At 63.7% G+C, this 115343-nt stretch carries 104 protein-coding genes and 1 pseudogene (2 of these 105 cut by a window edge); 59 read left to right on the top strand and 46 right to left on the bottom strand.

Features of this window, described 5'->3' with window-relative positions; translation table 11 throughout:
* Both sodB and xseA read right to left on the bottom strand, forming a co-directional pair.
* Positions 1–113: the beginning of a superoxide dismutase [Fe] gene (gene sodB, locus PAN31117_RS08015; protein ID WP_150737691.1), read on the bottom strand. 466 nt of this gene lie to the left of the window's left edge; 113 of the gene's 579 nt are visible here — the first part of the coding sequence; it begins with the start codon at positions 111–113; its stop codon lies beyond the left edge, outside the window.
* Positions 114–315: 202 nt separating this feature from the next.
* Positions 316–1689 (bottom strand): exodeoxyribonuclease VII large subunit, encoded by a 1374-nt coding sequence (gene xseA / locus PAN31117_RS08010; protein WP_150737690.1) that lies wholly within the window; start codon positions 1687–1689, stop codon positions 316–318.
* Positions 1690–2136: 447 nt separating this feature from the next.
* Between xseA and PAN31117_RS08005 the strand changes: the two genes are divergently transcribed.
* The 8 genes from PAN31117_RS08005 (at position 2137) to PAN31117_RS07970 (ending at position 7839) form a co-directional block, all read left to right on the top strand.
* The gene (locus tag PAN31117_RS08005) at positions 2137–2751 is read left to right on the top strand and encodes a MotA/TolQ/ExbB proton channel family protein (RefSeq protein WP_150737689.1); all 615 of its coding nucleotides are present in this window, start codon (positions 2137–2139) and stop codon (positions 2749–2751) included.
* 15 nt (positions 2752–2766) lie between these two features.
* A complete protein-coding gene (locus PAN31117_RS08000) occupies positions 2767–3228 on the top strand; it encodes an ExbD/TolR family protein (RefSeq protein ID WP_150664378.1) in 462 nt (153 codons plus the stop codon).
* A complete protein-coding gene (gene lpxK / locus PAN31117_RS07995; RefSeq protein ID WP_150737688.1) occupies positions 3225–4301 on the top strand; it encodes a tetraacyldisaccharide 4'-kinase in 1077 nt (358 codons plus the stop codon). Before PAN31117_RS08000 ends, lpxK begins: the two co-directional genes overlap by 4 nt.
* The gene (locus PAN31117_RS07990) at positions 4282–4488 is read left to right on the top strand and encodes a Trm112 family protein (RefSeq protein ID WP_150737687.1); all 207 of its coding nucleotides are present in this window, start codon (positions 4282–4284) and stop codon (positions 4486–4488) included. The genes lpxK and PAN31117_RS07990 overlap by 20 nt, the downstream gene beginning before the upstream one ends.
* A gap of 11 nt (positions 4489–4499) precedes the next feature.
* A complete protein-coding gene (gene kdsB / locus PAN31117_RS07985; protein ID WP_150737760.1) occupies positions 4500–5306 on the top strand; it encodes a 3-deoxy-manno-octulosonate cytidylyltransferase in 807 nt (268 codons plus the stop codon).
* Positions 5307–5566: 260 nt separating this feature from the next.
* Positions 5567–6232 carry an adenylate kinase gene (gene adk, locus PAN31117_RS07980; protein ID WP_150737686.1) on the top strand — a complete coding sequence of 222 codons (666 nt, stop codon included), beginning with the start codon at positions 5567–5569 and terminating at the stop codon, positions 6230–6232.
* Positions 6233–6384: 152 nt separating this feature from the next.
* The gene (locus PAN31117_RS07975; protein WP_150737685.1) at positions 6385–7143 is read left to right on the top strand and encodes an SDR family NAD(P)-dependent oxidoreductase; all 759 of its coding nucleotides are present in this window, start codon (positions 6385–6387) and stop codon (positions 7141–7143) included.
* 201 nt (positions 7144–7344) lie between these two features.
* The gene (locus PAN31117_RS07970) at positions 7345–7839 is read left to right on the top strand and encodes an Mpo1 family 2-hydroxy fatty acid dioxygenase (RefSeq protein ID WP_174990868.1); all 495 of its coding nucleotides are present in this window, start codon (positions 7345–7347) and stop codon (positions 7837–7839) included.
* 96 nt (positions 7840–7935) lie between these two features.
* Here the strand turns inward: PAN31117_RS07970 and PAN31117_RS07965 are convergent, their stop codons facing one another.
* A complete protein-coding gene (locus tag PAN31117_RS07965; protein ID WP_150737683.1) occupies positions 7936–8802 on the bottom strand; it encodes a SirB1 family protein in 867 nt (288 codons plus the stop codon).
* 41 nt (positions 8803–8843) lie between these two features.
* A complete protein-coding gene (gene murJ, locus PAN31117_RS07960; RefSeq protein WP_442417690.1) occupies positions 8844–10442 on the bottom strand; it encodes a murein biosynthesis integral membrane protein MurJ in 1599 nt (532 codons plus the stop codon).
* 134 nt (positions 10443–10576) lie between these two features.
* On the opposite strand from murJ, the gene rpsT reads away from it, so the two are divergent.
* Entirely contained in the window at positions 10577–10849 is a 273-nt protein-coding gene (gene rpsT, locus PAN31117_RS07955) for a 30S ribosomal protein S20 (protein ID WP_039367301.1), read from the top strand.
* A 342-nt stretch (positions 10850–11191) separates the two neighbouring features.
* Here rpsT and PAN31117_RS07950 read toward each other — a convergent pair whose 3' ends face one another.
* Positions 11192–11506 carry a DUF3579 domain-containing protein gene (locus PAN31117_RS07950; RefSeq protein WP_039400937.1) on the bottom strand — a complete coding sequence of 105 codons (315 nt, stop codon included), beginning with the start codon at positions 11504–11506 and terminating at the stop codon, positions 11192–11194.
* A 362-nt stretch (positions 11507–11868) separates the two neighbouring features.
* Here PAN31117_RS07950 and argF point away from each other — a divergent pair, with 362 nt between their 5' ends.
* From argF to PAN31117_RS07935, 3 genes are all read left to right on the top strand, one after another.
* On the top strand, positions 11869–12795 hold the full coding sequence (argF, locus tag PAN31117_RS07945; RefSeq protein ID WP_039404085.1) for an ornithine carbamoyltransferase: 927 nt from the start codon (positions 11869–11871) through the stop codon (positions 12793–12795).
* A 385-nt stretch (positions 12796–13180) separates the two neighbouring features.
* The gene (gene ppnP, locus PAN31117_RS07940) at positions 13181–13504 is read left to right on the top strand and encodes a pyrimidine/purine nucleoside phosphorylase (RefSeq protein WP_039400939.1); all 324 of its coding nucleotides are present in this window, start codon (positions 13181–13183) and stop codon (positions 13502–13504) included.
* 141 nt (positions 13505–13645) lie between these two features.
* Entirely contained in the window at positions 13646–14938 is a 1293-nt protein-coding gene (locus PAN31117_RS07935) for a patatin-like phospholipase family protein (RefSeq protein WP_306440184.1), read from the top strand.
* On the opposite strand, the gene murB is transcribed toward PAN31117_RS07935, so the two are convergent.
* Entirely contained in the window at positions 14928–15953 is a 1026-nt protein-coding gene (murB, locus tag PAN31117_RS07930; RefSeq protein ID WP_150737680.1) for a UDP-N-acetylmuramate dehydrogenase, read from the bottom strand. The genes PAN31117_RS07935 and murB overlap by 11 nt on opposite strands.
* 229 nt (positions 15954–16182) lie before the next feature.
* Between murB and PAN31117_RS07925 the strand changes: the two genes are divergently transcribed.
* Positions 16183–16668 carry a YajQ family cyclic di-GMP-binding protein gene (locus PAN31117_RS07925; protein WP_046292980.1) on the top strand — a complete coding sequence of 162 codons (486 nt, stop codon included), beginning with the start codon at positions 16183–16185 and terminating at the stop codon, positions 16666–16668.
* A gap of 94 nt (positions 16669–16762) precedes the next feature.
* Here the strand turns inward: PAN31117_RS07925 and plsY are convergent, their stop codons facing one another.
* Positions 16763–17365, bottom strand: coding sequence for a glycerol-3-phosphate 1-O-acyltransferase PlsY (gene plsY, locus PAN31117_RS07920; protein WP_150737679.1), 603 nt, complete (start codon positions 17363–17365; stop codon positions 16763–16765).
* A 221-nt stretch (positions 17366–17586) separates the two neighbouring features.
* On the opposite strand from plsY, the gene PAN31117_RS07915 reads away from it, so the two are divergent.
* A complete protein-coding gene (locus tag PAN31117_RS07915; RefSeq protein ID WP_246188956.1) occupies positions 17587–18420 on the top strand; it encodes a LuxR C-terminal-related transcriptional regulator in 834 nt (277 codons plus the stop codon).
* Positions 18421–18456: 36 nt separating this feature from the next.
* Here PAN31117_RS07915 and PAN31117_RS07910 read toward each other — a convergent pair whose 3' ends face one another.
* The 5 genes from PAN31117_RS07910 to PAN31117_RS07890 all read right to left on the bottom strand — a co-directional run bounded on the left by PAN31117_RS07910 (position 18457) and on the right by PAN31117_RS07890 (position 24710).
* Positions 18457–19617, bottom strand: a complete 1161-nt coding sequence (locus PAN31117_RS07910) for a CblD like pilus biogenesis initiator family protein (protein WP_150737678.1) — start codon at positions 19615–19617, stop codon at positions 18457–18459.
* A gap of 65 nt (positions 19618–19682) precedes the next feature.
* Complete coding sequence (locus PAN31117_RS07905) at positions 19683–22586, bottom strand: TcfC E-set like domain-containing protein (RefSeq protein ID WP_150737677.1); 2904 nt, start codon at positions 22584–22586, stop codon at positions 19683–19685.
* A 68-nt stretch (positions 22587–22654) separates the two neighbouring features.
* Positions 22655–23170, bottom strand: coding sequence for a CS1 type fimbrial major subunit (locus PAN31117_RS07900; protein WP_174990867.1), 516 nt, complete (start codon positions 23168–23170; stop codon positions 22655–22657).
* A 94-nt stretch (positions 23171–23264) separates the two neighbouring features.
* Positions 23265–24056 carry a fimbrial protein TcfA gene (locus PAN31117_RS07895; RefSeq protein ID WP_150737675.1) on the bottom strand — a complete coding sequence of 264 codons (792 nt, stop codon included), beginning with the start codon at positions 24054–24056 and terminating at the stop codon, positions 23265–23267.
* Between the two features lie 165 nt (positions 24057–24221).
* Positions 24222–24710 (bottom strand): aminoacyl-tRNA deacylase, encoded by a 489-nt coding sequence (locus tag PAN31117_RS07890; RefSeq protein ID WP_150737674.1) that lies wholly within the window; start codon positions 24708–24710, stop codon positions 24222–24224.
* A gap of 126 nt (positions 24711–24836) precedes the next feature.
* On the opposite strand from PAN31117_RS07890, the gene PAN31117_RS07885 reads away from it, so the two are divergent.
* Positions 24837–26444, top strand: a complete 1608-nt coding sequence (locus PAN31117_RS07885) for a class I adenylate-forming enzyme family protein (protein ID WP_150737673.1) — start codon at positions 24837–24839, stop codon at positions 26442–26444.
* 25 nt (positions 26445–26469) lie between these two features.
* Here PAN31117_RS07885 and xerD read toward each other — a convergent pair whose 3' ends face one another.
* Positions 26470–27432: a site-specific tyrosine recombinase XerD gene (gene xerD, locus PAN31117_RS07880; RefSeq protein ID WP_150737758.1), complete on the bottom strand. Its 963-nt coding sequence runs from the start codon at positions 27430–27432 to the stop codon at positions 26470–26472.
* A gap of 14 nt (positions 27433–27446) precedes the next feature.
* Entirely contained in the window at positions 27447–28709 is a 1263-nt protein-coding gene (gene queG, locus PAN31117_RS07875) for a tRNA epoxyqueuosine(34) reductase QueG (protein WP_150737672.1), read from the bottom strand.
* An 8-nt stretch (positions 28710–28717) separates the two neighbouring features.
* Here queG and tsaE point away from each other — a divergent pair, with 8 nt between their 5' ends.
* Both tsaE and PAN31117_RS07865 read left to right on the top strand, forming a co-directional pair.
* Complete coding sequence (tsaE, locus tag PAN31117_RS07870) at positions 28718–29251, top strand: tRNA (adenosine(37)-N6)-threonylcarbamoyltransferase complex ATPase subunit type 1 TsaE (RefSeq protein WP_150737671.1); 534 nt, start codon at positions 28718–28720, stop codon at positions 29249–29251.
* On the top strand, positions 29245–30708 hold the full coding sequence (locus PAN31117_RS07865; protein ID WP_150737670.1) for an N-acetylmuramoyl-L-alanine amidase: 1464 nt from the start codon (positions 29245–29247) through the stop codon (positions 30706–30708). The genes tsaE and PAN31117_RS07865 overlap by 7 nt, the downstream gene beginning before the upstream one ends.
* Before the next feature lie 135 nt (positions 30709–30843).
* On the opposite strand, the gene PAN31117_RS07860 is transcribed toward PAN31117_RS07865, so the two are convergent.
* The gene (locus tag PAN31117_RS07860) at positions 30844–31515 is read right to left on the bottom strand and encodes a VTT domain-containing protein (protein WP_039400963.1); all 672 of its coding nucleotides are present in this window, start codon (positions 31513–31515) and stop codon (positions 30844–30846) included.
* A gap of 384 nt (positions 31516–31899) precedes the next feature.
* On the opposite strand from PAN31117_RS07860, the gene mutL reads away from it, so the two are divergent.
* From mutL to PAN31117_RS07815, 9 genes are all read left to right on the top strand, one after another.
* Positions 31900–33999, top strand: a complete 2100-nt coding sequence (gene mutL, locus PAN31117_RS07855; RefSeq protein ID WP_174990866.1) for a DNA mismatch repair endonuclease MutL — start codon at positions 31900–31902, stop codon at positions 33997–33999.
* A gap of 7 nt (positions 34000–34006) precedes the next feature.
* Positions 34007–34948, top strand: a complete 942-nt coding sequence (gene miaA / locus PAN31117_RS07850) for a tRNA (adenosine(37)-N6)-dimethylallyltransferase MiaA (protein ID WP_150737669.1) — start codon at positions 34007–34009, stop codon at positions 34946–34948.
* A gap of 134 nt (positions 34949–35082) precedes the next feature.
* A complete protein-coding gene (locus PAN31117_RS07845; RefSeq protein ID WP_150737668.1) occupies positions 35083–35967 on the top strand; it encodes an ABC transporter permease in 885 nt (294 codons plus the stop codon).
* 1 nt (position 35968) lies between these two features.
* Entirely contained in the window at positions 35969–37021 is a 1053-nt protein-coding gene (locus PAN31117_RS07840) for an ABC transporter ATP-binding protein (protein ID WP_150737667.1), read from the top strand.
* 95 nt (positions 37022–37116) lie between these two features.
* Complete coding sequence (locus tag PAN31117_RS07835; protein ID WP_150737666.1) at positions 37117–38181, top strand: extracellular solute-binding protein; 1065 nt, start codon at positions 37117–37119, stop codon at positions 38179–38181.
* 44 nt (positions 38182–38225) lie between these two features.
* Positions 38226–39137 (top strand): ABC transporter permease, encoded by a 912-nt coding sequence (locus tag PAN31117_RS07830; RefSeq protein ID WP_246188955.1) that lies wholly within the window; start codon positions 38226–38228, stop codon positions 39135–39137.
* A gap of 89 nt (positions 39138–39226) precedes the next feature.
* Positions 39227–40423, top strand: a complete 1197-nt coding sequence (locus tag PAN31117_RS07825) for a M24 family metallopeptidase (protein WP_150737665.1) — start codon at positions 39227–39229, stop codon at positions 40421–40423.
* A 62-nt stretch (positions 40424–40485) separates the two neighbouring features.
* Positions 40486–41727, top strand: coding sequence for a metal-dependent hydrolase family protein (locus PAN31117_RS07820; protein ID WP_150737664.1), 1242 nt, complete (start codon positions 40486–40488; stop codon positions 41725–41727).
* Between the two features lie 121 nt (positions 41728–41848).
* Positions 41849–42763: a LysR substrate-binding domain-containing protein gene (locus tag PAN31117_RS07815; RefSeq protein ID WP_150737663.1), complete on the top strand. Its 915-nt coding sequence runs from the start codon at positions 41849–41851 to the stop codon at positions 42761–42763.
* A 21-nt stretch (positions 42764–42784) separates the two neighbouring features.
* On the opposite strand, the gene PAN31117_RS07810 is transcribed toward PAN31117_RS07815, so the two are convergent.
* Positions 42785–43666, bottom strand: a complete 882-nt coding sequence (locus tag PAN31117_RS07810; protein ID WP_150737662.1) for a LysR family transcriptional regulator — start codon at positions 43664–43666, stop codon at positions 42785–42787.
* Positions 43667–43855: 189 nt separating this feature from the next.
* Between PAN31117_RS07810 and PAN31117_RS07805 the strand changes: the two genes are divergently transcribed.
* On the top strand, positions 43856–45415 hold the full coding sequence (locus PAN31117_RS07805) for an MFS transporter (RefSeq protein ID WP_246188954.1): 1560 nt from the start codon (positions 43856–43858) through the stop codon (positions 45413–45415).
* A gap of 120 nt (positions 45416–45535) precedes the next feature.
* Here PAN31117_RS07805 and purM read toward each other — a convergent pair whose 3' ends face one another.
* Complete coding sequence (gene purM / locus PAN31117_RS07800; RefSeq protein WP_150737661.1) at positions 45536–46582, bottom strand: phosphoribosylformylglycinamidine cyclo-ligase; 1047 nt, start codon at positions 46580–46582, stop codon at positions 45536–45538.
* 146 nt (positions 46583–46728) lie between these two features.
* Here purM and hda point away from each other — a divergent pair, with 146 nt between their 5' ends.
* From hda to panB, 6 genes are all read left to right on the top strand, one after another.
* Positions 46729–47439: a DnaA regulatory inactivator Hda gene (gene hda, locus PAN31117_RS07795; RefSeq protein ID WP_150737660.1), complete on the top strand. Its 711-nt coding sequence runs from the start codon at positions 46729–46731 to the stop codon at positions 47437–47439.
* A gap of 142 nt (positions 47440–47581) precedes the next feature.
* Positions 47582–48262 (top strand): histidinol-phosphatase, encoded by a 681-nt coding sequence (locus PAN31117_RS07790; RefSeq protein WP_150664409.1) that lies wholly within the window; start codon positions 47582–47584, stop codon positions 48260–48262.
* Complete coding sequence (gene pcnB / locus PAN31117_RS07785) at positions 48259–49785, top strand: polynucleotide adenylyltransferase PcnB (RefSeq protein WP_150737659.1); 1527 nt, start codon at positions 48259–48261, stop codon at positions 49783–49785. The genes PAN31117_RS07790 and pcnB overlap by 4 nt, the downstream gene beginning before the upstream one ends.
* Complete coding sequence (gene folK / locus PAN31117_RS07780) at positions 49785–50297, top strand: 2-amino-4-hydroxy-6-hydroxymethyldihydropteridine diphosphokinase (protein WP_150737658.1); 513 nt, start codon at positions 49785–49787, stop codon at positions 50295–50297. Before pcnB ends, folK begins: the two co-directional genes overlap by 1 nt.
* A complete protein-coding gene (locus tag PAN31117_RS07775) occupies positions 50294–50950 on the top strand; it encodes a deoxynucleoside kinase (RefSeq protein WP_174990865.1) in 657 nt (218 codons plus the stop codon). Before folK ends, PAN31117_RS07775 begins: the two co-directional genes overlap by 4 nt.
* An 84-nt stretch (positions 50951–51034) precedes the next feature.
* A complete protein-coding gene (gene panB, locus PAN31117_RS07770) occupies positions 51035–51853 on the top strand; it encodes a 3-methyl-2-oxobutanoate hydroxymethyltransferase (RefSeq protein WP_150737657.1) in 819 nt (272 codons plus the stop codon).
* A 71-nt stretch (positions 51854–51924) separates the two neighbouring features.
* Here the strand turns inward: panB and PAN31117_RS07765 are convergent, their stop codons facing one another.
* The 3 genes from PAN31117_RS07765 to PAN31117_RS07755 form a co-directional block, all read right to left on the bottom strand.
* Positions 51925–52455: a hypothetical protein gene (locus tag PAN31117_RS07765; RefSeq protein WP_150737656.1), complete on the bottom strand. Its 531-nt coding sequence runs from the start codon at positions 52453–52455 to the stop codon at positions 51925–51927.
* 159 nt (positions 52456–52614) lie between these two features.
* Positions 52615–53982 carry a sensor histidine kinase gene (locus PAN31117_RS07760; protein WP_150737655.1) on the bottom strand — a complete coding sequence of 456 codons (1368 nt, stop codon included), beginning with the start codon at positions 53980–53982 and terminating at the stop codon, positions 52615–52617.
* On the bottom strand, positions 53979–54641 hold the full coding sequence (locus PAN31117_RS07755) for a response regulator transcription factor (RefSeq protein WP_150737654.1): 663 nt from the start codon (positions 54639–54641) through the stop codon (positions 53979–53981). The genes PAN31117_RS07760 and PAN31117_RS07755 overlap by 4 nt, the downstream gene beginning before the upstream one ends.
* Before the next feature lie 195 nt (positions 54642–54836).
* Between PAN31117_RS07755 and PAN31117_RS07750 the strand changes: the two genes are divergently transcribed.
* The 3 genes from PAN31117_RS07750 to PAN31117_RS07740 all read left to right on the top strand — a co-directional run bounded on the left by PAN31117_RS07750 (position 54837) and on the right by PAN31117_RS07740 (position 57674).
* The gene (locus PAN31117_RS07750; RefSeq protein WP_150737653.1) at positions 54837–55637 is read left to right on the top strand and encodes an ABC transporter ATP-binding protein; all 801 of its coding nucleotides are present in this window, start codon (positions 54837–54839) and stop codon (positions 55635–55637) included.
* A gap of 11 nt (positions 55638–55648) precedes the next feature.
* Positions 55649–56557: an ABC transporter permease gene (locus PAN31117_RS07745; protein ID WP_150737652.1), complete on the top strand. Its 909-nt coding sequence runs from the start codon at positions 55649–55651 to the stop codon at positions 56555–56557.
* 88 nt (positions 56558–56645) lie between these two features.
* A complete protein-coding gene (locus tag PAN31117_RS07740; protein ID WP_150737651.1) occupies positions 56646–57674 on the top strand; it encodes an ABC transporter substrate-binding protein in 1029 nt (342 codons plus the stop codon).
* 46 nt (positions 57675–57720) lie between these two features.
* On the opposite strand, the gene PAN31117_RS07735 is transcribed toward PAN31117_RS07740, so the two are convergent.
* The 5 genes from PAN31117_RS07735 to grpE all read right to left on the bottom strand — a co-directional run bounded on the left by PAN31117_RS07735 (position 57721) and on the right by grpE (position 64071).
* Positions 57721–59649 (bottom strand): chorismate-binding protein, encoded by a 1929-nt coding sequence (locus PAN31117_RS07735; protein ID WP_150737650.1) that lies wholly within the window; start codon positions 59647–59649, stop codon positions 57721–57723.
* A gap of 4 nt (positions 59650–59653) precedes the next feature.
* Entirely contained in the window at positions 59654–60796 is a 1143-nt protein-coding gene (gene dnaJ, locus PAN31117_RS07730; protein WP_039401022.1) for a molecular chaperone DnaJ, read from the bottom strand.
* Positions 60797–60923: 127 nt separating this feature from the next.
* Complete coding sequence (dnaK, locus tag PAN31117_RS07725) at positions 60924–62849, bottom strand: molecular chaperone DnaK (protein WP_150737649.1); 1926 nt, start codon at positions 62847–62849, stop codon at positions 60924–60926.
* Between the two features lie 96 nt (positions 62850–62945).
* Positions 62946–63374, bottom strand: a complete 429-nt coding sequence (locus PAN31117_RS07720) for a thioredoxin family protein (protein ID WP_150737648.1) — start codon at positions 63372–63374, stop codon at positions 62946–62948.
* 151 nt (positions 63375–63525) lie between these two features.
* Positions 63526–64071, bottom strand: a complete 546-nt coding sequence (grpE, locus tag PAN31117_RS07715) for a nucleotide exchange factor GrpE (RefSeq protein WP_039404100.1) — start codon at positions 64069–64071, stop codon at positions 63526–63528.
* Between the two features lie 312 nt (positions 64072–64383).
* Here grpE and PAN31117_RS07710 point away from each other — a divergent pair, with 312 nt between their 5' ends.
* The gene (locus PAN31117_RS07710) at positions 64384–64578 is read left to right on the top strand and encodes a hypothetical protein (protein WP_370855733.1); all 195 of its coding nucleotides are present in this window, start codon (positions 64384–64386) and stop codon (positions 64576–64578) included.
* Positions 64579–64800: 222 nt separating this feature from the next.
* Here PAN31117_RS07710 and PAN31117_RS07705 read toward each other — a convergent pair whose 3' ends face one another.
* The 4 genes and pseudogenes from PAN31117_RS07705 to hrcA all read right to left on the bottom strand — a co-directional run bounded on the left by PAN31117_RS07705 (position 64801) and on the right by hrcA (position 70365).
* Positions 64801–65202 carry an RNA-binding S4 domain-containing protein gene (locus PAN31117_RS07705; protein ID WP_150737646.1) on the bottom strand — a complete coding sequence of 134 codons (402 nt, stop codon included), beginning with the start codon at positions 65200–65202 and terminating at the stop codon, positions 64801–64803.
* Positions 65203–65363: 161 nt separating this feature from the next.
* Positions 65364–66413, bottom strand: a pseudogene (gene hemH, locus PAN31117_RS07700) (ferrochelatase); the annotation flags it as partial.
* Positions 66414–66558: 145 nt separating this feature from the next.
* Positions 66559–69099, bottom strand: coding sequence for a collagen-like protein (locus tag PAN31117_RS07695; RefSeq protein ID WP_150737644.1), 2541 nt, complete (start codon positions 69097–69099; stop codon positions 66559–66561).
* Between the two features lie 237 nt (positions 69100–69336).
* Positions 69337–70365: a heat-inducible transcriptional repressor HrcA gene (gene hrcA, locus PAN31117_RS07690; RefSeq protein WP_150664420.1), complete on the bottom strand. Its 1029-nt coding sequence runs from the start codon at positions 70363–70365 to the stop codon at positions 69337–69339.
* Between the two features lie 95 nt (positions 70366–70460).
* On the opposite strand from hrcA, the gene PAN31117_RS07685 reads away from it, so the two are divergent.
* Positions 70461–71405, top strand: a complete 945-nt coding sequence (locus PAN31117_RS07685; RefSeq protein ID WP_052652600.1) for an NAD kinase — start codon at positions 70461–70463, stop codon at positions 71403–71405.
* A gap of 23 nt (positions 71406–71428) precedes the next feature.
* Positions 71429–73093: a DNA repair protein RecN gene (gene recN / locus PAN31117_RS07680; protein ID WP_150737643.1), complete on the top strand. Its 1665-nt coding sequence runs from the start codon at positions 71429–71431 to the stop codon at positions 73091–73093.
* A gap of 108 nt (positions 73094–73201) precedes the next feature.
* On the opposite strand, the gene glnE is transcribed toward recN, so the two are convergent.
* On the bottom strand, positions 73202–76066 hold the full coding sequence (glnE, locus tag PAN31117_RS07675) for a bifunctional [glutamate--ammonia ligase]-adenylyl-L-tyrosine phosphorylase/[glutamate--ammonia-ligase] adenylyltransferase (protein WP_150737642.1): 2865 nt from the start codon (positions 76064–76066) through the stop codon (positions 73202–73204).
* Positions 76067–76238: 172 nt separating this feature from the next.
* Here glnE and PAN31117_RS07670 point away from each other — a divergent pair, with 172 nt between their 5' ends.
* The 4 genes from PAN31117_RS07670 to aroG all read left to right on the top strand — a co-directional run bounded on the left by PAN31117_RS07670 (position 76239) and on the right by aroG (position 84691).
* The gene (locus tag PAN31117_RS07670; protein WP_150737641.1) at positions 76239–80690 is read left to right on the top strand and encodes a YhdP family protein; all 4452 of its coding nucleotides are present in this window, start codon (positions 76239–76241) and stop codon (positions 80688–80690) included.
* A 72-nt stretch (positions 80691–80762) separates the two neighbouring features.
* Positions 80763–81620: a carbon-nitrogen hydrolase family protein gene (locus PAN31117_RS07665; protein ID WP_150737640.1), complete on the top strand. Its 858-nt coding sequence runs from the start codon at positions 80763–80765 to the stop codon at positions 81618–81620.
* Between the two features lie 104 nt (positions 81621–81724).
* A complete protein-coding gene (gene tldD, locus PAN31117_RS07660; protein WP_150661735.1) occupies positions 81725–83185 on the top strand; it encodes a metalloprotease TldD in 1461 nt (486 codons plus the stop codon).
* Between the two features lie 432 nt (positions 83186–83617).
* The gene (aroG, locus tag PAN31117_RS07655; protein ID WP_150737639.1) at positions 83618–84691 is read left to right on the top strand and encodes a 3-deoxy-7-phosphoheptulonate synthase AroG; all 1074 of its coding nucleotides are present in this window, start codon (positions 83618–83620) and stop codon (positions 84689–84691) included.
* 108 nt (positions 84692–84799) lie between these two features.
* On the opposite strand, the gene PAN31117_RS07650 is transcribed toward aroG, so the two are convergent.
* On the bottom strand, positions 84800–85363 hold the full coding sequence (locus tag PAN31117_RS07650; protein WP_150737638.1) for a cob(I)yrinic acid a,c-diamide adenosyltransferase: 564 nt from the start codon (positions 85361–85363) through the stop codon (positions 84800–84802).
* Positions 85364–85670: 307 nt separating this feature from the next.
* On the opposite strand from PAN31117_RS07650, the gene PAN31117_RS07645 reads away from it, so the two are divergent.
* Genes PAN31117_RS07645 through glcE form a run of 4 tightly spaced genes read left to right on the top strand, consistent with a single transcriptional unit; the run spans position 85671 to position 90597 of the window.
* Positions 85671–87092: an FAD-binding oxidoreductase gene (locus PAN31117_RS07645; protein WP_150737637.1), complete on the top strand. Its 1422-nt coding sequence runs from the start codon at positions 85671–85673 to the stop codon at positions 87090–87092.
* 7 nt (positions 87093–87099) lie between these two features.
* The gene (locus PAN31117_RS07640; RefSeq protein ID WP_174990864.1) at positions 87100–88644 is read left to right on the top strand and encodes an FAD-linked oxidase C-terminal domain-containing protein; all 1545 of its coding nucleotides are present in this window, start codon (positions 87100–87102) and stop codon (positions 88642–88644) included.
* 1 nt (position 88645) lies between these two features.
* On the top strand, positions 88646–89515 hold the full coding sequence (locus tag PAN31117_RS07635; protein WP_150737636.1) for an ion transporter: 870 nt from the start codon (positions 88646–88648) through the stop codon (positions 89513–89515).
* A complete protein-coding gene (gene glcE, locus PAN31117_RS07630; RefSeq protein WP_150737635.1) occupies positions 89515–90597 on the top strand; it encodes a glycolate oxidase subunit GlcE in 1083 nt (360 codons plus the stop codon). The genes PAN31117_RS07635 and glcE overlap by 1 nt, the downstream gene beginning before the upstream one ends.
* 22 nt (positions 90598–90619) lie before the next feature.
* Here glcE and PAN31117_RS07625 read toward each other — a convergent pair whose 3' ends face one another.
* Complete coding sequence (locus PAN31117_RS07625) at positions 90620–92110, bottom strand: aminotransferase-like domain-containing protein (RefSeq protein ID WP_150737753.1); 1491 nt, start codon at positions 92108–92110, stop codon at positions 90620–90622.
* Positions 92111–92364: 254 nt separating this feature from the next.
* Between PAN31117_RS07625 and PAN31117_RS07620 the strand changes: the two genes are divergently transcribed.
* Positions 92365–92727 carry a hypothetical protein gene (locus PAN31117_RS07620; RefSeq protein ID WP_150737634.1) on the top strand — a complete coding sequence of 121 codons (363 nt, stop codon included), beginning with the start codon at positions 92365–92367 and terminating at the stop codon, positions 92725–92727.
* 89 nt (positions 92728–92816) lie between these two features.
* On the opposite strand, the gene PAN31117_RS07615 is transcribed toward PAN31117_RS07620, so the two are convergent.
* On the bottom strand, positions 92817–93314 hold the full coding sequence (locus PAN31117_RS07615; RefSeq protein ID WP_150737633.1) for a glutathione peroxidase: 498 nt from the start codon (positions 93312–93314) through the stop codon (positions 92817–92819).
* Between the two features lie 221 nt (positions 93315–93535).
* Between PAN31117_RS07615 and PAN31117_RS07610 the strand changes: the two genes are divergently transcribed.
* The 3 genes from PAN31117_RS07610 (at position 93536) to PAN31117_RS07600 (ending at position 96340) form a co-directional block, all read left to right on the top strand.
* Positions 93536–94249, top strand: a complete 714-nt coding sequence (locus PAN31117_RS07610; protein ID WP_150737632.1) for a YggS family pyridoxal phosphate-dependent enzyme — start codon at positions 93536–93538, stop codon at positions 94247–94249.
* A gap of 75 nt (positions 94250–94324) precedes the next feature.
* The gene (gene proC, locus PAN31117_RS07605) at positions 94325–95137 is read left to right on the top strand and encodes a pyrroline-5-carboxylate reductase (RefSeq protein WP_150737631.1); all 813 of its coding nucleotides are present in this window, start codon (positions 94325–94327) and stop codon (positions 95135–95137) included.
* Between the two features lie 171 nt (positions 95138–95308).
* A complete protein-coding gene (locus PAN31117_RS07600) occupies positions 95309–96340 on the top strand; it encodes an N-acetylmuramoyl-L-alanine amidase (RefSeq protein ID WP_150737630.1) in 1032 nt (343 codons plus the stop codon).
* A gap of 82 nt (positions 96341–96422) precedes the next feature.
* Here the strand turns inward: PAN31117_RS07600 and ubiA are convergent, their stop codons facing one another.
* The 6 genes from ubiA to PAN31117_RS07570 all read right to left on the bottom strand — a co-directional run bounded on the left by ubiA (position 96423) and on the right by PAN31117_RS07570 (position 101648).
* The gene (ubiA, locus tag PAN31117_RS07595; protein WP_150737629.1) at positions 96423–97289 is read right to left on the bottom strand and encodes a 4-hydroxybenzoate octaprenyltransferase; all 867 of its coding nucleotides are present in this window, start codon (positions 97287–97289) and stop codon (positions 96423–96425) included.
* A 116-nt stretch (positions 97290–97405) separates the two neighbouring features.
* Positions 97406–98800: a 4Fe-4S binding protein gene (locus tag PAN31117_RS07590; RefSeq protein WP_174990863.1), complete on the bottom strand. Its 1395-nt coding sequence runs from the start codon at positions 98798–98800 to the stop codon at positions 97406–97408.
* Positions 98801–98949: 149 nt separating this feature from the next.
* Positions 98950–99789 (bottom strand): FTR1 family iron permease, encoded by an 840-nt coding sequence (locus tag PAN31117_RS07585; protein WP_150737628.1) that lies wholly within the window; start codon positions 99787–99789, stop codon positions 98950–98952.
* 66 nt (positions 99790–99855) lie between these two features.
* Positions 99856–100179, bottom strand: a complete 324-nt coding sequence (locus tag PAN31117_RS07580) for a cupredoxin domain-containing protein (RefSeq protein ID WP_150576456.1) — start codon at positions 100177–100179, stop codon at positions 99856–99858.
* Between the two features lie 95 nt (positions 100180–100274).
* Positions 100275–100898 (bottom strand): iron transporter, encoded by a 624-nt coding sequence (locus PAN31117_RS07575; protein WP_150737627.1) that lies wholly within the window; start codon positions 100896–100898, stop codon positions 100275–100277.
* A gap of 288 nt (positions 100899–101186) precedes the next feature.
* Positions 101187–101648 carry an Lrp/AsnC family transcriptional regulator gene (locus PAN31117_RS07570; protein ID WP_039401071.1) on the bottom strand — a complete coding sequence of 154 codons (462 nt, stop codon included), beginning with the start codon at positions 101646–101648 and terminating at the stop codon, positions 101187–101189.
* 548 nt (positions 101649–102196) lie between these two features.
* Between PAN31117_RS07570 and PAN31117_RS07565 the strand changes: the two genes are divergently transcribed.
* The 4 genes from PAN31117_RS07565 to PAN31117_RS07550 all read left to right on the top strand — a co-directional run bounded on the left by PAN31117_RS07565 (position 102197) and on the right by PAN31117_RS07550 (position 105223).
* Positions 102197–103000, top strand: a complete 804-nt coding sequence (locus PAN31117_RS07565) for an amino acid ABC transporter permease (RefSeq protein ID WP_150664438.1) — start codon at positions 102197–102199, stop codon at positions 102998–103000.
* Entirely contained in the window at positions 102997–103650 is a 654-nt protein-coding gene (locus tag PAN31117_RS07560) for an amino acid ABC transporter permease (RefSeq protein WP_039401077.1), read from the top strand. Before PAN31117_RS07565 ends, PAN31117_RS07560 begins: the two co-directional genes overlap by 4 nt.
* The gene (locus PAN31117_RS07555; protein ID WP_039401080.1) at positions 103634–104362 is read left to right on the top strand and encodes an amino acid ABC transporter ATP-binding protein; all 729 of its coding nucleotides are present in this window, start codon (positions 103634–103636) and stop codon (positions 104360–104362) included. Before PAN31117_RS07560 ends, PAN31117_RS07555 begins: the two co-directional genes overlap by 17 nt.
* A gap of 63 nt (positions 104363–104425) precedes the next feature.
* A complete protein-coding gene (locus PAN31117_RS07550) occupies positions 104426–105223 on the top strand; it encodes a transporter substrate-binding domain-containing protein (RefSeq protein ID WP_150737626.1) in 798 nt (265 codons plus the stop codon).
* A gap of 115 nt (positions 105224–105338) precedes the next feature.
* Here the strand turns inward: PAN31117_RS07550 and PAN31117_RS07545 are convergent, their stop codons facing one another.
* Positions 105339–105869 (bottom strand): DUF6622 family protein, encoded by a 531-nt coding sequence (locus tag PAN31117_RS07545; RefSeq protein ID WP_150737625.1) that lies wholly within the window; start codon positions 105867–105869, stop codon positions 105339–105341.
* Positions 105870–106138: 269 nt separating this feature from the next.
* Here PAN31117_RS07545 and PAN31117_RS07540 point away from each other — a divergent pair, with 269 nt between their 5' ends.
* Positions 106139–106558, top strand: coding sequence for a c-type cytochrome (locus PAN31117_RS07540; RefSeq protein WP_174990862.1), 420 nt, complete (start codon positions 106139–106141; stop codon positions 106556–106558).
* Between the two features lie 20 nt (positions 106559–106578).
* Here PAN31117_RS07540 and PAN31117_RS07535 read toward each other — a convergent pair whose 3' ends face one another.
* Positions 106579–108096, bottom strand: coding sequence for a SulP family inorganic anion transporter (locus PAN31117_RS07535; protein WP_150737624.1), 1518 nt, complete (start codon positions 108094–108096; stop codon positions 106579–106581).
* A 371-nt stretch (positions 108097–108467) separates the two neighbouring features.
* On the bottom strand, positions 108468–109088 hold the full coding sequence (locus PAN31117_RS07530; RefSeq protein ID WP_370855736.1) for a superoxide dismutase: 621 nt from the start codon (positions 109086–109088) through the stop codon (positions 108468–108470).
* 411 nt (positions 109089–109499) lie between these two features.
* Between PAN31117_RS07530 and PAN31117_RS07525 the strand changes: the two genes are divergently transcribed.
* Both PAN31117_RS07525 and PAN31117_RS07520 read left to right on the top strand, forming a co-directional pair.
* Positions 109500–110411, top strand: coding sequence for an alpha/beta fold hydrolase (locus PAN31117_RS07525; protein ID WP_150737622.1), 912 nt, complete (start codon positions 109500–109502; stop codon positions 110409–110411).
* 318 nt (positions 110412–110729) lie between these two features.
* On the top strand, positions 110730–111365 hold the full coding sequence (locus PAN31117_RS07520) for a hypothetical protein (RefSeq protein ID WP_246188953.1): 636 nt from the start codon (positions 110730–110732) through the stop codon (positions 111363–111365).
* Positions 111366–111449: 84 nt separating this feature from the next.
* Here PAN31117_RS07520 and PAN31117_RS07515 read toward each other — a convergent pair whose 3' ends face one another.
* The 3 genes from PAN31117_RS07515 to PAN31117_RS07505 all read right to left on the bottom strand — a co-directional run bounded on the left by PAN31117_RS07515 (position 111450) and on the right by PAN31117_RS07505 (position 113928).
* Complete coding sequence (locus PAN31117_RS07515) at positions 111450–112505, bottom strand: cation diffusion facilitator family transporter (protein WP_150737620.1); 1056 nt, start codon at positions 112503–112505, stop codon at positions 111450–111452.
* Positions 112506–112559: 54 nt separating this feature from the next.
* Entirely contained in the window at positions 112560–112937 is a 378-nt protein-coding gene (locus PAN31117_RS07510; protein ID WP_150737619.1) for a cytochrome c, read from the bottom strand.
* Positions 112938–113007: 70 nt separating this feature from the next.
* The gene (locus PAN31117_RS07505; protein WP_150737618.1) at positions 113008–113928 is read right to left on the bottom strand and encodes a LysR family transcriptional regulator; all 921 of its coding nucleotides are present in this window, start codon (positions 113926–113928) and stop codon (positions 113008–113010) included.
* A gap of 159 nt (positions 113929–114087) precedes the next feature.
* Between PAN31117_RS07505 and PAN31117_RS07500 the strand changes: the two genes are divergently transcribed.
* Entirely contained in the window at positions 114088–114852 is a 765-nt protein-coding gene (locus PAN31117_RS07500) for an SDR family NAD(P)-dependent oxidoreductase (RefSeq protein WP_150737617.1), read from the top strand.
* A gap of 487 nt (positions 114853–115339) precedes the next feature.
* Here the strand turns inward: PAN31117_RS07500 and PAN31117_RS07495 are convergent, their stop codons facing one another.
* Positions 115340–115343, bottom strand: the 3' portion of a protein-coding gene (locus PAN31117_RS07495) for a phosphatase PAP2 family protein (protein WP_174990861.1). It continues 683 nt past the right edge of the window; 4 of the gene's 687 nt are visible here — the last part of the coding sequence; its start codon lies beyond the right edge, outside the window; its stop codon occupies positions 115340–115342.

Below are 115343 nucleotides of genomic sequence, written 5' to 3'. Positions count from 1 at the left end.
TTGGTCACATAGGCTTGGTGGTGCTTGCCGTAGTGATACTCCATCGTTTCCTTGGAGATGGTCGGCGCCAGTGCATCGATGGCGTACGGCAGTTCAGGGAGCTTGTGTTCCATGGCAATTGTCCTTTGTGCTCTGAGGGGAACCCGATTTTGCGTTATCCGGAGCCATCGATTCTAGGGCAGATGCGAAAACCCCGCAAACCCAACGGGTACTTGGTTTGCCGCACTCTGCCTTATCAATGTGACGATTGTTTGCCGATCCCGGCTAATCGACGCACGATGCCTGCGATTCGCCTGCTTTGCCGAACCGCATCGACTAAAAAGTATCGTCTAGCCTGACCTGGACATCACCAATGCCCACGTCGGCCGCCCCATCGGCAAGGTGCATGGTCACTTGCTGCCCCCGCTGAAGTCTTCGAGGGTCTCGCAGAGGCTGGCCCTTCGCGTCGAGGACTGCGGCGTATCCGCGTTGCAGGGTGCGGCGCGGATTGAGCAGTTCAAGTTGCGCGGTGGCGTCCGTCAAACGTTGCGCCGAGCGCTCGGCCCGGCGCGACATGGCCGTTTGAAGACGTTGTTCGAGCAATGCCACGCGCTCATGCTGCGATGCGACATCGGGCACCGCCCGCGCATGGCGCAGTCGCAACATTTCGAATCGACTGCGACGCTGGGCCAGCGGGCGTTCGAGGGCGTGGCGCATGCGATCGGCCAGATGTGCCAGTTCCCCGCGCTGGCGCGCCAGACGCTCGCGCGGCGAGACCATCGCACGCGACAGGCTGTCGAGTTGCTGGGCGCGCTGCTCCAGCGTACGACGCATTGCACGGCTCAGGCGCTGACGCTCCCGGTCGACCTCGCGCAGGCACTCGTCGCGCGCTGCCGAGATTAGCTCGGCAGCCGCCGTGGGCGTGGGTGCGCGCACGTCTGCCACGAAGTCGGCAATCGTGAAATCGGTTTCGTGCCCCACGCCGGAGACCACTGGCAGTTCGCTGCGCGCGATGGCGTGCGCCAGCACTTCTTCGTTGAACGCCCAGAGGTCCTCGATGGAGCCACCGCCCCGGCACAACAACAGGGTGTCGACTTCGCGGCGCGCATTCGCCGTGTCGAGCGCCGCCGCGAGCCTGGTAGCGGCGTCCGCCCCCTGTACGGGCGCGGGATAAATGACGACGCTCACATGCGGGGCGCGACGCGCGAGCGTTGTCAGCACGTCACGCAAGGCGGCCGCCTGCAACGACGTGACAACCCCCACGCGACGGGCATAACGCGGCAATTCACGCTTGCGCCCGGCATCGAACAGCCCGGCAGCGGCGAGCTTTTCCTTCAGACGCAGGAACGCCTCATAGAGATTGCCCTGCCCCGCGCGCCGGATCGCTTCGACGTTGAGTTGCACCTCGCCGCGCGGCACATACATGGAAAGCAAGGCACGCACCTCGACGCGATCGCCCTCCTTCGGTGAGAAATCCGCATGCTGCGCGCGACCGCGGAACATCACGCAACGCATTTGCGCCTGCGCGTCCTTGATCGAGAAGTACCAATGGCCGCTGGCGGCGCGCGTGAAGTTGGAAATCTCGCCGCTGACCCATGCTAACGGGAAACTCCGCTCCAGCACGCCGGCAACGGCCTTGTTCAAATCCGAAACACTGAGTACACGATCCGCACCACCGGTGGGCCGCGTGTCGTCGAAAGATAAGTTCATGCGTGTGCGCTGACGAAAAACTGTCCACAGGCCCGCTAATTTAAGGGTTTTCTCGCCGGGATGCCCGACAATTCCTACGTGCCGGGTGCAAACCCTTGATTTATCGGGCTTTGCAAGGGGCTTCCACAGCGTAAAAAGGCATGTTTGCGTGACACACGACAAGATATATCTTCAGAGGCCGACATGTACACATAGTTATCCACAGGCTGACGAGGAAATCCTGGGATTTGTGAACTTGCGGAGGTGTTCATTTCTGAAACCGCTCATTGCTCATTTTTTCATCACAAACCAAAAAGTTCCACCGCGTCAAAGAGTTGCTAAGAGTATCCAAAGGTTGTCCACATCCTTGTGCTCGTCAGGTGTGGAAAACGGTGCTTGCCCATCCCCCCCCTGCACGCTACAGTTCGGACTCGTTTGCCCATCCCCCGCAATAAGCAAGAGGTCTCTTTGTTCGCCGTCATCCAGGCCGCCGGCTGGCCCATCTGGCCACTTCTCATCGCTTCCATCATTGCTCTCGCCCTGATCGTCGAGCGCGCCCTGTCGCTTCGCCGCGCACGCGTGCTGCCGACCGGCGTACTCGAAAACGCGATCACGCTCGCGCGCCGTGGCGCTGCCAAGCAAGACGCCACCGAAGCACTGGCGCGCGGTTCCATGCTGGGCCGAGTGCTCGCGACCGGCGTGCGCTACGTCGCCCACAATCCGCAGGGCCCGCGCGAAGGCGCGAAAGAGGCGCTGGAGGAAACGGGACGTGCCGTCGCCCATGAACTGGAGCGCTTTCTGCCCGCGCTGGGCACCATCGCCTCGGTCGCACCGCTCATGGGTTTGTTCGGTACGGTGATCGGCATGATTGAGATCTTCGGTGCGCAGGACGCAACGGGCACCGATCCGGCCCAACTGGCGCACGGCATCTCCGTTGCGCTCTACAACACCGGCTTCGGGCTGATGATCGCAATTCCGGCGATGATCTTCTATCGGTACTACCGCACGCGCGTCGACGCCTTCCTCGTCGAACTCGAAACACAGGCGGTCCATTTTCTCGATGCCACGCTGCCGCGGCACTGATTCGAGAGACATGCGATGAATTTCCGTCGAGGTCTCTCCACGCGCGACGAGCCGGAGATCAATCTGATCCCGCTCATCGACGTGCTGCTCGTCATCCTGATTTTTCTGATGGTCACGACGACCTACACGCGCTACACCGCGCTCAAGGTCAATCTGCCCACGGCAGACGCGGAAAAAGCGGTCGTGCCGCCGCGTCAGATTGTCGTTTCGGTAGGCGCCGACGGCAGCTACGCGATCGACCGGCATGCGCTGGCACAACGCGACGTTGCCGGTCTGACGGCGGCGCTGCGCCAGGCGGCCGGCCCCGCCAATACCGGCGCGGAGCCACCGGTCATCATCATCAACGCCGACGCCAAGAGCACGCATCAGTCCGTCATCAATGTGATGGAAGCCGCGCGTGAGGCTGGATTGTCGCGTCTGACCTTCGCCGCCCGTTCGACGACGGCGCACGGCGCACCTGCGCAACCCTCCCGATGACACGACAAACGCCGCGACAGCCGGACACCGTGAAGGGTGCGCGCGCACGCGCCCTCGTGCCGCGTCTGTCGGGCTCGCTGGTCCATTGGGTCACGGCGCAGTGGCAACGGCGGGGACTCGCCGCCTGGCTGCTCTGGCCGCTTTCGTGGATCTTCTGCGGCATTGCGGCGTGGCGTCGCATGGGCTTTCGCCGTGGCTGGAAGCCGTCGACACGGCTTCCCGTCCCGGTCGTCGTGGTCGGCAATCTGACTGTGGGCGGCACCGGCAAAACGCCGACCGTCATCGCACTGGTCGGCGCGTTGCGTGAACAGGGCTACACGCCTGGCGTGCTTTCGCGAGGCTACGGGGCGAAGCTGACCCGGCCGACGGAAGTCGTGCCAACGGCACGTCCGGAAGCCGTTGGCGACGAACCGCTGCTGATCGCGAAACGAACCGGCGCGCCCGTGTGGGTCTGGCCGTCGCGCGTGGAAGGCGGGCGGGCGTTACTGGCGGCGCATCCCGAATGCGACGTCATCGTCTGTGACGACGGTCTTCAGCATTACGCCCTCGCACGCGACGTCGAAATCGCCGTCTTCGATCATCGGCTCGGCGGCAATGGTTTCCTGCTCCCGGCGGGGCCGCTGCGCGAACCGTTATCGCGGCAACGCGACGTGAACCTCATTAACGATCCGTATGGCCGAACGCTGCCGGATTGGCCTCATACGTGGCGCCTGACGTTGACGTTGGGCGACGCGTGGTGCGTCAGCCAGCCGCCGCTCACCCGCGCGCTGTCTCACTTTGCGGACAAGCGCGTGCTGGCAGCCGCTGGTATCGGTGCACCGGAGCGGTTCTTCGCGGCATTGCGCGCAGCGGGGTTGCAGATCGAGACGCTGGCGTTGCCCGATCATTACGACTTTGCGACCAATCCGTTCGACGGCGTCGCCGCCGACGTCATCCTGATCACCGAAAAGGATGCAGTAAAATGCGTCACCTGGTCCGACCCGCGTGTGTGGGCCGTACCTGCCGAGGCAGCGCTGGATGCGCGCCTCGTATCACTGGTAGTGGAGAAATTGCGTGGACAACCGACTGTTTGAGATTCTCGTCTGCCCGTTGTGCAAGGGCCCGCTGGAGCTGGATAAAAAAGCCCAGGAGCTGATTTGCCACGCAGACAAGCTCGCTTATCCGATTCGTGACGGCATTCCCGTCATGCTGGCCGACGAAGCGCGTCAGTCCGTCGAAGGCACGCCCGTTCCGGTGAACGACGACAAGTCCGCATCGTGAGCGATACCACGTTGCGTCCCGGCACCCAGGGTGTCGCTGCTGCCACCACCGACTTTGTCGCCGTGGTGCCTGCACGCCTGGCGTCGACGCGTCTGCCCAATAAGCCGCTCGCCGATATCGGCGGCAAACCGATGGTCGTGCGCGTCGCCGAACGTGCACGTGAATCGGGGGCGCGTCAGGTTGTCGTGGCGACCGACGCACAAAGCGTCGTCGATGCGGTATCCGCACACGGATTCGACGTGGTGCTGACGCGCGCAGACCACCCGACGGGCACCGACCGTCTGGCGGAGGTCGCCGTGGCGCAGGGCTGGCCGGACGACACCATCGTCGTCAACGTTCAGGGCGACGAGCCGCTGATAGATCCGCGTCTGGTGCACGCCGTCGCGGCCCATCTGGCCGAACACCCCGAATGCGCGCTGTCGACTGCCGCACATCCGATTACCGACAACGCAGAGATCTTCTCCCCGAACGTCGTCAAGGTCGTGCTCGATGCGCATGGCCGCGCGCTCTATTTCTCACGTGCGCCGATTCCGTGGTCACGTGACGCGTGGTCCGCCGGACTCGCGAGCGTCGCCACATTGCCCGCCGCCACGACGCCAGTCTTTCGTCACATCGGCCTGTACGCCTATCGCGCCAAGTTCCTGCGCAGCTACCCGAGTTTGCCGCAAGCCCCCATCGAGACGGCTGAATCGCTGGAGCAATTGCGTGCGCTCTGGCACGGCGAGCGTATCGCCGTACTCGTGACGGACGACGCGCCACTGCCGGGCGTCGACACGGCAGAAGACCTCGAACGCGTGCGCGCATTGCTGAAAAACTGACGTCGGCACGCGTCCCGGAAATCGCACCGGTGCGACACCGGGCCGTCTGCAAAACGCCGCCTGGCGGGCATGACGTGGCATAATCGCTCTGATTCTCGCGAGCAGACCCCCGGTCGCGCGCGTCGCGCACTGCCGGGCGCGATGTCTGCGCGCAGCGCGGTTTGCCGGTCACAGGACCCGCAACCGCCGCAGAGCACCGGAGACGCACCTGCCTGCCGCACGCACAGCATTCACAAATCACAAACTTTCAGGAGTCATCGATGCGTCTGATTTTGTTGGGGGCACCCGGGGCCGGCAAAGGCACCCAAGCCACTTTCATCAAAGAAAAATTCGGCATCCCGCAAATCTCGACCGGCGACATGCTGCGCGCCGCGATCAAGGAAGGCACACAACTCGGCCTTGAAGCCAAGCGCTTCATGGATGCAGGCGATCTGGTGCCGGACGACGTCATCATCGGCATGGTCAAGGAACGTCTGACGGCCGACGATTGCAAGAACGGTTATCTTTTCGACGGTTTCCCGCGCACCATCGCGCAAGCGGAAGCCATGAAGAAAGCCGGCGTCGCCATCGACTTCGTCCTCGAAATCGACGTGCCTTTCGAGGAAATCATCACCCGCATGAGCGGTCGTCGTACGCACCCGGCATCGGGCCGCACGTACCACGTCAAGTTCAATCCGCCGAAGGTGGAAGGCGTCGACGACCTGACCGGCGAGCCGCTCGTCCAGCGTGACGACGACAAAGAAGAAACGGTCAAGAAGCGCCTCGCAGTGTATGAGTCGCAGACCAAACCGCTGGTCGCCTACTATTCGGACTGGGCCAAGCACGGCAGCCCGGGCGCGATCGTTGACGCACCGCAGTACCGCAAGATCTCGGGCCAGGGCAGCGTGGATGAAATCCGCGCGCGCGCGTTCGACGCACTGAAGTAAGGCGAACGGGTCCATAGGTCGATGCCGCCCCGCGATTCCGTGTTGTTCGCAACACTTGCGGTCCGGCAAGGGGTTATGCCCCGTCAGTAACGCCACAGAAGAAGGCGGCCAGTTCAGACTGCGCCGCCTTTTTTGCCAATGGAGGATGACGCATGGAAATTCAGGGCAATGTGTTTCTGATCACCGGTGGCGCCTCAGGGCTCGGCGCGGCAGCGGCGCGCTGGCTTGCAGGGCTTGGCGCGAAGGTCGTACTGGCCGATGTGAATGTCGACGAAGGCGAAACGCTCGCCGAGAAGCTCGGGGGCCAGTTCGTGAAATGCGACGTCACCCGGGAAGATGACGGCAAGGCCGCTGTGGCAGCCGCACAAGCACTCGGCACGTTGCGCGGGCTCGTCAACTGCGCGGGCATCGCCATCGGCAGCAAGACGGTCGGGCGCGACGGCCCCCATCCGCTCGACGCCTTCTCGCGCGTCATCCAGATCAATCTGATCGGCACCTTCAACATGATTCGGCTCGCGGCCACCGCCATGAGTCAGGGCGAACCGAACGGTGAAGGCGAGCGCGGCGTGATCGTCAATACGGCGTCGGTCGCCGCTTACGATGGCCAGATGGGACAAGCCGCTTACGCGGCATCGAAAGGCGGCGTGGCCAGCCTGACGCTGCCGGTCGCGCGGGATCTCTCGCGCAGCGGTATTCGGGTGATGACCATCGCGCCGGGCATTTTCGAAACGCCGATGATGCTCGCCATGCCCGCCGAAGTGCAGGCGTCGCTCGGTCAGATGGTGCCGTTTCCGCCGCGACTCGGTCGACCTGCCGAATACGCGATGCTGGTCGAACAGATCGTGCGCAACCCGATGCTCAACGGCGAAGTGATTCGACTGGACGGCGCGATTCGCATGCAGCCGAAATAGCGCATCGGCGGTCGATAACACGTAGGGAATGGCGCTAACGGCGCGCTGCGGACACTTTGTCGCAGCGCACCAAAAAGTCGTTCGGACTATGGCTACAATGGAATGCCGGACGCAGATTGCGGTCGGCTAAAGGCACCGGTTTTCATGCTCCAGCCGGCGCTCAGATGTTCTCCCCGTCGTCCCCCGAGGCAGGAGGCTGGCATGAAATCACTGGCGCAACAGATGTCGTTCTATCAGCGCTATCACCGCAGTCCCAAGAACCGTCTCACGCATTTCTTCGGCGTTCCCATGATCATCCTCGCGGTGATGCAGGCATTCTCGTGGGTGCCGCTCGGCCCCAGCGGCCTGAACGCAACACACGTGATCGTGCTGGTCCTGCTGATGTACTACTTCCTGCTCGATGTCCCGCTTGCGCTTGCCATGACGGCGTTCTTCGCCGTGCTGCTGGCGCTCACGCAACATCTGGCGAGGCTGCCATGGCCGTGGGCGCTCGCCGTCTTCGGTCTGCTGTTCGTCGGCGGTTGGATCGTGCAACTGATCGGCCACCATTACGAAGGCCGCAAGCCCGCCCTGCTCGATAACATCTTCCAGATTTTTATCGCCCCGATGTTCCTCATGGCCGAAGTGTTCTTCCATTTCGGTTACAAGCCGGGGCTGAAGCGCGAAGTGCAGGAGCTGTCGATGCAGTCGGTGTAGCAAAGTGCAAGACGTGCACGAGCTAGCACCCCACGTCAAAACGCCAGCCGGTGAATGCGGCTGGCGTTTTTTTTGGCTGACACTGCGGAGCGAAACTTACCCGTGGCTGCCCGGGCGGCGACTCAGGTCGTCGAGCACCTGACGAATTGCATCGGCGTCGTCCGCTTCGGGGCGCTTGCCCAGATACCACTCCAGGTCGTCCTGCGCCGGACGCACCAGCCCCAGACGCGCATACGCCAGCCCGCGATCCCGCTTCTCGATGGGCTGGTCGGGTAGCACGAGCACCATACGCTCCTGAACCGCCAGCAGCCGCTCCCACCGCTCGTTCTGCGTATAGATGGCCCGAAGATTGCGAAGCATGCGCGCGAGAATCTCGCGCGGCGTCGCTGGCTCCAGGAACGGGTGCAGCAACGCCCACAAGGCCAATTCCTGAATCGGCTCGGCGCTTTCGTCGCGATAGTGCTTCAGATACGGCTCGACCATTTCGAGCAGGCGCTGCGGCGAAAGAGAATTGCCAGAGATGGGGTCGATAACGACATCCCCGGCAGGCACCGCGAGACGCAGCAGAAAGTGCCCCGGGAACGAGAGACCGCGCAATGGCAGCCCGATCTGTTGACCGATCTCCATGCACAGCACGGCGAGCGAAATCGGAATGCCGCGACGTCGATCCAGCACCACATGCAGGTGGCTGTTATCCGGATCGTAATAGTCGTTCTGATTGACGGTGAAACCGAGTTCGCGGAAGAAGAAATGATCGAGCAATTGCAGCTTTTGCAACGGCCCGGCGTCCGGCGGCAGACGCTTGGCCAGACGTGCGGCCAGCGCATCGATCTGGGTGAGCGTGTCCTGCACGTCGAGATCGGGATAGACGTCCTGCGCGATGGCAATGGCCGCCTCTGTCAACGGCAGGCCGTCGTCGGACGCAACCAGCGCAGCAAAATACTCCAGAATTCGATTCGCCATGCGGTATCCGTGAGTTCCGCCGCGACCGGCCCGTCAGTGAATCACGAGCGGGTGCGCCGACGGAAGAACGAGAAGTTGAAACCCATGAGGAATAATGCCCCGAAATACACCACGGCGCATAGCACCAGACTCGCACCGAGCAAGGCAATGCGCGCCAGCGGACGCGCCCCCAGGGCCACCCAGTCGAAGCTCTGCGTGAACCACAGCAGCACGCCTGCCAGGATCAGACACGCCGCCAGCAGCTGGACGAAGAACAGACGCCATCCCGCCGCGGGCCGGTAAATACCGCGCTTGTAGAGCCCCGCGAAAAGCAGTGCGGCGTTCATGCATGCGCCGACACCGATCGACAGCGACAACCCTGCATGGGCAAACCAACGCACGAAAAGCACGTTCGAGAGCTGCGTGGCAATCAGTACCACGATGGCAATCTTCACCGGTGTCTTGATGTCCTGCTTGGCGTAGAAGCCCGGCGCGAGAATCTTGATGAGGATCAGCCCGACGAGGCCGACGCCGTAGGCGGTGAGCGCGTGCGCCGTCATCACGACGTCGGTCGCATCGAAGCGTCCGTACTGATACAGGGTCGCGGTGAGCGGCTCGGCATAGACGAACAGGGCAACGGCGCTGGGCATTGCCAGCAGGAAGGTCAGACGCAGCCCCCAGTCCAACAACGCGGAATACTCGGCGGGGTCGTCATCGGCATGCGCGCGCGCCAGACTCGGCAGCAGAATCGTGCCCAGCGCCACACCTAGCAACGCCGTCGGAAATTCCATCAGACGGTCCGCGTACGCCAGCCACGACACACTGCCCTGCGCCAGTCGCGACGCAATGTTCGTATTGATGATCAGGCTGACCTGAGCGACCGACACGGCGAGTGTGGCCGGCACCATCTTTGCGAGCACCCGCTTGACGCCCGCGTTGCGAAGCGCCGCCGCAATATTGATCGTGATGCGGGGCAACATGCCGATGCGGGCGAGTGCGGGGAGCTGGATGACCAGTTGCAGCACGCCCCCCACGATCACGGCATACGCGAGTGCGTAGACGGGCGTCTCCAGATGCGGCGCCACCCACAGCGACGCCACGATCGAACTGACGTTGAGCAGCACCGGTGCAAATGCGGGCATCGAGAACTGACGCCACGTATTGAGCACGCCTGCGGCGAGCGTCGTGATCGAGATCAGGGTGATGTAGGGGAACATCACGCGCGTCATGAAGACCGCAGCGTCGAACGTGCCGTTTTCGCGCGACAAGCCCGTCGCCACGGCGTAGACCACGCCCGATGCGCCGAGCACCCCGGCAATCGTGATGGACAGAAGCACCCAGAAAAGCACCGTCGTGACGGAATCGACGAGCGTTTTCGTCTCTTCTTCGCTACGTTGCGATTTGAATTCGGCCAGAATTGGGACGAATGCCTGCGAAAACGCCCCTTCAGCGGACAGACGGCGCAGCAGATTAGGAATACGGAACGCCACATTGTAGGCGTCGGTCATGGGACCGGCACCAAACATGCGTGCGATAAGAATTTCACGAATCAGACCGGTGATGCGCGAAAGCATCGTAAAACCGCTGACCGTAGCGAGAGCTTTGAGCAAATTCATGTTGCGCGTATTATACGCACAGCATTGCAGCAAAGAAGTTGCAATTTCCGTTGGGCTTCGGCTATAATCGTCGGTTTCGAAGTCAATGGATTGCTTCCTGGCCACCGTGTCTCCCAGGGAGCCGAGCCAAACTGCATAGAAGCCGCATCAGGCGGAGCAATTCAAGGAATTCACAGAACATGGCAAATACCGCACAAGCACGCAAGCGCGCGCGTCAAACCGTTAAGATCAACGCCCACAACTCGGCGCTGCGTTCGCGTCTGCGCACGGCTGTGAAGGCTGTTCGCAAGGCTATCGCCGCTGGCGATCAAGCCGCTGCCAAGGAAGTGCTGCGCACTTCGGCAAAGACGATCGACATCATCGCTGACAAGAAGATCGTTCACAAGAACACCGCTGCTCGTCAAAAGAGCCGCCTGTCGGCCGCCATCAAGGCGATGTCGGCTGCTGCCTAAGCTAGACTGACTTACGCTGACCGTTAGTCAGCGTCAAGACAGCTCAGTTGCAAAGCACTACAAGTTGCTTGCCGGTTCCGACTACGGTCGGAACACTAAAAAGCCCGCTTCATGCGGGCTTTTTTCTATTCTGCCCCCCCCCCCCCACCTCTAGCCTCCCCCCCTCCTTTCACTTTGCCCCTCGTTGCACCATATAAAACACGCGACACTGCCGAGCGCATCGAGCACTACGGGAGACAACCGGGAAGGGGGCGTGCCGGAACGGCGAAGATGTGACGAAGCGACGGTGAGTAGGGCCGAAGGCCCGGCACTCACGTCTGGCCGACAACGGCCGAGGGGGATTTACTTGACGTCGGGAACGAAGCAGGCTTCGGTCATTTGCAACCCGTTGTCACGCGCAAAACTCATCACGAAATCGAACATTCTCGGCTCGATATCGCGCAGTCGCTCATCGACAACGACGCACTTGACGTCACCCACCATCGTCGGACGCACATAGGGGGAGTACTGCATGTATGCGTTCGGGCCAGAATTGCTTCGGCCGCAGAACGACACGGCGCCGCACAGACGCTCCGCCCAGTCACTCGGACGAAACTTCTTGCCATCCAGAGTCAGCCCCTGAATGAAATACTCGCGCGCGGAAACCTGGTCGGTCATATCGCTCAATCACCTCAAAAAACACCTGGCCAGCCGTACGCGGGTAGCGTGGCCGACAGAGCCAGTATTATATCTTATATAAGACTGGAACCTGTCCCCCACCATTGCTGCGGATGTTTTTTTCGGTCTTGCCAGCCGTTTTTGGCTGTGCAGCAGCGGGCTCGATCATACGCTTTTCGTGTGACGACAAAACGATTTGGTAGACTAGGGGCCGTTCCCCTGAAGCCAGCAACCTGTAGAACACCTTCACGAGCCTGACCGGGGGACAGGCCTCAAGGCTTGTTCGTCGTGCCGAACGCGTTCGAGTTCCCAGCAAATCCGCGGTGAACGCACGCGGGATCGGCCTCCAGCAGAACATCCAAATGACCACCGCCAAACCCATCAAGCATTACCTTCAGTTTTCGGATCTGACGCTCGACGAGTATGACTACGTGCTCGAGCGCACCCGCATCCTCAAGAAGAAATTCAAAAACTACGAGACCTACCACCCGCTGCACGACCGTACGCTGGCGATGATCTTCGAGAAGAGCTCGACCCGCACGCGTCTGTCATTCGAGGCCGGTATTCACCAGTTGGGCGGTCACGCCGTGTTCCTGAACACCCGCGACACGCAGCTCGGTCGCGGCGAGCCGATCGAAGACGCCGCCCAGGTGATCTCGCGCATGACCGACATCATCATGATCCGCACGTTCGGTCAGGAGATCATCGAGCGCTTCGCCCAACATTCGCGCGTGCCGGTCATCAACGGCCTGACCAACGAATACCACCCGTGTCAGGTGCTGGCGGACATCTTCACGTACTACGAGCATCGCGGCCCGATCAAGGGCAAGACGGTCACCTGGATCGGCGACGCCAACAACATGTCGTACACCTGGATTCAGGCCGCCGAGATCTTCGGCTTCCAGTTCAATATTTCGACGCCGCCGGGTTACCGCCTCGATCAGGCGATGGTGGCGGAATCGAGCCGCCCGTTCGTGCGTGAGTTCGACGATCCGCGCGCCGCCTGCGAAGGAGCCGACCTCGTGTCGACGGACGTCTGGACGAGCATGGGCTACGAAGCGGAAAACGAGGCACGCAAGGCTGCGTTCGCTCAATGGTGCGTGAACGCCGACCTGATGCAGCGCGCGAAGTCCGACGCCCTGTTCATGCACTGCCTGCCCGCCCACCGTGGCGAAGAAGTGTCGGCGGATGTCATCGACGGTGCGCAAAGCGTCGTCTGGGACGAAGCCGAGAACCGTCTGCATGTGCAGAAGGCGCTTATGGAGTTCCTGATGCTGGGCCGCGTCTGACGCCTGTAGCACATCTGACGCATCGAATGCAGGTCAGCCGGGCACCCTACCCGGCCACACCGCCCGGACTGTCGCAAAGCTGTCCGGGCGGTTTTTCGTTACCCCACCGCGATTAACGTTCCGCTATCATCGCTGACGCGCGCCGTCAGCCATTCTCGTGATGCCGCGCACTTCATCGCGGTACAACACGGCGCCCCACCCATCAAAGCGTTTTGGAATTCGCATCAACTTGCACCACATCGGTGCAATTTCGTTGTGCATTGCACAAATTGCAGCCGGCTGGACGCTCGAAACGTGCTAGCATGAATTCACGTCTGGCCCTGAGCGGCCCGGCATATTGACTCTCCATCGCGGCATTCGCTCGCATTCGACACAGCATTCGGTCATGACGCAAATTGCAACTCAGTTCGACAACGTTTCCGTAATCAAGCGCGCCAACACGTACTTCGACGGCAAGTGCGTTTCGCACACCGTCCTGTTCCCGGACGGCACGCGCAAGACGCTGGGCGTGATTTTCCCGGCGACGCTCCAGTTCGGTACCGATGCACCTGAGATCATGGAAGTCACGGGCGGCCGCTGCCGCATCCGTCTGGCAGGTCAGACCGAGTGGCAAGAATACGCTGCTGGTCAGGAATTCTCCGTGCCGGGCAATAGCAAGTTCGATATCGAAGTCGTGGAGACGCTCGATTACGTTTGCCATTACGGCTAACCGTCCGGCCAGCATCGCGACGGCGCGGACGCTTCCGCGCCATCGCCCTCTCGGCCGGTTCAGCGCGGCCCGGCGCCGCTTCCCACTATGTCGCGACTGCCTCCCGAATCGGCCGACCACACTGCCGGCCAAGCGTCCGATGTGCCTGAATCGTCTGACGCGCACGTTCCCCACACGACCTCATCCGCGCTCGATACGTCTGAAGCGTCTGCCCTGACGTCGGCAGAAGCGTTACACACGCCGCCCAACCCATCAGACACGTCCGATACTCACCCGGACCTCGAACCGACGGACGTCCCGTTGCTTCCCTCTGACGGCCACCGCGCCAGCGCGAAAGCGAAATCCTCCCGTGCACGACGCAATAACGGTGGACGCAAAGGCATCGACCTCGGCCTGCAAGGCGGTGGCGCGCACGGTGCGTACACGTGGGGGGTGCTCGACAAGTTGCTGGAAGACGGGCGTCTGGAATTCGAAGGCATCAGTGGCGCGTCGGCAGGCACGATGAACGCCGTGGTGCTGGCGCATGGCCTGCTCGACCGTCCCAACGTCGATCCGCGCGAAAAGGCCCGCGAGGCGTTGCATAGCTTTTGGCTGGGTGTTTCGCAAGCTGGTTCGTCGGCCACCGCCTGGGCGCAAACCGTCTTCAGCTGGCTCAACGGGCGTCCGACCGAGTATCCCGTCTGGCACGACTGGATGCAAAGCATGCAGCAATGGATGATGCCGTTCGCGCAATCGCCGGCCGAGATCAATCCGCTGCGCACCGTGCTCGAAGCGCAAGTCGATTTCGAGCGTCTGCGCGAGAGCACCGCGACGCATCTGTTCGTCTCCGCGACGAACATCCGCACCGGCAACATCCGCATCTTCCGAACGCACGAGATCACGCTCGACGTGGCGATGGCATCCGCCTGTCTGCCGTGGCTGTTCAAACCGGTGAAGATCGACGAAGACTTTTTCTGGGATGGGGGCTATCTCGGCAACCCACCGCTCTACCCGTTCTATTACGAGACGGTCACAAGCGACATCCTGATCGTGCACATCAACCCGATCGAGCGCAAAGAGAAGCCGGTTCTGCCGGGACAGATCATGAACCGCGTGAACGAGATCACGTTCAACGCGTCGCTGCAACGCGAATTCCGGGCGATCTCGTTCGTGCACAAGCTGCTCGACGAAGGATGGCTGAAGCCGGAGTTTCGCGATCGGCTGAAGTACCCGCTGATTCACTCGATTCGCGCGGACAAGGAGCTTTACGACCTGTCCTCGTCGACGAAATTCGTCACGGACTGGCACTTTCTCACGACGCTGCGCGATCGAGGCCGCGAGGCCGCCGAGCGCTGGCTGGCGGCGCATTTCGACGACGTCGGCGTACGCTCCACGGTGGATCTGAAGCGCGACTATCTGCAACGTCTGCCGGACGCCACCGCCATCAAAGCATGAGCGGTTCGGGGTCGAGCGCGATGCCGAAGCGTTCCTGAACGCTGGCCTGCACGGCGCGGGCCAGCGCGACGATATCGGCCCCGGTGGCCCCTCCGCGATTGACGAGCACCAGCGCCTGACGCTCATGCACCCCTGCGTTTCCGACGGTCTTGCCGCGCCAGCCGCACTGGTCGATCAGCCAACCAGCGGCGACCTTCCACGTACCGTCGGGCTGCGCATAGCCGACCGCTTGCGGGAAACGCGCGCGAAGCGCGTCAAACGTGGCGGCGTCCACCACTGGATTCTTGAAGAAGCTTCCGGCGTTGCCGAGTTGCGCGGGGTCCGGCAGCTTGCGGCGGCGAATGTCGACGACCGCATCGAAAATCTGGCGCGCATCGGGATGTGCAACACCAGCGTCGGCCAGCGTGCGCGAAACGTCGGCATACCCGGCCACGGCCTGCCAGGGCTGCGGCAGGCGCAACGTCACGGCCACGATGATGTAGCGGCCCGGTTCGCGCTTGAACAGCGAATCCCGATAGCCGAAAGCGCAATCGTCGCGCGAGAGCGTGACGAACGCCCCGGTCGTCGTATCGAGTGCACGCACTTCATGGAAGCGCTCGGCGAGTTCCAGCCCGTAGGCGCCGATGTTCTGGATCGGCGCGGCGCCCAGCGTGCCGGGGATCAGCGCCAGGTTTTCCAGCCCGGGACAGTCTTGCGAGAGCGTCCAGTCGACGAAATCGTGCCAGACTTCACCCGCGCCGCCGCGCACATAGCGCGCGGACGGATCTGCGGAATCGTCCGGAAGACGTTCGCGGTGGCGAATGGCCATGCGCAGCACCACGCCGTCGAAGTCACGCGTGAGCACGAGGTTGCTGCCGCCGCCGAGCACGAGACGCGGCAGTCCGGCCAGTTCGGGCAAGGCGAGTGCGTCGAGCAGCGCCGCTTCGCTGTCCACGGTCACGACATAGCGGGCGGTGGCGGGCAGGCCGAAGGTATTGAATTCGCGCAGGCTGACGTCGCGTTGCAACTGAAGCATGGAATATGGGCTGGCCAATGGGTGTCGCCGTGCCGGACATCGTCCGGAGGGGGACGCAGGACCGACGGCTGAATTACAATGTCGGGCGAAAGAATTTTGCGCATCATTATACCGAGGGTGCCGACCAAGCCGACGACGCGACCGCGCCGGCAGCCCCCGCCACCCGCCGGACTCACACGGCACGCCCTGCGTGCCATTTCACGAACCCTTAGGAATTCAGGAGAGCCAGATGCCATCGTTTGACGTGGTTAGCGAAGCCAACATGGTAGAGGTCAAGAACGCCATCGAGCAGGCCAACAAGGAAATCTCGACGCGCTTCGACTTCAAGGGATCGGACTCGCGCGTCGAGCACAAGGAGCAGGAACTCACGCTCTTCGCCGACGACAACTTCAAGCTCGATCAGGTCACGCAGGTGCTCGTCGCCAAGATGGCCAAGCGTAACGTCGACGTGCGTTTTCTCGACTACGGCAAGGTCGAGAAAATCAGCGGCGACAAGGTCAAGCAGGTCGTGAAGGTCAAGAAGGGCGTCGAAGGCGACCTGGCCAAGAAGATCGTGCGCATCATCAAGGACAGCAAGATGAAGGTGCAGGCGAGCATTCAGGGCGACAGCGTTCGCGTCGCGGGCGCCAAGCGCGACGACCTGCAAAGCGCGATGGCGCTGCTGCGCAAGGATGTCACCGACACGCCGCTCGACTTCAACAACTTCCGCGACTAAGCGTCACCGCGTTCGTTGCATACACAAAAAACCCGCAGACTCGCTGCGGGTTTTTTATTGGGCCGACGAGCAATGCCTTCGCCCGTCTCCACGTCTACTTCTTCTGCCCGATGCGGCTTTCCTTGCCTGCGATCAGCTTGCCGATGTTCGCGCGATGGCGATAGATCAGCAGGATCGCCATGACGATCACCGCCGGGGAGTACGGCCCGAAGCCGTACATGAAGACGTAGTAAAGGGGCGCAAACACGGCCGCGACCAGCGCGGCGAGCGACGAATAACGGAAAAAGATCGCGATGATCAGCCACGTCGCCATCACCGCCAGCCCCAGAATCGGGCTGATGGCAAACAGCACGCCCGCCGCCGTCGCCACGCCTTTGCCACCGGCAAAGCGCAGGAACACCGGGTACAGATGGCCGAGGAACACGGCGAGCGCCACAGCCGCCAGTCCGAAATCGCCGCCCCCCCAAGCGTCGGCGAAGCGTTCCGCCAGATAAACCGCCAACCAACCCTTGAGTGCGTCGCCGATCAACGTCAGGATGGCGGCCTTCTTGTTGCCCGAACGCAGCACGTTCGTGGCGCCCGGGTTGCCCGAGCCGTAACTGCGCGGGTCCGCGAGTCCCATCGTGCGGCTGACGATCACCGCAAACGGCACCGAGCCGATCAGATACGCGAGAACGATAAAAACCAGTGTGGCCATGAACTTCTGACGTGAGGAAGATTTGTAATGGCCGCCATTCTACTTGAGACGCCGTGCCCCCCCATTCTGGCAAACACGGGGTTGCGCACTTGCCGCGACGCCTTGGGAATTTACGCCAAGTGCGCACTAACAACGCAGATTACGGAACCGTGATCGAAGCGTACCGGTCTTTTGGGCGTGCGCCTCGTGCGATGAGGCGGGTCAGGAGAGCGATTTGAACCATGACAGCCATCCGCATCGTCATCGCTGATCATCAACCGGCCGTCGTGGCCGGACTGGTCTGTGAGCTGGGCAAACACCCCGCATTGGAAGTGCTCGGCACCGCGCGCAGCGTCGCGGGCGTCATCGACATACTGACGACAACGCCGTGCGACGTGCTCGTGACTGACGCCGCCCTATCTGGCGAGCGCCATGGCGAGGGCGCGTGGCTCATCGAGTCGCTGCACCGAGCGTTTCCCGACGTCCGGATTCTCGCGCTCACTACCACGCACAGTCCGCTGGTGATCCGGCAGATGACCGATCTCGGCGTGGCCTCGACCGTTTGCAAGTCGCGCGACATCGACGAGGTCGCGGCCGCGATCCATGCCCTTTATCACGGAATGCTGCACAAGCCCGCTTCTCCCAACGCCGCACCTGATGCAACGCCAGCCGCCGACGATTCGCATCGCCCACGTCAAGTGCCGCGTCTGGCAGCGATCCGTACGGCCTTGCTCGCGCCGCCGCCCTCAACGCAAACGGGATCCGCGAAAGCGCCTACGAAAGCGCGCACGACCTTGCTGAGTCAGCGCGAGTCGCAAGTGCTTCGGCTATACGTGTCGGGCATGTCGATCACGGCCATCGCGGCAACATTGCACCGCACGAAGCAGACCATCAGCGCGCAGAAGCATAACGCCATGCGAAAGCTGGGCATCGACAGCGACGCTCAACTGTATCTCTTCGCGATGCAAACGGGCCTGCCGGACAACCTGACACCGCAGGGGCCCGCAACGAATACGGTGCCCGTGCCGACGCTGCTCTCACCACCGTTCGCGGCGGCCAGCCGTGGCGACGCGTGAGTCGCAAACTCTTCTGCCACGCATACACCACAGCCCTCACACCTTCGCAGCGTCGACAAACGTCTCGATCCTGAGCCGCCCCTCATATCCCCCGGCGTCCTTTTCGCGTTCGACGAACGGCGTGACTTCGAAGGTGAGCGTGGCCGGCGAGCAGGCGACCGGCGTCGGTATGCCCGGCAGGCGAACGATCCGGATCGGCGACTGTGCCACAGGGGAGAAAACGCCGCCCCCCGCATCGCCGACGCTCAGCCACCGATGCGTGCCCGCATGCGTCAGCCCCACGCGGTATTCGATTCGTTGATGTGGCAGATGGCCGGGCGTGCCTCGTAACACCATCAGCCCGGCCCCCGGCGGCCTGCCCGGCTGCGAATCTTGCAAGTCGGTCGCGCGCACGCGCAAGGCACCCGCCGAGTTGGATCCGAAGCCGTCGTAAAAGCACATATCGACGGATCGCCCGCCGTAGACGATCGGTTGGAAGTTCGGGCCGGGTCGCTTGCGTAAATCCATAGCAACGCGCGGCGCAGTGTTCGACAGCGTGGGGAAGTAGATCTGCGCGTTCTGGATATCCGTCACATTGAGTTCGATGTCATAACTGTGCACGGCACTTGGACCGCTGCTGCCTACCGTTCTGACATCGAATTCAAAGCGGCCTCGCCAGATGCCGCCGACCGGAATCTTCTCCAGCTCGGTGCGCGGGATCGTCAGCAGGTAGCGTGAGACGTCGTACGGCCGCCCAGCGCATGAGACGAAGTTCCGGTTGGAGTTGAACGCCGTCAGTCGATGCCTGCAAGTGCTTCCGTTCACGGTGACAGCCCTGGCCGCGAGCAGGCCCACATCGACTTGCAGCTTGGATCGTTGCTCCGTGAAGCGCAGGAAAACGGGTGACGGCGGCCCTTCCGCGAGGTTCGCGGGCGTGGTGGCACAGGCACCGAGCGCGGTATCGACCGCCGAACGACAGACGAACGCCGTTCGCGAGCCGCGAATATCGCCTGGCGTGTAATGGGCAGCGAGTTGAGAACGGAATCGCCAGTCGGCCGGTACCGCCGACAGGTCGAACGTCAGCGAGACGCTTTCGTGATGGTCCCGGGGCTCGAACGCTTGCGACTGTGCGAGCGCAGGTGCCATGCCTGCGACGACGGCCGCCCAGATCGCCAACCGCTTCCCTCTCCCGGTGAGGTATCCCTGTTGTCCCTTCATTGCGGTAATCCCCCTCTCGTGACATGCTCAACACCCAACACCGGTCCCGACGCTCGGGACGCGTGTCAACGATGATGATGTGCACCCTCCAGACCCGCCTGCCGATCCCCGCGCGACCTCGCATCGCCCAGCAATCGTTGCACGCGCGTCTGCGCCTGTAATGCCTGCGGCAGTGCGTGTAGTGCAACGACCTCACACTGCGTCGGCCCGCTCAGATAAATCACGTCGCGCCGGTCGACGACACGAATGTCGCAACGCATCGGCTGTGCACCGTCGAGCAGATAGAGTTCAGTTAATCGGTGCGGCGACTCGATCAGGAACTCGCCCCGGTCGTCGAGCGGCGATGCAGGCAGACTGAGCACGCGCGCATTGGCGAGTGAAAGTCCGTCCGGACCGAGTGCACGCCCGAGGTAGGTGTAACTGCGAGCAGCCGTCACGCGATGCACCTTCATGCGACCCGGCGTCAGAAAATAGTCGTGTGTGCCAGCGCCGCGCAGCAGCCCAACCGCATAATTCGTCACGCCCTCGCGTGCCTCGAAAATCTCCCCCGACTGGACGCGATAACCGCCAATGGGCGCGAGTGCCGAGTCGCCGAAACCGACCGTCTGCGGACGTCCGCCGACCTGAAGCGTCGCGGCGGCCCCAACGTGCTCGTCATCGACTTCTTCGGCTTCCTCGCCCGCATCGACCACCAGCCCGACCGCAGCAGGCGGCTCGCTCCCCAGCATCGCGGGGCCGAACCAGACGCGCGCTCGCGTCACCGCCAGACTTGACGCGTAGCCGCCCGTGAACGCGCCTTTCGCGTCGCCCGCGCCCCCGCGCCGAAAGCTGCGCGACAGCATGGCGTGGACATCGCCATACCGGCCGTCGACCACGCCGCGAAGGCTCGCTGTGCCGCCGCCCGCGCCCCCCATCGCATCGCTCACACGCCTCAACCCAAAGTCGCTACCGCTCAGCCCCAGCATCAGTTCCCGGCGCGACGTGTCGTCCCACGACCAGGTATGCGACGCGGAGACGTCGGCCCGCACCCGCCGGTCATCGCCGCTGCCTGTGCGCACGTCCGTCCCGGCGCTGGTATACGTCGACGCACTGCGCCCGGCGGCGGCCGGACGGTGCGCACTGACCGATACGCTCAGAAAGGCCCCCGTGTCGGGGCGTCCCGCGTCCGCATATCGCCGGTGATAGGCGCCCACGCGCGTTCCGATGCTGAGCTTGCGCCATCGGAATGCACGGCTGAGTGTTGCCTGCGCAGTTCGCGACATACCGTTGCGCAGGTCGCTTTGCTGCCAGGGGATGTCGTTGTGCTGTGCGTCGTAGTGCATCGAAGGACGTCCGTACTGGCGGCTTTGGCTGTAGCCCGCATTGCCCTGCCATCGACGAAGCGGAATGGACACGTTCGCATTGAGCGAGTCGTAGCAACCGATGTCGACCGAATTGCCACCGTCGACGCGCGCACCATTGCCGTAACGGCGACAGCTCGCACCGCGCATCCGATAGCGATACAGACTCACGCCGACCCCGTTGGAGAACGAGACGGATTGCGTATCGCCGCGCGCGCCGTCCGAGCCGACCAGCAAAGCGGCGGCGGCCGTCAACCGCCCGAAAGCATGTGCCCGTTGCCAGTCGATCTGCGTTTCGTTGTAGACGCGGGCAGGCAGCCAGACGAATCCCGACGACACGCTCAGCCCGTGACCGAGTGCGGTACGCACGCCCGATTGCACGGTGAAACGCTCGCGATCCTGCGTATTGCCGTCGCCATGCTCGCTCACCGGGCGGCCGGCCTGGAAAAACCACTGCGTGCCCTGCGCAAACGCACCGCCGCCGACTTTGGAGTAAGGCTCGCTTTCGGTGCGGACAAGCGCATCGCCTTCGAAGATTCGCAGCGTGACCCGATATGAGCCTTCGGGGAAGTAGCGCGTGTCGAACGACTGCACACCTGCCTGAAAATAGCCACTGCCGAGGAGTTCGTTGCCACGGTAGGCATCGACACGAGCTTCGCGCGTCAGCAACACCGTCAACGGCGATCCTCGCGCATGGGCATCATCGTTCACGTAGGCCATCGACGTGCCGATGCGCGCCCCGTCGAAACGCGCCACCGGCAGCAGGGTGAATCCGAAACTGCCGCCTTGTGCACTGAACAGATTGCGCTGATCCATGCGGCCGGTCTGCACGTAATGCGTCGAGCCGAAGTCGTGCCGGTAGTAAAGGCTATCGATGCGCGCACGCGTGCCACCGATTGATGACGACCGCGCGCGCGGCGTCACCTCGCCCGCGTCGCCATTGCCCCCTGCGTCGACGCTGCCGTAGCGGGTGTGCACGAGCGACCAGGCGAATCCGGCATAGCTCGCGGGCGAGATTCCGAGCGCGCCGTTGCCCATGATCGTGAGGTTTCGATATCGGTCTGTCGTCGACGCGTTGACGATCTGCGAGTGGATCAGCGCACGCTCGCTGCCGGCCGAATTCACTCGATACGACGGCCCCGACACGTTGTTCGACGGCAGCCACGCGCTGGAGAGAAAGAGTTCGAGCTGCCCCTGACGCTCGTCGAAGATGACGCCCGCCGTGTCGGTTTCGAGATAGCGGCACCCGGCATGCTCACGCGTGTCGTCGCATACCAGATGCCCGTTGCGCTGCATCGGTCTGCCAAGCGCTTCAATCAGCGGCATCGAAGTCTCGGGGGCGAGGGCGACGCGCGCCTCGATGACCGACGCCACCGCCTCGGGCGTCTCCAGACGCACATCGTCCGGGCGCACGAAGACCGGAAACACGCCCAGCGATTGCCCGAGCCATCGGATGTCGAGATGTTCGACCTGTCCCAGCGCGATGTCTTCGAAGCCAGGCGGAATGCGCGACGGCGCGCTCGCGGGCGTGCTTGCGGGTGTCGCCATAGGCGTGGCCGCATGCGCAAGTCCGCCGCCGGTGAATAACGGCAACAGGAAAATCAGGACCGTACGACGACCGGTTGGCATGGGGAGGTGGCGGCTCGGCGAAGACGCGCTGTGGGGCGAGTCTTCGCCTATGGGACCGGGTACGAGGCTTAGCGGTTGCCCCCGGCGGAGGCGACGATGAACATCTCAAGACGCCCGACGTAACGGCCGGCAGCTGGCGGGTTCGCCCCTTGCGCGCGTCCCGAGATGGCCAGCGGCAAGGTCCTCGATTCGCCCGAGACAGCGCCCGTCCACAGTTGCGCCGCCGTCAGCGACGTGTTCGCGGTGGTGATCGTCTGGCCGTCGAGTCGTACCGTCAGCGGAATCGCGGGCAACGCGGATTCGGTCGCGTGCACCAGCGTCGCAAGGCTGCCCAGCCGCACGTCCACGTCCTGCGACACGTCGTTGGTATAGAAGCGCGTTTGCACCGTCGGCGCGCTCATCTCGCCTGTCGCGGCGTTATAGGTGAGGTCCAGGTTCTGCGGCATCGGGCTGCCATTCGCCTGAAGCACCGACAGCGTCGGATCGACGTTCGCGCTCAGATCGATCACGACTTCTGCCGCATTCGCGAGCGCCATCGGGCACACCATTGCCGTCACAGCGGCCAGTTGTCTGAACATCTTCATGGATAACATTCCTTGCGAAAGTGGATGAGGGGGTCTGAAGAACGTCTCCGGCGACGCCGGAAACAAGCGAAGCGCTGCGGCTCCGTTGCACTGTCTACGGCACAAGTGGCAGGTGCATCACCTGCGCGTCCGCGTAGCCGTCGAGCAGATACTTGATGCGCACCGGCAAGCGATGCAGCGTGTCGGGAAAGGCTTGCGTCTGACCGGGGTAGACGCTGCGACCAACGTCGAGCCAGTCGCAGGTGTTGTCGGCGTCTCCGGTGCAGTGCCCCACGGCGCGCACGTGCGCTCTGACGTTGCCGGTGTTGCGCAGACCGCGGTTGTCTTCCGTACGCCTGAGTTCCGGCGTCGGCGTCTTCGGTGCGACCCGCACCAGCGCGCCCCACACGAAGTTCACGTGGACGTCGGGATCGAAGTCCGTAAGGGAGGATTGAGCGTGTGCGTCGTCGGGCGCCGCAACCGGCCGGAAGTAGACGCGGTACGCCGTTTCGATCTCAGGTCGTCCGAGCGAGACCACACGCACCAGTCGGCTCGCTCCGCCAGCGAGCACGAACTTTGCAGGAGACGCAACGAGGCCGGCGCCCTGCGCGAGACTGACGGGAATCTCATGTTCGGCGTCCGTGGCCGGATCGACGATGTGTTTGACGCTCACGTCGACGTATTGCGTCTGCGGCGACTGAGAAGTGACACGGATGACGCTGACCTGGGCCCTCTCGCCCGCGATAACGCTGGCAATCGGTGAGATGGTGACGTTGGCATGCGCTGGCATCGACACCGGCACAGCGAGCGCAAGCACGCTGATCAGCGCTGCGCCAACGAGATGACGCCCCCCCCGCCAGATGCCGATTGCCTGCCTTGCCAAACCCTTCGCCTCGTCCATCGCCATGCCTCCGTCCGATACATGACGTCATCGTAGGGACGTGCGCAGTTGAGCAAAATCTGACAAGTCAGATTTTGCTCAACAGTGTGGCGATGATCGATTTCTTGAAATCCAGACAGGCGCGTTGATGTATAAGCGCGGCTGCGAAGGTGGCCGAGCGCTCAGTCCGACTCAGTCGGTGAGCGCGACATTGACGAGTGTGGGCGCGAGCACCCGCACGATTTCCGAGGGCGCCATCGAGACGAGATAGCCGCGACGTCCACCGTTGATGTAGATCTCCGGCAATTCGAGAATCGACGCTTCCATGAAGATCGGCATGCGCTTGCGTGTACCGAAGGGACTCGTGCCGCCAACCAGAAAGCCGGAATGACGATTGGCGACTTCCGGTTTGCACGTCTCGATGCGCTTGCGTCCGGCTTGCCGCGCCAGTGCCTTGGTCGACACCTGACAATCGCCGTGCATGAGCACGATCAGCGGTTGGGCGTCCTCGTCTTCCATGATCAACGTCTTGACGACCGCGTGCTCCGGCACCTGCAACGCTTCCGACGAGACACGCGTGCCGCCATGCTCCTGGTACTCGTAGAAGTGGTTCTGAAACGCGACCTTGGCTTCGCGAAGCTGTTTGGTCGCAGGGGTTTCAGCGGTGGCCTTGGATTTCATATCGTAAAAATGCAGTCGGTTCACGGATCGCGTCGCAGGCGTTCAAGCATGCGTGCATGCGAGACCCTTAGGGTTCGTTAATTACGAATTGTAAGCAATCGCTTCATCGGGCATTACAATGCCGCCATGCCCGCCTCACATATATCGCCCCTGCTTCCGTTGCCGACCGACGCCGACGCGGCGTCCTCAGCCTCGTCCTTGAGCGCGTTCCTCGCCGACCTGCCGACGCGCATCGATAGCCTGCCGACGCGCATCGCAGCGCAAACGCCGTCGCGCATCGCACTGATCGACGACTTCGGCCGGATGACGTACGGCGAACTGTCGCATGCCGTGAGCGCGTGTGCAAAGCGCCTGCGCGAGCACGGTGTCAGGGGTGGCGATCGGGTGATGATCGTCGGCGAGAACGGCATCGCGTATGTGGTGCTGCTGCTCGCCGTCGCCTCGCTCGACGCGTGGCCGCTGCTCTGCAACGCCCGCCTTTCTGCCGCCGAGCTGCGGGTGATTCGCGAGCACGCGCAGCCGCGCTGCGCCGTCTACGCCATCGATGCCTCCCCGGACGCTGCCGCGCACGCGCGCACCGACGCCGCCAAGGTTGCCTGGACCGATCTGGCGCTGGGCGCGCTGGCGGTGTCGGACGTCGATCCCGCCAGCACGGCCGAGCCGGTGCAAAACGATCCGTCCGAACAGTGCGCGGCGCTGATTTACACGACGGGCACGACCGGTGCGCCCAAGGGCGTGCGGTTGTCGCATCGCAATCTGATGTTCATCGCGGCCGTGTCGAGCACGTTGCGACGCGTCGGCGCGGACGACATCGCCTATGGCGTGCTGCCGATCTCGCATGTCTACGGGTTGACGTCGGTGTGTCTCGGGACGTTGTACGCCGGCGGCACGTTGCGTCTCGCCGCACGCTTCACCCCCGAGGCGGTGCTGGACTCGCTCGCGCACGACGGGTTGACGATTCTGCAAGGCGTGCCCGCCATGCATGCGCGCCTGATGGCGTATGTGACGACGCAGGGCACCACGCTCATTGCGCCACGTCTGCGCTTCGTCTACTCCGGCGGATCACCGCTCGACGCTGCGCTCAAGGCGCGTGTCGAAGCGTTCTACGGCCTGCCGATCCACAACGGCTACGGTCTCACCGAAAGCGGCCCGACCGTCTCCCAGACCTTGCTGGACGCGCCGCGCGAAGACTGCTCCGTCGGCCCCGTCATTCCGGGCGTCGCGGTGCGTATCGTGGGACTCGACGGCAAGGATGTGATCGAGGGCGACGTCGGCGAGCTGTGGGTGCGCGGGCCGAACGTGATGCTCGGCTACTACCGCGCACCGGAACTGACGGCCGCGACCGTGACGGAAGACGGCTGGCTGCGCACCGGCGACCTCGCACGTCGTGCAGCGGACGGCGCGTTGTTCCTCGCCGGACGCGCGAAGGAACTCATCATCCACTCGGGTTTTAACGTCTATCCGATCGAAGTCGAGCAAGCGCTGGCGAGTCATCCCGACGTGCTTCAGGTGGCCGTGCTCGGGCGACCGGCCGACGCGGACGTCGGCAACGAGCAGGTGATCGCGTTTGTTGAAGCACGCCCGGGACATCCGATCGATGTCGAGGCGCTCGCCGCCTGGGCCGCACAGCGTCTCGCGCCGTACAAGCGTCCCGCGCAGATTCGGGTGCTCGACGCCCTGCCCGCCGCGTCGACCGGCAAAGTGCTCAAGCACAAGCTCAAGACGATGCTCTGACGCGGCACGGCCCGATTTGCGACCGTCACCCGCGTGGGTGATGCTGCGCATGCAGCGACTTGAGACGCTCGCGCGCGACGTGGGTATAAATCTGTGTGGTCGAGATGTCGGCGTGACCGAGCAGCAACTGCACCACACGCAGATCTGCGCCGTGATTGATCAGGTGCGTGGCGAACGCGTGACGCAGCGTGTGCGGTGAGAGCGGCGCGCGAATGTCGGCTTGCAGCGCGTACCGCTTGATCAGATACCAGAACGCCTGACGCGTCATCCCCTCGCCGCGTTGCGTCACGAACAGCGTGTCGCACGCGCGTCCCGCGAGCAACACACCACGACTCTGCGCCAGATATCGCGTGAGCCAGCCGTTCGCCTCTTCGCCGAACGGCACCAGCCGCTCCTTTGCGCCCTTGCCGAAGATCCGCAGTACGCCTTCGTTCAGTCCCACTTCGATGGTCTTGAGCGCGACCAGCTCCGACACGCGCAGGCCGCTCGCATACATCAGTTCCAGCATGGCGCGGTCGCGCAGACCGAGCGGCTGCGTGAGATCCGGCGCGGCGAGCAGCGCCTCGACCTGCGCTTCCGACAAGGTTGAGGGCAATCGCTGCGCCCGTTTGGCCGACGCAATCCGCAAACACGGATCCTGCTGCACGAGGTGTTCGCGCAGCGCCCATTGGTAGAAACGCTTGAAGACGGACAGACGTCGGTTCACGCTGCTTGCCAGACTTTCGCGACGCCACGCGAGATAGGCCGAGAGCGCCGCCTCGTCCACAGTGTCGAGGGACATCGTCGGCGGGGTGTCGTGCAATTTGTCCGCGCCATTCGCTGCGTCCGATGCTTTCGCTTCGTCTGCCAGCCACTCCGCGAACAGACGCAGATCGCGACGATAGGCGTCGAGCGTATTGCGCGACAGGCCGTCTTCGAGCCAGATCGTGTCGCAGAACTGGTCGATGAGCGACGTGCTGCGCGTGAGCATCGGCTCGGAAACTTGCATGCTCTCAGACGTGCTCAAACCGTAACTCCTTCCTGAGCGAGTGCCCACTCGACATGTTCGCGCACCAGCGCGGAGGGATGATCGCGACGCGCGAGCAACGCATCACGCATGGGATTGCGTGCATCGGCATTGGGCGTCTCCCGCAGCGCATTGCCGAGGCCGACGGCGAGATTGCGCAGCCATCGCTCGTGACCGATGCGACGAATCGGGCTGCCCGCGAGCCGGTCCATGAATTCCGTTTCGGTCCACGCAAACAGTTCGACGAGCGACGCGCTGTCGAGTTTGTTGCGTGGTGCGAAATCGGGCAGCGGCGACGGCTGCGCAAACTTGTTCCACGGACAGTAGAGCTGGCAGTCGTCGCACCCGTAAACGCGGTTGCCCATCTTGGCGCGCAGCGGCTCGGGGATCGCGCCCTTGTGTTCGATCGTCAGATACGACACGCACAGACGTGCATCGACGCGAAACGCTTCGGTGATCGCGCCCGTCGGGCAGACGTCGAGGCAGCGACGGCATTGGCCGCAGTGCTCGCCGCGATCCATGCCGGTATTTGGGCGGGCGCTGTCGTCTTCATGCGCATCGTCGGCATCGACTGGGAGTGGGACGTCGACGAAGATTTCACCGAGGAAGAACAGCGAGCCCGCGTCGCGCGAGAGCAACAACGTGTGTTTGCCGCGCCAGCCGAGTCCCGCTTTCTGCGCGAGTTCGACTTCCAGCACCGGCGCAGAATCGGTGAACGCGCGATAACCGAACGGCCCGATGGCCTGCGTGATGCGATCCGCCAGTTGTTGCAGGCGATTGCGCAGCACCTTGTGATAGTCGCGTCCCCGGGCATAGAGCGACACCACGGCCTCGCCGGGCATCTCGGCACGCGCCATCTCGCGCTTGCGCCACTGGGCGAGGTCGGTGTCGATGGGAAGATAATTCATCCGGGCGCTGATCACGCGCACCGTGCCGGGGACCAGCTCGGCGGGCCGCGCACGCTTCATACCGTGGGCCGCCATGTAGTCCATGTCGCCATGACAGCCGTCGTCGAGCCACTGTTGCAGACCCGCTTCGGCATGCGAGAGGTCGATGTCCGTGATGCCCACATGACCGAAGCCAAGCTCGCGCGCCCACCCTCTGATTTGCACCGCAAGCGCGGCCAGACCCTGCTGATCGAGGGCCGACGACGTCGCAATGTCGCGCGAGGACGACACTTCCTTTGCATTCGGAGGTGCCGATGGCTCGACTTGTGCGGCGGTAGCGGGGAAAATCACGGAAGCTTTCATCGACTCCATTTTACGCAATGCCCGCCATGCCCGACTCCTCTGCGCCGCCTCTGCTAGGCGAACGCATCTTCGCGCTGCCGGACGAAGCCGCCACCGAGGCTTTCGCCGCGGCGCTCGCACGCGCTGTCGTTGAGCGCATGGCGCATACCGACGCCGCGCACGCGGGCCTGCACGTACAGCTCTCGGGCGACCTCGGCGCGGGCAAAACCACCTTCGTACGAGCGCTGTTGCGCGCGCTGGGCCACACCGGACGCGTCAAAAGCCCCACTTACGCGCTGTGTGAACCATACAACATCGACACACCACAAGGCGTGTTGCCGGTCTATCATTTCGATCTGTACCGCTTTGCCGATCCGGCCGAATGGCACGACACGGGCTTTCGCGAGCATTTTGCAGGCGACGCCCTGTGCCTGGTCGAGTGGCCGGAAAAAGCCGAAGGACTCCTTGGCACCCCTGATTTGCGCCTTTGGCTGGAACCAGTTGGCGACGCCCGCCGTCTCACGACGAGCGCCTACACGCCGGCCGGTCTTGCTTGCCTGAACTCATGCTGATCAAACGCTTCGCCCGTACCGACGACGCCTCATCGCCCAACGCCGGCCGCCGCCGCGCTTTGCGCGCAGGCGCTTCGACCCTGATTCTCGCCCTCACCGGCCCCCGCTTCGCGTTCGCCAACGCCATCGTGGCAGTGCGCGTCTGGCCGGCGAGGGATTACACACGTGTCACGCTGGAGACCGACAACCCGGTCAAATTCCAGCAGCAGTTGATGGAAAGTCCGAACCGCTTCGTCATCGATCTCGACGAAGTGGATCTGAGTCCGGCGCTGCGCGACCTCGTCGCCAAGATCCAGCCGAACGATCCGCAGATCGCCCAGGTGCGCGTGGGGCAATTCAAGCCCGGCGTCGTGCGCATGGTGTTCGATCTGAAGGCGGGCGTGAAGCCGCAGTCGTTCACGCTGCCGCCGGTGGCGGGCTACAAGTACCGCACCGTGTTCGATCTGTATCCGGCCGTCGAGCCCGATCCGCTCATGGAGCTGCTCGCGCAAACCGCCAACAAGTCGCAGGCGTTCGCGCAGAATTCGCATCCGCCGCAGACCTCGGGCAACGCCAACACGCCGAGCACCGAAGAGAGCGAAGCGTTCTTCCAGCGGTATGCGCAGCAAGGTCAGTCGCCGCGTCCCGCACGCCCCGGCCCCACGCAGCCAGCCCCGGCCGCCCCGGACAAGACACCGCCGCTCGCTCAGCGCAACGACGACGACACCGACGATCTGCCGCCGCCACCGCGCGGGCAGAAGACGGCACGTCTGCTCACGATCGCCCTCGACCCCGGCCACGGCGGGGAAGACCCGGGGGCGATCGGCAGCAGCGGCACGTATGAAAAGGTCGTGGTATTGCAGATCGCCAAACGGTTGCGCGACAAGATCAATGCGCAGCCGAACATGCGCGCCATGATGACGCGCGACGCCGACTTCTTCGTGCCGCTCGGTGTGCGCGTGCAGAAGGCGCGTCGTGTGGACGCCGATCTCTTCATGTCGATTCACGCCGACGCCTTCACGTCACCCTCCGCCAACGGCGCGTCTGTGTTCGCGCTGTCCGAACGGGGTGCGACGAGCGCGACCGCCCGGCTGCTCGAAAAAACGCAGAACGCCTCGGATCTGATCGGCGGCGTCAACATCAAGACCAACGATCGGACGGTGGCGCATGCGCTGCTCGATATGTCGACTACTGCGCAGATTCGCGACAGCAAGGTGTTCGGCACCGCGCTGCTCGCCGAGATCGGCACGGTGGCGGATCGTCTGCACAGCAAGAACGTCGAACAAGCGTCGTTCGCGGTGCTCAAGGCACCGGATATTCCGTCGGTGCTGGTCGAGACGGCCTTCATCAGCAACCCCAGGGAAGAACAGCATCTGAACGATCCGGCCTATCAGGAACGGCTCGCGAACGCGCTGCTCAAGGGGATCCGGACCTACTTCTCGAAGAATCCGCCCATCGCGAAGAACCGTACAGCCTGAGCATCCGCAGCCTTTGCGACCCAACAAAAAATGGCGCGTCCGAAACCGGACGCGCCATTTTTTATACCCACTTGTACTGCTTCAGGCAGATCGGGGAGCAACGGACGTCCGCCGCTCCCTCGCAAATCGACTGGCTTACTTGCTCTGCCCTTGCGCCGTATCGCTACGACGACCGCGCGTGAACAACTTCCACACCGCGCCGAGCGCGATGGGCACGACAGCGGCCGAAATACCGACCAGCACGATCACGTTCAGGTACTGCTTAACCAGCGGCAGGTTGCCGAACAGGTAGCCGCCACCCACGAGCAGCACCACCCAGATCGCTGCACCCAGCACGTTATAGAGCTGGAAGCGCGTCCACGGCATGGCCGAGACACCGGCCACGAACGGCGCGAACGTGCGCACGACCGGCACAAAACGCGCCATCACGATGGTCTTGCCGCCGTGGTGTTCGTAGAAGTCGTGCGTCTTGCGCAGCGCGTCGCGATCGAGAAAACGCCAGTTCTTCTCGTACACGCGCGGCCCGATCTTCGAACCGATCCAGTAGTTAAGCGTGTTGCCCGTCACCGCAGCGATGAACAGCAGCACACCGAGCAGCCACGGATCCATGGCCCCGGTGGCCGCGAAAGCGCCGCCGATGAACAGCAGGGAATCGCCCGGCAGGAACGGGAAAAGCACCAGCCCCGTTTCCACGAATACGATCATGAACAGGAACAGGTACACCCAATTTCCGTACTGATCGATAAACACCCCAAGATGTTTATCGATATGGAGCACCATCTCCAGCAATTGCACCAAAGTATCCAAGTCGATTCCTCAAGATAAAGGACGCCGGCCCGTCCCTGCGGGCGCGCGACGAGTCGCATCATACCAGCATCCCACAGTCGAATTAGGGTCTGTTCCCCCTAAATCCGGGCTCGTGTTGCCTGGCCAAAGGGGCGAGCGCGAGGCATGAGCCGAAGCGAATATCGGGAATATTCGCGAGGATCATAAAGCCGCGATCGCCCCTTTGGGTGGGGCAACCCGGAGGGAACGTGCCCGGATTTAGGGGGAACAGACCCTTGCCAATTAAACACGGAAAAATGACAAAACCGAGCGGATGGGCGCATGCCGCCCCGCATTAAATCGCGTGTCACACGCCGAAACGGCGCCCGACCTATGTCTTTGAGGGCAGCCTTTATAATGGTTCCCATGTCTGCCACCCCGCCCCCCGCCCCTGAAGCGCAAGACCCGGCCGCCGATGCGCCCGGCAGCGCTTCCTTCGACACCCCCGAACGTCGTCCCGGCCCAATGCCAGCGGGCCTCGCGCCCGCACGCGCCATCCGCGTGCTGCCCGACCAGCTCATCAGCCAGATCGCCGCAGGCGAGGTGGTCGAGCGTCCGGCGTCCGTGGTTAAGGAACTACTGGAAAACGCTCTCGACGCCGGTGCCCGTGCGCTCCAGGTCAAGCTCGAAGAAGGCGGCGTGCGCCGCATCGCCATTACCGATGACGGCGGCGGCATGTCCGCCGAGCAACTCCCGCTGGCGCTAACTCGCCACGCGACGAGCAAGATTCGCACGCTAGACGAGCTAGAGTCGGTGCTGACGCTCGGATTCCGGGGAGAAGCGCTTGCGTCCATCGCCTCGGTCGCACAGCTCACCCTCTCCAGCCGTCAGATCGACGCCCCGCACGCGACCGCCATCGACGGCAACACCGGAGCGCTGACCCCGGCGGCCGGTCCGGTGGGCACCACGGTCGACGTGCGCGACCTTTACTTCAACACCCCCGCGCGCCGCAAATTCCTGAAGACCGAACAAACCGAGTTCGGTCATTGCATGGACGTGATCCGCCGCAGCGCTCTTGCGCGCCCGGACGTCGGGTTCTCGATCCTGCACAACAACCGGGCCGTGGAGCACTGGAACGCGTCGGATGCCGCCACACGGGTCTCGCGCGTGCTGGGCAACGACTTCGCCGACGCTCATCTCGCGCTGGACGAAGGCGCAGCAGAACTGCGCCTCTCGGGCTTCGTCGGCCTGCCGACGGCCAGCCGTGGTCGCGCCGACCAGCAATTCTTCTTCGTGAACGGCCGTTTCGTGCGCGACAAGCTGCTCACGCACGCCGTGCGCGCCGCCTATGAAGACGTATTGCACGGCGACCGCTACCCGGCGTACGTGCTGTACTTCGAACTGCCACCGCAGTTGGTGGACGTCAATGTTCACCCGTCGAAGATCGAAGTTCGTTTTCGCGATGCGCGAAGCGTCCACCAGTTCGTGTTCCACGCGGTGCAACGTGCGCTCGCGCGCGCGGCTGGCAGCGGCGGCGCAACGCACTCGGCGCATCTGACGGAAGGTGGCGGTCTCGCTGCCGGTCCGGGTGCGGCAGGCGGACTGGGGGGTATCAGCGGTGGCCTTGGCGGCGGATTGGGCGCACGTGCGGCGGGCGGCTTCGGCACGCCGGGTGGCAGCAGCTGGAATGCGCGCGCGCAGCAAGGTTCGTTGCCGGTGCCGCAGCCGATGTCCGTCTACGACAATCTTTTCGGACGCACTGCGCCGCCAGCGGCACGTCCCTACGGACAGCCGGGGGTGACGGACGCACCGTCACCGCCTTATGGCAGTTCAGGCGGTCTGAGCGCTCCAGACGGCGCAGTACTCACCGGCGGTCTTGCCGATGCGTTGGCTGCCTCCGGCGCCAGCACCTCCGCCGACGCCGCAGCCGCCATGCAGCTCGAACAGCCGCTGGGCTTCGCGCTCGGCCAGCTGCACGGCATCTACATCCTCGCGCAAAACGCCTACGGCCTCGTGCTGGTCGACATGCACGCCGCGCACGAGCGCATTCTGTACGAGCGCTTCAAGCAGGCGCTGGTCGAGCGCAGCGTACCCGTTCAGCCACTGCTCATCCCGGTGACGTTCTTCGCCGACCCGGTGGAAATCGGCACGACGGAAGAGCATCAGGAGACGCTGACGGCCCTCGGCTTCGACCTCGCCGCCATGTCCCCGACGACGCTCGCCGTGCGCGCCATCCCTGCGCTACTCGACGGCGCCGACGCACAGGCGCTGGCCCGCGCGGTACTGGCCGATCTGCGTCAGTACGGCGGTTCGCGCGTGCTCACCGAGCGTCAGCACGAGTTGCTGGGCACGCTCGCATGCCACACGGCAGTGCGGGCGAACCGGCGTCTTACGCACGAGGAAATGAACGCGTTGCTTCGTCAGATGGAAGCGACCGAGCGTGCCGACCAGTGCAATCACGGACGTCCCACCTGGTACCAGCTCACGCTCGGCGACCTCGACAAATTGTTCATGCGCGGACGTTGAGCGGTTCATGAAGGCAAACACTCCGATCGTCTGCTTGCTGGGCCCGACGGCTTCCGGCAAGACTGCGGCCGCGCTAGCGCTCGCGCAAGCCACCCCGCTGGAGATCATCAGCGTCGACTCCGCACTCGTCTATCGCGAGATGGATATCGGCACGGCCAAGCCGAGCGCCGACGAACTCGCGACCGTACCGCATCACCTGATCGACATCATCGATCCGCGCGACGCCTACTCGGCCGCGCAATTCCGTGAAGACACGCTACGTCTGGTCGACGAGATCGCCGCACGCGGACGTCGTCCGCTGCTCGTCGGTGGCACGATGCTGTACTACAAAGCGCTCACGCAAGGCCTCTCGCCACTGCCGTCGGCCGACGCCGATGTGCGTGCAAAACTCGATGAAGACGCCTCACGCGACGGCTGGCCTGCAATGCATGCGCGGCTCGCGAGCGTCGATCCGGTGACGGCAGCACGCCTCGCGCCGAACGACGCACAGCGCATTCAACGCGCGCTGGAAATCTTCGAGTTGTCGGGCAAACCGATGTCGCAGTGGCTGGCCGAACAAACGCCCGACACGGCGTCACCGCACACGTTCGTGCCGGTGGCGCTGGAGCCGGGTGACCGCTCGGTGTTACACGCACGCATCGCGGAGCGCTTCCGTTTGATGCTCGCGGCGGGCTTCGTCGAAGAAGTCGAGCGCTTGCGCGCGCGCGGCGACCTCGATCCGGGTCTGCCGTCGATGCGCTGCGTCGGCTACCGTCAGGTGTGGGAATACCTCGACGGCGAGACCGACTACGACACCATGCGCGACAAGGGTGTCTTCGCCACGCGTCAGTTGTGCAAGCGTCAGCTCACGTGGCTGCGCTCGATGCCGGAGCGTCACATCGTCGACTGCACCGCCGCCGACGCACAGCAACGCGCCCTCGCGACCGTGCGCGCGCTCTGGCGCGACTGAACGCCCCCTCCCGGCATCCGTTGAAACCCTGACAGCTTTCCGGTTTGCATGTCGATTTTGATATGCTAATTTGCATATCAACGTTTCGAGCAATGCAAATTTGCATCGAATCCACGATACCGGGAAGGGTGCCAATGACGCAGACTTCGATGGAGCCGAGTGGGGTGACGGGCGATGTGCTGAGACTGCCGACAGGCAGCCCGAGGCGCGTGCCGGTTGCGGCATGGACGAAATGGGCGGTGCGTGCAGGGATCGCGCTGATCTACCTGTTCATGCTGAGTCCGCTGATCTTCGTCGTCTGGCTGAGCTTCTTCAAAGACGCGATCATCACGTTCCCGCCGAGCGGCTATACCGTGTCGTGGTACGTCAACGCGTGGCGCAACGCTGCGTTCGCCAACGGTTTCCTGCTCTCCCTGCAACTCGCTGCGTGCGCGGCCATCGGCGGCGTCATCCTCGGCGTGGCCGCATCGCTCGCCCTTGCCCGCTACCGCTTCCCCGGGCGTCGCACGCTCGGCAACGTTCTGCTGCTGCCACTCGTTGTGCCGGGTATCGTCGCGGGCATCGCCACCTATCTGTTCTATCTGCGCGCCGAGAACGCGCTCGACATGGACATCGTCGGCACGTTCGGCGGTCTCGTGATTGCCCACATCTGTCTGACCATTCCGTGGACGATGCGCCTCGTGGGCGCAAGCCTCGCGCAGATCGACGGCACCATCGAAGAAGCCGCACGCAACCTCGGCGCAGGCCCGTGGCGCACGCTCTGGCGCGTGACGTTGCCGATGCTGCGCCCCGCCATCGTCGCGGCCGTACTGTTCAGCTTTATCGTGTCGTTCGAGAACCTCGAACTCACGCTGCCGCTCGTGGGGCCGGGCAAGACCACGCTGCCCATCGCGATCATGCAGTACCTCGAATTCAACCTCGATCCGACGATTGCTGCCGTGTCTGCGGCGCAGATCGTGCTGCTCGGCATCGTCATGCTGATCACCGATCGCTTCGTCAAACTCAGCCAGGTGATCTGACATGGCCAACGTTTCGCTTCGCTCGCTGCGCAAGCAGTACGGCAACGCCGCTGCCGTAGCAGACTTCTCACTCGACATCGCCGAAGGCGAACTCGTGGCCTTCCTCGGCCCTAGCGGCTGCGGCAAGACCACCACGCTGCGCATGGTCGCGGGCTTCGTCGAGCCGACGGCCGGTGAAATCTGGATCGGCGGCAAAGAGGTGTCGCGTCTGCCGCCGCACCGTCGTAACACCGGCATGGTGTTTCAGCGCTACGCCCTGTTCCCGCACATGACGGTCGCCGAGAACGTGGCGTTCGGGCTGGAGATGCGGCGCGTGTCCGCCGCCGACCGCGCCACACGCATTCGCGAAGCGCTCGACATGGTGCGCCTCACGTCGCTCGCCGATCGCTATCCGCGTCAGCTCTCCGGCGGTCAGCAGCAGCGTGTGGCCATCGCCCGCGCGCTCGCGATTCGCCCCGACGTCTTCCTGCTCGACGAACCGCTCTCGAACCTCGATGCGAAGCTTCGCACCGAAGTGCGCGAAGAAATCCGCGCGCTGCAACGCCGTCTCGGCCTCACGACGATCTTCGTCACGCACGATCAGGAAGAGGCGCTCGCGATTGCCGACCGTCTGGCCGTGATGCACGACGGCTGCGTGCAGCAGATCGGCACCGCCGACGCCCTCTACGAACGTCCGGCGAATCCCTTCGTCGCCAACTTCCTCGGCAAGATGAATTTCCTCGCCGGACAGATGGAGGCGGGCCAGTTCGTCACCGCCAAGGGCGAGCGCCTTGCGCTGGCAGGCGCGACACCCGACGCGAAAACGCTCGGTATCCGCCCCGAACGCCTGCGCCTGACCGACGCCCCGGCGCAACACGAAACCGCCCTGCCCGTCACCGTCGATCAGACGATCTATCTCGGCTCGACGCTGGAGCTTCGGCTAAAGAGCCCGCAAGGCGAAATGCTCGTCGCGCATGTGCCGAACACGGCACGCGACGACGCCCGGCTTTACGCCCCCGGCAGCGCGCTCAAGGCGTGCTTCGCGAGCACCGACTGCCTGTTTTTCAACGCTTGATGCTTCACGACTAAAGCCCTCACCCCACACTCATTTCACCCACGCTTCGACCCATGCCAAGGCCCTCGACGGCCGACGTTTAGAAGGATGACGACATGACGCACGCCCTGAACCGCCGCACGTTCCTGAAGACCGCTTCCGGTCTGGTGATTGCCCCCGCGCTGGGACTCGATACCCTCTCGGCGTATGCCGCGCAGGCGTGTCCGGACGTGGTCGTCGGCACCTGGGGCGGCGACTATCTGAACCTGCTTGAACAGAACATCGGCAAGCCGATCATCGAAGCCGCTGGCGGCAAGGTCACGTACGACTCCGCCGATCAGGTCGGACGCATGACAAAGCTGCGCGCCGAGAAGGCATCGCGTCGCGGCTCACTCGACGTTGCCTGTCTCGCCGACCTCGACATGTACGACATCAACCGCTCGGGGATCCTCGAGACCGTCGACGCGAAGCTCGTGCCGAATCTGGCCAACACGCTCGAAGCGCTGCGTCGTCCGTACTCGATCCCGCACATCTTCAGCGCGATGGTGATCGTCTACAACCCGGAAAAGCTCGGCACGAAACCCGACTCGTTCACCGCCGCGCTCGATCCGAAGCTCAAGGGCAAGGTCGGCTTCTCCGACATCCTTTACAACTTCAACGTGGTGAGCAGTTCGCTCGCGGCCGGTCACAAAGACGGCGATATGGCCGGTGGCGTGCAGTTCCTGCGCGAGTTGCGCAAGTCACAGCAACCCAAGGTCTATCCGTCGAACGAAGCGGTGGCCTCGGCGCTCAAGAGCGGAGACATCTGGTTCACATGTATGTGGAAGGCGCGCGCACTTCAGTGGAAGAAGGCGGGCGTGCCCATCGACTACGTGGTACCGAAGGAAGGCGCGGTGCCGGTGACGTTCGAAGCCGCCGTGCCGAAGAACTCGCAGTCCAAGCCATGCGGCTTCAACTATCTGAACGCGATGCTCGACCCGCGTGCCCAGATCGGTTTTGCCGAGACGATGGGCTACGCGCCAACCGTGAAGAACGCGAACCTGCCACCGTCGTTGCAGCAAAGCGTGGGCTTCACGAACGCCGAACTCGACCGCATGGTGAAGCTCGACTATGCGCGCTTCACCGCCGATAAGCCCGCGCTGCTCGATTTCTGGAACAAGGAATTCAAGGTGGGGCTGTGAACGTCGCCAACTCACCAGACGCACATAAGGCACAGGACGCCGCCATGACGTCGCACCGCCCGCCCACCGAAGCCTCCCGGGCCGCCACCGCACGCGCGGTGCGCGGCGCGTTCACCGGCGGGTCGCTCGCAGCACCCGCCACGCTCGTGGTGCTGCTGGTGATCGTGCTGCCGGGCCTGCAACTGGTGCGCTACAGCTTCAACCGGTTCGACCCCGTCGACATGATGCAGGCAGCCCTCACCGGCGCGAACTACATCAAGTTCTTCACCGATCCGTACTACCTGTCGGTGTTGTGGACGACGATCAAGGTCGCATCGCTGTGCACGGTGCTCGCACTCGTCTTCGGCTTCCCCGTTGCGTATGTGCTGGCGCGCACGCAAAGCCGTTTCAAGAGCCTGCTCGTCATGCTGCTGGTGTTCCCGTTGCTCGTGGGCAACGTGGTGCGCGCGGCGGGCTGGATGGTGATGCTCGGCAACGCCGGTTTCGTCAACTCGCTGCTCGTGTCGCTGGGCATCGTGCCGCAGCCGATTCGTCTGCTGTACACGCCGTTTGCCGTCGTCATCGGCACCACGGCGGTCGTGCTGCCCTACATGATTCTGACGTTGCAGAGTGTGCTCGAAGGCATGGACTTCTCTGTCGAAGAAGCCGCGCGCAATCTCGGCGCCACCTTTCGTCAGACGCTCACCCGTGTGATCCTCCCGATGGCCGCACCGGGTATCGCAGCGGGCACCATGCTCGTCTTCATTCTGTGCATGAACGCGTACGCCACCCCCGTGCTACTCGGCGGCACCGGCATCACGATGATGACGCCTTCGATCTACGACCAGATCGCCAAGGCAAACAACTGGCCGTTCGGCGCGGTGCTCTCCATCGTGTCGATGGTCGTGACGTTCGCACTCGCCATTGCCTCTCACTGGGTCATTCACCGCCGTTACGCGAAGACGATGATGACCTGACTTCGTTCGTGCGCGCGAGCTTCGCATTGCCCTACCCTGCGCGCATGTCTCTGACACTTCGCCTCTCGTTTGCAGACAAGGATTTCCCCATGCCGACTCTCTCCGATGCCACACGTCAGTACCGTCGCGGGCTGATGAACGATCTGATGGACCGTACGCGTGTCGATGCGCTCGTATTCACCGCCGCCGACTTCTTCCAGTGGGCCACCAACTTTCACGTCGACGTGCAGACGTGGGAGCGTCCCATCGCCATTTGCGTGCCGCGTAGCGGCGAGCCGTTCGCCGTGATGAACGAACTGTCCACGCACCATCTGATGATGGCGCGCGAGCGTCATCACCTGTGGCTCGATCTGGAACGCGTGACACTCTACGCCGAGCATCCGCGCGTCACGCAACGCCAGCCGCTGCTCGCCGAAGTGCCCGCGCTCATCGCGGACACGCTGCGCGCCGCCGGGTTGGCCGCATCGCGTATCGGGGTCGATGCCGCAGGTGGTCCGCTCGCGCGTGCGGGCGCCATGCTGCCCGACGCGAAGTTCGTGCCGATGCTCGCGGACATGCGTGGCCTGCGCTGGGTCAAGCACGAAGAAGAGATCGCCATCATGCGGGCGGCTGCCGAACTGGCGGACTGGGTGCAGGACCGGTATCGCGAGAACATTCGTCCCGGGCGCCTGGTGCAGGAACTCGACTACTCGATGGCCGCGTTGATGGTCACTGAGGGGGCAAAGCGCTTCCCCGGCGAGAACCTCGAAGTCATGCGCTGCTGGACGCTTTCCGGCCCGGCGTCGGCCTCGCCACATGGCGATGGTGCGTCGTGCGGCGCGCGCATCAGCGAAGGCGACGGCATGGTGAATATCGTGATCCCGCGTCTGAACGGTCTCGTCATCGAAAACGAACGGACGTGGTTCTGCGGCAAACCGTCGAGCGAACAGGCGCACTTCTACGAGGTCGCGCGCGCGGCGAACGAAGCCGCTGTCGGGGCCGCCATCACCGGCAAGCCCGTGTCCGGCATCGACGCCGCTGCGCAGGCCGTCATCGAGAAAGCCGGTTGCGGGGAGTACATCCGTCATCGCACCGGTCACGGCATGGGCATCATCGGTCACGAGTATCCGGACGACATGGCGTTCAACCATCGCCCGCTGCTGGCGAACGAAGTGTATTCGGCCGAGCCGGGCATCTATGTCTACGGGCTGGGCGGGTTCCGACTGGACGACTCGGTCGTCACCGGCGACACGCCGATCATGCTCACCCAGACCCCGCGAACGCTCGCGCACGCGACCATCGATTGAGAACGGAAAGCAGATGCCGACGTACGAGCGTCTGCGCAAAACAACATCCCGGAGGAGAAGTCATGGAGTCGATTCTGCTGTCGAACTGCGCGCTGCTGGACCCCATCAAGGGCGAGCTTCGCGAAGATCACGCTGTGCTGATTGAAAACGGACGCATCAAGGAAGTCTCGGACAAGCCGATTCGCGCGACGTCCGCACGCGAGATCGACGCGCACGGCCGCACCGTCATGCCGGGCCTCATCGATCTGCACGTGCACGTACACGCGACGCAGCTCAATCTCTCGGCGCAGGCGCATCTGCCGAACGTGCTCGTCACGCTCAAATCGGTACCGATTCTGCAAGGCATGTTGCGACGCGGCTTCACCACGGTCCGCGATGCGGGCGGCGCAGGTCACGCCATCAAGCACGCCGTCGAGAGCGGGCTGGCCGAAGGCCCGCGTCTGTTCGTGTCGGGCCGCGCGATCAGCCAGACCGGCGGCCACGGTGACGGACGCCCACGCACCGACTACATCGGCACCGACGGCCCGTGCCCGTGCTGTGTGCGCGTCGGCGCGCTCTCCCGCGTGGCCGACGGCGTGGACGAAGTGCGCCGCGCCGTACGCGAAGAACTGCAAATGGGTGCGGACCAGATCAAGATCATGGCGTCGGGCGGCGTGGCGTCGCCGACCGATCCCGTCGGCGCATGGGGTTATTCGGAAGACGAAATCCGCGCCATCGTCGCGGAGGCGCGCGGGCGTGGCACCTATGTGCTCGCGCATGCGTACACGGCGGCGGCCATCGAACGTGCCGTGCGTTGCGGTGTGCGTACCATCGAGCACGGCAACCTTGTCGATGCCCCGACCGCACGCTTCATGGCGGAGCAAGGCGCGTATGCGGTGCCAACGCTGGTGACTTACGACGCGCTTGCCAACGAAGGCAAGTCACTCGGCCTGCCCGACGACAGCGTCGCGAAGATTGCCGACGTGCACGCCGCCGGTCTGCGCTCGCTGGAGATCTTCCGCGAAGCCGGTGTGAAGATGGGTTACGGCTCGGACCTGCTCGGCGAGTCGCAGCGCCTGCAAAGCGACGAATTCCGTCTGCGTGCCGAAGTTCTGTCGCCCGCGGAGATTCTGCGCAGTGCGACGGTCGTCGGCGCGGAGGTGCTCGGACAGTCGGGGCAACTCGGTGAAATCGTGCCCGGCGCACATGCCGATGTGCTGATCGTCGACGGCAATCCGCTCGCGTCGCTCGACTGCCTGCTCGGGCAGGGGGAGCGAATTCCGATGGTGATGAAGGGCGGTAAAATCCACGCTTTCGCGCTGTAAGGCAGTGGCTGCACCGGATGGGGAGGGGGGCGACGCGCCTCGGTGGGTCGCGCGTCGTCGCTCACGCCTGAGTCTGCGGCCTGACACGTCTGCCCACACGCCAACCTTTCGTGGAGAATCGATGGATTTCCGGCACATCGACGCCTTTCGGGCGCTGATGCTCACGCGCACGACCACCAAAGCGGCACAGGTGCTCGGCACGTCGCAGTCTGCGGTGAGCCGTCTCGTCGCCGATCTCGAACGCTCGACGCGCCTCACGCTATTCGACCGTGCGCGGGGCCGTCTTGAGCCGACGGCGGAAGCGTTCGCGCTGTTCGAGGAAGTCGAGCGCCGTTATGCGGGTCTCGACAACATCCGCGAATTCGCGCTGAATCTGCGCAACCCCGACCGGGCCGTCATTCGTGTCGGGTCGGTCGTGTCGTTCGGGCTGGGATTCTCCGCGCGCGTGATGGCCGGGTACCGCGCGTTGTACCCGAGCGTGCAACTGGCGTTGACAACCGGCGCATCGGACCTGATTCGCGATCAGGTTGTCACACACCAGCTGGCGCTGGGGCTGGTGACCGACACCATCGACGTGGCGGCCACCGACGCTGTCTCCTTTGCCAAACTCGACGCCATCTGCGCGTTACCTGCGGGTCACGCGCTCGCGCGCAAGAAGGTGATTCGTCTGGCCGATCTGAAGGGACAGCCGATTCTCTCGTACGAGCCGACGGACATGATCCGCTGGGGCATGGATCAGTTGTTCGCCGACGGCCAGCTGCATGAGCAGGTCGTCGCCACGGCGCGCTATTCGATCAACATCGGCACGATGGTCAAGGAGAACGTCGGTATCGGCTTGCTGCACCCGGTGTCGGCCTACGACTTCCTCGATTCGGATCTCGTATTGCGACGCTTCGAGCCGTCGATGCCCTTTCACACCCTGCGCATTACGCCGCGCGCCGCCGCGCCCAGCGCGCAACTCGACGATCTCGTGCGAGTGATGGAAACGACACTGGACGATGTGATGGCGGCGGTGGAAGCACGGATGAAGCGGTGACCGGATGACAGCGCGCAACGCTCACAGCATCCGGTCGCACATGAAGTCGACGAACACGCGCAGCTTCGGCGAGAGATGCCGACTGGAAGGCCATAGCATCCAGAACTGTCCAGGGTTCTCCAGCACATCGTCCAGGAACGACTGAAGCTGCCCGGCCGCGAGCGCATCGTGCGCGAGAAAGTCGGGCATGTAGGCGACGCCCAGCCCGTGGGTCGTCGCGCTGAGCAACGCTTCCATGTTGTTGCATGTGAGGCTCGTGTTCAGCTTCGGCTCGTGTGTGATATCTGCTGCGAATACCCACGGCTGCAATTTCCCCGACGTCGGAAAGCGGAAGCGAAGGCAGGCGTGCGTTGCCAGATCGGCCGGTGTTTGCGGCACGCCATGCTTTGCGAGATATCTCGGTGACGCGCATAGCACGAACCGAAAAGGCCCTGCCTTTCGCGACATCAGCGTGGAGTCCGGCAAGTCGCCGCTGCGAATCGCAACATCCAGCCCGCTTTCGATTAGATCGACGATACGGTCGTCGAAGTTTAGATCAAGCTCGATGTCCGGATATTTCTCGGCGAATGCCGGTAGCAGCGGCATGACGAAGCGGTACGCCGTGACCGGCAGCCCGATGCGCAATTTGCCTCGCGGCGTTTGCGACACCTGCGAGAGCATGGCGCGCGCGTCGGCCAGCTCATCGAGTACGCGACGACAGCGTTCGTAGTACATCTGCCCGGCCTCCGTGAGATTCACGCGTCGCGTGCTGCGCTGAAAGAGCCGCACGCCGAGTGTCGTTTCGAGTCTCGCGATCTGCTTGCCGATGGCCGATGCCGACACGCCCGTCGCACGCCCCGCCGCCACGAAACTCAAGGTCTCGGCCGCCCGCACGAAAGCCGTAATTTCCGCCAGATTGTCCATCCTCGCTTATCTCTCCTTCGCGTTTCGGGGGCAGTGCATCGCCCGGCAGTGTCTCGCATCGCGCACCGCCAATTACGGAATTTTATTCCTGAATCTAAGAACCTATAGCCTGTTTATTCTCGATTGACGATTTCCTAGCATGTATGGCGTGACGTCAACCGACGTTTCGCATCTTCTCAGGATGTCTTCATGTCGCTCATGACCTCCCGGCCCGCCCCGCAGATGCAGGCGTCGCTGCGCCGCCGGTTGCTTGGCCTGTTTTCCGTGTGCATCGCAGCGTTGCTGCTGCCGATGAGTTTTTCCGGCGGGGCCGTCGCCACACCGGCCATCGGTGCGGCGCTACACGGCAGCGCGCTTGAAATGCGCTGGATCACCAGCGCGTTCATGCTGGCGTTCGGTGGCTGCCTGATGGCCGCAGGCGCGTGCGCCGATGCGTTCGGCCGCAAACGTGTCTTTCTGCTGGGCGTGGCCGCGTTGCTGCTGACGTCGCTCGGGCTGGTGCTGGCGCGCTCCGCGCTTGCCGTCGACTGGCTTCGTGCGCTGCAAGGCGTGGCGGCTGCGGCGACGCTCGCTGGTGGGGGCGCATCGCTCGCGCAGGACTTCGATGGTCACGCCCGCGCCCGCGCTTACGGACTCTTGGGGACGACCTTCGGTGTCGGCCTGGCGTTTGGACCGTTGCTTGCCGGCGCGTTGATTGCACGCTTCGGATGGCAAGGCGTGTTCGGTGCGACAGCTGCCGTCTCCGCGCTGGCGCTCGTCATCGGTGCACAGTGCGTGCGTGAGTCGCGTGATCCGGCGGCCACCGGCCTCGACTGGCCCGGCACACTGACGTTCACCAGCGCCCTCGCCTGCTTCACTTACGGTGTGATTCAGGCACCGGCGCTCGGGGCAGCGGCACCGGAGGTCATCGGTACGCTCGTGTTGGCGTTGTTGCTGGCGATCGCGTTCGTCATCGTCGAACGACGTGTCGCGCATCCGATGCTCGACCTGACATTGTTTCGTTACGTGCGCTTCATCGGCGTGCAAATGCTGCCGATTGCCACATGCCTTTGCTACATCGTGCTGCTCGTATTACTGCCACTACGCTTCATCGGCGTGCACGGCGACAGCGAGATCGTGGCGGGGCTGAAGATGATGGCGCTGTCGCTGCCGATGCTTGTCGTGCCGTTCATCGCAACGCAACTCGCAAGGCGCATGCCTGCGGGCGTGCTTTGCAGTGCAGGACTGGTGATCGCGGCGGCCGGTCTGGGGTGGCTCGCGCGCTGCATCGGTGCGCCGGAGACCGGCGTATTGAGCCCTTCGCTTTGGCCGATGCTCGTGATCGGCACTGGCAGCGCGATACCTTGGGGGCTGATGGACGGTTTGTCGGTCAGCGTGGTGCCGACGGAACGTGCGGGCATGGCGATGGGCATCTTCAACACGACGCGTGTGGCAAGCGAAGGCCTTGCGCTCGCGCTTGTGGGCGGGGTGCTGATCGCGCTGATTGGCTCCCATTTGCCCGACGTGCATGGCGAAGTGGCGCCCAACATCGCCCGCGAGACGGTCAACCGCATCGTGGCGGGCGATCTGCACGGTGCGGCAGCAAACGTGCCTGTGTGGAGCGAAGCGGTATTACGCGACTCCTACGAGCAAGCATTCTCGACTTTGCTCGACCGCCTCGCCATGGCGACGATGTTGTGCGCGATCATGGTGTTCTTCTGTCTCGGGGAAACACGCAAGCGCATAGCGGTGCAAGAGACGTCGTGCTGACAACGTTGAAGTGGCGATGGCGAACACCGTCCGAACGCAGCCGACGATAACCCGCCAACCCAAAAACAAAAAGCCCGCCGGATCTCCTGCGGGCTTTGTGCATTCCTGACGACGAATGGCTTACGACACGATCGTTTGTGCTTCGCCTTCCTTACGCTCGCGAATCGTGCCCAGACGGTAGACCGTCTCGCCCGACGCTTCGAGGTGCTTGAGCGCAGCGTCCGCGTCGGCAGCCGACACGATCACGGCCATGCCGATACCGCAGTTGAACACGCGATGCATTTCGGCGTCGGCCACCTTGCCGTGTTCCTGCAACCACTGGAACAGCGGCGGGAGCGTCCAGGCGTCCTGCTTGATGTCGGCCGTCAGATGATCCTGCAGCACGCGCGGGATGTTCTCGACAATGCCGCCACCCGTGATGTGAGCCATGCCCTTGACCGTCAGCGTTTCCATCAGCGCGAGCAGCGGCTTGACGTAAATACGCGTCGGGGCCATCAGCACGTCGCGCAGCGGCTGGCCGTGGAAGTCTGCGTCCAGATCCGGCTTGGCGACTTCAAGGATCTTGCGAACCAGCGAGTAACCGTTCGAATGCGCACCCGACGAGGCCAGACCCAGCACCACGTCGCCCGGGACGATCGACTTGCCGTCGATGATCTTGCTCTTTTCGACCGCACCGACCGCGAAACCGGCGAGATCGTATTCGCCGTCGGGGTACATGCTCGGCATCTCCGCCGTCTCGCCGCCGATCAGCGCGCAACCGGACAGCTCGCAACCCTGGGCGATGCCCTTGACGACCGTCGCGGCCGTGGCCACGTCCAGCTTGCCGCAGGCGAAGTAGTCGAGGAAGAACAGCGGCTCGGCGCCCTGCACCAGAATGTCGTTCACGCTCATGGCGACCAGATCCTGGCCCACCGTGTCGTGCTTGTTCAGCGTGAAGGCCAGCTTGAGCTTGGTGCCCACGCCGTCGGTCCCCGAAACGAGCACCGGCTCCTTGTAGCGCTTGGGCACTTCGAACAGTGCGCCGAAGCCGCCAATGCCGCCCAGCACGCCGTCGCGCAGGGTTTTCTTGGCAAACGGCTTGATCGCTTCGACCAATGCGTCGCCCGCTTCGATGTCGACGCCAGCGTCGCGATAGGAAAGGCCGGATGTTTCGTTAGGGTGTGACATGACGGGAATGCATCAAGGTTCGGTAAAATGCGATTTTACCCGATGCGCGTGTCCTTTCGGAACGCAAAGCGGATATCGGACGCCAGGAATGCCCGGCGTGCCCTGTAAACCGTACTCTGCCGGCCTTTAGCCGGCTTTCTTCGTTCGTGATTCAGCAACTGTATCTCGACCTCGGCACCCCGCCGCCCGCGACGTTCGACAATTTTATTGTCGGGCCCAACCGCGAGGCGGCGCAGACGCTTGCCGACCTTCCCGCCGAACTCTCGGCGGGCACGGCGCGCGACCGCGGCATCTACCTCTGGGGAGCTGCCGGGTCCGGCCGCACCCATCTGATGGAGGCCCTGTGCCACGCCGTGGGGCCGAGCGCGCGTTATTTGCGTCCCAACAGCCCGCTGGCCGCTTTCACGTTCGACGACGCCAGCACGGTCTACTGCGTGGACGACAGCGACAACCTCTCGCCTACGCAGCAAATCGCGGCCTTCAATCTGTTCAACGAGACCCGCGCCCGTCCGCATTGCGCGTTCGTAGCCGCCGGCTCACAGCCGCCGGTCGACATGCCGCTGCGCGAAGACCTGCGCACCCGCCTCGGCTGGGGTCTTGTATTCCACATTGTGGGATTGGACGATGACGGCAAGAAGCAGGCCCTGCAAAACGCCGCACGCGAGCGTGGGTTGCAACTGGCAGCCGACGTGCCAGCCTATCTGCTCACGCACTTCGAGCGCGATATGTCGAGCCTGATGGCTCTGCTCGACCGGCTCGACCGGTTTTCGATGGAGCAAAAGCGGGCGGTGACGCTGCCGTTGCTGCGCCAGATGCTCACCCATACCGACCCGGCCCCGCCGGACGGCAAACCCTGAGCGGTGGCCGATCGGACACATCACCGGACACATCTTATGGGGTACCTGTCGGTAACATTCGATACCCGTTCCGCGCAGGTGCCAGCCCCCTCAATCACCGAACGACATTAGACGGCCCTTCGCTTCAGGTAAAATTCGCGCAATGACCAATTTAGCTCTCTTCGATCTCGATCACACCCTGCTGCCGACCGACAGCGACAAGGAATGGGGCCGTTTCCTCGTGCGCCAGGGCGCGGTCGAGCGCGACTCGTACGCGCAGGCCAACGAGGCCTTCTATCAGGACTACCGTGCAGGCCGACTCGACATGCCGGCCTATCTGCGTTTCTGCCTCGCCCCGCTCGCGCGCTATCCGCGTGACCAGCTCGACGCCTGGCATGCGCAGTACATGGAGGAGTCGATCTTGCCGCACGTGCGTCCGGAAGCGCTCGAACTGCTCGACATGCACCGCAAGGCGGGCGATCTTTGCGCCATCGTGACGGCGACGAACACGTTCGTCACCCGCCCCATCGCCAAAGCCTTCGGCGTCGACCATCTGATCGGCACCGAACCGGCGACCGTCGGCGACGACCCGAACGCGCGTTATACCGGCGAGTACGTGGGCACACCGAGCTTCCGCGAAGGCAAGATCACCCGCACCGAAGCGTGGCTCGCCAGTCTCGGCAAGACCTGGGGCGACTTCAACCACGCCTTTTTCTATAGCGATTCCGCCAACGACGTCCCCCTGATGGAGAAGGTGAACCATCCGGTGGCAACGAACCCCGATGAGGCGCTGCGCGAAATCGCACTGGCGCGTCGCTGGCCCATTCTCGAGTTGTTCCAGTGATCCGCAAATTCATCAAGAAGCTGCTCGGCAAAGACGGCCAGACCGAAAGCGGCGCAAATAGTCTGCCGCCCGGCACGCCGGTCGTCATTCCCGTCTCCGTGCACGGCATCGATCCGACGCTGCTGTCGAAGAACGCCGTGCGCGTGACCGACACGTTGCAGCAAGCCGGGTTCAAGGCCTTCGTCGTCGGCGGCGCGGTGCGCGATCTGCTGCTCGGTATCGCCCCCAAAGACTTCGACGTCGCCACGAGCGCCACGCCCGAACAGGTCCAGCGCCTGTTCCGCCGCGCCCGCATCATCGGTCGCCGCTTCCAGATCGTTCACGTGCAATTCGGACAGGAGATCATCGAGACCTCTACGTTCCGCGCGTTGGTCGAGGCGGTCGATAGCGAGCAAATCGGTGCGCGTCGTCCGAAAAAGGGTGAACTCGACCGCAAGACGCACGTCACCGACGAATCGGGTCGCGTGCTGCGCGACAACGTGTGGGGCGAGCAGGACGAAGACGCCGCCCGGCGCGACTTCACCGTCAACGCCATGTATTACGACCCGGCGACGCAGACGGTGCACGACTATCACCGCGGCTTTGAAGACATTCAGAAGCGCGTGCTGCGCATGATCGGCGATCCGGCCACGCGTTATCGCGAAGACCCGGTGCGCATGCTGCGCGTGGTGCGCTTCGCGGCCAAGCTCGGTTTCAAGATCGACGCAGCGACGGCCGAGCCGATTCCGCAACTCGCACCGCTGATCGACAATGTGCCTGCGGCGCGTCTGTTCGACGAAATGCTCAAACTGCTGCTCTCGGGCCACGCGTGGGCGTGTGTGCAGCAACTGCGCTCGCAGGGCCTGCATCACGGTCTGCTGCCATTGCTCGACGTGGTGCTGGAACAGCCGCTCGGCGAGAAATTCGTCGCGCTCGCGCTCGCCAATACCGACGCACGCATTCGCGCAGGCAAGCCAGTGTCGCCGGGCTTCCTGTTCGCGGCGCTGCTGTGGCATCTGGTGCTTGAGAAGTGGCAGGCTTATCAGAGCGCTGGCGAATATCCGATTCCGGCGCTGCATCTCGCCATGGACGACGTGCTCGACGCACAAACCGGCAAGCTGGCCATCCAGCGCCGTTTCGTCGCCGACATGAAGGAAATCTGGGGCCTGCAGGTGCGTCTGGACAAGCGTGTCGGCCGTACGCCGTTGCGTCTGCTCGAACATCCGCGCCTGCGTGCCGGTTACGACTTTCTGTTGCTGCGTTGCGAGTCGGGCGAAGTCCCGGCCGAAGCCGGTCAATGGTGGACGGACTTCCTCGAAGGCGACTCGGTCAAGCGCGACGAACTGCTGTCGCAAGGCAGCGGATCGTCAGGGTCGACGCCTGCTGCGAAGCGTCGCCGTCGTCGTCGCAAGCCCTCGGGCGGACGTGGCGGTGAAGGTGGCGAAGGCGGTGGTAGCGAGAGTGGCGGCGGTAGTGAGAACGCTACCAGCGAGAATCATGGCAAGCGGGTATCATCGCGACAGCATGGTTCCGAAGGTGCTTAATGACTGTTGCCTATATCGGGCTCGGCGCGAATCTCGGCGACGCCCGCCAAGCGATTAAGGACGCCATCGTCTGCCTGGCGCAGCAGATCGGCGTCACGATCATCGGCAAATCCGACCTGTATCGCACCGCCCCCATCGAATCGAGCGGCGACGACTATCTCAACTGCGCTGTCGCCGTCGAGACGAGTCTGACCGCCCGCCAGCTACTCGCCCTGTGCCTGAAGATCGAGTTGCATTTCGGACGTGAGCGGCCGTACAAGAATGCGCCGCGCACGCTCGATCTCGATCTGCTTGTCTACGGCGACGAGCGCATTGACGAACCCGATCTGATCGTGCCGCATCCGCGTCTCGCGTTGCGTGCTTTCGTGCTGCATCCGCTTGCGGATATCGCCCCCGAACTCGACATTCCCGGCGTGGGACGCGTCAGCGCCCTGTTGCCCTACGTTGCCGACCAACGCATCGAACGTGTTGCTCAGGGCTGCTGCCCGACCAAGCGGGTGTGCACATCATGAGATCGCCGGTGCTCGGGCGATTTCGCTATCTCGCCGTCGAAGGTCCGATCGGCGTTGGCAAGACGTCGCTCGCGCAGCGTCTGGCTGACGCAGCCGGTGCCGACCTGATGCTCGAACAGCCTGCGCTCAATCCCTTTCTCGAACGTTTCTATCGCGACAGCGCGCGTTATGCGTTGCCCGCGCAGTTGTCGTTCTGTTTGCAACGTGTGGACGAGGCGACGGAGATTGCGCGTCGCGAGATCGACGGCAAGCCGATCTTTACCGACTTCCTGCCCGAGAAGGACGGCCTGTTCGCGCGTCTCACGCTGTCTGCCGACGAGCTTGAGTTGTACCGCAAGCTCGTTGCGCACATCGAGCGTACGCACCGTGCGCCGGACCTCGTGATTCATCTGCAAGCCAGTCCCGAAACGCTGTTCTCTCGCATCCAGAAGCGTGCTATTCCGATGGAACAGCAGATTCCGGACACGTATCTGCGCGCGCTGTGCGACATCTACGGCGAATTCTTCTATCATTACGCCGCTGCGCCGGTGTTGACAGTCGACACAGAACAATTCGACCCGGCGCACGACGACAGCGACTTCGCCCTGCTGGTCGAACGTATCGATCAGATGCGCGGGCGCAAGGAAGTCTTCGTCAAGGGCGCTCGCCTCTGACCTCCGACGCTCCGCCTGCTGCTGCGCCCATGCCGCACCCGTCGCATCTGTGCTGCCCGCGAACCCTCCTGAACCGAGGCTGACATGAGTTATCTGCAAGAATCCAACCGCAAGGCCGTGACCGTTCCCGGACTTGCCCAGATGCGCGCACGTGGCGAGAAGATCGCCATGCTCACCGCTTATGACGCAAGCTTTGCCGCGCTGCTGGACCGCGTGGGCGTCGACGCCATTCTCATCGGTGACTCGCTGGGCAACGTGATTCAGGGCCAGCGCACCACGCTGCCTGTGACGCTGCGCGACATCTGTTATCACACCGAATGTGTAGCGCGCAGTGTCGAGAAGGCGCTCGTGCTGGCCGACCTGCCCTTCGGCACGTTCGGTACCAAGGAGCAGGCGTATCAGAGCGCCGTAGCCGTCATGCAAGCGGGTGCGCAGATGGTGAAGATCGAAGGCGGTGCGTGGCTCGCGGAGACGGTGCGCTTTCTGGTCGAGCGCAGCATCCCCGTGTGCGCCCACCTGGGCCTGACGCCGCAGTCGGTGCACGCCTTCGGCGGCTTCAAGGTGCAAGGTCGTGAAGACGCGGCGCAGGTGCAATTGCTTGAAGACGCACGCGCGTTGCAAGCGGCCGGTGCTCAACTCGTGGTGCTCGAAGCGATTCCCGCCGCGCTCGCCGCGCGCGTGACGCCGGAACTGCCGACGATGCCGACCATCGGTATTGGCGCCGGTGTCGATTGTGACGGTCAGGTGCTCGTGCTTCAGGACATGCTCGGCGTGTTCCCCGGCAAGTCGCCGAAGTTCTCGAAGAACTTCATGGATGGCCAGCCGAGCATCGCAGCGGCCATCGAAGCTTACGTGCAGGCGGTGAAGCACAGCACGTTCCCGACGTTGGAACACAGCTTCTGAGATCGCACGCAGGCAACGTCCGCGAGGACAAGAAAAAAGCGGCTCAGCGATGAGCCGCTTTTTTTATGCCGTCAGCCGGACGCCTTCTGCTGCTCCCTTAGCATCCGCTCCATCCTCGCCTTGATGTCGGCACAGTTCTTTTCCAGCTTTCCGTCGAGCGGCAAATTCGCTGTCGTCATGCCTGAGGGCACGTTCGTCGCCACAGCCCCATCCCAATCGACGTGCACATACATCTGGTCGGGGCCGACCTCGCCCAACGATTGATTCGGCGGCGGCGCATGCCATCCCGCATCGTCTTTGACGAGCATGCCTAATCGCGCAGTCCGATGTCCGTGATCGGTACCGATCTGCCGAACGGCGCAATACAACGTGAAGCTCTGTGGCGTTCCCCACGCAGAAGGTCCTGTCTTTTCGTAGCGATAAAGGCGTTTGACCTGGAGCATCGAATCCGTCGCGGTACGCTGCGTTTCCGCGATGACCATGCCGTCGCCCATACCGAGGTCGCGCGACGTGACGGGCGTGTGAAGTGAAAGATCGCTGGCACATCCGGCGCTGGCGAATGCCGCCGTGACAACGAGCGACAGAATGCCGAAACGACGCATGCTTGCCTCCTCTCATGTTCCGGATCGTCGGAGTCTGGATGCGCCGGTCGAGCGCCCGGAGTACGAACCAATATCGGGGGGACGAAAGACGCGGTCAAGCGGCATCGGGCTAAAGATTGCGGAAGGAATACTCCAAACGAGGGTACCCGCCCCCCGTCATCAAACCGCGACCGGCAACGTCAGCACGACGGCAAAGCCCTCGCCTTCCACACGTTCGAAGCTCATATGCCCACCGTGGGCATGCACGACCTCCGCGACCATTGCCAGCCCCAGGCTTGCGCCTTCGCGTCCGTCGGCGCGCGATGAGAAGGGGGTGCGCACGCGTTGCCACTCCTGCTCGGGGATGCCCGGCCCATCGTCGAAAAATCGCAAGCGCCACTGATCGCCGACACGTGTCACGTCCACATGAAGACGATGCGGTGCGCCATAAGCCAACGCATTGACCAGCACGTTCTTGATCGCTTCACGCAAACTCAATTCGTCGCCTACGATCATGCACGGCTCTTCCGGCGCATGCAGCGCGACGTCGATGTCGCGCGTGGCGTACGACAGCGTCTCGCGCATCGCCGTCTGCAGCAGTTCGTTCAGATCGACGGGGGTCGGCGCAATGCTCTCCGCCCGGTGCTGCACCATCGCGTGATTGATCAGTTGATGGATCAGCCCACCCAGCCCGCGCGCCTGCTTCTGAATGCGTGCGATGTGTGTCTGACGTGCAGCCTCGTCCTGCGTCTGTGTCAGCATTTCCGCTTGCGCCGTGAGCGCGGTCACCGGCGTTCGCAGTTGATGCGCAGCGTCGCCGATCACGCGACGCATCAACGCACGCGACGTCGCCAGCCGCTGCATGAAATCGTTGATCGCGCCCACAAGCGCCAGCGTTTCCGCAGGCACGGTCACCGCCAGAGGCGCGAGGTCGTTCGGATCGCGCGCGCGTATCGCCCCTTCGATTTGCTTGAGCGGTGCAAGCGCCTGACGCAGCGTCCACAACGCGGCAAGCATCGTCAGCACAGCGGTCGCAATCGTGATGAGCAACGTGTTGTCCGCCAACCCGCGCGTGAAGCGTTCGCGCGCATTCTGCGTGTGTGCAAGCGCAACCACCGCCCACGGATGGGGCGACGTCACCGGCATGCGCCGTCCCACGATGGCGATGCGGATCGGCATCTCCTGATACGTGCCGTCGACCACGATGGGGCCGTCGGCCAGCTTGTCCCAAGGAATCGGCGGACGGAACTCGGAATCGCCCGCCACGGAGCGGCCGTTCGGATCGAGCACGGTGTAGAAAATCTGATCGCCGGGGGCGAGCGCAGAAAAGGCCGCAAGCGGTACATCGACGTTCACTTCGCCGTTCTGGTACCAGGTGTTCTCCGCGACCTGCAAGGCACTGCCGAGCAACCAGCGATCGTAGGCCCGGTCGACGGCAGAGCGCGTCGAAAACCAGATGCCCAACAACACCGCAACGACCGCGAACGCCAACACCGCGCCCATGCGAATCACCAGACGCAGGTAAAGAGAGCGGCCGGGGACGATCATGACAGCACGAGTTGGTAGCCCAGCCCGCGCAGCGTGCGAATCTGGAATTGCGCGCTGGCCAATTTCTTGCGCAGACGGGCGACGTATTGCTCGATGGCGTTCGCGTTCGGTGCGGGCTCGTCGCCGTACAGACGATCCATCAATTCGTCTTTGCCGAAGATGCGCCCCGGGCGTCCGGCAAGGATTTCCAGCAGCGTGACTTCACGGCGCGTGAGTTCGATGGGCTGGCCGTCCACTTCGACGCCGCGACTCTTGCGATCGAGCGTGAGATTGGCGCAGGTCAGACGATTGGTCGCGTCCTGCCCGGTGCGGCGCATCAACGCACGCACACGCGCTTCGAGCTCGCGGAAATCGAAAGGCTTGGTGAGGTAATCGTCCGCGCCGAGATCGAGCGCACGCACGCGCTCTTCGATCTCGGCACATGCGGTGAGCATCAGCACGCGCGTGGACAGGCCGCGCTCGCGCACGCGTCTGAGCAACTCGAATCCGTCGACGTGCGGCAGCATAACGTCGAGGATCAGCAGGTCGTAATCGTCGCCGATGCGACCGGCGGCAACCGCCCCGTCCGTCTCGCAATCGAGCGCGTGGCCAAGCCGACGCAATTGCGTGGCGATCGCTTCGGCGACATCGGCGGTGTCTTCCACCAGCATGATGCGCATGGTCTTCTCGTCTCCTAATCTTCCTGAGGCTTTCGTCTTCTGAGCGCGATTGTCTCGGAATTCCCTGTGAGCCACCTCAGTGTTTCCCCTGAATTCGGGCCGTAGCGCGGCGCGATGTCAGGTTCGCTACAGCTTCGCTACTTAGTATCGAGCCGACTACAAAAAAGCACTATCGCATTCTTCAGGAGACACGCAATGCACAACGCCCCCCATGCGGGCGCTGCGGGGACGACTTCGCCCGCAGTGCCGCCATTGCTCGAAATAGACGCCGTCACGCTGCAATACAAGACCGACGATTATCTCGTCACCGCCGCCCAACAGGTGAGCTTCAACGTCTACCCGGGCGACCGCTTTGTGCTGCTCGGCCCGTCCGGCTGCGGCAAATCGACGTTGCTCAAGGCCATCGGTGGTTATCTGCCACCGGTTCATGGCGAAATCCGCCTCAAAGGCCGCACGATCACCGAACCCGGCCCGGACCGCATGATGGTGTTCCAGGAGTTCGACCAACTCCTGCCGTGGAAGACCGTGCGTCAGAACGTGGAATTCGCGCTCACGGCCAGCGGACGCCTCAAGGGACGCGACGCCGCCGAGCGCGCCGCCCACTTCATCGAGAAAGTCGGTCTGGCGAAGTTTATCGACAGCTATCCGCACACGCTCTCCGGCGGCATGAAGCAGCGCGTGTCCATTGCACGCGGTATGGCAATGGAGCCCGACGTCCTGCTCATGGACGAGCCGTTTGCCGCGCTCGACGCCCTCACCCGTCGCAAGATGCAGGACGAATTGCTGCGCCTGTGGGACGACACGCGCTTCACCGTGCTGTTCGTCACGCACGGTATCGACGAAGCGATCCGCATCGGTACGCGCATTTTGCTGCTCTCGCCGCATCCGGGTCAGGTCAAGGCAGAACTCAACAGCATCGCCCCCGAACAACTCGGCACGGCGCATCAGAGCGAGCTTGAGACCCGCATCGATCAACTGCTGTTCGCGACCCACTGAGGATGACGGCCATGAATGCTATCCCTTCGCAAGCCACCACGTCGGCATCCCCTACCCCGATCGAACCCGTCTATCGTCCGGAGTTCGTGCTCGAACCGGTGCAGGCCGAGCTGTCGTCGATCCAGCGCCCGCTCTCCACCTTCGAGACCCTTTATCGTCTGAGCTGGCTGCGCAAGACCGTGATCCTGTGCGTGCTCGCCATCATCTGGGAAATCTACGGACGCTGGCTCGACAACGCCCTGCTGTTCCCGAGCTTCACCGACACGGTCGCCGCGTTCGCAAGCGGCCTGACGAGCGGCGTGCTGCTGCTGCGCGCCGTCGTCTCGCTCAAGACGCTGCTCATCGGCTACGGCATCGGGATCGCGCTCGCCGCGGTGCTCACCACCGTCGCCATCAGTTCGAAGATCGGCAACGATCTGCTGGAGACGCTCACCGCGATGTTCAATCCGCTGCCGGCCATCGCTTTGCTGCCGCTGGCGCTGATCTGGTTCGGACTGGGCAACGGCAGCGTGATCTTCGTACTCGTGCATTCGGTGCTGTGGGCCGTGGCGCTCAACACGCACAGCGGGTTCCGGGGCGTGTCGAAAACGCTGCGCATGGTGGGCCAGAACTACGGTCTGAAGCGCTTCGCGCTAGTGCAGCATGTGCTGATCCCGGCGGCGTTTCCGAGCATCCTCACGGGCCTGAAGGTAGGCTGGGCGTTCGCATGGCGCACGCTGATCGCCGCCGAGCTAGTGTTCGGCGTGTCGTCCGGCTCGGGCGGCCTCGGCTGGTACATCTTCGAGAACCGCAACTCGCTGGAGACGGCCAACGTCTTCGCCGGGCTGTTCTTCGTGATTCTGATCGGGCTGGCCGTCGAGAACCTGCTGTTCGCCCGCATCGAGAAACGCACGTTGCACCGTTGGGGGATGCAGCACTGACACTCGGAGCGGTCCGGAATTTCGGCCTGCTCCGATTGACGCCCTTTTTCATGGGCATGAATAATTCGAACAACACGGAGACAACATCATGAACCGACGCAATTTCGCCCGCTGGGCGAGCGCACTCACGCTCGCCGCGACGACCGCCCTGACAACGCTCGGCAACGTGGCGCACGCCGAAGCGAGCACCGTCCGCCTGTCGCACGGCTACGGCATTCTGTATCTGCCGCTCATGGTCATGCGCGATCAGCATCTCGTGGAGAAGCACGCGAAGGCGCTCGGGCTGGGCGATGTGAAGACGACCTGGACCATTCTCGACGGCGGCAACGTGATCAACGACGCGATGCTTGCTGGCAACCTTGACGTCGCAGGTACAGGCGCGCCGGGTTTCGTCACGCTCTGGTCGAAGGCCCACGGCATTCCGCGCTCGGAGGTGATCGGTCTGTCCGCGCTCTCGACCGGTCCGCTCTGGCTCAATACGAACAATCCGAACATCAAGTCGCTCAAGGACTTCACGGCGAAGGACAAGATCGCGATTCCGGGCATCAAGACGTCGCTGTCTGCCGTGCTGCTGCAAATGGCCGTGGCCAAGACATTCGGTATCGAGAACTATGCGAAGCTCGATCCGCAGACGGTCAGCCTGAGTCATCCGGAAGCCGTGAGCGCGCTGCTCTCTGGCAAGACGGAAATCACGGCGCACTTCACCTCGCCGCCGTTCTCATATCAGGAACTGAAGGATCCGCGCATCAAGCGCGTGCTGAATTCGACGGACGTGCTGGGTAACATCACCATCGACGTCGTGTTCGCGCCCAAGCAGTTCACGGTCCAGAATCCGAAGCTGGTGCAGGCCATTCTGGCGGCGCAGGAAGAGGCTGCCGCGTACATCGCTAAGGATCACGCGGGCGCGGCGCAGACGTTCCTTCGCGTGTCCAAGATCAACCTGCCGCAAGCGGAGATCGAGCAGATGCTGGCCGACCCCGGTCTGCAATTCACGACGACGCCGAACGGGCTGATGCAGTATGTCGAGTTCATGAGCCGCGCGGGCACGATCAAGACGCGTCCGGCAAAGTGGAGCGATCTATTCGTGCCGCAAATGGCAGCGCGTCAGGGAAGCTGAGGGGGCTGAGGTAGCGGCGCGTCACGGGCAATGACGCGCCGCTGCGTCAGGCGGCGGTCGTCGCGAGAATCGTCGCCGGTAGTGCGCCGCGCAAAGCGTTGCATACCACGATGGCCTGCGCCGTGAGTAAGTCCTCGCGCGTGACGACCGCCTCGACGGCGGCCCACGACGGGTCTTCCAGCAGCACGCTGCGCATCACGCCGGGCAGCACGCCGGAGGTCAACGGCGGCGTCATCCAGATGCCATTACGCTTGACGAACACCGTGCTGCGCCCGCCTTCCGTCAACTCGCCCCGGTCGTTGAAGAACAGCACGTCGAACGCGCCTTGCGCTTCGGCCGCTTTCCAGGCAGCGTCATAACGCGCGCGCACCGTGGTCTTGTGGCGCAGAAACAGATCGTCCGCGCGCGTCGTTTGAGAGGCATCGGCCAACAGCACTTTCACTGCGTCGCCGGGCAGCGGGGTGAGCACACCGTGCGTGATCGCCACCGTGCCGTTGTGAGACAACGCGAGGCGTACCCGATGGATGTCCTCTTCGCTCAGCGCTGCGACCTCCGCATCGAGTCGTTCGCGCAATGCCGCTTCGTCAAACGTGAAGCCGAAGTACTGCGCAGACTTCTGCAAGCGCGACAGATGCCGTGCGAGATGGGCGACGCCGGAGGCTCGGGTCGCCTGCATCGTCTCGAAGAGTTCAAAGCCGGGATCGAGCGCGCTCAGAAAGCGCGCCTTCAGTCGGCACTCGTCGCGCTCTTCATCCGCCTTGCTGTCCAGCACGATCCCCGCGCCGACGCCCAGACGTCCGCGACGCATGCCGCTCGCGCCCGGCGCATCGAGTTCGAGCGTGCGAATCGCGACCGACATGCAGAAGTCGCCGAGCGCCTGCGGGTCGTCACGGCGCGCGTCGAGCCAGCCGATGGCACCGGTGTAAAGACCGCGCGGCGACGTCTCCAGCTCACCGATAAGCTGCATCGTCCGATGTTTCGGTGCGCCCGTGATCGAACCGCAAGGGAACAAGGCGCGTAGCACGTCAGCCATCGAGGTCGTGTCCGGCAACGTTGCGGTGACGGTCGACGTCATTTGCAGGACGCTGGCGAAGCGCGTCACTTCAAAAAGCTTCGGCACTTTGACCGAGCCGGACGTCGCGAGACGCCCGAGATCGTTGCGCAGCAAGTCCACGATCATCAGGTTCTCGGCGCGATTCTTTTCGTCGGCGGCGAGCGCTGCACTGCGTTGTGTGTCGATGGCCACGTCGCCACACGCCGGTGCTGTGCCCTTCATCGGACGCGCCTCCACCTGGCCGCGCGAATGACGCAGGAACAACTCCGGCGACAACGAAAGAATCGCGCGACCGGCAACGCCTCGTGCGCCGGGCAGCATCACGAGTGCGCCGTACGGCACTGGTTGACGCGCGCGCAAGCGGCGATACAACGCGACCGGCGAGCCGAACGCGTCGAAATTCAGACGGTACGTGTAGTTGATCTGATAGCACTCGCCTTGTGCGAGCCATTCGTGGATGCGGGCGATGGCGTCGTCGAAGGCGGCGTCGCTCACATCGCTCTGCAATGCGCCGATGCCAGCAACGCCGGGGTTGGCGGTTACGCTTTGATCGTTGTCCTGCCAGGCGTCGGCATTGCCTCCGGCGTCCACCCACTCCTGACGTGCCAGCCACGCTTGCGTCTGCGCGGCATCGAGCCGCTGCATCCCGGAGAACAACAGTGCGCGGAACTGGCCCGGCGCACGACGCGTCGCGACCGTATGCACGCCACCGAGGCGCACGCCGAATTCGTAATCGGCCAGCAGCACGGCGTGCAGGCCGTCACGTGTGGCGTCTTCCACTTCGCGGAGCGCGTCGGAAAGCACACCGGGCTCGTCGCAAGTTACCTCGCGCACGAGCCCGGTGTACAGACGCGCCCCACCGGCCGGATCCGCACTGTCGTCCAACAGCGCGAACGCGGCCAAGGGCGCTTCACTTTGCATGGAATTACTCGAAGAACTGCTTGACGCGGTCGAACCACCCCTTCGACTGCGGGCTGTGGCGTGCACCGCCTTCCTTCAGCGAAGCATCGAAGTCGCGCAGCATCTGCTTTTGCGCATCGTTGAGCTTGACTGGCGTTTCCACCTGCACGTGCACGTACAGATCGCCCGGATAGCTCGCCCGCAGGCCCTTGATGCCCTTGCCACGCAGTCGGAACGTCTTGCCCGTCTGCGTGCCTTCGGGCACTTCGAAGGTGGCCTTGCCGTGCAGCGTCGGTGCGTCGATATCGCCGCCGAGCGCCGCCGTCGCGAACGAAATCGGCATCTGGCAGTGCAGATCGTCGCCGTCGCGCTCGAACACGTTGTGCGCCTTGATGTGGATTTCCACATACAGATCGCCCGCCGGCCCGCCATTCACACCCGGTTCGCCGTTGCCGGACGAACGAATGCGCATACCGTCTTCGATACCCGCCGGGATCTTGATCTCCAGCGTCTTGGTCTTCTTGATCTTGCCCGAGCCGTGGCAGTTGGTGCAGGGCTCAGGAATGTACGAGCCCGTGCCATGACACTTCGGGCAGGTCTGCTGAACGCTGAAGAAACCCTGCGACATACGGACCGACCCCGCCCCGTTACAGGTCGGGCAGGTTTCGGGCTTCGTGCCCGGCTTCGCGCCGTTGCCGTGGCAGATCTCGCATTCGTCCCAGCTCGGCACGCGAATCTGCGTGTCGAAGCCGTTCGCGGCCTGCTCCAGCGTGATCTCCATGTTGTAGCGCAGATCCGCGCCGCGATACACCTGCGGACCGCCGCGGCCACCACGGCCACCGGGGCCGCCCTGACCGAAGATGTCACCGAAGATGTCGCCGAACGCATCTGCGAAGCCGCCGAAGCCCTGACCGCCCGCACCGCCGAAGCCGCCCATGCTCGGGTCGACGCCCGCGTGACCGTACTGGTCGTACGCCGCGCGCTTCTCCGGCTCGGAGAGCATCTCGTAGGCCTCTTTGACCTCTTTGAACTTGTCTTCGGCGTCCTTGCTGTCCGGATTGCGGTCCGGGTGGTACTTCATCGCCAGCTTGCGATACGCCTTCTTGATCTCTTCGTCCGAGGCGTTCTTGGCGACGCCAAGGACTTCGTAGTAATCACGTTTGGCCATAACTCTTTCCAATGTTGGCGCATGTCGCCATCAGGCAAAAAGCCGGGTCGACATTCCCCTTGCGGAGAACCTCGATACCCGGCCCACACGCGGTGCACCTTTCGATGCCCCGCGCGCCATGCACGCTTTACTTCTTGTCGTTGACTTCCTTCACTTCGGCGTCGACGACGTTGTCGTCATGCGGCTTGCCCTGCTCGGCACCTGCGGCACCCGCGGCACCGGCTTGCGCCTGCATGTCGGCATACATCTTCTCGCCGAGCTTCTGGCTAGCCGTACCCAGCGCTTCGACCTTGGCATCGATGTCGGCCTTGTCCGAACCGCGCAGCGATTCTTCCAGGGCCGTGATCGCCGATTCGATGGCTTCCTTCTCCGACGCTTCGATCTTGTCGCCGTACTCGGTCAGCGCCTTGCGGGTGCTGTGCACCAGCGCGTCGCCCTGGTTACGGGAGTCGGCCAGCTCGCGTGCCTTCTTGTCTTCTTCGGCGTTGAGCTCGGCGTCCTTCACCATTTGCTCGATCTCAGCGTCCGACAGGCCCGAGTTCGCCTTGATGACGATCTTGTTTTCCTTGCCGGTTGCCTTGTCCTTCGCGCCGACGTGCAGAATGCCGTTGGCGTCGATGTCGAAGGTCACTTCGATCTGCGGCGTGCCGCGTGCTGCCGGCGGAATGCCTTCGAGGTTGAACTCGCCCAGCGACTTGTTGCCGGCGGCCATCTCACGTTCACCCTGATACACCTTGATCGTCACGGCCGGCTGGTTGTCGTCCGCCGTCGAGAACACTTGCGAGTGCTTCGTCGGGATCGTGGTGTTCTTCGTGATCATCTTCGTCATCACGCCGCCCAGCGTTTCGATACCGAGCGAGAGCGGGGTGACGTCGAGCAGCAGCACGTCCTTACGGTCGCCCGACAGCACCGAGCCCTGAATCGAGGCACCTGCGGCCACGGCTTCGTCCGGGTTCACGTCCTTGCGCGGTTCCTTGCCGAAGAACTCCTTCACCTTTTCCTGCACCTTCGGCATACGCGTCATACCGCCGACCAGAATCACGTCGTCGATGTCGCTGACCTTGACGCCGGCATCCTTGATCGCCGTGCGGCACGGTTCGATCGTGCGCGTGATCAGCTCTTCGACCAGCGCTTCAAGCTTGGCGCGCGTAATCTTCAGGTTCAAGTGCTTCGGACCCGAGGCGTCGGCCGTGATGTACGGCAGGTTGATTTCGGTCTGCTGGCTCGACGACAGTTCGATCTTGGCCTTTTCAGCGGCTTCCTTCAGGCGTTGCAGCGCGAGCACGTCCTTCGACAGATCGACGCCTTGTTCCTTCTTGAACTCGCCGATGATGTAGTCGATGATGCGCTGGTCGAAGTCTTCGCCGCCCAGGAACGTATCGCCGTTGGTCGACAGCACTTCGAACTGGTGTTCGCCGTCCACATCCGCGATTTCGATGATCGAGATGTCGAACGTGCCGCCACCCAGGTCATACACTGCGATCTTGCGGTCGCCGCCTTCCTTCTTGTCCAGACCGAAGGCCAGTGCGGCAGCGGTCGGCTCGTTGATGATGCGCTTGACTTCCAGACCGGCAATGCGGCCTGCGTCCTTCGTAGCCTGGCGCTGGCTGTCGTTGAAGTAGGCCGGCACCGTGATCACGGCTTCCGTGACCGGCTCGCCCAGGTAGTCCTCGGCGGTCTTCTTCATCTTGCGCAGCACTTCGGCGGAAATCTGCGGCGGGGCCAGCTTTTCGTTGCGTGCCTCAACCCAGGCGTCGCCGTTGTCGGCCTTGACGATCTTGTAGGGCATCAGCGCGATGTCCTTCTGCACTTCTTTTTCTTCGAAGCGGCGGCCGATCAGGCGCTTGACGGCGTACAGCGTGTTCTTCGGGTTGGTCACGGCCTGGCGCTTAGCCGGCGCACCGACCAGGATCTCGCCATCGTCCATGTAGGCGATGATCGACGGCGTGGTGCGAGCACCTTCCGCGTTTTCGATGATCTTGACCTGATTCCCTTCCATGACGGCCACGCACGAGTTCGTGGTGCCCAAGTCGATACCGATGATTTTGCCCATTTAAATTTCTCCTAGCGTCCTTTGCGTCTTTCCGTCGGGCGTGTCGCCCACTCAATTCATTGATCTGCACGGGATATGGGTGCAGCCGGGAACATTTCAAGACCCGTCTTGCGGCCCGGTTTTGCCCCCCGCCGCCGCGATTTTCTCGCGTGCGGCCGCCACCGCCAGCCGGAACTGGGGCAGGCCCTGCCAGCCGGTCGCCCGGCCCAGCTTCTTCCCTGCATGGAAGAAGAAAAACGTCGGCACCCCATGAAGCGCGAAACGGCGGCCCAGCGCCATATCGGCGTACACGTTGGCGTGAAACCAGCGCAGCCCGAGGGCTTCGATGGCCTCGCGCTGCGCGAGCATGGTCTTCTTGGCGACTTCGCAGTTGAAACAATCGACGCCCCAGAAGAACACCACGGCGAGATCGTCCCCCGCCGTGCGTAGCCCTTCGTCGAACGTCGCGGCCGTCAGCTCGTGCATCGAGAACGCCTCGAACGCCGTGCCGTCCACCCCTTTCATGCCCGGAAGATCGCCTGCCATGATGGTAAGCCTTTGAATCGGTGCATTGGCACCGGCAACGCCGCCACATTCGACGTCGTTGCCTGCGCCCGGTCATTCGGGGCGTCGGTCTGCGACGAACATTTCCATGATGGAAACGTTGTACGGCCCGCCGTCGCCGGATGACCTTGAATTACTTGCCTGCGGCGACCGTCACCAGCGCCGGACGCAGCACGCGGTCGGCGATCAGGTAACCCTTTTGCAGCACGGCCACGACCGTATTCGGCTCCTGTTCGGCCGGTACCATCGAGATGGCCTGGTGCTGATGCGGATCGAACTTCGCGCCGGCCGGGTCGATGACCGACACCTTGCTGCGCTCCAGCGCCGACACGAGTTGACGCAGCGTCAGGGCCACGCCCTCTTGCAGCTTGGCTACATCGCCGCTCTTGTCGGCCGCAGCCGCTTCCAGGCTGTCGATGACCGGCAAGAGGTTCTCGGCAAAGCTTTCGACGGCGAACTTACGCGCCTTCGACACTTCCTCTTCCGCACGACGGCGGATGTTTTCCATCTCGGCGCGTGCGCGCAGCGCCTCGTCGCGCAGCGCCGCCGCTTCTGCCTGAGCCGCCTGAAGTTGCGCCTCGACCGAGGGCAGCGCGTCGTTCGCGCCCGCCGCGTCGGTCGGGGCCGCTTCGGCCTGGGACGGAATCGGCTGGTCGGGGGTGTTTTGCTGTTCAGTCATGAGTTGAGTCGTCAAAAGGTTCTTGCAGCGCACCACGACGATGCGCCGCCGGTTCAAATCCCTTTGGATAGTAGGGGCGTTCACATCGATTTCAAGAGCGGGCGGGCATTCTGTGCGCCAGATCGGTGCGCGCGGCGTGCCGGTAAATATCCGGTTACACGCGTTACGAGTCCTCTATTGTATCGGCCGTTGCTGCGACCTAACATGAATTGCGGTCCGACGAATGGATGTGCCTATCCGATTGACCATTCGACGGACCCGGCCGCTCACCGGACACCCCCCGTCCGGTGAAGTGTTCTCAAGGAGCGCATCATGAAGCTGCCACTGGCTGTTGTCTTCATCCTTGCGTTGGTGACGACGGTAACGATTACGATCTGCCTGTCCGGCGCAGTCACCCGGCGCGACACCGAGTACGGTGGCGTGCGGGCGGTGCTGCATCACTATGTAGAAGTGCCGGGCCTGACAGGGCATTCGTCGAATTCGAGTACCGGAATTCCAACACGCTGATCGCCCCCGGGGTGCATGATCCTTTACGATTGTGCGCGGTGCCGTTCCCCGGACGGTTCCGTCAGAGTCGCCCGAATCGACCGAGACGGAACACCTGATTCACGCTCCACCCCTGCCCGCCGCTGTGCAATATGCCAGCGGCGGCGTTCATTCAGGCGTTGAAAAGGTTGAGAGACGGGGCGAACGCCACGGCCCGCCTGTCCTCCCGATCCGCTGGCGCTCCTACTCGCCAACGCCACCGAGACGGCGGCGGTCGCGCTTGGTTGGACGGCCGTGCATCTGCGCCGCCGGTTCCTGGAACAGACGTCGGCGCTCACTCTCGTCGGCACGCGCCTGGATGCTCGCCTCGGTCTCGTCGTACAGCGACTGCGCGACCGGCGCGGAGCCGCGCACCTCGGCAATCGCTTTGACCCTCACTTCCCAGCGCGTACTACCGTTGTCGACCGACACGACATCGCCGGGACGCACGTCGCGCGCCGGTTTCACACGGGCTTCGTTGCAAAGCACGCGACCACGGTCGACCGCCTGCGTGGCGAGTGAGCGCGTCTTGAAGAAACGCGCGGCCCACAGCCATTTGTCGATCCGCGTGGCGGCGTGCGGAGAATCGTCCACCTTGACCGTCACGACCGTGCTCCCGCTTCTCCGTGCGCGCCTTCAGACGGCGAGGATGTTTGCATCTGCGCCTGCGCAGCAGCAGCGGCGGCCGCACTGGCTTCCTCGAACGCGGCCACGGCCGCCACCTGACGCTGGCGCGTCGACGCCACCGCAGCCGCCGAGGCATCGGCCTCGCCCTGCGGCGAGAGCACCGGCCAGCCTTGCAAATGACGCGCCGCGATCTCGCCAAGCGCTGTAATCCAGGCGCTCGCGCCGTTCAGGCAGGGAATGAAGTGGAACGACTTGCCGCCCGCCGACAGGTAAGCGTGGCGTCCTTCCATATTGATTTCTTCGAGCGTCTCGAGACAGTCGGACGTGAAACCCGGGCAGAACACGTCGACACGCGGCGTGCCGCCACGGCCGAGTTCTTCGAGCGTCGGCGCGGTGTACGGCTGGAGCCATTCGGCCTTGCCGAAGCGCGACTGGAAAGTGAGACGGCACGTCGTCTCGTCCAGACCGAGGGCGGCCGCGAGCAGGCGCGCGGTCCTCACGCACTGATCGTGATACGGATCGCCGAGGTCTAGCGTGCGGCGCGGCACACCGTGGAAGCTAAGCAGCAGACGCTCACCGGCGGCAAAGTCGGGTCGGCCGTTTTGCAGCCAATAACCTTCGACCTGCTGACGCAGCGCCTCGATATACGCCGGATGATCGTGATAATCGCGCACCGTGCGCACGTCGGGCTGATTGCGCAGACGGCCGAGCACGCGGAACACGGCGTCGCTCGCAGTGGCGGTGGTGCTGCTCGAATACTGCGGATAGAGCGGCAGGACGAGAATCCGCTCGACGCCGTTCTGGCGCAACGCACGAACGCGCTCGGGAATCGACGGATTGCCGTAACGCATCGCGTAGTCGACGACGACGTCATAGTCGTTCGCGTGCAGCAGCGCGCGCAAGGCGTTCGTCTGATGCTCGGTATTGACCTTGAGCGGCGAGCCGTCACGGGTCCAGACCGTCGCATATTTTTGCGCCGACTGACGTGAGCGGAAGGGCAAAATCACCAGCCGCAGCAACGGTTGCCACACCAGCGACGGGATTTCCACGACGCGCGGGTCCGACAGGAACTCGCGCAGGTATCGGCGTACGGCCGCAGGACGCGGCTCGTCGGGCGTACCGAGGTTGATCAGCAGTACGGCGGTCTTGCCGGACTGGCCATGCGAAATAGGTTCGGGATCGAAGCGCATGGAACGTACTTTACCGCAAACGCGGGGCCCATCTGGCGTCTGTCATGCCTGTCGATACTGCCGCTATGCGCCCTCCGTCGGCCAGTCCACAGCCGGACGGAGGGGGATGACGCTCATCTGCGCAGGCGGGCAATCAGGTTACCCATCAGCCGTGCCGATGCTCGTCGTCGTGAGACGACCGATGGTCGGCACTCGGATGGTCCTCATGCGCGGGGGCGCGCGCCCCTTCCGGTTTGCCCTCACGCTGCGTGGGTTGCGGGTGCGGCTGCGCCTGAGGACGTTCCTGCTGAGGTTGCGGACGCGGCGCGGGCTGCGCATGCTCCACTGGCGGCTGCGGGCGCGGCGGCATGCGCTCGACTTGCGGCTGAGGCTGCGAACGTTGCTGCGGTTGCGCCTGTTGTTGAGGCTGCGGTTCGGGACGCGGCTGCACCCGTTCCACCTGCGGTTGCGGCCGCGGCTGCTGGAATTGCTGCGGCTCCGGGCGCGGCTGCGTCTGCCATTGCTGCGGACGTCGGGCCGGTTCGGCCGCCTCCGGTTGCTGTTGTTGCCGTTGCGGCGCGGGCGTCGCTTGTCCGCCCCGAGCTTCCGGCTGTGCGGCGGGCGCTTGCGGTGATTGGCGACGCATTTGCATCTCACGCTGCGCGGCGTCATGCCCCGGCTGCGGGACGGCTTGCGGCGCTTCGCCGCGTGCCGACGGCTGCCCCTGCCCCTGAAGAGCACCGTTCACACCCGGCGGATGCGGAACGCCCGAGGGAGCGGGCTGACGCTCGGCCGGTTGGGATTGCACCGCCGATTGCCCCGGACGATTCTGATAAACGCCGTGTCCAGGATAGCCGGGATTGCCAGGTTCACCCGGAACACCGGGCGTTCCCGGCACACCAGGCTGACCCGGTACGCCAGCATGACCCGGTGCCCCCGGGACGCCTGGCTGTCCGGGCACCCCCGGCGCGCCATGCATCGGCGGCACAGCGCCGGTCGCGGGCAAGCCGCCATGGCCTGCCGTCGCCCCGGCGGCACCGGTCGCGCCCAGCGCTGGCTGCGCAGGCATCGCACCGTTCGCCCCAATCGGTGCACCGACCGGCCCATGCGTGCTGACGACCGTCACTCGGGGCGCGATGCGTGCTTGGCCATTCGGACCATTCGTCCCATTCGCACCGCCCGCGCCAAGATTGCGCACCTGCTGCCCGTTCTGACCGAACACCAGCGGCGCACCGCCCGCGTTGGGCACAGCGTGCAGATTGCTCGTCAGTTCACGCGACGGCATGCCTCGAGCGACCGGCGCACGCGTGGCCAGCACCTGCCGGTTGAACACGCCCGCAGGCGGCGCACCGGCTGCCGGACGGCTGTTGCCGAACACGCTCTGCTGCACCGGGGCCACACCCGGCGTATTGCCGACGCGCCACGTCTGCGCACCGCGCGGTGCAGCCAGCGCCGTCGGCGCGCCCACGGGCCGTCCCTGCACGAAGGCCTGCGCGGGCATCGTCGACACAGCGCCCCGCACATTGCGGTTCACATAGACGTTGTTGACGTTGATGTTGTTGGTGATATTGGTCGTACGAACGATCGTCGAACGATTGATGTTCGTGATGTACGACGAACTGGCGTGATACGCAGGACGGTACGGGTCATGAGGCCCAAGCGCAAACCACGCGAGTCCCACGCCCCCGGCGGCAAACGACACACCCCATTGGTTTGCGCCACTGCTGCCGCTGACCCAGCCGACCAGCGCCGGTGCATACACCGGACGCACGGCCACCGGCCCCGGCACCCAGCACCAGCGGGCATCCACGTAAGCCCAGCGCCCGTAGTGATACGGCGCGAAGCCCCACGGCGCATCGTCCACCCACGTCCAGCCCCACGGGTCGACCCAGACCCAATGCCCCGTGCGGTAAGGTGCCCAGCCCGACGGCATGTTGGACGGCACCCACACCGCGCCGTAGCTCGGCGTTTCCTGCCACGAACCGTAGTCGTCCAGACTCTCGAAGCCGGTCATGTCGCGCGGCACGTAGCGTGCGGAGACGGAGGCATCTTCACGTGCGTCGCGCTCACGCATCCAATGATCGAAAGCGTCGGCCGTGAGCGGGCCAGTCTGCTGCTGCGTCAGATTCTGGCCGAGGAACGCGACCCGTTGCCCTTGCTGAAGCGGGACCGACGCTCCTTGTCCGTACGCCGTGCCCGCACCGCGCGAGACGCTCACGGTCGTGACACCGTTCGGATCGACGTCCACACGATATTCCCCCGCCTGTTGCGGGACGAACGCCAGATTAGGTGTATCGATCTCGTAAGGTTGATTCGGATCGAAGCTGCGCAGGCGCACACCGACGGTGCCCTGCGTTACGTTCAGTTGCACATTCTGGTCGGTGACGGCGGACAGCGTCAGACTGGTCGACGCGCCCATGCGCACCGCCGTGCCGCCCACATGCATCTCGGCTCGGCTGTTCCGGTCGACCCAGATGGCATCGCCCGTCGTGAGCGGACGGTTGCGGTCTGCATAGCGCCAGTCGCTCGTGCCTGCTGGGGCGTAAGTGACGGTGCCGTCGAACTCGGAGAGACGCGCCACGCGTCCCGGCGGATCGGCGCTCTGCGCCTGCGCCAGTGCAGGCGCACCCACGGCGCCCAGCAGACCCAGCGCCAGCCCGACGCCAAGGGAGCGGACCGTCGTCCGCCAGGAAATCAGGGATTTCATAAACACTCCGCGCCCTTTCGGTGGGCATGCCGTACGCGGCTTGCAGGCGTTAGCGATCAGCCACCTTGTAGTTCTGTCCGAATCCTCCGGAGAGCCCGACGACAACTTCAGACGACCTCGCCGCAAGTGACGCTTCAAGCCTAAGCCTGCCGTGTGTGACAGCGTGTAAAGGAATGCTACGGGGTTGTAACCGGGAATGGGCGAATGGGCCAATGCGCGGACGCGCCAGCGCACCGCTCAGTGATGACTGAGCGCGTTGGAGAGCAGCTTGGCGGTGATATCGACGATGGGGATGACGCGCTCGTACGCCATGCGCGTCGGCCCGATCACGCCGAGCGTACCGACCACCTCGCCGTCGACTTCGTACGGGGCCGTGACGACCGTCATCTCCTCGATGGGCACGAGGCTCGACTCGCCACCGATGAAGATCTGCACCCCTTGTGCGCGGCTCGACACATCGAGCAGTTGCAGCAGGCCAGTCTTGGACTCGAACACGTCGAACAGCTTGCGCAAACGCTCCATGTTCGAGGACAGATCCTCCACGCCCAGCAGATTGCGTTCGCCCGAGATCAGCACGCTCTCGCGCGTGGTGTCGGCCATGGCGTCGCTGCCCGCCTGCACGGCCGCCTGCATCAGCGCGCTCATGTCCGAGCGCAGCGCATCGAGCTCGCCACGCAAGTAAGTGCGCACGTCGTCGAAGCTGTGACCGCCGAAGTTGGCGTTCAGGTAGTTCGCCGCTTCGACCAGTTGCGCCGGGGAATAGTCCTTTTCCGTCAGGATGATGCGGTTCTGCACGTCGCCGTCGGGCGTGACGATGATCAGCAGCACACGCTTGTCGGACAGACGCAGGAATTCGATATGACGGAAGGTCTGGCTGCGGCGCGGGGTGAGCACCACGCCCGCGAACTGCGACAGATGCGAGAGCACCTGTGCCGCGGAGGCGACCAGTTGTTGCGGGCCCGCCGGTTGCAGACTCGTCTGCACCTGCGTCGAAAGCTGGAGGACCGCCTCTTCGAGCGGGCGCACGGCGAGCATCGTGTCGACGAACAGACGATACGCGCGCGGCGTCGGTACGCGTCCGGCCGACGTATGCGGGCTGGCCACGAAACCCATCGCCTCGAGATCGGACATCACGTTGCGGATGGTCGCGGGCGACAAGTCGAGGCCCGAGAATCGCGAGAGCGTGCGCGAGCCGACCGGCTGGCCATCTGCGATGTACCGTTCGATCAGGGTTTTGAGAAGCGTTTGCGCACGTTGATCTAGCATGGCAAAAATTGTAACGCGAAATGCGGGGCCTGGTTCCCCTAAATCCGGACTCGTGTTAGCTGGCCAAGGGAACCGTTGCAGGCCGTGCGTTGGCGATGGTTGCTGTCATCGACTTATGGTGTAATGGCGGCATGAAAACTGGGAGCCCCTTCAAGACCGTGGCGCTCGTCGGGAAGTACCATGCCGACGGCGTCGCCGAACCATTGCTCACGCTCGCGGCATGCATCGCCCAGCGTGGGCATCATGTTGTCTTCGAGCGCGACACGGCGCATAACATCGGCGCAGGCGCCGATCCGTACCGCACCCTCGACATCCAGGAAATCGGCACGCAGGCCGACGTGGCCGTCGTGGTCGGCGGCGACGGCACGATGCTCGGCGTCGGCCGTCAGCTGGCCGCCTCGAAGGTGCCGCTCATCGGCGTGAACCACGGCCGCGTCGGGTTCATCACCGACATTCCGCTCGACGAGATGCGTCAGGTCGTGCCAGCCATGCTCGAAGGGCATTTCGAAGCCGAACAACGCACCCTGCTGGCCGCACGCATCGAACGTGACGGTCAAACGCTCTTCGAGACGCTGGCATTCAACGACGTGGTCGTGAACCGCTCGGGGATTTCGGGGATGGTCGAGCTTCGCGTCGACGTCGACGGCCGCTTCATGTACAAGCAGCGCTCCGACGGCCTGATCGTCGCCACACCCACGGGCTCGACGGCCTACGCTTTGTCGGCGAGCGGCCCGATCCTGCATCCGCGCCTGGGCGGCGTGGTGCTCGTGCCGATCGCACCGCACGCGCTGTCGAATCGTCCGATCGTGCTGCCGGATTCGAGCGACATCGTCATCACGATTACCGGCGGTCGCGAAGTCGGTGCCAATTTCGATATGCAGTCGTTTGCCGAACTGCGTCAGGGCGACCAGATTCTGGTCGGCCGCTCCCAGCATCAGGTGACGTTTCTGCACCCGGTCGGTTACAACTACTACGCGACGCTGCGCCGCAAGCTGCACTGGAACGAGCATATCTCCGACGAAGATACGCCGCAGAACTGACTTCACGCCTCACCCGACATCCCATGCTACGCAGTCTCTCGATTCGCGATTTCGTGATCGTCGATCGTCTCGATCTGGAATTCTCCGCCGGCTTCACCGTGTTTTCGGGGGAGACCGGCGCGGGCAAATCGATTCTGATCGATGCGCTGGCGCTCGCGATGGGCGAGCGCGGCGACACCAGCATGGTGCGCAGCGGGCAAACGCGCGCCGACATCACCGCTGAATTCGCCGCCGATGCCGAAGCGCGCCCCGATCTTGAAGCGTGGCTGCAAGCGCAGGCGCTCACGCTCGAAGAACACGGCGGCGTGCTGCTGCGCCGTGTGCTCGACGCCGGCGGTCGCTCGCGCGCCTTCATCAACGGCACACCCGCCACGCTCACGCAAATGCGCGAACTCGGCGAAATGCTCGTCGACATTCACGGCCAACACGCCCACCAGCAGTTGCTGCGGCCCGACGCGCAACGCCGCCTGCTCGACTCGCACGCAGGCGCGACCACCCTCGCCGCCGATACCGCCGCCGCCCACAAAGAGTGGCAACGTCTCGTCAAGCGCTGCGAGGAGGCGCACGGGCGCGACCGCGAACTGCAACTGGAGCGCGAACGTCTCGAATGGCAGACGTCCGAACTCGACAAGCTGGGTCCGCAAGAAGGCGAATGGGACGACGTGAGCGCCGAGCATCGCCGACTCTCTCACGCGGCGAGTCTCATCAATGGCGTGCAAGGCGCGCTCGACGCGCTCGCGGAAGCCGACGGCGCGATCGTCCCGTCGCTCGGTCATGTCGTGCATCAGATCCGCGAACTCGCGGAGATCGACGCCGGGCTGGCCGACACGCTCGCCGCACTGGAACCTGCCGAGATTCAGCTTCGCGAAGCGGTCCATTCGCTCACGCATTACGCACAACGCGTCGATCTCGATCCGGAGCGTCTGGCGGTCGTCGAGCAACGACTCGACGCCCTGCATTCGGCGGCGCGCAAATTCCGTGTGACGCCCGAGCAATTACCCGCCGAGCTGGCGGAGCGTCGCGCGCAACTGGAGGAGTTGACGGCATCTGCCGACACGGCCGCTATGCAGGCCGCAGCCGACGCCGCCCAGGCCGAATTTCTCAAACTGGCGAAGGACCTGTCGAAGGCGCGCGCCAAAGCGGCGGCCTCGCTCTCGCGCGAAGTCACCCGGGCGATGCAGGACCTCTCGATGCCTGGCGGACGCTTCGAAGTCGCGCTCACGGCAACACCCGAGCCACAGTCGTTTGGGCTGGAGACGGTCGAATTTCTCGTCGCCGGACACCCGGGCGTGCCGACGCGTCCGCTCGCCAAAGTCGCTTCGGGCGGCGAACTCGCGCGCATCAGCCTTGCGTTGCAGGTGATCGCCAGCAGCGCGAGTCTCACGCCGACGCTGATCTTCGACGAAGTCGATTCCGGGATTGGCGGCGCGGTGGCCGAAGTGGTCGGTCGCTTGCTTCGCGAATTGGGTCAGGGACGTCAGGTGCTGTGCGTGACCCACCTGCCGCAGGTCGCCGCCCTCGGCCATCAGCATCTGCGGGTGAGCAAACGCAGCGACGGTGATACGACGATGAGCGAGATCGAGCCGCTGGGACGCACCGAACGCGTCGAGGAAATCGCGCGGATGCTGGGCGGTGTGGAGATTACGGCGACGACGCGCAAGCACGCGCGGGAGATGTTGGCGCTCTGAGCGTCGTCAACAACATCGACATTCCTCAATAAACAACGGGCGGCCCATCATCGGCCGCCCGTTGTTTTTCAAGCGAGTCGTTTCAAGCGACGCTCACGCGTCAGACCTTCAAACCGGCCCCGCGTCTGCGAACACCGAATCCCAGAGCGCCATCACGGCCTCACGCTCCCCCTCGACGTCCGCGCCCGGCACGCGCGCCGCCTCCACGCCGTCCAGCCGCAACTTGTGCTGACGCTTTCGGTACAACCGATACGCCGCCGCCGCGTCTTCCGCGAGCTTGGCATCGATCAGTCCCAGTTGCGCCGCCTCGCGCAGCAAGGCGATGTTGCCCGCGTTACGCAGCAGCGCCGGATGCGCGCCCGAGTGCAGCAGCACCAGATACTGCACGGTGAACTCAATATCCACCATGCCGCCCCGATCGTGCTTCAGATCGAACAGCTTCGTCCCGTTCGGATGCCCTTCGAGCACCTTGCGACGCATCGCCACGATCTCCTGCGCCAGCGCCGACGCCTCACGCGGCGTGGCCAGCACCTGCGCGCGGATGTCCTCGAACGTCGCGCCGATGGTCTCGTCGCCCGCACAGAAACGCGCACGCGTGAGCGCCTGATGCTCCCAGACCCACGCCGTATTGGCATTGCCCTCGCGGAACTGGTACTGACGGAAACTCTCGATGTTCGTGACCAGCAGGCCCGACAAGCCGTTCGGGCGCAGCCGCAGATCGACATCGAACAGCATGCCCGCGCCCGTATGCGTGGTCAGCCACGTCACGAAACGGCGGGCGAGCGCGGCGTAAGCGTCCGGCGCGCGGTCGTCGTCATCGTCGTAAAGGAAGATCAGATCGAGGTCCGATGCGTAGCCCAGTTCCTTGCCGCCCAGCTTGCCGTAAGCGATGACCGAGAAGCGCGGCACCTCGCGATGACGCGTCGCCACGTGCGGCCAGACCGTCGAGATCGTCACGTCGACGATGATGTCCGCCAGTTCCGAGAGACGGTCGCCGATGGCCTCCACCGACAACGTCCCCTGCAAATCGAGCAGCAGAATACGGAAGACTTCGGCATGGTGCGCGCGACGCAGAATGTCCATCTGCACTTCGACGTTGCCCGCCGCACCCGCCGCGTTCAGGCTCAGCAGCAGTTGTGTCTTGAACGAGGGCCAGTCGAACGGCGCGGCAAGCGCTTCGTCGTCGAGCAGTTCGTCGAGCAGTTGCGGATGGCTGATCAGATAACCCGCCGCCCAGCGTGACCCGGCGAGCACCTTGACCACGCGCTCCAGAGCGCGTGGATACTCCGTGAGCAGCGCGAGATACGAACTGCGACGGCTAATCGTCGAGAGGAGGTCGAGCATGCGGCCGAGTACAGCGTCCGGCTCGCCCGTGCCCGCCGCACCTTCCACGGCACGCTGCACGAGCTGGTCGAAGCGCCGTCGGCTGATTTCGCCCAGCGCCTTGTAGCGCGACGACGTCCACACGGCGCGCAACCGGTCGAGCGCGCCTTCGGCGTCATTGAAGCCCAGACGCGAGAGCTGATTGCCGAGATCGCCCGTCTGCGCTTCGTCAGCCAGACATTCGCTCCACAACTCCGGCGGGCATTCGCAGTCGCCCGTGCCCGATCCTGCGCCCTTCTGGCCGCCGCCGTTGGCCTTGTCCGCAAAAATCTCGTCGAACTGACCGGCGACGAATTCGCGATGCTCGTCGAGCACCGTCATGAACGTCGCTTCATCCGGGAAACCCATGGCGCGCGCCACCGCGAGGCGGTCGTCACCGGGCGACGGCAGGATATGGGTCTGCGCGTCGTCCAGATACTGGATGCGGTGTTCGAGCTTGCGCAGGAAGACGTACGCATTCGACAGTTCTTCCGCCACGTTCTGCGCCAGCCACCCACGCCGCGCGGCCACGCCCAGCACCGCGAGCGTCGGCCGCACGCGCAGCTCCGGCTCCTGTCCGCCGCGAATCAACTGGAAGACCTGCGCCGAGAATTCCACTTCGCGAATGCCGCCGCGTCCGAGCTTGATGTCGTTGATGCGCGCCGGTTTGGCCCGCGCGCGACGCTCAGCCTCATGGCGAATCTGCTCGTGCAACGCGCGAATCGCGCCGATCACGCCGTAATCGAGGTAGCGACGGAACACGAACGGCTGCACCAGCGACGTCAGCAGCCGCTCTATCCGGCGGCCGGGCTCGCTCGCGACTTCGGACACGAGGCGTCCCTTGATCCACGCATAGCGCTCCCACTCGCGGCCCTGCACGTAGAAATACTCTTCGAGCATCGGCAGACTGCACACCAGCGGACCGGAATCGCCGTTGGGGCGCAGGCGCATGTCCACCCGGAACACGTAGCCGTCCGGTGTGAGTTCCGAAATCAGTCCGATCAGCTTGCGGCCGAGTTTCGTGAAGAATTCATGATTGGACAGCAGACGCAGGCGGCCGGCGGCGGCCGCATCGGCACCGTCAGGCGCGGTTGTGTCGCCATCGTCTTCATAAAGGAAGATGAGATCGATGTCGGACGAGACGTTCAGTTCACGGCCGCCGAGCTTGCCCATGCCGACCACACCGAGCGTCTGACGCTCCCCTTCCGCGTTGCGTGGCACACCGTGAATGGCTTCGAGGTCGCGCGACAGCACCGCAATGCCCGCCTGCACGGCGAACTCGGCGAGCGCCGACATGGCTTCCGTCACTTCGGACAACTCAGCACGGCCGTCGAGATCGCGTTGCATGACGGCGCACAGCGCTTCGACGCGCAGGATGCGCAAGGCGCGTGCCAGCGCAGCCTCATCCACGCCGGAAACGCCGGACGGCTGGTCCGGCGGCGTCAGCAGCGTGCCGGTGATGGCTTCGAAGCGGCGGGCGAGCCAGCGCGCGTCGACGGGGTGCTCCGCGAGCGCCGGCAACGCCTCGGCCAGCGCGTGGCGGGACGCCAGCATGCGCGCGGCATATCGCGAGTAGGACTGAATATCGATAGGAATTTCGGATGAACTCACTGGCGAGGTTCCGGTCTGCAATGAGAATGAAGAGACTTTCGCATGCTTACCCGGGCGTGATGAAACGCGGGATCACACGTTTTTTCTCCTACGTCAGGGCCATCGGAGGGCCTTGGGCTTGTGTTACAGTCTTTGCCACAGAAACTACCACATTCCCTCGTAGACGCGCAGCATGACCGACCGTAAGCCGCCCGCCTCGCCCACCGCGACCCGGTCCTGGTTCTCGTCACTGCCGCGTGGCTTGCGACTGGGTCTGGAATGGCTGCTTGCGCTCGTCGTCATCGTCTATTTCGGTCTTGGCGCAGTCATCCTCGCGACCCGGTACATCATCCTTCCCCGTGTGTCCGACTATCGCCCTCAAATCGAGGCGGCGGCCACGCGCGCCATCGGTTTGCCGGTCACGATCGGGCGCATCGACGCCGTCTGGCGCGGCTGGCACCCCTACCTGACGCTGGAAGATGTGCGCATCACGCCCCCGGCGCAAGGCACCCCGCCCAAGGCATCGACGATTGCCCGCGTGGTCGCACCGTTGCATCGGAACAAGGCCGCCAGCGCCCCGGCAGCCTCGGCTGCTTCAGCCGCATCTGCCAGTTCCGTGCCCGCTACCGCCGCCTCCGCCGCTTCCACGGACAACCCGCCGGTGAGCTACGCCCCGCCCGGCGCGCCGCCGTCCGTGGAGCCGAGCCTCACGCTGCACCGCCTTGACGCCGTGCTCTCCTGGACCAGCCTGATCCATTTCGACCTGCGTCTGTCGAACCTCACGCTGCACGAGCCGGATGTGACCATCGAGCGCCGCGTCGACGGCTCCATCCTCGTCGCCGGGATGCCTGTGACGGGCGGCGGCAAGACGAGCGACACCCAGGGGGCCGACTGGATCATGCGTCAGGCGCGCGTCGTGATCCGCAATGGCACCGTGCGCTGGCGCGACGCCACCCGCGACGTGCCCGAGGTGGTCGTCACGCAGGTCAACGCCATGCTGCGCAATCGAGGCTTCGAACACCGCTTTGGGATGCAGGCGAACCCACCACAAGGGATCGTCGCACCGCTGGACGTGCGTGCGCGCTTCACCAATCCGCTGTTCGCCCGCCCCGGCGAAGTCAAACGCTGGCGCGGCCAGATATATAGCGAGGTCGGCACGCTCGACCTGTCCGAGCTGGCGCGTTACGTCGATTTGCCGGGCAAAGACTCGCGCGGCCGTGTCGCGGCACGGGCCTGGGTCGACTTCGACAATGGCGTCGTCACCGGCGCGACGCTGCGCGCGGCCGGGGCCAATACGTCGGTGCAACTGGCGGACAACCTTCCGCCGCTGACCTTCGACGCCACGCAAGGCCGTATCGACGTCACCCGTATCGGCGCGCAGGCCGACGCGGGCTGGAATCTGCGCGCACGTGAACTCACCTTGCAGGCGGCCGGACGTCCGACGCTAGACGTCCCGGATCTGAGCGCCAAATACGTACCTGCCAGCGACGATCAGGGCTTGCAAGTCGCGATCACCGGTCAGCGCTTCGACGTCGGTGCCGCGATGGCGCTCGTGCCATCGCTGCCCATCGATGCCCAAACGCGCGACACGCTCGCCAGCTTCCGTCCGCGCGGGCGCCTCTCCCGTTTCGACGTCAGCTATCAGGCACCTAAACCGCACGGGCCGCACAACTGGCGCGACCTGCCGGGCATCAAGCAACTTCCGCCCGAGCGCGACCGCTACCGTGTCGTCGCCGATTTCGAGAGTCTCGGCATCGACAGTGCGCCGAGCCAGCATCCCCCTGCACGGCCGAACTCGCCGAATGCAGGACGTCCCGGCTTCGCGAATCTGAGCGGTCATATCGACGCCGATCAGTCGCGCGGCAGACTCACGCTCAATTCGAAGAACGCCACGCTGGACTTCCCCGGCCGCTTCGACCAGCCGCGCCTCGACCTCGATACGCTCACGACGCGTACGTCATGGCGCGTGTCGCACTCGGCCACGAAGCGCGACGTTCCGGCAAACGTGCAGGTGCGTGTCGATGCCATGCATCTGCAAAATGCCGAACTTACGGGCGACGTGAGCGGTACGTGGCAGAACGGCGGCAAGGGCAACGGCATCGTCGATCTGAAGGGCAATATCGTGCGCGCGAACGCCAACGCCGTGCCGCGCTACCTGCCCACCGACATCGGCGCGGGCGTGCGCGACTATCTGCAACGCGCGCTGCTGGCCGGTACCGTGCAGAACGCGCCGTTCACGGTGCAGGGCGATCTCGAAGACTTCCCGTATGGTCGCGGCGGCGGCAAGTTCCGCATCGACATCCCGCTCGTGGATGTGACGTTCAATCCGTCGCCGCTGCGCCCGGGTCATACGGAATTCTGGCCCGCATTCGAGAAGGTACGCGGCAATCTTCGCTTTGATGCCGACCGCCTTCACATCGCCATCGACAGCGGCTCGGTGTACGGTGTAACGCTCACGCAGGTGCAGGGCGACATCAACGACATCGGGCAGGACGACTCCACCCTCACGCTCAAGGGCGATGCGCGCGGGCCAGCAGCGGACTTCGTCAAGTATCTGAACAGCAGCCCCGTGGGGCACTGGATCGGCGACTTCACCGACGAGACGCGCGCGAACGGCAATACGCAGCTCGCCATGCAGTTGTCGATGCCGCTCGATCACACCGACCGCTCGAAAGTCACCGGCCGTGCGCGCTTCCTGCGCAACGATGTGACGCTCATCAACGGACTGCCGATGTTCGGCGCGGTCGACGGCGAACTGGCATTCACCGAGCGCGGCATCTCGCTCGACAACCTGCGCGGCACGTTCCTGGGCGGCGACGTGCGCGCGTCGGGCGGCAGTCGCGACGACGGCACCATCGTGCTGAACGTCAACGGTCAGATGAGCGCGCAAGGCCTGCGAGAGAATCGCGAGAACGCTACGCTGGCGCAACTGGCCAAGCGCATGACGGGAAGCACGCCTTATACGGCGACGGTGACGGTGCGCCAGGGCATGACGGATCTGGCGGTGCAGTCCACGCTGGCCGGTCTCGCCGTGAACTTGCCCGCGCCGCTGGGCAAGAGCGCCGAGACGTCGCTTCCTGCGCGCTTCACGATGCGTCCGCAGATGAATCCGGGAGGACGCCGCACCGACACGCTCGACTTTGCCGTGGGCAGCGTGCAGGGCAACTACGTTCAGCAACGCAGCGCCACGAATGGTGGACGTGTGGAAGTGCTGCGCGGCGGCATCGGCATTAATCAGCCCGTGCCCGCACCGCGTGAAGGCGTGCAGGCGAGCGCTCAATTCGATACGCTCGACGTGGATGCGTGGCGCAGCGTGATCGCGTCGCTCAGCAGCACTGCAGTCACGCCGGGCACACAGGGCACGCCACCCGCCCCTGCCACGACGGCGGCCGCTGCGCGCGACGAATTCGGTGCGCTCACACCGTATCTGCCGACGCGTCTGGCCCTGCATGCGAAGCAGGTTCGCCTGTTATCGCGTCAGTGGCCCGAACTGGTGGTCGGCGCGCAACGCAATGACCGTGACTGGCAGGTAAGCCTCGCGTCGGAACTCGTCTCCGGCTTTGCCGAGTGGCACGCACCGGACGAGAAGAACCCGTCGGGCGCGATCCGTGCACGTCTCGCGAAACTCGTGATTCCGCGCGAAGACCATGGCAGCGACGTGCTCACTCAGGTGCTCGACGAGCCGAGTGACGAATTCCCCGCCATCGACGTCGTCGCCAACGATTTCGTGCTGCGCGACAAGTCGCTCGGCCGCCTGCAACTCAACGCGCACAACGACATCGAGGACGGTGTGCCCGTGTGGCAGCTCACCAAGCTGGCGCTGAGTAACAGCGCCGCCACGCTGGATGTGAAGGGCAACTGGCGCACGTCCCGCCGTCGCGCCGCCGTGGCGGCCGCAGCAGGCAAGGACGACGACGACGTGCCGCGCCGCACGGTCCTCGACTTCAATCTCGATGTGAAGGACGCCGGCGGTCTGCTCGACCGTCTGGGCCTGCCCAAGACGCTCAAGGACGGCTCAGGCACGGTCTCCGGTCGCTTCGGCTGGCGCGGCGGCCCCGACGCCATCGACTACCCGACGCTGGGCGGGCGCGTGGCCATCGAACTCAAGCGCGGACAGATCCTGAAGGCCGATCCGGGGCTGGCGAAGCTGCTGGGTATTCTGTCAGTCCAGACGCTCGCCAAGATCCTGACCTTCGACTTCAATAGCGTGATCGGCAGCGGTCTGCCGTTCGACAGCATCAACGGCAATGTCGCGATGCAGGGCGGCGTGGCGAACACCAGCGATCTGACGATCAACGCCAACGCAGCGACTATCAAGATCGACGGCCACACCGACCTCGCCCGCGAGACGCAGGACCTGAACGTGCTGGTGCTGCCGAAGATCAACGCGGCATCGGCGTCGCTGGCGTGGGCGATCATCAACCCGGCGCTGGGCATCGGCTCGTTCTTCGCGCAACTGGCGCTGGGCGATCAGCTCTCGCGCACTCTCTCGACGACGTATCACGTCACCGGCTCCTGGGACAATCCGGTCATCGGACAGGCCTCCGGCAATAAGAGTAAGATCGATGCAACCCCGGAAACCCGGCCGGAAGCGCTCAACAACGCCTCGGGCGTCGCCGCCCCGGCCGGTATGCGCGGCAACTGAGCCCCGGCAAGACCGACAGCAACCCTGCTACGACCCAGCTAAAATCATTACCGCCCCCGACATCAGCGATCCATGACAAGTCCCGATACGAAGTCAACCGCCCAGGCCGCCCCGACCGGCGCGTCCGTTCGCGTGGCCGCCGCGCAAATGGTGAGCGCGCCCGACGTCGACCGAAACCTGCGTGAAGCCGCCCGTCTGGTGGCCGAAGCAGCAGACGCCGGAGCCGAGTTGGTGCTGCTGCCGGAGTATTTCTGCTACATGGGACACCGCGACACCGACAAGCTCGCGCTGCGCGAAACACCGGGCAGTGGTCCGATTCAGGACTTTCTGGCGGAAACGGCTCGCCGCTACGGTGTCTGGCTCATCGGCGGCACGCTGCCGCTGGCCGCACCGGAGCCCGAGCGTGTGCTCAACACGACGCTGGTCTTCACGCCGGACGGTGCGCCCGCCGCGCGCTACGACAAGATCCACCTGTTCAACTTCGTCAAAGGTGAGGAAGCCTATGACGAAGCGCGCACCATTCGTCCCGGCGACGCCGTCCGCACGTTTGAAGCGCCGTTCGGGCGCGTGGGCCTGTCGGTGTGTTACGACCTGCGTTTTCCCGAGTTGTACCGGGCGATGGGCGACTGTACGCTCATGGTCGTACCCGCCGCCTTTACCTACACCACGGGCCGCGCGCACTGGGAATTGCTGCTGCGCGCGCGGGCCGTCGAGAACCAATGCTACGTGCTGGCGTCCGCGCAGGGCGGGCACCACGAGAACGGGCGGCGCACCTGGGGGCATTCCATGCTGATCGACCCTTGGGGTGAGATCGTCGCCCAGCGCGAAGCGGAAGGCGCTGGCGTGGTCGTGGGCGAGATCGATCCTGCCCGGCTGGTCGGCGTTCGCCAGAGTCTGCCCGCCTGGCGTCACCGCGTGCTGCAAGGCTGATCGATATGTCCGGCACCTGCGCCCCGCGCCGCGTTGACTTCGCCATGTTGACTTCGACGAATTCGCCCTCATCTACCGAATACATTTCCTTGGCCTGACACCGCATGAAAATCATCGACACCGGCATCCAGAACCTGGCCACGGCCCGCGAGCTGCTGCTCACGCCGTACGGCCTTGACGAAAGCCACCTTCAACGCGCGCTCGGCGACATCTTCACGCACCGCGTGGATTACGCCGATCTGTACTTCCAGTACACCCGCAGCGAGGCGTGGAGCCTGGAGGAAGGCATCGTCAAATCGGGTTCGTTCTCGATCGATCAGGGCGTGGGCGTGCGCGCCATCGTGGGCGATCGCACCGCTTTCGCCTATTCCGATGACATCTCCGAAATCGCCCTCAAGGACGCCGCAGCCGCCACGCGCAGCATCGCCACGGCCGGACGCGGGCGCGTGAAGGTCGGCAGCAAGCTGGCCAGCGCCACCGGCCACGGGCTGTACCTGCCGTCCGATCCGCTCGCCTCGCTCGACGCCAACGGCAAGGTCGCGCTGCTCGAACGCATCGAGAAGCTCGCCCGTGCGCGCGATCCGCGTGTGTCGCAGGTCATGGCCGGTCTGGCCGGTGAATACGACGTCGTGCTCGTGGCCCGCAGCGACGGCGTGATCGCCGCCGACGTGCGCCCGCTCGTGCGCGTGTCCGTCACCGTCATCGTCGAATCCAATGGCCGTCGCGAAATCGGCAACAGCGGCGGTGGCGCGCGTCTCGACTACGCCTACTTCACCGACGACCTGCTCGAAAAGTACGTCAAGGAAGCTGTGGACGGCGCCATCGTCAAGCTCGACGCCCGCCCCGCACCGGCCGGTGCGATGACCGTCGTGCTCGGCCCGGGCTGGCCCGGGGTGCTGCTGCACGAAGCCATCGGCCACGGCCTGGAAGGCGACTTCAACCGCAAGGGCTCGTCGGCGTTTTCAGGCCGTCTGGGCGAGCGCGTGGCGGCCAAGGGCGTCACGGTGGTCGACGACGGCACGCTGTCGAACCGCCGCGGCTCGCTGAACATCGACGACGAAGGCAACCCGACGCAGTGCACCACGCTCATCGAAGACGGCATTCTGAAGGGCTACATGCAGGACAGCCTGAATGCCCGCCTGATGAAGATGCCGGTCACAGGCAACGGCCGTCGCGAGTCGTACGCCGCGCTGCCGATGCCGCGCATGACCAACACGTACATGCTCGGTGGCGACAAGGACCCCGAGGAAATCATCAAGTCGGTCAAACATGGGCTGTACGCCGTGAACTTCGGCGGCGGTCAGGTCGACATCACCAACGGCAAGTTCGTGTTCTCGATGTCCGAGGCGTACATGATCGAGGACGGCAAGATCACGTACCCGGTCAAGGGCGCGACGCTCATCGGCAACGGCCCGGAATCGCTCAAGGACGTGACGATGATCGGCAACGACATGGCGCTGGACTCAGGGGTGGGCGTGTGCGGCAAGGAAGGCCAGAGCGTGCCGGTGGGCGTGGGCCAGCCGACGCTGCGCATCGAAAACATGACGGTCGGCGGTACGGCCTGATCGACACAGTTTGCGCACCGCAAAAAATGCGTAAAGCTTAGCAAAGCGCCCGGGTCAAACCGGGCGTTTTCGCATGTTTTTCGAAAAACACGATTTTTTGACGCAAAACAAGACACAAAAATGCGGTATTTCCGCGCGTTTTCCCACCGATCAGCGGCCCGACGCGGTTGCAGCGTCATTCGATTAGGCGTATAAAGTTGTTTCTGTGCACGGCAAACCGCCTGCAAAGCAATGTCCAAGACATCCTTCATGACCGCCAATAAGTTTTACTTTTACTTTTTTGCGTATCTCACACCGCTGGCGGATGGAGAGGGACAGTTGCAGCAGTAAGCACCGAACGAATCCTGAAAAACCGCCAGCGAGTCTGGCGGTTTTTTTTTGACCCGAATCTCGAGAAACGAACCGCAGTCCGAACTGCCCAGGAGAAAAAACATGCCTCCCCACAACACCGATGATGTCCGTATTCGCGAACTCAAGGAACTGACGCCCCCGGCGCACCTGATTCGCGAATACCCCTGCTCTGAAAAGAGCGCGGACCTCATCCATCGCTCGCGTGGCGCCATTCATCGCGTGCTGCACGGCATGGAGGACCGTCTGGTCGTCATCATCGGCCCGTGCTCGATTCACGACCCGAAGGCTGCGCTGGAATACGCGGCGCGTCTGGTCGAGCAACGCGAACGTCTGAAGGGCGAGCTGGAAATCGTGATGCGCGTGTACTTCGAGAAGCCGCGCACGACGGTGGGCTGGAAGGGTCTGATCAACGACCCGCACATGGACAACAGCTTCAAGATCAACGACGGTCTGCGTTTGGCGCGCGAACTGCTCGCCCAGATCAACGAGATGGGTCTGCCCGCCGGCACGGAATACCTCGACATGATCAGCCCGCAGTACATCGCCGATCTCGTGTCGTGGGGTGCCATCGGCGCACGCACCACGGAATCGCAGGTGCACCGCGAACTCGCATCGGGTCTGTCGTGCCCGGTCGGCTTCAAGAACGGCACCGACGGTAACGTGAAAATCGCCGTGGACGCCATCAAAGCCGCATCGCAACCGCACCATTTCCTGTCGGTGACGAAGGGCGGCCACTCGGCCATCGTGTCGACCGCAGGCAATGAAGACTGCCACCTGATCCTGCGCGGCGGCAAAGCGCCGAACTACGACGCCGCCAGCGTGCAGACCGCCTGCGACGACATCGCCAAGCAAGGGCTGGCCGCGCGCGTGATGATCGACGCATCGCACGCCAACAGCCAGAAGAAGCACGAGAACCAAATCCCGGTGTGCGACGACATCGCCCGCCAGATCGCCGGTGGCGACGACCGCATCATCGGCGTGATGGTCGAGTCGCACCTCGTGGCTGGCCGTCAGGACCATGTGCCGGGCAAGGAACTGACCTACGGTCAGAGCATTACCGACGCCTGCATCGACTGGGAAGACAGCCTGAAGGTACTCGACACGCTGGCCGACGCCGTGCGCGCCCGCCGCGTGGCACGCGGCGCTGGCAACTGATCGACATCCGTCAGCGAAGACGTCAACAAGTGAAGGGCGACCGATGAAGCATCGGTCGCTCTTTTTGCATACTGCGCGTGTCGGCGAAGGCGCGGGCGCCCGGCGCTCTTACTCTGCTTCGCCCGTCGTGCGCTCACGCTGCCAGAGCACGTCGCTGCCGCCCCCCGCACGGTTGAGCACACGAGCCAGCACGAACATCAGGTCCGACAAGCGGTTGATGTATTGACGCGGGGCGGGGGCGACGGTCTCGTCGGCCCCAAGCGCCACCATCGCCCGCTCGGCTCGGCGCGACACCGTGCGCACCACGTGCGCGAGTGCTGCGGCGCGCGTGCCGCCCGGCAGAATGAATTCCTTGAGCGGCGGCAGATCGGCGTTGTAGTGCGCCAGCCATTCGTCGAGCTTGGCCACCTGTGCGTCCGTCAGCAATGTGTGACGGGGCATGCTCAGCTCGCCACCGAGATCGAACAGGTCGTGCTGAATATCCAGCAGCATGGCCCGCACATCTTGCGGCAAGTCCTCGCACAGCAGCACGCCGATGTGCGAATTGGTCTCATCGATTTCGCCAATGGCGACGATGCGCAGGCTAAACTTGTCGACGCGTGCGCCGTCGCCCAGGCCGGTCTTGCCACCGTCGCCGGTACGCGTGACGATCTTGCTCAAACGATTCCCCATCTTCTGATACCTACCCCTTGCGGCACATCTTGCCCGCCGGCCCCTATCCGGGCACCGGACGACCTGCCTTTTTGATTGAAATTGACCGCACTGCCATGCCCTGCCTATTTTTCAGGCAATTCCGATGGCACTGAGATACGGCAAGTCCGTATGATATGACGCAAAGTGTGGGGAAAAACGCCGTCACAGCGTAAAATCCCCGCTCATGAGGTGTCAGGGCGTGCACCGCGCGCCCGAGACCCCGCCCGATATGGTGTCCGCCCACGCCCACCGGCCATGGCGGCCCGGAGACCCGAAGGAGAAAGCCGTGAATCATCCTCATCTGCCGTTCGCCGCCAAGCGTCCGTTCCCCGACGCCCTGCTCACCGAGTTGCAAGCCCTACTGGGCGAGCGCGTGAGCACCAAGGAAGCGCTGCGCGAACATCACGGCCGGGACGAGTCTCCGTTCGACCCCATGCTGCCTGACGCGGTCGCCTTCGCGCACAGCACGGAAGAGGTCTCGCAGATCGTCAAACTTTGTGCGAAACACAACGTCCCCATCATCCCCTACGGTGCGGGTTCGTCGCTCGAAGGTCATCTGCTCGCGGTCGAAGGCGGTTTGTCGCTCGATCTGTCGGAGATGAACCAGATCGTCTCGATCAACGCCGAGGACCTGACCGTCACCACGCAGCCCGGCATTTCGCGCAAGGCGCTGAACGAAGCGCTGCGCGACACGGGCTTGTTCTTCCCGATCGATCCGGGCGCGGACGCCAGCATCGGCGGCATGTGCGCCACGCGTGCCTCGGGCACCAACGCCGTGCGGTACGGCACGATGCGCGAGAACGTACTGGCCCTGACCGTGGTGCTCGCCGACGGCCGCATCATCCACACCGGCACACGCGCACGCAAGTCGTCGGCCGGCTACGACCTTACGCGCCTGTTCGTGGGCAGCGAAGGCACGTTGGGCATCATCACCGAAGCCACGGTGCGGCTGTATCCGCAGCCCGAAGCCGTCTCGGCGGCGATCTGCTCGTTCCCGAGCATGACGGACGCCGTGAACTGCACCATCCAGACGATCCAGTTGGGCGTGCCGGTCGCACGTGTCGAATTCGTCGACGCGCTGGCCGTGCGTGCCATCAACAAGCACTCCAAGCTGGAGCTACCGGAAACGCAGACGTTGTTCTTCGAATTCCACGGCAGCGAAGCTGGCGTGCAGGAACAGGCGCAGACGGTCGAGGAACTGGCCAAGGACAACGGCGGCACCGGTTTCGAGTGGGCCACGCGTACCGAAGACCGCAACCGTTTGTGGAGTGCGCGCCACAGCGCCTACTTCGCGATGCTCCAGCTTCAACCGGGCTGCCGCGCAGTGACGACGGACGTCTGCGTGCCGATCTCACGTCTGGCCGAGTGCGTCGGCGAGACGGAAGACGACCTGAAAGGCTCCTACCTGACGTGCCCGATCGTGGGCCACGTGGGCGATGGCAATTTCCACGTCGCGATTCTCATCGATCCGGACAAACCGGCAGACATCGAAGAAGCCGAGCGCCTGAATCAGCGCATTGTCGAACGCGCCATCCGCATGGGGGGCACCTGCACCGGCGAACATGGCGTCGGCCTGCACAAGATGGGCTTCCTCGTGACGGAACATGGCGAAGACGCCATCGACGTCATGCGCGCGATCAAGACATCGCTCGATCCGCACAATCTGCTCAATCCGGGCAAGATTTTCCGGTTGCGTGCTGCGGGCTGAGCGCCGCATGAACGCGCCCGTGACCCCGCAAAGCCAGCCCAACCCGTCCGGTGAAACGCCGGCGGGCATCACGCCTATCGACGCCGAAGCGCTGGCTACGCGACAGCGCCAGTTGCTCGACGCGCTCGCCAGAATCCTGCCGCCGCATTGCATCCTCCATCGTCGCGAGGACACCACGCCCTACGAATGCGACGGCCTCGCCGCGTATCGTCGCGTGCCGCTCGCGGTCGTGTTGCCGGAGTCCGAATCGCAGGTGCAGCGCATTTTGCAGGCGTGCCACCAGCTCGGTATTCCGGTGGTGCCGCGTGGTGCGGGCACGAGCCTGTCCGGCGGCGCGATGCCGATCTCGGACGGCCTGGTGCTCTCGCTCGCGAAGTTCAAGAAAATCGTCGAGGTCGATCCGTATGCTCGCACGGCAACCGTGCAGCCAGGCGTTCGCAATCTCGCGATCTCGGAAGCCGCTGCGCCCTACGGGCTGTATTACGCGCCCGATCCGTCGTCGCAGATCGCCTGCACCATCGGCGGCAATGTTGCGGAGAACTCCGGCGGCGTGCACTGCCTGAAGTACGGTCTGACGGTGCATAACGTGCTGCGGGTGCGCGCCATCACCATGTCGGGCGAAGCCATCGAATTCGGCTCGCTCGGGCCCGACGCGCCCGGACTCGATCTGCTCTCGGTCTTCATCGGCAGCGAGGGCATGTTCGGTGTCGTGACCGAAATCACCGTCAAGCTGATACCCAAAGCCCAGACGGCGCAGGTCATCATGGCGAGCTTCGACGACGTGGAGACCGGCGGCAACGCCGTCGCCGCGATCATCGCCGCGGGTATCATCCCTGCCGGGCTGGAGATGATGGACAAGCCGGCCACGCAGGCCGTCGAGGAGTTCGTCCACGCGGGGTACGATCTGGACGCTGCCGCCATCCTGCTTTGCGAATCGGACGGCACGCCGGAAGAAGTCGCCGAGGAGATCCTGCGCATCTCACATGTGCTGCGCACCTCGGGCGCGACGCGGCTGCAGATTTCACGCAGCGAGGAAGAGCGCCTGCGCTTCTGGTCCGGACGCAAGAACGCGTTCCCCGCCGCCGGGCGCATCTCGCCGGACTATTACTGCATGGACGGCACGATTCCACGCCGTGCGATTGGGACATTACTCAAACGCATCGAAGGTTTGGAACAACAATATGGGTTGCGCTGTATTAACGTCTTTCACGCGGGAGACGGCAATATGCATCCGCTCATTCTTTTCAACGGTAACGATCTGGACGAATGGCATCGCGCCGAGGCATTCGGTTGCGACATTCTCGAGGCGTGCGTCGAACTCGGCGGCACGATCACGGGCGAACACGGCGTGGGCATCGAGAAGATCAACTCAATGTGCGTGCAGTTCTCGGCGCAGGAACGCGATGCGTTCTTCGGCGTGAAGCGCGCATTCGATCCGGTCGGGCTGCTCAATCCGGACAAGGGCATTCCCACACGCGCGCGCTGTGCCGAGTACGGCAAGCAGCACGTGCGCGGGGGTCTGCTGCCGCACCCCGATCTGCCGAGGTTCTGACATGCGCCCGCTGTCGGAGTGGCTGCCGCACGATTGGCGGCAGCGTCTTTACATCATCATTTTCGAAGCCGACACGCGCGAAGGCCGGCTGTTCGACATCGCCCTGCTAATCGCCATCGTGCTGTCGGTCCTCACGGTGGTCGTGTCCAGCGTACCGGCGGTACAGGCCGCGATGCCGCTACCGATGGCCATTCTCGAATGGTTCTTCACGCTGCTCTTCACGGCAGAGTACATCGCCCGACTACTTAGCGCACACCGGCCGATGCGTTACGCGCTGTCGTTCTACGGTCTCATCGATCTGCTCGCCATCCTGCCGACCTATCTCGCGATTCTCGTGCCGGAGCTGCATGGGCTGATCGACGTGCGTCTACTGCGACTGATGCGCGCCTTCCGGATTCTGAAGCTCACCGCCTACGTGAACGAGGCCGGCGTGCTGAGCATTGCGTTGTATAACGCGCGTCGCAAGATCCTCGTGTTTCTCGGGTTCATCTCGATCATCGTGGTGATCTTCGGCACGCTCATGCACATCATCGAAGGCCCCGAACATGGCTTTACCAGCATTCCGGTCGGCATCTACTGGGCCATCGTGACGTTGACGACGACCGGCTACGGCGACGTCGTGCCCGTCACCGGGCTGGGCAAGGCGATCACCGGTTTCGTGATGTTGCTTGGCTATAGCGTGATCGCGATTCCCACGGGCATCATGGGCGCCGAGATTCATTCGGCCATGCGCCGCACGACCGTGACCACGCGCACCTGCCGCCAGTGCCAGACCGAAGGACACGACCCCGACGCGCGCTTCTGCAAGCATTGCGGCAGCGAACTCGGGCCTTACCAGACCGACTCCACCCCGCCGCCTGAACCGAGCTGATGACCGACACGACCGACACCATCGAGCAATTCCGCGCCGTCATCGAACACGCCACCGCGCGCCGCGCACCGCTCCAGCTTCGCGGCGGCGGCACCAAAGCCTGGTACGGCCAGCAACGTGTGGGGGAAGTCCTCGACACGCGTGCTTATAGCGGCATCGTCGCGTACGACCCGGCCGAGCTGGTCATCACCGCGCGTTGCGGCACCTCGCTCGCCGAGATCGAAGCCGCGCTTGCCGAACGTAATCAGTTGCTGCCGTTCGAGCCGCCCTACTTCGGCCCGGGCGCGACGATTGGCGGGGCCGTCGCCGCCGGACTTGCGGGCCCGCGTCGCAGCGCTGTCGGGTCGGTGCGCGATTTCGTGCTCGGCGCGAAGCTGATGGACGGCCGCGGACATGTGCTGAATTTCGGTGGACAGGTGATGAAGAACGTCGCCGGTTACGACGTCTCACGCATGCTCGCCGGCTCGCTCGGCACGCTGGGCCTGATTCTGGAAGTGTCGCTGAAGGTGTTGCCACAGCCGTTCGCGGAATTGACGCTGCAATTCGAAATGAACGCCATCGACGCGGTGCGCAAGCTCAACGAATGGGGCGGCCAGCCGCTGCCGATTACGGGCAGCGCGTGGCGCAGCGACCTGCTGGTGATTCGACTGGCAGGGGCATCGGCGGCGATCAAGGCGGCGCGCGTGAAGATGGGCGGTGAGCTGGTTGACGCCATTCACGCGGCCAAGTTCTGGCACGCCATTCGCGAGCAGACCGACAACTTCTTTGCCGATGCGGGGCCGGGACAGGCCTTGTGGCGTCTGGCGGTGCCGTCGACAGCGGAACCTCACCGTCTGCCGGGCAAGCAACTCATCGAGTGGGGCGGCGCGCAGCGCTGGTGGATTACAGACGCCGACGCGCAAATCGTGCGCTCGGCCGCGCGCCAGGACGGTGGACACGCCACGCTCTTCCGCTACGGCGAGCCGGGAGTGAGTGTCTTCACGCCGCTGCCCGCGCCGGTCATGCGCATCCATCGGAATCTGAAGGCCGTGTTCGATCCCGCCGGCATCTTCAATCCGGGACGGATGTACCCCGAGTTCTGATCGGTTCAGTGGTTCCGTGGCGTCAGCCGGTGGCGTCCAGCAGTCGAATGACTTCGGACGCCAGCGTGCGCACGGCGCGGTCGACGTCGCGCGTGAACGGTTGTCCGCCGTTAATGCGCAGGAAGTTGTCGTAGCGCGACGAGTTGGAAAAGAGGCTGCCTGGTGCGACGCGAATGCCTTTCGCCAGCGCCGCGTCGAACAACCTTTCGGAACTCACGCTCCCCGGCATTTCCACCCACAAACTCAGACCACCGGCGGGTTGCGTCAGCCGTGTGCCTGCCGGGAAATACGTGGCGATCGCTTCGGCCATCGCCCCACGGTGTTCGCGCAACTGCACGCGCAGGCGTCTCAAATGACGATCAAAACGCGGCGAATCCATGAACTCACCCATCGCGATCTGCGCCAGCGCTTCGTTCGGACGCGTCTGCGCGTACTTCAGCATCTCCACCCGCCACTGCCATTTGCCGCCCGCGATCCAGCCCAGGCGCATGCCGGGCGCGAGCGTCTTGTGCAGCGACGCGCAGTGAATCACGTTGCCCGTCGTGTCCCATGACCGAATCGCGGCGGGAACGTTGCCGTCGTCGCCGAGCGAAGAGTAGGTGTCGTCTTCGATGATGGCGATGCCGCGCGACTCGGCCCACTTCACCAATTGCGCCTTGTGCGCGTCCGGCATCACGGAACCGAGTGGATTCTGGAAATGCGGCACGACAATCACCGCCTTGATGTTGTCGTAGGTCTGACTGGCCAGCTCCAGTGCGTCGAGCGAAATTCCGGTTTGCGGACTCGTCGGAATCTCCAGCACCCGGATGCCCATGCTCTCCAGCGTCTGCAACAGCGCGTAGTAGGTGGGCGATTCGACCGCGACCACATCACCCGCACTCGCCACGGCGCGCAGCGCTAAGTTGATCGCCTCGATACAACCGTGCGTGACGACGATTTCGTCCGGATTGATGTTCATGCGCGCTTCGAGCGCCCGACGGGCAATCGCCGAACGAAAACGCGCTTCGCCGCCGCCGGGGGGCGGGGTGCCGTAGAGCAGCGGGTTATCGCGCAGCGCCCGCATGGTCGCCTGCCGCAGCTCGTTTACCGGATACAGCGACGGCGAGCCGTGCGCGACGGCGAGATTGACTTTGACGTCCGCCTGAAGCCCGCGCGCGAGGATCGACGACACGCGCTGATTGATCCCCACGTACTGCATCAGGTCAGGCACCCACGGACGCGGTTCGGCCACCGGCACGACACTCGCCCGCGCGGGCGTGCGCACGAAGTAGCCCGAACGCGGACGCGCTTCGAGCAAGCCCTGCGCTTCGAGGTGACGACACGTCTGCAACGCCGTCGACAGGCTGACCTGATGGCGCTCCATGAGCGCACGCACGCTGGGCATGCGCGCGCCCGGGGCGAGCGTGCCCGCTTCGATGGCGTGACGGTAGTGATCGGCCAGTTGGCGGTAGAGCGGCGTGCGCTCTTCGGCGGCGGCAGACGGGGCGGTCGATTCAGGTGTCGACGCGGGCATCGCGGCGGCTGACGTCAAAGACATGGCGGGTGTCTCGTCTGAGACAGAAAGGTCGGAGTTTGAAATGGCGGCGTCCATGCGCAGATGATCCGGCATCGGACACCACCAGAACAGATACAGATTTGCCGTTTCGGGATCGTAACAGATTGCGCAACGCCCATCTGTTACGGGCGAAACAGCGTGACTGTGTGCCTACCGGGGCCGCGGTGCGGCCGATACGCTGTAGTCGTCTGTTCACTGCACCGGAGTCCATCATGAGCAAGCCTTCTGCCACGCATCTGCCCCCCCAGCCCACCGACTTCTCGCTCGCGCCAGGCCAGTCGTTCCACGGATACGTGAGCCAGGGCACAGTGCTGCACGTCGGGCAAGGGCGGGTAGTGCTCACTCCGGCGTCGCGCTGGCTGGCCGACAGTGTCTGGCGCACCGACGTCTCACTGACAGCGGGCCACGTGTTTGTCACGGAGACCGGCGGCTGGATCACGCTCGCGAGCGATGTGGGCGCGCGAGTCTCATGTCGGGAAGAAGTGGCGGCGTCACCGTCCGGCGTTGCATCGGGACGGCAGTTGGCAGGACGTCTCGAACGCCTGTTCTGGCGGTTTGGACTCCATTTCCGGTAACTTCATGGCGCGCGACCGGCCATTCGCGAACAAACGCTGCGTCGACAGGTAAGTTCGGCCAAAGTCGGCTTGAGCTGTTGAACGACGGCTCAAGCCGGTAGCAACCTCTCGATGTCGGCACGAATCGCTTCGGGCTTGGCGGTCGGTGCATAGCGTGCGATCACATTGCCCGACGCGTCGACGAGAAACTTGGTGAAATTCCACTTGATAGCCTTCGTTCCAAGCACGCCGCGCTTTTCCTGCGTCAGATAGTCGTAGAGCGGAGCGGCCTGGGGGCCTTTGACGTCGACCTTGGCGAACATCGGAAAGCTCACATGAAAGCGCAGATCGCAGAAGCTGCGAATCGCCTGCGCGTCGCCGGGCTCCTGTTTGCCGAACTGATTGCACGGGAACGCCAGCACCTCAAAGCCGCGCGGGCCGAGTTGCTCGTAGAGCTTCTGGAGGCCCGCGTACTGCGGCGTAAAGCCGCATTCGCTGGCCGTGTTCACGATCAGTAGGACCTTGCCGCGATATTGCGACAGGCTCACGGACTCGCCGGCGAGCGTCTGGACGGAAAAATCGTACACGCGCTGCGGTTGGGCGCTCATCGGCGTCTCCCTTTCGATGTTGGCACCGCGCAGTCTGCCACAACGCCGGTCCGGCAGGCGCACAACCCGCCTCCGTTGAGCTTTTGTCGGACACCTGCCACGGGTAGCACCTAGTTATTTGCCCGGTAGCACCTCGGGTGCGTGCACGGCTATAATCGTTCGCTCAACACCGACCCCGCCGATCCTGCCGAAGAATCTGCCGAACCCGCCGAACCTGTCTTATGTCGACCATCGCTGCACATCTCGACGACGTCCTCTCCCGGATTTCCCGTGCGACCGCCAATGCCGGACGACCGGCAGGCAGCGTGCGCCTGCTCGCTGTTTCCAAGACGTTCGGCGCGGATGCCGTGCGCGAAGCGGTCATCGCTGGCCAGCGGGCGTTCGGTGAGAACTACGTGCAGGAAGCGCTCGACAAGATCGCAGCGCTCACCGACGCGCGCGTGGACGGCGAGCCGCTGGAATGGCATTTCATCGGGCCGCTGCAAAGCAACAAGACGCGTCCGGTGGCGGAGCATTTCGACTGGGTCCATTCCGTCGACCGGCTTAAGATTGCCGAACGCCTGAGTGCGCAACGCCCGGCGGATCTGCCGCCTTTGCAGATCTGTCTTCAGGTCAACATCAGCGGCGAAGCGAGCAAGAGCGGCGTGACGCCCGACGAGGTGCCCGCTGTCGCACGCGCCATCGCGGCGCTGCCGAATCTGACGCTGCGCGGCCTGATGGCGATCCCGGAACCGGAAGACGATCCATCGCGTCAGCGCGAGCCGTTCAAGGCGGTGCGCGAACTCTTCGACACCCTGCGCGCAGACGGTCTGGCGCTCGACACGCTCTCAATGGGCATGTCAGGGGACCTCGAAGCGGCCGTGGCCGAGGGTGCGACAATGGTGCGCATCGGCACCGCAATTTTCGGCGCACGCGATTACGGCTCACGGGTCTGATCGCGCAGTGCGAACACAGCAGCAACGTAATAAGCAACGTAGTACGCAACGACACACGCAACGCAAAGGATGGTTATGAGAATTGCATTCATCGGCGGCGGCAACATGGCCAACGCCCTGATCGGCGGACTCGTCAAGCGCGGCACGGCACCGCGCGACATTCTCGCGATCGACGTCAACGAATCGACCCGTGAGGGCCTGGTCAAGCAACACGGCATCGACACCGCCAGCGTGCCGAACGACCGTCTGCGCGACTTCGACACGCTCGTACTGGCCGTCAAACCGCAGGTGCTCAAGGACGTTGCGCAAGCGCTTCAACCGCATCTGAACGGCCAGTTGGTCATCAGCATCGCAGCGGGCATTCGCGCGTCCGATCTGGCCCGCTGGCTCGGCGGCCACAACCAGATCGTGCGCTGCATGCCGAACACGCCCGCGCTGATCGGCAAGGGCATCACCGGTCTGATCGCACTCTCCGGGGTGGATTCGGATCAGCGCAAGCGTGCGGAAAGCGTGCTGAGCGCCGCCGGTGAAATCGTGTGGGTCGACAAGGAAAGCCAGCTCGACGCCGTCACCGCCATCTCCGGCAGCGGCCCGGCCTACGTGTTCTATTTCATCGAAGCGCTGGAGCAGGCGGCGCACGAGCTCGGCTTCACTCCCGAGCAGGGCCGTCAGCTCGCTATCGCGACTTTCACGGGCGCGTCGCAACTCGCGGCCGACTCCACCGAACCGGCCAGCGTGCTGCGTGAGCGCGTGACGTCCAAGGGCGGCACCACCTTCGCAGCGCTCACCTCGTTCGAAAACGACGCGATCAAGGCCGCCATCGTGCGCGGCGTGAAGGCCGCCAACGCCCGCGCCAAGGAACTCGGCGACGAGCTGGGCGACGCCTGATGGCGTTCGGGCGATTCGTCAGCGATGCGCCACTGGCCCATCGCTGCGATGCCTAAGTAGGATCGGCACGCCGGGATCGCATCGCGCGATTCCGGCGTGAGCGTTTTCTAAAAGTCTTCGGCTTGCGGCGACAGCTACGCTGCCAGCATGACAACGCCATGCCGAAGATCGATGCCTCACTTTCGAGAGACGCCGGACGACCTGTTCGCCGCGTCCGCTGCGTCCAACGCCTCGCCACGCCGCAAGTTCCTCACCCGGGCGACCGCCATTTGCTCGGCGCTCGTCGCCACGCCATTGACGCTACACGCCAACGAGTCCGAAGCGTCGGCCTCGTCAGCCTCGTCAGCCTCGTCCGATTCGTCCGATTCGTCCGGCGCCTCCCCCGCTTCGATCTACGACATCGACACGTCGATCGCCTCGCCGAATCAGGCACCCCGCATTCGTACGCTGGTGCTGCACTACACCGCGGTGGATCTGTGCCGGTCGTTGCAAATCCTGACCGATCCCGATCGAACGCCTGCCGTGAGTTCGCATTACCTTATCCCGGACACAGCGGGCGACGACGGGCGCTTCACCGTCTACAGCCTCGCTCCGGAGTCGCGCCTTGCGCACCACGCGGGCGTAAGTTGGTGGTTAGGCGAGCGCCTGCTAAATGGTTCGTCCATCGGTTTGGAGATCGTCAATCTGGGGTTCCCGGCAAGCGACAACCGAGTGCCTCTCATGCAGCGGCAATGGTACGAATATCCGGAGGCGCAGGTTGCCGTCGTCGCGCAACTGGTCATGGATATCGTGCGACGTCATCAGATCGCACCGAACCGAATCGTCGGCCACGCTGACATTGCCCCGGGACGCAAGACCGACCCCGGTCCGCTTTTTCCGTGGAAAGAACTGCACGTGAAGTACGGCATCGGCGCGTGGCCGGATGCTGGCGCCGTGGACTGGTATGTGACACACCGACCGTACGACGGAGACATTGACGCATTACAGGCCAAGTTGCGAGACTATGGCTACGACACGCCGCGAACCGGCGAGCTGGACACGGCAACCCGCAATGTCATCGAATCGTTTCAGATGCATTTCTGCGCATCGGAACGTTACGATGGAGAGCCCGATCCGCCGACGGTCGCGGTTCTCGACGCCCTGCTGGAGAAGTACCTGAACCGGCCCAGGCCGTCCGATGCAGGGGGACCCAGAACCGCGTAAGCGCGAAAAAAGCACGAGAATTGAGCGAGACACGAAAACGGCGCATCACGCGCCGTCTTCGTTCATGTGCGACCTGACTGTCTTACGCCGTCAGCAGATAGTGCCCGGCGATACCGGCAAAGACCGCCGCACCGAGCCAGTTGTTGTGACGGAACGCCGCGAAGCACGGCATACGCTCGCGGCCCCGAATGAGGAAGTAGTGATAGATGGCGAAGCTGACGGCAACCGCCATGCCCAGCCAGAACGGCCAGCCAAAGCCGAGGTACACGCCCACGCCCGCCTGAATGCCCAGCGCTCCCACGTAGCAGAGCATGACGGCGACCACGTCGAAGCGTCCGAACGTGATGGCCGACGTCTTGATGCCGATCTTCAGGTCGTCGTCGCGATCGACCATCGCATATTCCGTGTCGTAGGCGAGCGACCAGAACACGTTCGAGAGCAGTAGCACCCACGCGAGCACCGGCACCTGATCCTGCACGGCGGCGAACGCCATCGGAATGCCGAAGCCGAACGCCACGCCGAGATAGGCCTGCGGCAAGGCGAAAAAGCGTTTGGTGTACGGGTATGTGCCAGCCACGAACAATGCCGGAATCGACATCCACTTGGTCAAGGCGTTGAGCGGCAGGATCAGCAGGAAGCTCACGAGGGCGAGTGTGGCGGCCACGGCCACCGCCTCCCAGGCGCGAATGCGTCCCGATGTGATGGGACGCTCTTTCGTGCGTTTGACGAACTTGTCGAAGTCGCGGTCGGCGTAATCGTTGATGGCGCAACCCGCCGAGCGCATCAGAAAGGTGCCGAGCGTGAAGATCACGATCAGCACCGGGTCAGGATGTCCGTTCGACGCGATCCACAGTGCGCAGAGCGTCGGCCACAACAGCAGCACGGTGCCGATCGGCTTGTCGAGGCGAACGAGTCGAAAATACAGCGGAAGACGTTGAGCGAGCAACATGGGCGGGCGTCACACAGGAAGACTTGTGGCGCTATTGTAGGCCACGGGCCGGAGGCTCGCCAATTGGCGTTCCGGCCCCTGCGATTCGTTCGGGTTACGCCCGTCGCTCCGGACCGTTACCAGATCCAGAACATCAGCAGCCAGAGCCAGTTGACGAGCGCGAGCGCCGCCACGATACCGGCCATGCCTGCCAGACGCCGCACCATCGACGTCGCATGACGGCCCGTCACGCGCCAGCCCAGCCACAGGCTCCACAACGTGGTCACGGCGAGGATGGTGGCGCGTACGTCGTTCGCCCAGTAGATCGGCAGGTGCTCGGCCCGCAGCAGGCTGACGGTCGTCGCCGACAAGCCGATGAACACGCCCGCACCGGCAATCGGAATCAGCGACTGCACCAGATGATTGAAGCGCGACGTCTGCCACGCGCCCATCGCCCGGTTGGCCAAAGCGAAAATCAGCGTGAACGCCAGCCCCAGCACGAGACCGTTGCCGAGAATGTAGGTCACGACCATGCCGCCATCGAGCCAACTGAAAACGTCGCTCTGTTCGGGATAATTGGTGAAGACGAACCACGGCGCATTCGTCTCGAACGGCCACATGATGCCGCGGTCGATCAGCCATGTCGCCAGTTCCGTCTTGGTCGCGACGAACCACGGGTTCACCGTCCAGTGGAATGCGCCGATGGCCACACCGAGCAGACCGAAGTTGACGAGCACGCTGTCCCAGACGCTGTTGTTCTCCGTCGCACCGTACTTCACGATTTCTTCGCTCGGCGAACGGCCCGTGAGTTCGATGGCGTCACGATGCCCGGCGCAGCGGCCGCACATATGGCACTGCGCGCCGCCCTTCATATTGCGCAGCGGCACGAGCGGCGCGCAATTGATCGGGATGATCTTGTGACCCTTGGTGTTGTACGACTGACGCCAGGCGTCTTCGTTGACCTTGAAGTGGAACGGCGCAAGACGCGCCAGCAGCGCGAACACGCCGTTGACCGGGCAAAGATACTTGCACCACACGCGCTTGTCGCGTCCGTAGAAATAACCGATCACCATCGCGCCGATGGTCGAGCCCCCCAGCACCAGCAGCACCGCCTTCGGATACTGGTAGACGCTGACCATCTGGCCGTAAAGCGTGGTCCCGGCGAAGGCGACGAACGGCCAGCCGCCCCAGCGCATCCAGCGCGGGATCGCGCGACCCCGGCCATGCCGGCTTGCGAATTCGGAGAGTGTGCCTTCCGGACACAGAACACCGCACCACACGCGCCCCATCAGCACCATGCTCAGCAGCACGAACGGCCACCAGATGCCCCAGAAGGTGAACTGCGCGAAAACGGTGAGGTTGTTGAGGATGTGCGCCGTCTCGTCAGGCAACGGCATCAGGACAGGTACGCAGATCAGGAACGCATAAACCAGCACGATGACCCACTGCACGCCACGTATCAACTTGCCGTGGCGTTGCATCAAGAGGCCCAGTCGGGCCAGTCGGTTCGGGACAGTGATGGCGATGCTCATGCGTAGCTCTTGCTCGGGTCTTGCGTCGGGGGATTACCTTTGCGGAATGACGGATCTCATGTGCGGCGCGTCCGTTCAGTCCGGTGCTGCTTCAATGTGCACTAACGTGCATCGCCGGGCGGAATCGCCACCCGGCGCGCACCACCCGCTTACGCGGGCTTCACCTGCTTGGCCGGCGGTGCGCCGGCCCGCTTGAGCAGCACCCACATGAACAGCCAGTACACCGCATACACCAACAGATTCATGCCGGACGGATGCGCGCGGTAGCCGGTCAGTGTAGCCACGAGGCTACCGAACGGGCTGGCGTCATCCAGAATCGCGGAAGTATCCCACAGTTGGTCGACCAACGTCGGCACAAGCTCCAGCGAGATCAGGCGATCAAGCCCCGACTCCAGCAAACCGGCCGCAAGGAACAGCAGCATGATTTCGGTAACGCGGAAGAACAGGCGCCACGAAAAGATCTTGCCGCCCAGTTGCAGCAACCAGAACGTGACGAGCGCCAGCGCGAAGCCGATGGCTACGGCAAGCCACATCGACATCGGCACGCTGCCGCCCTGACCGAAGCCCAGACCGTACAGGAAGATGGCGGTTTCGCTGCCTTCGCGGGCAATGGCCAGCGCGACCAGCACCAGCACGCCCCACCATGTGCCCTGATCGTGATTCTTCTGTAGCGACGATTCCATGTCGCGCTTGAGCGTTCGCCCGTTGCGCTTCATCCAGAAAACCATCTGCACGATCAGCACGCAGGCCACGAGCACCATGGCAGTCTGAAAGTAATCTTGCGCGTCGCCCGAGAGCACTTCGGTGAAGCCAACGAGCGCGGCGCCCAGACCGACCGCTGCAGCGATGCCGAGCGCGACCCCCGCCCACAGATAGGGCAGGCCGCGCTTCGCACCGTGATCCGGGTTGGCCAGCCAGGCATGCAGAATGCCGACCACCAACAATGCCTCGACGCTTTCGCGCCAGACGATGAACATGACCTGACCCATCGTGTGATTCCTTTTGTAATGCGTGTACTACCGTATGACTGAAACGACGACCTTCGGCTTGCCGGCTTACTTGGCGACGATCACGCCTTGCGCCTGCTGGTGGAAGTCATCGAAAAACTTGTACTCGCCCGGTTGCAACGGGGCGATCACGACGAACGACTGCGCGCCGGGTGCAAGCACCTTTTCCTTGCGCAGTTGCAGACTTTCAAACTCGACGGCATTCGTTCCGGTGTTGTGCACCTCGATCTTGATACGCTTGCCGGCCGGCACTTCGATACGTGCCGGATTGAGTTTCCCGTTGTTCATTTCCAGCTTGAAGGTGGGCAGGTCGTCGGCACGCGCGGTCTGCGCTGCGCCCAATCCGAACAAGGTCACCACCACGGCCGCCATCGTGGCCAACAGGCGCGCGATGCGCTGATTCATCCTTCTGCTCCAAATGAAAACAGCGCTGGTCGGCTGACCAACGCTGCATCAGGTATCCCGGCTTAGTAGCCGCCCTTCTTGCCAATGCCCGAGAACGTGAAATCGACCGTCTTCGTGATCGGCTTGAACCACGGACCCACGCCGGTTTCCTTGTCAACGTGACGGCCGAAGCACCACGGGCCCATGCCTCCATGCGCTGCGTGGGCGCCAGCTGCCGGCGTGGCGCCCATCTTGCAACCGAACTCTTGCAGCGTGCCCGGTGCGTTCACGACCATCGTCAGCTGATACTTGCCGATGCCCGTCAGCTTCACGTTGTCGCCATAGTGCGGACCGTCGCTCGCGACCATCGGCATCATCAGACCTTCGACCGCTGCGCCGTCCGGCGTCTTGCCGTCCGCCTTCATCTTCTGAAGCTTGTACGTGATTTCCAGACCCGGGATCCAGTCGCCTTCGGCGTAACCGTTCGGGTTGTTCTTGATCGCGTGAATATCGGCTTCCAGGTGGATGTCCGACTTCGCAGCGTCGCGCATCATGCCGGCCGGCTCCATCGTGATCGGCTGGAGGTACACGGTGTTAATTTCCATGCCCGCTGTATTGAGCGGTTTGCCGATCGGGAATTCGGCGGCCTGAGCCATGGTGGCCGCACCGGCAAGCAGCACCGCTGCCACGAGGGATTTCACGCGCATACACACTCCAATGTTTTGTCGAGAAGTTAATGCAAACAATTCTCAATAAGTTTAGCACTATCGCCACGGGCAGACAAACCGGCGATGTCAACGAAACTCGGGGAGAAGCGGGAAAAATGCGGGGATTTTGAGGGTTGCATGAGTCCCGGCGGGGGTGCCCGGCGATTCTTAGCATCCGGTTACGGAAAATTACCTAATGGCCGGTGACGCGCCATTACCACGTCGATCGGCCACGCGGCCGACACCTTAACCGTCGATTGTTAGTAAAGAATTAGGGACGGAGGCCTTTCAGGGCAGCACCCCACCCCGATCGATCTTGCGCGCGAGCACCACCGACGTCGTGGTCCGGGTCACGCCGTCGATCTCGCCAATGATGTCGAGCAAGGCGTCGAGCTGATCGGCCGACGCGGCATGCAGCCACGCCACGTAGTCGAACTCCCCGCTCACGGAACACAGCAGATGGATCTCGGGCATCTTGTTGAGGCGTCGCAGTACATCGCGCCCCGAGCGCGGTTGGACACTGATGCTCACGCAGGCTTGCAGACCGCCGCCAATGGCGTCCTGCCCCAGCCGCACTGTGTAACCGGCGATGACGCCCGCCTGCTCCAGCCGCCCCAGCCGGGCGACTACGGTGGTGCGCGCCACGCCAAGACGTCGCGCCAGATTCGCCGTGCTTTCACGGGCATTCACCCGCAGCAGCGCGAGCAGATTGCGGTCGAGTTCGTCGAGCGCCGTCGCGGAGAGCGTCATCGAGCCTCTCTAGAACGGGAGCCAGCGGGCAGCACGAGCGGCTTTCTCTCTGTCATGGTCGTGATATCGAGCGGGACGTGCGGGCAGTGAACCGTCAAACAAGGATTGGCGAACGCGCGTCGATGCCCCCTCAAGGACCATCGATCTGCGCTTGCGGCGATGCGAGATTATAGAGCGGTGCCGCTGTGCAATGCGGCAACCCTGCCCTCATGCCCGGCAATATCACCCTCCATGTGCGCCCCAAGAGATACGATGACAGGGGTTTCAGCGCGCCCGCCGTCAACCCGACGTTGAGGGCACTTCACGCAACCTGCGATGCCCCGCCACACCGTCGAAAACAGCCTTTAACCCTAGTCCTATCAAGGCAATAGCCAAGGGTATCCCCCCAAGGGATGGCTATTGACAACGCCGATGGGCGATGCGCAAAATCACATCACTTATATGACGACGTACAAGAAAGACCCACCAAGGCTGCTGCGAATGTCATAACCGCAACGATGGCTGCCTGGCGCGTCGGCCCCGAACGTCACCGGAGACAGGCGTTTGCCATGCATTTTTCGTTGAATTTCGCCCCGCTGGTTCCTTACTGGCCGGTTTTCCTTGAAGGCGCGTGGCTCACGCTGAAGATGACCGTCTTCTCGGTCGTTATCGGCACCGTGCTGGGCACGCTGGTCGCTTTCGCCAAACGCAGTCCCAACCGTCTGCTGTCGCGTGTGTGCGGCATCTACATCGAGTCGGTCCGCAACACGCCGTTCCTCGTTCAGATATTCCTGCTGTACTTCGGTCTCGCCAGCATCGGTGTGCATCTGCCGACATTCACGGCGTCGGTGCTCGCCATGGTGATCAACATCGGCGCCTATGCGGCCGAGATCATTCGCGCCGGTCTCGAATCGGTGCCGCGCGGTCAGATCGAAGCGGCCGAGTGTCTGGGACTTTCGAAGTGGCGCATTGCGTGGCACGTGATGCTTCAGCCGTCCATCGAGAAGGTGTACCCGTCGCTCACGACCCAGTTCATTCTGATGATGCAGGCGTCGGCCATTGCGTCGCAGATCTCGGCCGAAGAACTCACCGCCGTGGCCAACACGGTGCAATCGGACACGTTCCGCTCGCTCGAGACGTACATCGTCGTGGCTGCGCTCTATCTGGCGCTGTCGCTGCTCGTGAAGCTCGTGGCGTGGGCGGCTGGCGAGTACTTCTTCAAGCGCCGCCGCACCGTGCGACGCGCCGCCGCGCAAACCGCTCAGGCCGCCCGTCGCCGCGCTGCCGCCTCGCGTGCAGCGGGGGCTGCCAGCGCAGCGCAGAACGCCTCCGGTACATCGGCGGGCAACACCGCGCAACGGAGCGCTTCATGATCGGCAATTTCTCGTTCACCTATCTCGGGTACATGGTGCAGTCCATCGGCTGGACGCTGGTGCTCTCTGCCCTGGCCTTCGTGCTCGGCATGGCCGGTGGTTTTCTGGTGATGCTCGGACGCATCTCGCCGCGCCGCTGGCTGCGTTTGCCCACGCAAGTGTTCATCGAAGCGATTCAGGGCATTCCGCTGCTGATTCTGCTGTTCATCGTCTACTTCGGTCTGTCGGTGTACGGCTTCGAGCTGCCCTCGATCGTGGCCGCCGCCCTCGCGCTGATGGTCTACACGAGTGCTTATCTGGGCGACATCTGGCGCGGTTGCGTCGAAGCCATGCCGCGTGCGCAATGGGAAGCGGCGGAGTGCCTGTCGTTCACCCGCTGGCAGACGCTGCGCCTCGTGATTATTCCGCAGGCGGTGCGTCTGTCGCTGCCGCCGACCATCGGTTTTCTGGTGCAGATCATCAAGATGACGTCGCTCGCCTCGGTCATCGGTTTCGTCGAGCTGACCCGCGCCGGACAGATCATCAACAACTCGATTTTCCAGCCCTTCCTCGTGTTCTCGCTGGTGGGGGTGTTTTATTTCGTGCTGTGCTACCCACTCTCCCGCTGGAGCGCATCACTGGAGGACAGGCTCAATGTCGGCAATCGTTAAGGTCAATGAAATTCACAAGCGCTTCGGCGATAACCCGGTACTCAAGGGCGTGTCGTTCGAAGTGGAGCGCGGTCAGATGGTCGCCATCATCGGCGCCAGTGGCTCGGGAAAAAGTACGGCCTTGCGTTGTATCGATCGTCTGGAAACCATCGACGAAGGCTCCATCGAAGTGTGCGGCATTCGTGTGGAAGATCCGTCCATCGATTTGCATCAACTGCGTCGCGAAGTCGGCATCGTCTTCCAGAGCTACAACCTGTTTCCGCACCTGAGCGTACGCGAGAACATCATGCTGGCGCTGCGCCACGTGAAGCGCATGGCGCGCAGCGAAGCCGAGGAAGTCGCCAAGCGCGTGCTCGCGCAGGTCGGTCTTTCGGACAAGGCTGATAGCTATCCCGAGCAACTCTCGGGCGGACAGCAACAGCGCGTGGCGATTGCCCGCTCGCTCGCCATGTCGCCGAAGGTCATGCTATTCGATGAAGTGACGTCCGCACTCGATCCGCAGCTCACCGGCGAAGTGCTGCGCGTGATGGAAGACCTCGCGGCAGACGGCATGACGATGTTGCTCGTCACGCACGAAATGGCGTTTGCCAAGCGGGTGGCCGACCAGATCATCTACATGCATCAGGGCAAGGTCTGGGAGGTCGGCCCCGGCGAGATGCTCGACAACCCGAAGACCCCCGAACTGCGCGCGTTCCTCGCGAACGGTCTGTAAGCGGCCCACCGGAGCCCGTCAGTCCACATTGCAAGACAACAATCACCCGAAGGAGACCATTGCATGAAACTCAAGACGTTCTTCACCCAGGTCTGCGCCGCCGTTGCGCTCGGCGCGATGGCCCACGCAGCGCTTGCCGATCAGCTCGACGACATCAAGAAGGCGGGCAAGATTCGCGTGGCCATCGCCATGGGAACGCCGCTTTACTCGTACGCCGACGCCAACCTGAAGCCGGTCGGCTCGGACGTCGAGACGGCTGAGCTGCTCGCGAAGGACCTGGGCGTGAAGCTCGATATCGTGTCCGTGACGAACGCCGCACGCGTGCCGACGCTGCAAGCGAACCGCGCCGATCTCGTGGTGGCCGATCTGTCGATCACGCCGGAACGTGCGCAAGTCGTGGACTTCTCCGTGCCGTACGCCGTGATCTCGATCATCGTGGGTGGACCGAAGAGCATGAACATCAAAAGCTACGCCGATCTGGACGGCAAGCGCATCGGCCTCACGCGCGCGACCGTCAACGACACGCTGACCACGGCGAACGCCAAGGGCGCACAGATCGTGCGTTACGAAGACGACGCCACGCTGATCACGTCGATGGTGACGGGTCAGGTCGACATCTTCTCCAGTACGCCGTCGAACCTCGGCGAAATGCAGAAGCGTGCACCGGCGAAGAACCTCGAACTGAAGTTCGCGCAGAAGGAATTCGATCTGGGCATCGCGCTGAACAAGAACCAACCGGCGCTCAAGGACTGGGTCAACAACTGGGTCAAGACCAATCTGAAGAACGGCAAGCTCAACGAGATCTACAAGAAGTACCACGGCCGCGATCTGCCGGACAGCGTGACCAAGGGCGCGGCTTGAGGCTCACGGCACACGTCACACTCGCAGCACAGTCGGGCCGATAGCGCATTGCGACGGGCCGTCCTTGCCTCGGCAGGGACGGCCCTTTCATTTCCTGTACGGGCGCATCGCGCGTTCAGGAGGCCATCGATGGCGAGTCGGGCAGTCCGTCACCGCGCCCCCTGCGCACGGCGCGGCCGATGGCGAGCATGCGCCCGAGGAAGATGCCACTGAACGTGCCGTACATCAGACAGACCCACGCCGAGAAGCCGCCGTGCGTCATCAGCTCAGGGTGAATCGCCACCGCGACCGCCACCGTGAACTTCGCCGCAAAGATCGAGAGCATCCACACAAGCGGCAGCCAACTGCCCGGCAAGTGCACGCGACGCGTCTCCGGGTCCCAGCGAACGTTGCCCCACCATCCCAGCGCGGCACGCAGCGCGAAGGTGATCACCACGGCACTGCACCACGCGATCAGCGCGGGAACATTCGTCGCGAAGGTGCTGACGACGCCGAATATCGAGAACGCGGTCATGGCGAGTGGCATTGTCAGCGCTTGCCAGACCGTCTTTTGACGTGGCCGCGTTGCCAACACGCCCAGCGCGATAAGCGCGACAAGGAGTCCCCAGACCCAGACCGGAACATGCGAGAGGAAGGCGGATGACATCGGGAGACTCCACGAGACGAGAGCTGGCTGGCAGCGACGAGCGCAGCATCGCACTGTCCCGGCCAGACGGCGACGCCGCTGCGACAAGCAGCGGCCCGCTGTCGCGAACGGTTGGCTTCGCGGCGCGAATGATCGCCTGTCGCTCTCGACACGCGCGACACGATGCCGCACCGCGCCCCTTTTGATTTACTGGCAGCGGTTCACGGAAAGGGGTAAGTTAGCGGCTTGCATTCGTCACCACTTCGTCTCACTTCGCCTTACTCAACCCAATGACCGTGCACGCTTGCCGCCCTACCCTATCGCTCTCGTTCACCGCACGCCTGCGCGGCAGTCTCTTCGCGCTGACGCTGGCCGCCGGCACGACGCCCGCCATCGCGGCGGGAGATATCGAAGCGGGCAAGGCGCTGTTCGCTTCGCGTTGCGCGTCCTGTCATTCGGTCGGCCCGATGGCAGCCTCAGGCTTCGGCCCGCAACTCAACGGACTGGCGACCCGTCGCGCAGGCAGTCTCGCGGACTTCGATTACTCGAAGGAGATGAAGCAATCCGGCCTCGTGTGGAACGACAAGACCCTCGCCGCCTTCATCGCCAATCCCGGCAAAACCGTGCCGGGCACCAAGATGCGCTTCTGGGGCATCGGCAACGAACGCAAGGTCGCCGACCTGATCGCGTACCTTTACACGTTCAAATGACGCAGACGCTGAGCGGCGCGTCAGGCCTCGGCGAGACTCACGCCTGCTCGCTCAAGCATGTGTTGACTGCGTGAAGAAAGATTGACGAAACGCAGGTTCTTGCCAGCCTTCCTATAGCGCTCACGCAGCGTCTCGAATGCCACGATGGCCGAGTGATCGGCCACATGCAGATGGCGGCAATCGATCACGACGTCATGCGCATCCGACAGCGGCCGGAACAGATCTTTAAAGTTGGCCGTCGACGCGAAGAACAGCGTGCCGTGCAGGACATACGTGCGTGTACCGGCCGCTTTGCCATCGGCACCTTCAGGACCGTCCACCCCCTCCACCACTTCGGCGCGAATCTCGCGCGCATGCTGCCAGGCGAAGTTCAGCGCCGCGATCACGATGCCGCACATCACCGCCACCGCCAGATCGGTGAAGACGGTGATGACCGTCACCGCGAGGATCACCAGCGCGTCGTTACGCGGCACCTTGCCCAGCACGCGCAGCGATCCCCATGCGAAGGTCTGCTGCGCGACGACGAACATCACGCCAACGAGTGCCGCGAGTGGAATTCGCTCGATGAGCGGCGACAGGAACAACACGAACAGCAGGATCATGATGCCCGCCGTCGCCCCTGACACACGGGTGCGTCCACCCGAGCTGAGGTTGATCATCGTCTGCCCGATCATCGCGCAACCGCCCATGCCGCCAAACATCCCCGAGACGACGTTCGATACGCCGAGCGCGAGGCATTCGCGATTGGGGCGTCCGCGCGTTTGCGTGATGTCGTCGGTGAGGTTGAACGTCAGCAGCGTCTCCAGCAAGCCCACGATGGACATTAGTAATGCGTACGGGAAGACGATGCGAAGCGTCTCCAGCGTGAAGGGCACTTGCGGCAGATGCAGGGTAGGAAACGCGCCCGCGATGTGGGCCATGTCGCCGAGCGTGCGCGTCGGCAGGTTCAGCAGTTGGCTGAGCACCCCCACACCGACGATGGCCACGAGCGCGGGCGGCACGGCCTTCGTAAGGCGCGGAAGTCCGTAGACGATCAGCATCGTAAGCGCGACCAGCGCACACATGATCGCGAGCGGCGCGCCGTGCAACCACACGGTGCCCTGCGGCGTTGCCTGCTTGAAATGTTCGAGCTGCGCCATCGCGATGATGATTGCGAGCCCGTTCACGAAGCCGATCATCACCGGATGCGGCACCATGCGAATCAGCTTACCGAGCCGTAGCAGGCCGAACAGCATCATCAGCAACCCACCGAGCACCACGGTTGCAAGCAGGTACTGCACTCCGTGCTCGACGACGAGTGCGACGATCACCACGGCCATCGATCCGGCCGCACCGGAGATCATGCCGGGACGTCCACCGAAGATGGCAGTGAGTGCACAGATGATGAAAGCGCCGTAAAGGCCCATCAGCGGGTTGACTTGTGCGACCAGCGCGAAGGCGATGCACTCGGGCACCAGCGCAAAGGCGGTGGTGAGCCCGGCAAGCACGTTACCGGGGAGGTTCGGGAGCCACTGTTCCCGAAGCGTTTGAGACTTCATGAATGACGTTAAAGCGCGGATGCAGCGAATTGCAGCGGAGGCGCATTTTACCAGCCGGGCGATTCTCGCCTTGAGGGGCGTGTCGCGTGAAGCCTTTGAAGCGCACTTGTATTTATCTCAGTTTCGCCGTGAGGCCGTAACTCGGATACTTCATTCAACGGCTCACGCAACACCGCAACGAGCCCTACCCAAGGAGAAACACTATGCCGATCATCCCGCTGCTCATCGAAGGTTACAGCTATGTTTCCGGTCTGCTCTCGAACATCGGACCATTCTTCCACTGAGTTGCCCGCCGCAAATGGAGAAAGCCCTGACACGTCAGGGCTCTCTTTATTTGCGACGGATGAATCGCGCGCGGTTGAAAACCGGTCTCAGATCCGCGCGTAGTTGGCCGATGCGAAAGTCCAGTTCAACTTCTTCGCAATCGTCTCCGCCAGATAGTCGGGACGGCGATTCTGGTAGTCGAGGTAATACGCATGCTCCCAGACATCGACCGTCAGCAACGGCAGTTGTCCGCTGCGTGTGAACGGCGTCTCGGCGTTACCCGTCTTCACGACAGCCAGTTCGCCCTTGTCGACGACGAGCCATCCCCAGCCGCTACCGAACTGCGACGCGCTGACCGACAGCAATTGCTTCGACAGCGCCTCCAACGAACCGAACTTGCCGACGATGGCACGGGTGAGGCGCTCGTCCGGCGAGGTTTGCACGGGGCTGAGCGACTTCCAGTAGAAGTTGTGATTCCACGCTTGTGCGGCGTTGTTGAAGACGTCCTCCATATCCTCGCGGCCGTGCGACTTCAGGATGAGCTGTTCGAGCGTTGCGGTGGCGAGCGGCGTGTCGGCGAGTAACTTGTGCAGATTCGTGAAGTACGCCTGGTGATGCTTGCCGTAGTGAATGCCGACGGTGCGCGCCGAGATCACGGGCTCCAGCGCGTCCTGCGCGTAGGGCAGATTCGGCAGCGATTGCGGCGAGGCGCCCAGATAGGCGAGCAGCGCCGACTCGTCGAGCGTCTTGCTTTGCGGCTTGGTGGTCTTCTGCGAAGGCGTCTGGGCAAAACCAAGATTCGACATGACGAGTGCGGCGCCGCCGAGCGAACCGCTGGCGAGCATCTGACGGCGGGACAGGAGCGTGTTGGACATAGTCATTTCCAGTTCGTTTGGGGGGATCGAGAGCGGGGTTGCGAGCGCCGTCTCACTCACATAACGCCGAAGGACCGCGACTTATTCCATCCATTGGAAAAGAAACCCCGTGGCGACCCGCTACCGGCGCGGACTTCGCACAATCAAAATAAAGTGTGAGAACATCCGCGCCATCCGCATCATCGGCACCACTGGCACCACTGGCACCACTGGCACTACCCGCACCTGCAGCAGATCGATCCGATCCATCCACGGGAGTCAGAAATGCGAAAGTTGCTTTCATTTGTGTTGTTGCTTGCGTCCCTCCATGCCTTACCGGCGTTCGCCGACAAATTCTCGTTTCCCCCTGAATTCAAACAGCAGACCATCGCCACCAACGGCGCGAAGATCTACGTGCGCGTCGGCGGGCACGGACCGGCGGTCGTGCTGCTGCATGGTTTCGGAGAGACGGGCGACATGTGGGCACCGTTGGCTGCACGGCTGGCGAAGACCCACACCGTCGTCGTACCCGATCTCCGCGGCATGGGCTTGTCCGACCATCCGGCGAACGGTTACGACAAGAAGAACGAAGCGCGAGATATCGCAGGCGTTCTGGATACGCTCAAGATTGGCAAAGTGGATGTCGTCGCGCACGACATCGGCAATATGGTGGCGTATGCCTTTGCCGCCGAGCAGCCCGACCGCGTGACGAAGCTGGTGCTGATGGACGCGCCGATTCCCGGCGTCGGCCCGTGGGAAGACATCCTGAAGAATCCACTGCTTTGGCACTTCCGGTTTGGCGGCCCCGATATGGAGCGTCTCGTGAAAGGACGCGAACGCATTTACCTCGACCGCTTCTGGAATGAGTTTTCGGCAGATCCGAAGCATTTCGATGAAGCGTCGCGTCGGCATTACACGCGCTTCTATGCCCTGCCCGGTGCGATGCATTCCGGCTTCGAGCAATTTCACGCCTTCGATCAGGACGCCATCGACAACAAGGCCTACCTCGCCAAAGGACCGCTCCCCATGCCGGTGCTGGCCATCGGCGGCGAGAAGTCTTTTGCCACGATGATGGCGACAGTCGCGAGTGCTGCCGCGACCAACGTCAAAAGCGCAGTCATACCGAATGCCGGACATTGGCTGATGGAAGAGCAACCGGACGCGACGATGACGGCGATTACCGAGTTTCTTCAGTAAGCGTCTTTGGACTGCGTCACCGATGCTGGCACAACACGCATGAGTGACGCAGTCCCGAACGGCCATGTTGCACCCCCACAACGTATCCTCACAGCCAATCAGACTGTCATGGACAGCATGCTAGGATCGCGCCACAAAATCAGAACGTCACCTGAAACAGGGACGCAAGATCACGCCGGGGAAGTAGTGAAGTCTGTCCATCGATCATCGCAGGCACGTCAACGTGTTGCACCGTCGGACGACGGTCGCCGATAAACACCGCCTCCTCGACGTCCGTCTCACTCATTTTGAAAGTTAAGCAACATGAATTGCAAGGCAATGGCTTTTGCCGTGGCGATGCTCGCATGTGCATCGCACGCGCAAGCCATCGAGGCGTATGGCGCGGTAGGTACGGAAGGTCTCGGCATTGGCGTAGGTGTCGGGGTGACGAATCACCTTGGGGTGCGCGCCGATGTGAACGGTCTGGCGCTGTCGCATAGCTTCACGGCGGGTCAGGTTCGCTACGACGGCAAGGCGCGATTCGTTCACGGGGGCGTCTACGCCGACTTCTTCCCCGCACCCGCGACGGTTCCTTTCCGTCTGACGGCAGGGATGCTGGTCGGCAACGACCATGTCGATCTCGTCGGCCATGCGGTGCAAAGCACGTACGTCTATCGGGGCGTCGCGTATTCGACCGCAGGCCAATCGGTGAACGGGCGCATCAAGTTGCCGACCGTGCGACCGTATGTCGGTATCGGCTTCGGTCATAGCCCGCTGGCCACGCCGGGCTGGTCGATGTCGTTCGACGCCGGTGTCGCCTACGGCAAGCCGACCGTCGAACTCGACGTGCCGCCTCTGATCACGGCTATCGTCGGACAGGCTACTGTCGACGACCAGCGTCAGCAGCTTCAGGACAAGGCCAACAAGCTCAAGTTCTACCCGATCGTGAAAGTCGGTGTGACGTACAAGTGGTAACAGACGTCACGGAAAACGCTGGGGGCATTGCAGGTCCGCGCGCAGCGTAAAGCGCGCTCGGGTCGCTGCCCCGCATTGTTTCGATCAGTGCGAGTGGCCGTGATCCTCGTGGGAGGACTTGGCAGGCGATGGGGACGATGAGGACGAAGTGGCTGATGCACCGTCGCAATCCGCACCGCTGTGGCCATCGGCACATGCCGCGTCTTCGATCTGAATCGTGGCGTGCTCGACGTTGAAGCGTGTAGCGAGACGCTGCTGCACGGCGGCCATGGCGTCGCGCGCACTCACCCCGGGCGCGGGCACGGCGTGCAGCGTGATCATGTGGCGCTCGCCGGTGATCGACCACGCGTGAATGTGATGCACACCCTGCACTTCCACCACGGTCGTCTCCAGATCCGCTTTGATCTCCGTCGGGTTGAGCGAATCGGGTGTGCCTTCGAGCAGGATATGCGCGGAGGACTTTACGATGCCCCACGCGCTTTTCAGGATGATCACGGCGACAACGATCGACAGTATCGGATCGATGGATGTCCAGCCCGTGAGAAGAATCACCGCAGCCGCGACGATGGCCGCCGCCGAACCAAGCATGTCGCCCATCACGTGCAGCCACGCGCCGCGCATGTTGAGGTTTTCTCGATTGCCCCCGTGCAGGACCATGAAGGCGGCAATATTGGCGAGCAGTCCGGCGAACGCGACAATCAGCATGGTCATGCCGACGACCGGCACCGGCGCGGCGAAGCGTCGTATCGCTTCGATCACGATCCATGCCGCGATGACGAAAAGCGCGCAGCCGTTCACGAATGCAGCCAGGACTTCGAGACGTTTGTACCCGTAGGTCAGTTGCAACGTCGCGGGACGTTTTCCGTAGTGAATCGCGATCCAACTGAAGGCAAGCGCTGCGGCGTCGCTGACCATGTGCCCGGCGTCGGCCAGCAGCGCGAGCGAGCCGGACAACAAACCGCCGACGACCTCGACGACCATGAAGATCGCAATGATGACGAATGCGATTCCGATCCGCTTCTGATCGGTAACGCCACTGGTGTGGCTATGTCCGGCGTGACTGTGCGCGGCGTGGCTGTGTGAGTGAGCGTGCCCGTGGTGATGCCCATGATCATGAGCGTCGTTCGGTGAGTGCGGCATGGCAGACCTCGCGTCGAGATGAGAGGATTTTAATCCTGAGGCGGGGTGGGACGCTCATCGCCCGTTCGAGATCACGCCGGTCATGTATTGATGCAGATCGCGAAAATCCTGAACACGCCACGCGTACGGTGCCAGCTTCACCCCGTTTTCGCGCAGCGTTTTTGGTATCAGATCGCCATTCGGGCGAAGAATGACCGATGAGACGATCACGCCCGGATAGTCCCGGAGCCGCTTCTTGAATGCAGCGGTTGTCAGGTCAGGCGTGGGTGGATTGCTCTTGTTGGCTAACGGCCCGGATCCTTTGATATCGACGCCGTGGCACATGGCACATCGCTGGGTGTACAGATTTTTACCATTCGCAATATCGGCGAACGTCGGTGATGCTTGCAGCAGCGTTGGAATCGCAAACAAAGCGACGATTGTTTTCTTCATTTTTGTGGTGTGAATTTGATTGCTTAGAGCGCGGTTGATACCGGGACCAGACGCGCCTGGCGGAATACAGTCATCCGCGTGGCCAGCGCCACTTCGGCTCACTCAGATGCTCGGCAAAGTAGTCCGACAATGCGCTGACCTTCGCAGGCCGTGCGCGTGCCGACGGCGTAACGAAGTACAGCCCCCCTTTCGTCAACGACCAGCCGGTGAGAATCGCTTCGAGTCGCCCATCGCTCAGATATTCGGCGGCGATGAACTCCGGTAACTCGGAGATGGCGAGTCCTTCAAGCAGCATCGGCAGCAGCGCATCGGAATTGGTCACGCGCAGCGGCCCGACTGGCGTCACCATTTCTTCATCTCCCCGGTCGTTGGTAAAGCGCCAGACGTCGCTGCGCGCACGGTAGGCGTACGACATGCAAGGCCGATCCACCAACTCGCGTGGATGTGCCGGTCGGCCTTCGCGCTTCAGATACGTCGGCGATGCAACGACGAATTGCGTCACCGCGCACAAGCGCCGCGCGACCAGCGACGAATCCGGCAGCGCGGCAATACGCAGCGCCGCATCGAATCCATCCGCCACCAGATCGACGGTGGAATCGGCCAGATGCAGGTCAACCTGAACTTCCGGATACCGCCGAAAGAACCCCGGCATTAGCGGCGCGACCCAGCGCAACCCGAACGCCATCGGCACCGCAAGTCGCACCAGCCCGCGAGGCTGCACCGACATCTCACGTGCGGCGCCCTCCGCCGCCTCAGCCTGCCGGTAGATCTCGCCAGCTTTCTCGCACAACGTCCTGCCGAACTCGGTCAGCGCCAGTTGGCGTGACGTGCGGTTGAGCAACCGGGCGCCTAAACGGTCTTCCAGACGCGCAACGCCGCGCGACACGGTGGCGACAGACACCCCCATCTCGCGCGCCGCAGCCGCGAAAGACCCTTCCTCCGCGACCTTGGCAAACATCGCGAGTCCTTCGAAATCAGGCAGTTTCGACACGATCACTCATCATTTCAAATTTGCAACGTTGATTTGCAATTGATTCTATTTCGAAAACATCTGCGCGTCGATATTCTCATCACATCGCAGCCGACAACGCGCTGCGAATGCCGGACACCGGCCCAACCAACACACTGAATCGAACGAAGGAGCAACACCATGGCACGCAAACTCGACAACAAGATCGCACTCGTCACGGGTGCCACCAGCGGCATAGGCCTGGCTACGGCACAACGCTTTGCTGCGGAAGGTGCGCACGTTTATCTGACCGGACGTCGTCAGGCCGAACTCGATGCGGCCGTCGCATCGATCCGTGAAGTCGGCGGCAAGGCCACCGGTCTTCGCATCGACTCTACGAAGCTGGAAGAACTCGATTCGCTCTACGCGCAAATCGGCGAAGCGCACGGCCGTCTCGACGTGTTGTTTGCGAATGCGGGCGGCGGCTCGATGCTCGCGCTCGGCGACATCACCGAGGCACACTACGACGAGACGTTCGACCGCAACGTGAAGGCCGTGCTGTTCACGGTGCAGAAGGCGCTGCCGCTACTGGCGGACGGCGCGTCGGTGATCCTGACAGGCTCGACGGCTGGCAGCTCGGGGACCGCAGCGTTCAGTGTGTACTCAGCTTCGAAGGCGGCGGTGCGTGCGTTCGCCCGTAGCTGGATTCTCGACCTGAAGTCGCGCCGCATCCGCGTGAACACGATCAGCCCGGGCGCGACCCGCACCCCCGGCCTGCTCGATCTCGCAGGCGACGACGCCGCGCAACGTCAAGGGCTGGCCGACTACCTTGCCGCGCAGATCCCGCTGGCGCGCCTCGGCGAGGCGACGGAAATCGCCAGCGCCGCCCTGTTCCTTGCGTCGGACGACGCCAGCTTCGTGAACGGTACTGAGTTGTTCGTCGATGGTGGTCAGCAGCAGATCTGAAGAAAGCCGAAGCCCGGGCAGAATGCGCAGGTTGCGCGATGCCCGAGGCTTCGGGTGCGGCAACGCTATCGAAACCCGAATTTGACTTCGGTCGTGATGGCGTAGGGCCACGCGTAGCCACTATGATCCATCGCCGGTCGGGTGCAGCTTATGTCTATCACCGCAGTGAGCGCCGCCTCATCGAGGGCATCCGAACCGGACGATTGTTTGAGAACGACATCTCGCACACCGGCATGCTCGTCGACCACATAGCTGACGAGCGGGTTTGGCATTAACGGGGATCGGTGGAGTCTTGCCTTTGTGTAGACGGGACGAGGTTCGCTGCATTGTGGAGGACTCACCCATCCCGTTTCCAGCCGACTGACGCACCCGGTAATCGAAACCATCAGGCCGATAGAAATCGCTGCGCCTCGAAGCATTCACCCCCCAGCACAAGTGCAAGAACGGCGCAAAAAATTGAGGCTCGGCAGGAAGAATGCCAAACAGCCTAA

Source organism: Pandoraea anapnoica (genome assembly GCF_902459765.1).
Lineage (GTDB): Bacteria > Pseudomonadota > Gammaproteobacteria > Burkholderiales > Burkholderiaceae > Pandoraea > Pandoraea anapnoica.
Note: the sequence above shows the minus strand (reverse complement) of the source record. Positions and strands in the feature narration are given on the sequence as shown.

Excerpts from the sequence above, each read along its gene's own strand:
- PAN31117_RS07685 (WP_052652600.1), top strand. The coding sequence starts at position 70,461 with ATGGTTGCTGTCATCGACTTATGGTGTAATGGCGGCATGAAAACTGGG.
- PAN31117_RS07735 (WP_150737650.1), bottom strand. The coding sequence starts at position 59,649 with ATGCAAAGTGAAGCGCCCTTGGCCGCGTTCGCGCTGTTGGACGACAGT.
- proC (WP_150737631.1), top strand. The coding sequence starts at position 94,325 with ATGAGAATTGCATTCATCGGCGGCGGCAACATGGCCAACGCCCTGATC.
- PAN31117_RS07610 (WP_150737632.1), top strand. The coding sequence starts at position 93,536 with ATGTCGACCATCGCTGCACATCTCGACGACGTCCTCTCCCGGATTTCC.
- PAN31117_RS07585 (WP_150737628.1), bottom strand. The coding sequence starts at position 99,789 with ATGGGTCAGGTCATGTTCATCGTCTGGCGCGAAAGCGTCGAGGCATTG.
- PAN31117_RS07755 (WP_150737654.1), bottom strand. The coding sequence starts at position 54,641 with ATGCGCATCATGCTGGTGGAAGACACCGCCGATGTCGCCGAAGCGATC.
- PAN31117_RS07535 (WP_150737624.1), bottom strand. The coding sequence starts at position 108,096 with ATGAAGTCTCAAACGCTTCGGGAACAGTGGCTCCCGAACCTCCCCGGT.
- PAN31117_RS07500 (WP_150737617.1), top strand. The coding sequence starts at position 114,088 with ATGGCACGCAAACTCGACAACAAGATCGCACTCGTCACGGGTGCCACC.
- PAN31117_RS07590 (WP_174990863.1), bottom strand. The coding sequence starts at position 98,800 with ATGAGCATCGCCATCACTGTCCCGAACCGACTGGCCCGACTGGGCCTC.
- PAN31117_RS07750 (WP_150737653.1), top strand. The coding sequence starts at position 54,837 with ATGCACAACGCCCCCCATGCGGGCGCTGCGGGGACGACTTCGCCCGCA.
- aroG (WP_150737639.1), top strand. The coding sequence starts at position 83,618 with ATGCCTCCCCACAACACCGATGATGTCCGTATTCGCGAACTCAAGGAA.
- murB (WP_150737680.1), bottom strand. The coding sequence starts at position 15,953 with ATGCTTCAGTTGCAACGCGACGTCAGCCTGCGCGAATTCAATACCTTC.
- PAN31117_RS07900 (WP_174990867.1), bottom strand. The coding sequence starts at position 23,170 with ATGAAGATGTTCAGACAACTGGCCGCTGTGACGGCAATGGTGTGCCCG.
- tldD (WP_150661735.1), top strand. The coding sequence starts at position 81,725 with ATGAAAATCATCGACACCGGCATCCAGAACCTGGCCACGGCCCGCGAG.
- grpE (WP_039404100.1), bottom strand. The coding sequence starts at position 64,071 with ATGACTGAACAGCAAAACACCCCCGACCAGCCGATTCCGTCCCAGGCC.
- panB (WP_150737657.1), top strand. The coding sequence starts at position 51,035 with ATGAGTTATCTGCAAGAATCCAACCGCAAGGCCGTGACCGTTCCCGGA.
- dnaK (WP_150737649.1), bottom strand. The coding sequence starts at position 62,849 with ATGGGCAAAATCATCGGTATCGACTTGGGCACCACGAACTCGTGCGTG.
- PAN31117_RS07915 (WP_246188956.1), top strand. The coding sequence starts at position 17,587 with ATGACAGCCATCCGCATCGTCATCGCTGATCATCAACCGGCCGTCGTG.
- PAN31117_RS07925 (WP_046292980.1), top strand. The coding sequence starts at position 16,183 with ATGCCATCGTTTGACGTGGTTAGCGAAGCCAACATGGTAGAGGTCAAG.
- PAN31117_RS07890 (WP_150737674.1), bottom strand. The coding sequence starts at position 24,710 with ATGAAATCCAAGGCCACCGCTGAAACCCCTGCGACCAAACAGCTTCGC.
- mutL (WP_174990866.1), top strand. The coding sequence starts at position 31,900 with ATGTCTGCCACCCCGCCCCCCGCCCCTGAAGCGCAAGACCCGGCCGCC.
- PAN31117_RS07665 (WP_150737640.1), top strand. The coding sequence starts at position 80,763 with ATGACAAGTCCCGATACGAAGTCAACCGCCCAGGCCGCCCCGACCGGC.
- PAN31117_RS07760 (WP_150737655.1), bottom strand. The coding sequence starts at position 53,982 with ATGATCGTCCCCGGCCGCTCTCTTTACCTGCGTCTGGTGATTCGCATG.
- PAN31117_RS07580 (WP_150576456.1), bottom strand. The coding sequence starts at position 100,179 with ATGGCGGCCGTGGTGGTGACCTTGTTCGGATTGGGCGCAGCGCAGACC.
- PAN31117_RS07950 (WP_039400937.1), bottom strand. The coding sequence starts at position 11,506 with ATGACCGACCAGGTTTCCGCGCGCGAGTATTTCATTCAGGGGCTGACT.
- PAN31117_RS07810 (WP_150737662.1), bottom strand. The coding sequence starts at position 43,666 with ATGGACAATCTGGCGGAAATTACGGCTTTCGTGCGGGCGGCCGAGACC.
- PAN31117_RS07885 (WP_150737673.1), top strand. The coding sequence starts at position 24,837 with ATGCCCGCCTCACATATATCGCCCCTGCTTCCGTTGCCGACCGACGCC.
- purM (WP_150737661.1), bottom strand. The coding sequence starts at position 46,582 with ATGTCACACCCTAACGAAACATCCGGCCTTTCCTATCGCGACGCTGGC.
- plsY (WP_150737679.1), bottom strand. The coding sequence starts at position 17,365 with ATGGCCACACTGGTTTTTATCGTTCTCGCGTATCTGATCGGCTCGGTG.
- PAN31117_RS07820 (WP_150737664.1), top strand. The coding sequence starts at position 40,486 with ATGGAGTCGATTCTGCTGTCGAACTGCGCGCTGCTGGACCCCATCAAG.
- PAN31117_RS07815 (WP_150737663.1), top strand. The coding sequence starts at position 41,849 with ATGGATTTCCGGCACATCGACGCCTTTCGGGCGCTGATGCTCACGCGC.
- argF (WP_039404085.1), top strand. The coding sequence starts at position 11,869 with ATGACCACCGCCAAACCCATCAAGCATTACCTTCAGTTTTCGGATCTG.
- PAN31117_RS07565 (WP_150664438.1), top strand. The coding sequence starts at position 102,197 with ATGCATTTTTCGTTGAATTTCGCCCCGCTGGTTCCTTACTGGCCGGTT.
- miaA (WP_150737669.1), top strand. The coding sequence starts at position 34,007 with ATGAAGGCAAACACTCCGATCGTCTGCTTGCTGGGCCCGACGGCTTCC.
- PAN31117_RS07975 (WP_150737685.1), top strand. The coding sequence starts at position 6,385 with ATGGAAATTCAGGGCAATGTGTTTCTGATCACCGGTGGCGCCTCAGGG.
- PAN31117_RS07520 (WP_246188953.1), top strand. The coding sequence starts at position 110,730 with ATGGCTTTTGCCGTGGCGATGCTCGCATGTGCATCGCACGCGCAAGCC.
- recN (WP_150737643.1), top strand. The coding sequence starts at position 71,429 with ATGCTACGCAGTCTCTCGATTCGCGATTTCGTGATCGTCGATCGTCTC.
- PAN31117_RS07635 (WP_150737636.1), top strand. The coding sequence starts at position 88,646 with ATGCGCCCGCTGTCGGAGTGGCTGCCGCACGATTGGCGGCAGCGTCTT.
- PAN31117_RS07790 (WP_150664409.1), top strand. The coding sequence starts at position 47,582 with ATGACCAATTTAGCTCTCTTCGATCTCGATCACACCCTGCTGCCGACC.
- PAN31117_RS07620 (WP_150737634.1), top strand. The coding sequence starts at position 92,365 with ATGAGCAAGCCTTCTGCCACGCATCTGCCCCCCCAGCCCACCGACTTC.
- PAN31117_RS08000 (WP_150664378.1), top strand. The coding sequence starts at position 2,767 with ATGAATTTCCGTCGAGGTCTCTCCACGCGCGACGAGCCGGAGATCAAT.
- PAN31117_RS07515 (WP_150737620.1), bottom strand. The coding sequence starts at position 112,505 with ATGCCGCACTCACCGAACGACGCTCATGATCATGGGCATCACCACGGG.
- PAN31117_RS07745 (WP_150737652.1), top strand. The coding sequence starts at position 55,649 with ATGAATGCTATCCCTTCGCAAGCCACCACGTCGGCATCCCCTACCCCG.
- PAN31117_RS07830 (WP_246188955.1), top strand. The coding sequence starts at position 38,226 with ATGACGTCGCACCGCCCGCCCACCGAAGCCTCCCGGGCCGCCACCGCA.
- PAN31117_RS07835 (WP_150737666.1), top strand. The coding sequence starts at position 37,117 with ATGACGCACGCCCTGAACCGCCGCACGTTCCTGAAGACCGCTTCCGGT.
- PAN31117_RS07560 (WP_039401077.1), top strand. The coding sequence starts at position 102,997 with ATGATCGGCAATTTCTCGTTCACCTATCTCGGGTACATGGTGCAGTCC.
- PAN31117_RS07865 (WP_150737670.1), top strand. The coding sequence starts at position 29,245 with ATGCTGATCAAACGCTTCGCCCGTACCGACGACGCCTCATCGCCCAAC.
- glcE (WP_150737635.1), top strand. The coding sequence starts at position 89,515 with ATGACCGACACGACCGACACCATCGAGCAATTCCGCGCCGTCATCGAA.
- PAN31117_RS07910 (WP_150737678.1), bottom strand. The coding sequence starts at position 19,617 with ATGAAGGGACAACAGGGATACCTCACCGGGAGAGGGAAGCGGTTGGCG.
- queG (WP_150737672.1), bottom strand. The coding sequence starts at position 28,709 with ATGGAGTCGATGAAAGCTTCCGTGATTTTCCCCGCTACCGCCGCACAA.
- PAN31117_RS07650 (WP_150737638.1), bottom strand. The coding sequence starts at position 85,363 with ATGGGGAATCGTTTGAGCAAGATCGTCACGCGTACCGGCGACGGTGGC.
- hrcA (WP_150664420.1), bottom strand. The coding sequence starts at position 70,365 with ATGCTAGATCAACGTGCGCAAACGCTTCTCAAAACCCTGATCGAACGG.
- PAN31117_RS07825 (WP_150737665.1), top strand. The coding sequence starts at position 39,227 with ATGCCGACTCTCTCCGATGCCACACGTCAGTACCGTCGCGGGCTGATG.
- rpsT (WP_039367301.1), top strand. The coding sequence starts at position 10,577 with ATGGCAAATACCGCACAAGCACGCAAGCGCGCGCGTCAAACCGTTAAG.
- dnaJ (WP_039401022.1), bottom strand. The coding sequence starts at position 60,796 with ATGGCCAAACGTGATTACTACGAAGTCCTTGGCGTCGCCAAGAACGCC.
- PAN31117_RS07695 (WP_150737644.1), bottom strand. The coding sequence starts at position 69,099 with ATGAAATCCCTGATTTCCTGGCGGACGACGGTCCGCTCCCTTGGCGTC.
- PAN31117_RS07710 (WP_370855733.1), top strand. The coding sequence starts at position 64,384 with ATGAAGCTGCCACTGGCTGTTGTCTTCATCCTTGCGTTGGTGACGACG.
- PAN31117_RS07545 (WP_150737625.1), bottom strand. The coding sequence starts at position 105,869 with ATGTCATCCGCCTTCCTCTCGCATGTTCCGGTCTGGGTCTGGGGACTC.
- PAN31117_RS07600 (WP_150737630.1), top strand. The coding sequence starts at position 95,309 with ATGCCTCACTTTCGAGAGACGCCGGACGACCTGTTCGCCGCGTCCGCT.
- folK (WP_150737658.1), top strand. The coding sequence starts at position 49,785 with ATGACTGTTGCCTATATCGGGCTCGGCGCGAATCTCGGCGACGCCCGC.
- PAN31117_RS07805 (WP_246188954.1), top strand. The coding sequence starts at position 43,856 with ATGTCGCTCATGACCTCCCGGCCCGCCCCGCAGATGCAGGCGTCGCTG.
- PAN31117_RS07640 (WP_174990864.1), top strand. The coding sequence starts at position 87,100 with ATGAACGCGCCCGTGACCCCGCAAAGCCAGCCCAACCCGTCCGGTGAA.
- ubiA (WP_150737629.1), bottom strand. The coding sequence starts at position 97,289 with ATGTTGCTCGCTCAACGTCTTCCGCTGTATTTTCGACTCGTTCGCCTC.
- PAN31117_RS07510 (WP_150737619.1), bottom strand. The coding sequence starts at position 112,937 with ATGAAGAAAACAATCGTCGCTTTGTTTGCGATTCCAACGCTGCTGCAA.
- PAN31117_RS07540 (WP_174990862.1), top strand. The coding sequence starts at position 106,139 with ATGACCGTGCACGCTTGCCGCCCTACCCTATCGCTCTCGTTCACCGCA.
- PAN31117_RS07550 (WP_150737626.1), top strand. The coding sequence starts at position 104,426 with ATGAAACTCAAGACGTTCTTCACCCAGGTCTGCGCCGCCGTTGCGCTC.
- PAN31117_RS07555 (WP_039401080.1), top strand. The coding sequence starts at position 103,634 with ATGTCGGCAATCGTTAAGGTCAATGAAATTCACAAGCGCTTCGGCGAT.
- PAN31117_RS07625 (WP_150737753.1), bottom strand. The coding sequence starts at position 92,110 with ATGCCCGCGTCGACACCTGAATCGACCGCCCCGTCTGCCGCCGCCGAA.
- PAN31117_RS07575 (WP_150737627.1), bottom strand. The coding sequence starts at position 100,898 with ATGCGCGTGAAATCCCTCGTGGCAGCGGTGCTGCTTGCCGGTGCGGCC.
- tsaE (WP_150737671.1), top strand. The coding sequence starts at position 28,718 with ATGCCCGCCATGCCCGACTCCTCTGCGCCGCCTCTGCTAGGCGAACGC.
- ppnP (WP_039400939.1), top strand. The coding sequence starts at position 13,181 with ATGACGCAAATTGCAACTCAGTTCGACAACGTTTCCGTAATCAAGCGC.
- PAN31117_RS07570 (WP_039401071.1), bottom strand. The coding sequence starts at position 101,648 with ATGACGCTCTCCGCGACGGCGCTCGACGAACTCGACCGCAATCTGCTC.
- PAN31117_RS07905 (WP_150737677.1), bottom strand. The coding sequence starts at position 22,586 with ATGCCAACCGGTCGTCGTACGGTCCTGATTTTCCTGTTGCCGTTATTC.
- xerD (WP_150737758.1), bottom strand. The coding sequence starts at position 27,432 with ATGCAAGTTTCCGAGCCGATGCTCACGCGCAGCACGTCGCTCATCGAC.
- PAN31117_RS07895 (WP_150737675.1), bottom strand. The coding sequence starts at position 24,056 with ATGGCGATGGACGAGGCGAAGGGTTTGGCAAGGCAGGCAATCGGCATC.
- PAN31117_RS07525 (WP_150737622.1), top strand. The coding sequence starts at position 109,500 with ATGCGAAAGTTGCTTTCATTTGTGTTGTTGCTTGCGTCCCTCCATGCC.
- xseA (WP_150737690.1), bottom strand. The coding sequence starts at position 1,689 with ATGAACTTATCTTTCGACGACACGCGGCCCACCGGTGGTGCGGATCGT.
- PAN31117_RS07720 (WP_150737648.1), bottom strand. The coding sequence starts at position 63,374 with ATGGCAGGCGATCTTCCGGGCATGAAAGGGGTGGACGGCACGGCGTTC.
- PAN31117_RS07965 (WP_150737683.1), bottom strand. The coding sequence starts at position 8,802 with ATGGCGAATCGAATTCTGGAGTATTTTGCTGCGCTGGTTGCGTCCGAC.
- PAN31117_RS07615 (WP_150737633.1), bottom strand. The coding sequence starts at position 93,314 with ATGAGCGCCCAACCGCAGCGCGTGTACGATTTTTCCGTCCAGACGCTC.
- PAN31117_RS07740 (WP_150737651.1), top strand. The coding sequence starts at position 56,646 with ATGAACCGACGCAATTTCGCCCGCTGGGCGAGCGCACTCACGCTCGCC.
- PAN31117_RS07970 (WP_174990868.1), top strand. The coding sequence starts at position 7,345 with ATGAAATCACTGGCGCAACAGATGTCGTTCTATCAGCGCTATCACCGC.
- PAN31117_RS07765 (WP_150737656.1), bottom strand. The coding sequence starts at position 52,455 with ATGCGTCGTTTCGGCATTCTGTCGCTCGTTGTCACGGCGGCATTCGCC.
- PAN31117_RS07775 (WP_174990865.1), top strand. The coding sequence starts at position 50,294 with ATGAGATCGCCGGTGCTCGGGCGATTTCGCTATCTCGCCGTCGAAGGT.
- adk (WP_150737686.1), top strand. The coding sequence starts at position 5,567 with ATGCGTCTGATTTTGTTGGGGGCACCCGGGGCCGGCAAAGGCACCCAA.
- PAN31117_RS07840 (WP_150737667.1), top strand. The coding sequence starts at position 35,969 with ATGGCCAACGTTTCGCTTCGCTCGCTGCGCAAGCAGTACGGCAACGCC.
- PAN31117_RS07845 (WP_150737668.1), top strand. The coding sequence starts at position 35,083 with ATGACGCAGACTTCGATGGAGCCGAGTGGGGTGACGGGCGATGTGCTG.
- PAN31117_RS07670 (WP_150737641.1), top strand. The coding sequence starts at position 76,239 with ATGACCGACCGTAAGCCGCCCGCCTCGCCCACCGCGACCCGGTCCTGG.
- lpxK (WP_150737688.1), top strand. The coding sequence starts at position 3,225 with ATGACACGACAAACGCCGCGACAGCCGGACACCGTGAAGGGTGCGCGC.